This is a genomic window from Inquilinus sp. 2KB_23, assembly GCF_052115705.1.
Classification (GTDB): Bacteria; Pseudomonadota; Alphaproteobacteria; order DSM-16000; family Inquilinaceae; genus Inquilinus; species Inquilinus ginsengisoli_A.
Genome location: NZ_JBFRHF010000008.1, coordinates 170,736 through 260,866, shown reverse-complemented (window position 1 = coordinate 260,866; position 90,131 = coordinate 170,736). Strand labels below are relative to the sequence as shown.

Below are 90,131 nucleotides of genomic sequence, written 5' to 3'. Positions count from 1 at the left end.
GGTGGGCTGCGGCAGCGCCACCGGCTGCGCCTCGCCGGCGGCCAGCAGGCGGCGGACGATCTCGGCCCGCGCCGCCTCGGCCTCGGCATCGCCGATCTGGCCGGCGGCGCGCTCGCGCTCCAGCTCCTTCAACTGGTCGCGGTAGACGGTGCTGTCATGGCCCGAGGCCGGGATGGCGCCGGCCCGGAACAGGCTGCGCAGCAGGATCAGCACGGCACCCGCCGTCATCACCGCGGCGACGATCCAGAACAGCCAGCCGCTCACGAACCCTTCTCCTCGTCGAGCAGCCGGGCCAGGCGGCGGCTTTCCTCCGGCGACAGCGGCGCCGGTTCGGCCAAGGCTCGGCGGCGCCGACGCAGCATCAGCGCGAGGATGGCGGCCACCAGCACCACCACCGGGCCGAACCACAGGATCAGCGTGCCGGTGCGGAAGGGCGGGCGCAGCAGGACATAGTCGCCGTAGCGGGCGGTGACGAATTGCAGCACCTGGTCGTCGCTGTCGCCGGCGGTCAGCCGCTCGCGCACGATGGTGCGCAGGTCGCGCGCCAGGTCGGCGTTGGAATCGTCGATCGACTGGTTCTGGCACACCAGGCAGCGCAGTTCCTGCCCGAGCTCGCGGGCGCGGTGCTCCAGCGCCGGGTCGGCCAGCTGCTCCTGCGGCTCGATCGCGCGGGCCGGTGCGGCCAAAGCGAGGGCCAGAAAGAGAGCGCTGAGGGCAAACCGGAAAGCCTGCCCCCACCGAGTCCCCCCTCCCCTCGCGGGAGGGGGATAGGGGGAGGGGGTTCGTGCCGTGGTAACCGACGGTGGGCGGCAATAATTGACCGATCGATCGATCAGGGATTGTCGGATTTGGGTGCACGTCATCGACAACCCCCTCCCCCTACCCCCCTCCCGCAGGGGGAGGGGGGACTTAAAAGGAAGGCGCCGGTGGTCGGCGGCACGGTCACTTCGCCAGCTCCGCCAGCAGCGGCCGGATCTCGCGGTCGACGATGTCGGGGGTCAGCGGGCCGGGGTGGCGGTAGCGGATGCGGCCGGCGGTGTCGATCACGAAGGTCTCGGGCACGCCGTAGACGCCGAGGTCGATCGCCGCCCGGCCGTCGGCATCGGCGCCGATCCGGACATAGGGGTCGCCGTTGCGCTTCAGCCACGCCAGGGCGTCGTCCGGCTTGTCCTTGTAGTTGATGGCGAGGACGGAGATGCCGTCCTCCTTCCCCAGCTTGGTGATGACGGGGTGTTCGGCCAGGCAGGGCACGCACCAGCTGGCGAAGACGTTCAGCAGCATCGGCTTGCCGCCGAAATCGGTGCTGGCCACGCCGTCGGAGCGTCCGGGCAGCGCCGCCAGGGTGAAGGGCGGCAGCGGCTTGTCGATCAGGGCCGAGGGCAGCGCCTGCGGGTCGCGGCCGGACAGCAGCAGCCCGCCGATCCAGACGGCCAGGGCCGCGACCAGCAGCAGGGGCAGGAGAAACAGCAGGCGACGCATCGGGAATTCCTCAGGCCGGCGATCCGACGGCGCGCGCCGCCGCCCGCCGCGGCGCGCCGACCCGCAGCCGGCGGTCGCTGAGCGACAGGGCGCCGCCGAAGGCCATGATCAGGGCACCGCCCCAGATCCACGGCACCAGCGGGTGGTGGTAGAGGCGCAGGCTCCAGCGCCCGTCCGGCTGCGCCTCGCCCAGCGCGACATAGACGTCGCCGACCAGGGTGGTGTGGATCGCGACCTCGCTGGTCGGCATCCGGGCCACCGGGTAGAAGCGCTTCTCCGGCGCCAAATCGGACAGGAATTGGCCGTTGTGGAACAGCTTGAGGTCGCCCTCGCGCAGCTCGTAATTCGGCCCCTGCCCCACCCGCACCCCGTCGAATTCGACGGCATAGCCGGCGGCGATGTCGATGCGGTCGCCGGGCTTCGCCAGCTCCAGCCGCTCGGTCGACCAGAAGCTGGTGGCGATCATGCCCAGCAGGGCGATGCCGAGCCCGCCATGGGCCAAGGCGGCGCCCCAGGCGCTGCGCGGCAGGCCCAGCGCGCGGGACAGGCTGTCGCCCAGCGGGATGCGGAACAGCCGGATGCGCTCGGCGATGTCGGTCATGGCGCCGAACACGCACCAGGCCCCGAAGGCGATGCCGACCAGCGCCAGCACCGGCCCGCCGCCCTGCAGCCACAGCACGGCCAGCACCACCAGGGCGGTGCCGGCGGCAGCGAATTTGAGGCGGCCGAGCACGCCGGGCAGGTCGCTGCGCTTCCAGGACATCAGCGGCGCCACCACCATCGCCACCACCACCGGCGCCATCAGCGGCACGAAGGTGAGCTTGTAGTAGGGCGCGCCGACCGAGACGGTCTTGTCGAGCAGCGGGTACAGCGTGCCGATGAACACCGTCGCGGTGGCGGTGCAGATCAGCAGGTTGTTCAGCACCAGCGCCCCTTCCCGGCTGACCGGGGCGAACACACCGCCCAGCTTCAGCTTCGGCGCCCGGATGGCGTAGAGGGCGAAGGCGCCGCCGATGGTCAGGGCGAGCAGCAGCAGGATGAAGACGCCGCGCTCCGGATCCACCGCGAAGGCGTGGACCGAGGTGATGATGCCGGACCGCACCAGGAAGGTGCCGACCAGGCTGAGGCCGAAGGTGACGATGGCGAGCAGGATGGTCCAGCTCTTCAGCGCGTCGCGCTTCTCGACCACCAGGGCGGAGTGCAGCAGCGCGGTGCCCGCCATCCAGGGCATCAGCGACGCGTTCTCGACCGGGTCCCAGAACCACCAGCCGCCCCAGCCGAGCTCGTAATAGGCCCAGTAGGAGCCGAGCGCGATGCCGATGGTCAGGAACGACCAGGCCGCCAGCGTCCAGGGCCGCACCCAGCGCGCCCAGGCCGGGTCGACCCGGCCCTCGATCAGGGCGGCGACGGCGAAGGAGAACGCCATGGAGAAGCCGACATAGCCGAGATAGAGGAACGGCGGATGGATGGCGAGGCCGGGATCCTGCAGCAGCGGGTTCATGTCCTGGCCGTCGAGCGGCGCCGGGTTCAGCCGCAGGAACGGGTTCGAGGTCAGGATGATGAAGGCCAGGAAGCCGATGCCGATCATGCCCTGCACCGCCAGCACCCGGGCCTTCAGCGTCGGCGGCAGGTTTTCACCGAACACCGCCACCGAGGCGCCGAACAGGGCCAGGATGAGGACCCAGAGCAGCATCGAGCCCTCATGGTTCCCCCACACGCCGGTGACCTTGTACAGCATCGGCTTCAGCGAATGGCTGTTGCCGGCGACCGTGGCGACCGAAAAGTCGGAGACGACATAGGCCCAGGTCAGGGCGGCGAAGGCGATCAGGATGGCGGCCAGCTGCAGCGTCGCCGCCGGCTCCGCGATCGCCATCAGCCCGGGATGGCGCCGCGCCGCGCCGTAGAGCGGCAGCGTCGCCTGGATCACGGCGAGCAGCAGCGCCAGCACCAGCGCGTAGTGGCCGATCTCGGGAATCATTGCGCGACCATGGCGTTGGCGGGGGGGGCGTTGGCAGGCGTGGCGTCGGCCGAGACGGCCGGCTTGCCGGAGGCGCCGGGCGCGCTGGGATGGCCGGCATCCTGCAGCGCCTTGGCGACCTCGGGCGGCATGTATTTCTCGTCGTGCTTGGCCAGCAGCTCGTCGGCCATGAAGGTGCCGTCTGGGGCGACCCGGCCATGGGCGACCACGCCCTGCCCTTCGCGGAACAGGTCGGGCACGATGCCGCCGTAGCGCACCGCCACGTCATAGGCGGTGTCGGTCACGGTGAAGGTGATGGTGTGGCCGTCCGGCAGATGCTGCAGCGACCCCTTGACCACCAGCCCGCCGAGACGGAAGCGCTGGCCCTCGGCGACCTTGCCGGCATGAAGTTCGCTGGGGCTGTAGAAGAACAGCAGATTGTCCTGGAAGGCGGACAGGGCCAGGGCCGAGGCGGTGCACAGGCCAAGGGCGGCGAGGCCCAGCAGCATCAGGCGGCGGCGCTTGCGGGTCATGCCCGGCCCCTGCGGCCGCGCAGCTGCTCCAGCGCCTCCAGGCTGCGCTGGCTGCTGCGCCGCCGCGCCAGGGTGGCGACCACCAGGCCGGTCAGCACCACCAGCGCGAGCCCGTAGGCGCCCCAGACATAGGCCGCGTAGCCGCCCATCGCGAAGAAGTCAGCCATGCCGCGTCATCCGACCGGGTGGCCCAGCGCCGGCGCATCCCCGCCGCGCGCGGCCATGGCGGTGGCCAGGCGCAGGGCACGGATGCGGCGCTCGGCGATCTCGGTCTCGGTGCGCAGCAGCACCAGCCAGACGAACAGCGCGGTGAAGGCGACCGCCATGACCAAGAGCGGCCACAGGATCGACGGGTCGAGCGAGGATCCGCCCAGCTTCATCACCGAGGCCGGCTGGTGCAGCGTGTTCCACCAGTCGACCGAGAACTTGATGATCGGCAGGTTCACCGCCCCGACCAGGGTCAGCACCGCGCCGGCCTTGAGGCCGCGCTGCTGGTCGTCGAAGGCCGAGACCAGGACGATGTAGCCGAGATAGATGAAGAACAGGATCAAGACGCTGGTCAGCCGGGCGTCCCACACCCACCAGGTGCCCCACATCGGCTGGCCCCACAGCGAGCCGGAGGCCAGGCACAGCGCGGTGAAGCCGGCGCCCAGCGGCGCCGCCGCCTTGGTGTAGAGCTCGGCCACCGGATGCTTCCACACCAGCCCGACGGCGGAGGCCACGGCCATGGTGGCGTAGACCATGGTCGCCATCCAGGCGGCGGGGACATGGATGTACATGATCCGCACCGTCTCGCCCTGCTGGTAGTCGGGCGGCGAATCAAACAGCGCCAGCCACAGCCCGCCCAGCAGCGTCAGCAGGGCGACGCCGAGGGCCCAGGGCCGCAGGGCGGCGCTCAGACGCAGGAAGCGGGCGGGATTGGCGAAGCGGTGCATGGCATGGCGTGGCGTTCGTGGAAGCGTACCATAGTCAAAGCCCGAAGGCCTGTCGGTCGGCTCAATTGCCGCGCCCCGCGGCCTGGGCCGAGGCCTGGATGACGTCGCGCAGCCCGGGATGGAAGGCGCCGTAGTCGCAGGTCAGCTCCTCCCCCGCGGCGATGTCGCGCCGGGCGACGCAGACCTCGCCCACCGTCTCCAGCGTCGGGTCGTCGCTGTGGTTCATGAAGCGAGCGTCGTCGAGGTTCAGCGACAGCCCGCCCGGCAGCTCCGGCGCGGGATAGGCGTAGCGCTCGAGGAAGGCGCGGGCCGTGGCCGGCAGGGCCGCGACCTCGGCATCGGGCAGGAAGGCGTCGAACACGGGGTGCCAGCGCCAGACCTCGGTGCCGGCGGCGATCGGTTCGGCGGCGAGCAGGCCCAGGCCTTCGATCCGGCTGGGTCCGACGGTGGTGGGGACGAGAAGCATCGGCCGGGTTCCTTTTCCCAAGCATTACGCGAGGCCGGGCCCGGCGTCACCCCGGACGAAGGGTCGAGACGATGAGAGGGTGGGCGCGGCGCTTCCGATCGATCAGCGCCTGGACCTCAACCATCACCTGCCGATGTGGAATCGCCGGATGCGTGTCGGCCAGCGCCTCCCGCACCTTGGCCCGGAACCAGGCGTCATAGGTTTCGGGATCGGCAGCGAAATCAGTGCTCAATGTCTCCTCCGACGATACGGGTGAGCGGGATGCAAACATTGCCGCCGCCTCCCCGCCCGCCCATAGTTCGGGCGTCAAGGCACCCAGGAACCGCGGCGATGACGATTATCTATGATCTCTGGTTCGTACGCGAATACGAACACCGCGAGGATACGGAACTGCGTATCGGAGCCTATGCGACCGTCGCCGAGGCGGAGGCCGTGATCGCCCGGCTGCACGGAAAACCCGGATTTGTCGACTATCCCGAAGGCTTCCAGATCCAGGAGCTCACGCTGGGCCGCACGGGCTGGACGGAGGGATTCGTGACCGAATATATCCCGCGCAAAGATCCTGATCGCGACGCGTCCGATTTGCCGGCGCCGGGATCCGCCGCCGGCGGCCCTTCAGACGACGCCAGCTGACGATCCTAAGACTGCGCCTGGCGCAGCGCTGCCGCCGCGGCGATCGGGGCCAGGGGCAGGGCGGCGGCGAGGCAACCGCCGAGCAGCAAGAGATGCGGCCGCGCGGTCAGGCCGGTCGACGCCGCCTCCACCGCCGCGGCGCCGAAGATCAGCACCGGGATGAACAGCGGCAGGATCAGCAGCGCCAGCAGCGCCCCGCCGCGCCGGGCGCCCAGCGTCAGGGCGGCGCCGACCGCGCCGATCAGGCTGAGGCAGGGCGTGCCGAGCAGCAGCGACAGCACCAGCACCGGCCACACCCCCGCCTGCAGCCCCAGCATGGCCGCCATCAGCGGCGACAGCAGGATCAGCGGCAGCCCGGTCAGCAGCCAATGCGCCAGCGCCTTGGCCAGCACCGCCGCCTCGAGCGGCAGCGGCGACAGCACCAGCAGGTCGAGCGAGCCGTCCTCGTAGTCCTGGGCGAACAGCCGGTCGAGCGCCAGCAAGGTCGCCAGCAGCGCCGCGACCCAGACCACCCCGGCGGCGATGCGGGCCAGCAGCGCCGCCTCCGGCCCGATGCCCAGCGGGAACAGCACCACGGTGATGACGAAGAAGGCGAGCACCGCGGCGACGTCGCCGCCCGAGCGCAGGGCCAGGCGCAGGTCGCGCGACAGCAGGGTGAGGAAGGCCCTCACAGCGGCGCCTCGTCCACCGCGAAATCCTGCAGCGCCAGACCCCGGGCGCCGTCGAGGGCCAGCGGCACATGGGTCGCCAGCATCACCAGCCCGCCCGCGGCGCGGTGCCGGGCGATCCGCGCCTCCAGCCGCGCCACCGAGGCGGCGTCGAGGCCGAGGGTCGGTTCGTCGAGCAGCCACAGCACGGCAGGACCGAGTTCGAGCCGGGCCAATGCCAGGCGCCGGCGCTGGCCGGCGGAGAGGTAGCGGCAGGGCAGGTCGTCCAGCCCGGCGAGGTCGACCGCCGCCAGCGCGGCCGTGATGCCGGACGCGGTGGGCACGGCGCCGGCGGTGGCGGCCCAGAAGCGCAGGCTTTCGCGCGGGGTCAGCGCCGGCTTCACCGCATCCTGGTGGCCGAGATAGGCGATCGAGCCGGGGGCGCCGGTCCAGTCGAGTGTGCCGGCGAAGGCCGGCACCAGCCCGGCGACCAGCCGCAGCAGGCTGGACTTGCCGCTGCCGTTCGGCCCGGTCAGCACCAGCGCCTCGCCGGCCGCGAGCCGGAAGGACAGCCCGGCGAAGACCAGCCGCCCGCCACGCAGGCAGGCGAGGTCGTCGGCCTTGAGGCTGGGGGCTGTCACGCTTGGGGCGGGCATGGGCGGCGGATCGCGGTCATGTCCCGGCATAGCAGCCGGACCCGTCGAAGCGGAAGGGGGGCAAAGCGGAAGGGGCAGGGCCGCGAACGGCCCTGCCCCCTCGGACTGCGCCGCCCCCCGGCCGGCGCAGCCATCCCTCCACCCGCCTCAGAAATGAGGGTTGTTGGCGTTCGGGCTGGTGACGATGTCGAAGCGCTGGCTGGCGGCGCCGCTGCAGTTGCGGATCTGCAGCCGGGTGCCGACGGTGTTGTCGACCACGTCGGCGCAGCGGCCGTTCATGCCGATCAGCCGTCCGTCGGTCTGCAGCTGCCACTTCTCGCTGGAGCCGCCGTCGCAGTTCCAGATATGGAGCTTGTCGCCGTTGTTGCCGTTGCCGCCCTCGATGTCGAAGCAGTAGGCGGAATTGCCGACCGAGCGCAGCTGGGTCTCGTCGCTGTAGACCCATTGCTGCGGCACCGCGCCGGTGCAGCTGCGCTGGTTGAGGTCCGAGCCGTTGGCGTAGAGGCCGCTCTGGATCTCGACGCAGAAGCCGCTGGAGGCGCTGCGCAGCGAGAAGCCGCCTGCGACCGAGCGGCGGACGCCGTTCAGCGGCAGCTTGCCGCCCCAGGTCTCCAGGCTCTCATGGCTGATCATCGAGGCGCCCCAGGCCACCGCCAGATACATCTGCTGGAAGGCGTCGAACTGGGTCTCGTTGCTGGACCACAGATTGACCAGCTGGCCGTTCTGCTGCGCGGTCAGCGTGTCCTTGTACCAGTACTGCACCGCCTCGTGGTTGCCGCAGACCACCCATTTGTTGGTGTTCGCGTCGTCGAAATCATTGGCGTTGCCGTTCCAGTAGAAGTCGTTCGGCTCATGCGCCTCGGGGCAGACGAAGATCTGCGCCGCGGCGCCGAACTGGTTCACATACTCTTCCTGGGTGTCGTTCTTGTCGCCGATCGGGCCGCCCATCATCTGCACGATGATGCGGCCGCGCAGCGAATCGACGCTGGGCCAGCCGGCGCGGAACACGCCCTCGCGCAGCGAGGCGTAGCCGGTGAAGCCGCGCAGATCCTCCGGCTTGTAGGCCTTGGCCCCGAACTCGCTGATCACCAGGTTGTTCAGCCCGGACATGTAGCTGGCGCCCCAGCCGAACAGGCCGGTGGTGGGCTTGAGGTCGAACTGCACCGTGATCGGCAGGTGGCCGGGATGGGCGTCGCTCCACGCCTTGATGTCGCGCAGGCAATCCTGCAGCAGGCCGCCGGCGCCGCCCTTGCAGTTGTTGGCGGTGTCCGCCTCGCCCGGGTTGTGCTTCACCGGGAAGCCCGAGGCGTCGTAGATGTCGATCTCGACCACCTGATTGCCGCGGTCGAGCGCATCGGTCAGCTTGGCGAAATGCGCCTTTTCATAGGTGTTGTGCGGCCGCGACCAATAGGCGGCGTTGTACGGCGTGGATCCCGCCAGCGGCTGGGCCGCCGGCACGTCGGCCAAAGCCGGCGCCACCGCCGACAGCAGCAGCAGGCCGGCCGCAACGACCGCCCCCGATAGTGAACCCCGTCCCATCAGCTCCCCCCCTTTGGCAGATGCGCCGCTGCCGGCCGACCCGGCACCGCGCGACGGCGATGCTAGGAGCGTTCGGCGACGGCCGGATGACAGTCACGAGACAATTTGAACACGTGTTCATGAACCATCAATCACGTGTTTCCGATCGATGCACACGTATTCACGCAGGAGGGCCGCGATGTGCGACCCTCCCATCCCCTCAGCAATGCGGCCCCTCAGTAATGCGGGTCGTTGGCGCTGGGGTAGCTGTGGAGCCGGAAACGCTGGCCGGCGCCGCCGTTGCAATCGCGGATCTGCAGCCGGGTGCCGAGATTGGTGTTGACCACGTCCGCGCAGCGGCCGGTCATGCCGACCAACTGGCCGTCGGGCTGCAGCTGCCATTTCTCGCTGGAGCCGCCGTCGCAATCCCAGATGTGCAGCTGGTCGCCATTGTTGCCGTCACCGCCATTGATGTCGAAGCAGTACTCGTCGTTGCCGACGGCCCGCAGCTGGGTCTCGTCGCTGTAGTGCCACTGCTGGGCCGTCCCGGTCGTGCAGTTGAACTGGTTGAGGTCGGAGCCGTTGGCGTAGACGCCGCTCTGGATCTCGACGCAGAGGCCGGTCAGTTCGCTGCTGAGGGTGAAGCCGGTCGGGACCGAGCGGCGGATGCCGTTCAGCGGCAGCTTGCCGCCCCAGGTCTGCAGGGTCTCGCGGCTGATCATCGATGCGCCCCAGCCGGCCGCCAGATACATGTGGTTGAAGATGTCGAACCGCTGCGTGTTGCTGGACCACAGGTTGACCAGCTGGCCGTTCTGCTGGGCGGTCAGCGTGTCCTTATACCAGTACTTGTCGTCCGCCTGGTTGCCGCAGATCACCCATTTGTTGGTGTTCGGGTCGTCGAAATCCTTGGCTGCGCTGTTCCAGTAGAAATGCTTCGGCTCATGCGCCTCGGGGCAGACGAAGATGTGGGCGTTGGCGCCGAACTGGTTGATGTATTCTTCCTGGGTGTCGTTCTTGTCGCCGATCGGCCCGCCCATCATCAGGACGATGACGCGGCCGCGCAGCGCATCGATGCTGGGCCAGCCGGCCCGGTAGACGCCCTCGCGCAGCGAGGCGTAGCCGGTGAAGGCCCGCAGCGCCTCCGGCTGGTAGACCTTGGCGCCGAGCTCCTGGGCGATCGTGGAATCGAGTGCGGTCTTGGCCGACGAGTCCCAGCCCCCGAACACCAGGTCGCCGGGCTTGAGATCGAGCTGGAGCGTGATCGGCAGGTGGCCGGGATGCGCGTCGCTCCAGGCCCGGATGTCGGCCAGGCAGTCTCGCAGAAAGCCGCCGGCGCCGCCCCGGCAATTGTTCAGGGCGATCGAGTCGCCGGGGTTGTGCTTCACCGGCAGGAGATAATCGTCATAGACGTCGAGCTCGATCGCCTGGTTGCCGCGGTCCAGCGCGTCGGTCAGCCGGGCGAAGCTCGTCTTCTCATAGGTGTTGTGCGGCCGCGACCAATAGGCGGCGTTGTAGGGCGTCGTCCCCAACAGCGCCTGGGCGTTGGGCACCGCGGGCGGCGGCGGTGGCGGATCGAAGACGATCGGCCGCGGCGGCTTGATGCCGATCGTCCCCTGGGCCTGGGCTCCCACCGCCGACAACAGCAGGGCGGCCATGGCGACCACCCCGAACGCAAGACCTCGTCTCATCGGATCCCCCTTCGTCAGGCGCCGCGATCCGGCCCGCCCGGTCCGGCGCAACCGCCATGCTAGGTGGCTTGAAAGACGGAGGGATGACGGTTTGAACACGTGTTCATGACGATGGGACACGTGTTCGCAGAGGCGGGCGAGAGAAGAACGATGGGAGGGCCGTCGCGCACCATGCGGCGGCCCTCCCCGCCCGGTCAGGCGGCCCTCGGTCAGGCAGTAGGCCCTGCGGGGTCGACCGGCGACGGCACCGCGGCGTACCAGTCGATCTTGCGGGTGGTGTACATCACCGCGCTGAGCGCCAGGAACAGGCCGATCGAGCCCAGCAGCAGGGCCAGGTCCTCGAGCTGCATCAGGGCGTAGAGGGTGCCGTAGAGGATCGCCAGCAGGGCGCCCAGCACCGCGCTGCGCTTCCAGGTGCCGAGCACCGGCCGGCAGTACAGCACGATCTGCACCACCACCGCCGCGGTGCCCACGCCATAGGCCCCGGCGAAGCCGACCTGTTCGGCGAAGGACAGCAGCAGCAGGTAGAACAGGCACAGCGACAGCCCGACCAGCCCGTACTGGAAGACGTGGATGCGCAGCCGCGCCACCGTCTCGAACAGGAAGAACAGGGTGAAGGTGAAGACGATGAACAGCATGCCGTACTTCGCCGAGCGCTGGGTCTGCTGGTAGGCGTTGACCGGCTGGAAGAAGCGCGCGCCGAAGGCCGAGCTGGCGATGGCGGAGAGGTAGCTGCCGTCGCCGCCGACCCAGGCCTGGGGATAGCCGCGGCCGAAATAGGACAGCTCCCACTCCGCGGTGAAGCCCTGCGACCCGATGGTGGTGCGCACCGGCAGGAAGGCGCCGTCGAAGCTGGGGTCGGGCCAGTTCGAGCTGGCGGTGACCTGGTTCGAGCGGCCGAGCGGCAGGAAGTCGATGCGCTCGCTGCCGTTCAGCCGCAGCGTGGTCGCGAACGGGATCGGCGTCTGGGCCGACTCCGCCGTCAGGCCGGGCACCCGCAGCGTCATGCCGGCGCCGAGAGACTGGCCCAGCTCGCCCGGCGCGCCGGGCTGGAACGGCAGTTCGTGCCCGCCCCAGCGCAGCGAGGCGCCCTCGCGGATGCTGCGCGGGTCGGCGACCCCGACATAGAGATAGGCCGAGGCCCAGTCGATCGTCGCCTCCGGCCCCGCCAGGGCGGCGGCGTCGCCGATCAGGAACTGGCCGGACAGGTCGAGGTCGGCGCTGTAGACCACCGCCTCGAACAGCCCGCGCCGCCGCGTCTCCGGCGCCGCCGAGGCGCTGATCTTGTACTGGTCGGGCAGGATGTAGAGCGGCCGCTCCAGCGGCGGCGGCAGGGTGCCGTCGGCGCGGCGTTCGGCCGGCACCCGGAACGGCACCACCAGGATCGGGCCGGTCACCTGCTGCGGCCGGCCCCAGCTGTTGCCGATCTCCGACACCACCGACCGGTAGCGATCCTCGCGCTCGCCGATCACGTCGCTGACCAGGAAGACCGGCAGCACGAAGGCGACGATCAGCATGACGATGGCCAGCACCTTCAGCGACGGCGATCCGGCGCGGAAGCGCCGGATTGGCGGCACGGTGGGGCCGGGCGGGGGGCCGGGCGGGAGAACAGCGTCGACGGACATGGCGGGGCCTGGGCGGATTTCGGGGTTCCCACCCTCCCCGCCCGCCATGGCCGCTTCGTGGCGATGCGGCGGTAAGGCTGGGGCGCGCTTCCCGGCTCAGGCGCTCATCCCACTTACCCCTCGATCATCTTCCACCCGTTCCCCGAGGGATCGCGGAAGCCGGCGTCGACGGTGCCGTAGCGGTCGATCGGCTCCTGGGTGAATTCCACGCCGCGGGAGGACATCCGGTCATGGGCGGCGCGGCAGTCGTCGACCACCAGCACCAGCGGCGGCATCGCCCCCTTCGCCACGATCTCGCGCAGGGCCTGCGCGGTCGCCGCATCGACCATCGGCGACTGCGCCGTGAACAGGCCGAGCTGGAAGGACGGCTGGTCCGGGTGCTGCACCGTGAGCCAGCGGAAGTCGCCGTTCCGCGCATCGGTGTGGACGCGAAAACCGAGTTTCTCGACATAGAATTGAAGGGCTTCGTCCTGATCGCGGACGTACAGACCGACCACCCCGACACCCTGGCTCATGGGACCTCCGTTTCCTCGTTTGCTTCGGACCCGCAGACCCTATCGCCCCCGTCCCGCCGCCGCTTCTCCGAAACTGCGATTGTGAGGCCGGGCCGGTGGGCGGCGCCGAGGACGCAGGCCGGCACCCGGTCGGGCTGGTGCGGGGCGGCCTTCTCGCGGGCCCGCAGCTGGCCCGGGCTCTCGCCGGTGACGTCGCGGAACACGCGGCCGAAGGTGCCCAGGCTGTTCCAGCCGGTCTCGAACGCGATCTGGGTGATCGGCAGGTCGGTGTCGCGCAGCAGCGCCTTGGCCCGCTCCAGCCGGCGGGTGAGGAGGTAGCGGTGCGGCGGGACGCCGAAGGCCTGCCTGAACGACCGCGCGAAATGGGCCTCGGAGACGCCGCTGACGCTGGCCAGCCGCGGGATGGGCCAATCCTCCTGCGAGGCGGCGTCCATCCGATCTTTGGCGCGCAGCAGGCGGCGCAGCAGCGCGGGATCCTGACCCGTGGTGCCGGGGGCCCTGGTCGACCCGATGGAGTCCTTGTCGGCCATGGCGCATCCCTCCCCTCCTGCGATCCTTTCAGAATTACCAGCAGGAGCAACCGTGATCGATATGAGGCTCGGGCCGGACCTTATCGGGTCCCCTATCCCGAATGACAGAACCTATCCCCTGGTATGGCCCGCCCTCTCCCTCGACCCAATCGACCGCAAACCAGCCGCGCCGTAGCGTCGCCCATGCCGTTTGCAAGGCGATCAGCAGGAGACAGACATGAGCCCGGACAGTATCTCATCCCCCGGCAGGCCGGAGCCCGAAGAACTGGTTCCGTCGCGCTATGCGCTGCGGATCGGCGACATCGACGTGCTGGTGGTCAGCGATGGCGTGCTGCCGCTGCCGACCGCGATGCTGGCCCACAACATCGACCCGGCGGTCCGGGCGGCCTGGCTGAAGGACATGTTCCTGCCGCCCGACGCGTTCGATTGGGCGCTGAACGTGGTCGTGGTGCGCAGCGGCGGCCAGACCATCCTCATCGATGCCGGGCTGGGGTCCGACCCGGACCTGCATCTGCCGCGGGCCGGGCAGCTGATCAAGCGGCTGGAGGCCGCCGGCATCGACCTCGCCGAGGTGACCGACGTCGTGCTGACCCACATGCACATGGACCACGTCGGCGGGCTGCTGGTCGACGGGGTGAAGGAGCGGCTGCGTCCGGACCTGCGGATCCACGTTTCCGCCGCCGAGGTCAAGTTCTGGGAGGCGCCCGATTTCTCCCACGTCTCGATGCCGCCGGGGTTCCCGGACGCCCTGCGGTCGGCCGCCAAGCATTTCGTGGCCGAGTACCGCGGCCAGCTGCGGACCTTCGAGGAGGAGCACGAGGTGGCGCCGGGCGTGGTCGTCCGTCGCACCGGCGGCCACACCCCCGGACACAGCGTGGTCCGCGTGGCGTCCGGCGGCGACGGGCTGACCTTCGCCGGGGATCTCGTGTTCGCGGTCGGGTTCGAGCACCCCGACTGGTACAACGGCTTCGAACACGATCCCGAGGAATCGGCCCGCGTCCGGGGCCGTCTGTTGCGGGAGTTGGCGGAGACCGGCGACCTTCTGGTGGCCACCCACCTGCCGTTCCCGTCGGTCGGCCGGGTGGCGGCAGCCGGCGACGCCTTCCGCTGGGTCCCGGTCTTCTGGGATTACTGACCGCCTGTCGGTCATGGCGCATCCCTCCCGTCCCGTGGGAGGGATGCGCCATTGGGCCTGGGGTCAAGCGGCCAGGATCAAAACCCGATGGGGCGTGGCTGAAATCGTCGCCTTTGGGCGGGAACGCGACTTACCGGTACTCGAGTCTGTGATCCGCCGTCCGCACGAGATCGGCAATGGTTTCGCGTTCGGTTGAGAGCAGCGGATCCCGCTGAGAAATGGCTGCAATCTTCAATGCGTCTCGAAGCTCACCCCAATCGTCCGCCAGGCCATTGAAGCCGACATACGACGGCAGCACGGCCGCGAGGAGGTGCAGACAACGTCGATCGCACCATCCGTCGATCAGCGCCCGAAGATCACTGAAGAACTCTTCATTCGTCGCGTCGTTCTGGCTCATGCTGCAGCACATGCGGGTGTGTTTCAGGTCTTAGCAACCGCCTGACCAGTGTACAGGCTGGTGCCGCCGAAGCGCCAATGCGCCTCGCCGGTCAGCGCGACCCCTTCCCGCTCCAGCCGCGCCCGCCACGCCGAAAGGTCGGCTACCCCGATGGCGAAGGCCATGTGCAGCCGCCCCTGCCCCTCGATTGCGGTTTCTCGACCGGCGGATGAGCCCGGCTCATGCGCGACGGGCGGAGCCTATCCGCCGGCCGCCATGTCGGCCGGCAGCACCTCGAACACCAGCGCCTTGGTCACCTGCAGCGGGTTGAAGTTGTCGTCGGACAGCACGACCAAGCTGCGATGGCCGTTGGCCAGCGGCGGGCCCCAGCCCATCGCCTCGAAATTGTCGAGGGTGACGCCGAGCGTGGCGAAGTCGAGCACCAGCGTCTTCGACATCGCCAGCCAGCTGCCGTCGAGCAGCGAGTCGAGCCCGGCGACATCGGTGGCGAGCGCGGGGTCGGCGCGGTACAGCCGGATCGAGTTGCCGCGGCCCTGGGCGTAAGCCCTCTCCAGCACCAGCAGCGTGCCGTCGCCGGCCGACAGGATCTCGGACACGCCGTTATCGGCCTGGCCGCCGGGCAGCGGCGCCACCGGGATCGGGTCGGTGACGTAGACATGCTCCGGCCCCGCCCGGCCGGTCGCGGTGTCGTAGCTGGCGATGCGCACCGGGCTGCCTTTGCCGAGCGTGGCGATCGGCCCGTCCTGGACCAGCGCGCTTTCCATCGCCACGAACAGCGTGCGCCCGTCCTGCCCCAGCGCCAGCCCCTCGAAGGCCAGGTTGTCGCGCGGGCCGCTGGCGCCGTCCACGGCGGCCCGGTAGCGCGGCGGCAGGTCGAGGCTGCGGCGCAGCCCGCCATCCGGCGCGGCGACGTTGACCGACGGGCTGATCCCGGCCTTCACCCCGCCCTCGCTGCTCCAGTACAGCGCGCCGCCCGGGTCGCGGCGGATCGATTCGGGGTCGACGCTTTTCGGCGCGAAGGGCTGGCCGGCGGCGTCGCGCAGCGTGGCCACGCCGGTCACGGCGATGCCGCGCACCACCTCGGCATCATAGTCGATCGCCAGGGTGTAGAACCGGGCCGGCGCCTTGTCGGAGCGGTCGTCGCTGAGCGCGATCCACTGCCCGGCCGCCGGGTCCCAGTCCAGCCCCGACAGGCCGCCGACGGTGGTGCCGCGGTAATCCATGCCCTGCGGCAGCGCCGCCTCGCCGATCAGCCGCAGCCGGCCGATGCCGTCGGCCCGGGCCGGCAGCGCGGCACAGGCCAGCAGGGCGACGATCGCCGCGAACCTTGTCTTCGCCATATCCGATCCCCCAACGTCCTGCGCCCTGTCGACCCGTGTGCCCTGTTGACCATGGGCGCGCGACGACGGCATGACGGGCGCGTGTTGCTTTGATGACGGAGAAGGCCGCCATGGACACCCGGGCAAACGGCCAGGCGCCCCTGCAGCGCAGCGACGGCTTCATCGGCATCGACGGGCACAGCCTGTATTGGCAGCGCCTCGATCCGCCCGGCGGGGCCGGGCGCCTCCCCCTGCTGCTTTTACACGAAGGCCTCGGCTCCGTCGCGCAGTGGACGCGCCGCGACGTCGATGTCGCGGCCCGGCTGGCCGCCGCCACCGGCCATCCGGTGCTGGCGCAGGACCGGCTGGGCTTCGGCCGGTCCGACCCGCTGCCGGGGCCGCGCGGCGAGCGCTATCTGTACGAGGAGGCCCGCGAGACCCTGCCGCGGGTGCTGGACGCCCTGGGCGTCGACCGCGCCGGGCTGGTCGGGCACAGCGACGGCGGCAGCATTGCCCTGCTGTTCGCCGCGGCGCATCCCGGCCGCGCCGCCTGGGTGGTGTCGGAGGCGGCGCATGTCATCGTCGAGGACGTCACCCTGGCCGGCATCGCCGTCGCCCATGCCGCCTTCCACGCCCCGGACTCCAGGCTGCGCGCCGTGCTGGCCCGCTATCACGGCGACAAGACCGATTTCACCTTCGCCAACTGGGCCGAGCTGTGGCCGACCCCCGGTTTCCGCAGCTTCGACATGCGCGACGCGCTGCCCTCGATCCGCTGCCCGGTGCTGGCGATCCAGGGGGCGGAGGACGAATACGGCACCGAGGCCCAGCTCGACGCCATCAAAGCCAGGGTTTCCGGCCCTTGCGAGACCTGGCTGGTGCCCGATTGCCGCCACGCCCCGCATTTCGAGGCGACCGACCGGGTGCTGCCCCGGATCGTGAATTTTGCAGTTGCGAACGGTTCTTAAGCCGTTGCATTTGAACGGCTTGCACGGACGCGCTACATGAAGGCCCGCATCATCAATCGCGATCAGCCTTCGACCGAAGGAGCCCTTCCGTGACCTTCACCGGACATGACACGCTCAAGACCCGCCGCAGCCTCACGGTCGACGGCAAGAGCTACGACTATTTCAGCCTCGAGGCGGCCAAGGCCGCGCTGGGCGACATCGCCCGCCTGCCCTTCTCGCTGAAGGTCCTGCTCGAGAACCTGCTGCGCTTCGAGGATGACCGGTCGGTCACGGTCGACGACGTCAAGGCGATGGCGCAGTGGCTGAAGGATCGCCGCTCCGACCGCGAGATCGCCTACCGCCCGGCCCGCGTGCTGATGCAGGACTTCACCGGCGTCCCCGCCGTGGTCGACCTCGCCGCGATGCGCCAGGCGATGGTGGCGCTGGGCGGCGACCCGCAGCGGATCAACCCGCTCTCGGCGGTCGACCTGGTGATCGACCACTCGGTGATGGTCGACGCCTTCGGCACCCCGAACGCCTTCCAGCACAATGTCGATTTGGAGTTCGAGCGCAACCACGAGCGCTACGCCTTCCTGCGCTGGGGCCAGACCGCCTTCGACAATTTCCGCGTCGTCCCGCCCGGCACCGGCATCTGCCACCAGGTCAACCTGGAGTACCTGGCGCAGACGGTATGGGTGGAGAAGGACCGCAACACCGGCAACCAGGTCGCCTATCCCGACACGCTGGTCGGCACCGACAGCCACACCACCATGGTGAACGGCCTGGCCGTGCTGGGCTGGGGCGTCGGCGGCATCGAGGCCGAGGCGGCGATGCTGGGCCAGCCGGTGTCGATGCTGATCCCCGAGGTCATCGGCTTCAAGATCACCGGCAAGCTGAAGGAGGGCATGACCGCCACCGACCTGGTGCTGACGGTCACCCAGATGCTGCGCAAGAAGGGCGTGGTCGGCAAGTTCGTCGAGTTCTACGGCGAGGGCCTGGACCACATGACCCTGGCCGACCGCGCCACCATCGGCAACATGGCGCCGGAATACGGCGCCACCTGCGGCTTCTTCCCGGTCGACGCCGAGACCCTGCGCTATCTCGAATTCTCCGGCCGCGACCCGCACCGCGTCCGCCTGGTCGAGGCCTATGCCAAGGCCCAGGGCATGTGGCGCGACGCCAATTCGCCGGAGCCGGTCTACACCGACAGCCTGTCGCTGGACCTCGGCGACGTCGAGCCGTCGCTGGCCGGGCCGAAGCGCCCGCAGGACCGGGTCGCTCTGTCCCAGGCGGCCGTGGCCTTCAACAAGCTGCTGGCCGATGCCGGCACCGCCGCGAACCCGACCAAGGTGCTGGGCATGGACCATGACCTGGACCAGGGCGACGTGGTGATCGCGGCGATCACCAGCTGCACCAACACCTCGAACCCGTCGGTGATGGTCGCGGCCGGCCTGGTCGCCCGCAAGGCGCGGGAGCGCGGCCTGACCCGCAAGCCCTGGGTCAAGACCTCGCTCGCCCCCGGCAGCCAGGTGGTGACGGAGTACCTGACCGCGGCCGGCCTGAATGTCGACCTCGACGCCATCGGCTTCAACACCGTCGGCTATGGCTGCACCACCTGCATCGGCAATTCCGGCCCGCTGCCGGACGAGATCGCCGCGGCGGTCGAGCAGGGCAACCTGAACGTCTCGGCCGTGCTGTCGGGCAACCGCAACTTCGAGGGCCGCATCAGCCCGCATGTGCGGTCGAACTACCTGGCCTCGCCGCCGCTGGTGGTGGCCTACGCCCTGCTCGGCTCGATCGCCAAGGACATCACCACCGAATCCCTGGGCACCGGCAGCGACGGCCAGCCGGTCTATCTCAAGGACATCTGGCCGACCAGCCGCGAGATCGCCGACACCATCGCGCAGTGCCTGACGCCGGAGATGTTCCGCAGCCGCTACGCCAACGTGTTCGAGGGCCCGCAGGAGTGGCGGAGCATCGAGACGGTGGAGAGCGAGACCTACGACTGGGATCCGGGCTCGACCTACGTGCAGTACCCGCCCTTCTTCACCGACATGAAGAAGGAGCCGGAGCCGCTGAACGACATGCGCGGCGCCCGCCTGCTGGCGGTGCTGGCCGACAGCGTCACCACCGACCACATCTCGCCGGCCGGGTCGATCAAGAAGGACAGCCCGGCGGGCGACTACCTGCTGGAGCACCAGGTCCGGCCGCTCGACTTCAACAGCTACGGCGCCCGCCGCGGCAACCATGAAGTCATGATGCGCGGCACCTTCGCCAACATCCGCATCAAGAACGAGCTGGTGCCGGGTGTCGAAGGCGGCTTCACCAAGCACCAGCCCTCGGGCGACATGCTGCCGATCTACGACGCCTCGATGCGCTACCAGGCCGAGGGCGTGCCGCTGATCGTCATCGCCGGCAAGGAATACGGCACCGGCTCCAGCCGCGACTGGGCGGCGAAGGGCACCCGCCTGCTCGGCATCAAGGCGGTGGTGGCCGAGAGCTTCGAGCGCATCCATCGCTCGAACCTGGTCGGCATGGGCGTGCTGCCGCTGCAGTTCACCGGCGGCACCACCCGGGCCGACCTCAAGCTCGACGGCACCGAGCATTTCGACATCCTCGGCATCGCCCAGGGGCTGAAGCCGCGCCAGGAGATGGTGCTGACCATCACCCGCACCGATGGCAGCCGCCAGGACGTGCCCCTGCTCAGCCGCATCGATACGCTGGATGAACTGGAATACTTCAAGAACGGCGGCATCCTGCAGTACGTGCTGCGCAGCATGGTGAAGGACGCGGCGTAAGCCCTCCGCCTCACCGCGTTACGGAGAAGCCCGGCCTGCGCCGGGCTTTTCTGTTCCTGGGCCATGCCGGCGACGGCAAGCGGCCCCGCAATAGCAAACGGGCGGCATCCACAGGGATGCCGCCCGTTTCGATACCAGCGTTCTGAGCTGTCCGTCAGGACACTTGCAGATTCGCCGCCGACTCTCGGCCATCACGGCCGCGCGCCAGTTCGAACGTGACCTGCTGGCCTTCGTTCAGCGAACGAAGCCCGGCAGCTTCCACCGCCGAGATGTGCACGAACACGTCCTTACCGCCGTTGTCCGGCTGGATGAACCCGAAGCCCTTGGTGGTGTTGAACCACTTCACGGTACCAGTCGCCATACGTCACTCCACTGGGCGGCCGCAGCCGCCGTCGTTCACGGCCGAATGAAGTCTCGGTCGCGCCGGCCAAGTGGGCCGAAGCCAGTCACATAGGAACCGCCCCGGCCGTCGCCTAGACGCCGAATGCGGATTCGACCGAAACTTGCGCGGCCCGGCGCCGCGGCGGCCATTGCCACGACCGTCCGCAATACTGGGATATGGCGGACGACACCTTCGCGTGACTTCGGCTGTGTCGCCATCGGGCCCGCGCACCGGCCTGAAGACCGGAAACTGTGCTTCGAGCCTGGATCGGCTCCGACAGGGAGCCTCCTCGCCCGTCCGGCGGCCGGCATCTCGCCGCGGTGCGGCCGAATGGCGCGCCATCGCCCCTCTCGCCTCAAAAACGGCCGGAAACCGGGGCTTCCGACACCCTCCCCTTCCCGCCGACCCCGGTGGATCCGAACCGCCCCTGCTGCCCACCCGGTTCAGCATCGATTTTCGGTTCGCACCGCCGGATCTCAGTGCCCGAGCGGTATCCGGCATTTTAGATATTCTTTCAGCAAACTGGCATGCGAGGCATCTCAACTTAAAGAAGACATAGTATTGATCGAACAACTTCTTCTAATGACTCATGTAATCATCGAGAATTCGAGTAGCATCCGCTCGCTTCGATTCCCATCATAGAGGAATATGCAAAGTGACAGATGTAATACTCGGCAGCCTTGGCAATGATGTGCTCATCGGCGACGCCGGCGCCGACATCATCCTCGATGCCCTGGGTGAGAACCGGATCAATGGCGAGGGCGGCAACGACGTCATCCTGGTCGCCTCCGGCACGGATGTGATCAAGGGCGGCGACGGCGCCGACACCATCACCATCCTGACCGGTAGCGACCTGGTCCGCGGCGGCGAAGGCAACGACATCGTCACCGCCGGGACCGGCAACGACCTGGTCCATGGCGACAATGGCGACGACAATCTCGATGGCGGCCTGGGCAAGGACCATGTCTGGGGCGATGTCGGCAACGACACCATCAACGGCAACCAGGGCGACGACGTCGTCTCCGGCGGCAAGGGCGACGACACCGTCTTCGGCGGCCAGGACAACGACCTGGTCAAGGGCGGCGACGGCAACGACCACCTCTTTGGCGATTCCGGCAACGACCTGCTCCAGGGCGGCCTCGGCAACGACACGCTCGCGGGCGACGACGGCCGCAACACGCCGCACACCGGCATCGGCGCCGGCAACGACACGCTCGAAGGCGGGTCGGGCAACGATCTGCTCATCGGCAGCGACGGCTTCACCACCATGACCGGCGGGCCGGGCGACGACACCTTCCTGTTCCGCTTCTTCGACCCGCAGTCCGGCCACGATCAGAGCTTCACCACCGTGACCGACTTCAGCGCGGCGCACGACACCTTCGCCTTCGACGCCATCGGCGTGGGCCAGGACAGCGCCGGCGCCAACTTCATCGACAACGGCGACGGCAAGTCCGGCGGCGCGGTGCAGAGCTTCTTCAGCGGCGCCGCGGCCGACGCGCATGGCGAAAGCGTCGTGGTGATCACCGACCAGGGCTTCGCCTCGGCCAATGCCGCGGCCGCCGCGGTCGGCGGAGAGAAGGCCGGCGACATCCTGGCCTATTTCGACAACCGCACCGGCAGCGCCAACCTGGCCTTCGTCACCTCCGCCGACCATGCGGAGAGCTTCGTCCACCTCACCAATGTCCACAGCGTGGACGACCTGCAGGCCCTGCACCTGTCGGCGTCCGATTTCACCTTCGTCTGATCCTCGGAGGCCGCGTCCGCACAGCGGGCGTGGCCGACCGGGCGATCGAAGGTTTCGATCCGCCGATCGCATCCAAACCCTTCCGGCGCGATCTCCGATTCTGATTTCATAACCGAATCGCAGAACCTTCCGGGGATCAGCTTCCAGATTCCGGTGTGACAAATTTGAGTCTTCGTCTCAGGAATTTTCGGAGTCCATATTTTGGGCAGATCCCGATTGCTGCAACGCAACACCAGGCCCGCTGCGGCATTCAGGATTTGAAACGATCATTCAAAAAAAGCACAGAGCATTGCGCCTGGTTTCCGCGATGAACTCTCAGCGTAGACACCAAGGAAATCTTGTGGTGATTCATGCAACGGTCACGATTCTGAGTATTATGCCTATGGGCATAAGGTTTCACGCATAAAGGAGTAGTCAGTCATGCCAAATCTCATCCTGGGCGGACTGGGCGACGACATCCTTGTCGGCGGCACCGGTGACGATCTGATCATCGATCCCTGGGGCAATGACCGGATCAACGGCGATCTCGGCAACGACACCATCTTCGCGGGCGAGGGCAACGACGTCGCCAAGGGCGGCAGCGGCAACGACACCATCGACAGCGGCTCGGGCAACGACCTGGTCCGGGGCGACGACGGCAACGACACCCTCACGGGCAATCTCGGTGACGACATCGTCCATGGCGGCACCGGGGCCGACCACATCAACGGCGACCAGGGCAACGACACTGTCTATGGCGACGACGGCGACGACTTCGTCTTCGGCGGCCAGAACATCGACCATGTCTATGGCGGTGCCGGCAACGACCACGTCTTCGGCAGCGAGGGCAACGACGCCGTCTACGGCGGCCTGGGCGACGATGTCCTCGCCGGCGACAACGGCCGCGACACGGCGCGCACCGATGTCGGTGAAGGCAACGACAAGCTCTATGGCGACGCCGGCAACGACACCCTCATCACCGGCGACGGCAAGGACTACCTCACCGGCGGTGCCGGCGACGATACCTTCCTGTTCCGCTTCCACGACCCGAAGGCCGGTTCGATCCAAGGCTTCAGCAACATCACGGATTTCGACCCGACCCATGACACCTTCGCCTTCGACGCCGCCGGCCTCGGCCGGGACGGCGCCGGCGCGAACTTCGTCAATCACGCCACCGGCGGGTCCGGCAGCGCGGTGGACACCTTCTTCAGCGGCGCGGCGGCCGGTGCGAACGGCGAGCATGCGGTGGTGATCACCGACCAGGGCTTCACCTCGGCCAGCAATGCCGCGCGCGGCATCTCGGGCGAGCATGCCGGCGACATCATCGCCTACTACGACAGCAACACCGGGACGGCCAACCTGGCCTATGTCACCGGGACCAATCAGGCGGACACCTTTGCCCACCTGACGAACGTCCACAGCGTGGCCGACCTGGCGGCCCTGCACCTGACGGCGTCGGACTTCACCTTCATCTGATCCGGCAGGCCGGTACGGGACCGCGCCCCGCTGCTCGCAGCGGGGCGCTTCCTGTTTCGGTGACCCGCGTTACTTGCCGCGGGCCATCGCGCCGAGACGCAGGCGCAGCGCGTTGAGCTTGATGAAGCCCTGGGCGTCGCGCTGGTCGTACACCGAATCCTCCTCGAAGGTGACGTAGTCGAGGCGGTACAGGCTGTTCGGGCTCTTGCGGCCGGCGGTGATGACGTTGCCCTTCCACAGCTTCAGCCGGACGGTGCCGTTGACCTGCTCCTGGGTCTTGTCGACCAGCGCCTGGATGGCCTCGCGCTCCGGCGAATACCAGAAGCCGTTGTAGATCAGCTCGGCATAGCGCGGCATCACCTCGTCCTTGAGATGGGCGGCGCCGCGGTCGAGCGTGATCGATTCGATCGCCCGGTGCGCGGCCAGCAGCACGGTGCCGCCCGGGGTCTCGTAGATGCCGCGGCTCTTCATGCCGACGAAGCGGTTCTCGACCAGGTCCAGCCGGCCGACGCCGTTCTGGCCGCCGAGCTCGTTCAGCCGGGTCAGCACCTCAGCCGGCGACAGGCGCACGCCGTCGATGCCGACCGCGTCGCCGCGCTCGAACTCGATCTCGACATAGGTCGGCGCGTCCGGCGCCTCGGCCGGGCTGACCGAGCGGGTGTACATCGCCTCGTCCGGCTCGACCCAGGGGTCCTCCAGCGCCTTGCCCTCGTAGGAGATGTGCAGCAGGTTGGCGTCGGTCGAATACGGCGCCTCGCCGTACTTGTCCTTGGCGATCGGGATCTGCCGCTCCTCGGCATAGGCCAAGAGGCGGGTGCGGCTGGTCAGGTCCCACAGCCGCCAGGGCGCGATCACCTTGATGTGCGGGTTCAGCGCATAGGCCGACAGCTCGAACCGGACCTGGTCGTTGCCCTTGCCGGTGGCGCCGTGGGCGACGGCGTCGGCGCCGACCTCGGCCGCGATCTCGACGAGGTGCTTGGAGATCAGCGGCCGGGCGATCGAGGTGCCTAGCAGGTAGACGCCCTCATAGAGCGCGTTGGCGCGGAACATCGGGAACACGAAGTCGCGCACGAACTCCTCGCGCACGTCGCGGATGAAGATGTTCTGCGGCTTGATGCCCAGCAGCTCCGCCTTCTTCCGCGCCGGCTCCAGCTCCTCGCCCTGGCCGAGATCGGCGGTGAAGGTCACGACCTCGCAGCCATAGGTCTCCTGCAGCCATTTCAGGATGACCGAGGTGTCGAGCCCGCCCGAATAGGCCAGGACCACCTTCTTGACCTGCTGCTGTCCCGCTTGCTCGCCAACCGCCGCCATGCCCGCCTCCAAAGGAAAAACCGCCGGACATTAGGAGGAACGGCGCGGCCGGGCAACACGCGAGCCATGCGGCCTATTCAGGGCGCGGGAGCGTCCGGGCGGACGCCAGCGGCGCCCGCCCTGCCCTGGCCTAGCCGGCGGCCGTCAGCTTGTCCTGGGTCTTCGTGTCAAAGTCGCTGGCGTCGTGGCGCTCGTGCAGCTGCTCGGAGGGCTCGCCGAACAGGCGGTTGACGATGCGGCCGCGCTTCACCGCCGGCCGGGCGTCGATCGCCTTGGCCCAGCGCTGCACGTGCTTGTAGGTCTGCACGTCGAGGAACTCGGCCGCGTTGTAGGCCCGGCCCAGGGCCAGGCCGCCGAACCAGGGCCAGTTCGCCATGTCCGCGATGGTGTACTGGTCGCCCGCCACGTACTCGGTCTCGGCCAGGCGCCGGTCGAGCACGTCGAGCAGGCGCTTGGCCTCCATGGCGTAGCGGTTGATCGCGTATTCGATCTTGGTCGGGGCGTAGGCGTAGAAATGGCCGAAGCCGCCGCCGAGGAAGGGCGCGCTGCCCATCTGCCAGAACAGCCAGGACATGCACTCGGCGCGCGCCGCGGCATCGGTCGGCAGAAAGGCGCCGAACTTCTCGGCGAGATGGACCAGGATCGCGCCGGATTCGAAGATCCGGATCGGGGTCGGGCCGCTGCGGTCCCACAGCGCGGGGATCTTGGAGTTCGGGTTCACCGCGACGAAGCCGCTGCCGAACTGGTCGCCCTCGCCGATCCGGATCGGCCAGGCGTCGTATTCGGCGCCGCTGTGGCCGGCCGCCAGCAGCTCCTCGAACATGATCGAGACCTTCTGGCCGTTCGGCGTCGCCAGCGAGTAGAGCTGGAAGGGATGGCGGCCGACCGGCAGCTCCTTCTCCTGCGTCGCCCCGGCGATCGGGCGGTTGATGTTCGCGAACTGGCCACCGCTCGCCTTGTCCCAGGTCCAGACCTTGGGCGGCGTGTATTCGGACGGATTGCTCATTCTCGATGCTCCCGATGGGGCGGACGGTGAATTGCGGCGCGCACGACCCTAGAACGGCATCGCCTCGGAATGAAGTGTTTCCGTTGCCATCGCGTTCACGTTCTGGGTTTGCCCTGTTCGCAGGGCGACGGCGGCGCCCGGTCGGCCGCGGTGTAGCGCAGCAGCAGGCGCTGCAGCCGGCCGCTGCCATCGGCGGTGAAGTCGACCGCGGTCAGGGCCACCTGGGTGGACGGGAAATGCCACAGCCGCGTCACCAGCCCAGTTTCGAGCGTGCAGTTCTCCGCCGCCGGGCCCAGCCGGGCGGCGAGGTCGTTGACGAAGGCCTGCAGCTCCGCCGGGCCGGGAATCGGCGGCCGGCGCTCGAACAGGATCTGGACCAGGCGGCCATCCCGGCGCGCCAGCTCGGGCACCACATCGAAGGGGATGCCGCCGATCACCACGTCCCGCTGCATCCGCTCGGCGTAGAGCGGGCCGAAATCCCAGGCGGGGGACAGCGTGATCGCCTGCGGCAGGGCGGCGTCGACCTCGGCCGCGGTCATGCCCCAGGTCAGGCCGTCCCAGCCGCGGATGTCGTCCGCCGCCATGGCGCCCTGGGCGAGGAGCAGGCCGGCCGCCAGGGCCGGCAGCAAGGCCCGGCCGAGGCGGCGGCGGATCATCCGCGATGGACGATGTGCGGCCGGGGGCCGTCGATCCGCGGCCAGCGGATGAAGGCGACCACCCACAGCACGATGACGTCGAGATAGGGCACCAGCAGCAGGATCGACCACAGCGGCGTCACCCGCGCCTTGACCAGCGAATAGGCCGCGAAGCTCATCAGCAGCACGATGTAGATGCCGATGATCAGGTTGGTGCCCCAATGCGGCAGCGTCGCCATCCAGCCGGGGCCGTAGATCTGCGACAGGGTCTCGAGCAAATCGCTCATCGCTTGGCCTCCCCCAGCGCCGCGATCGCGGGCCAGCGCCGGAACAGCAGCAGGGCGAAGACCAGCAGGACGCCGACATGCGGCACCAGCGCCAGCACCGCCCAGCCGCGGGCGAAGCCGGCGCGGCCGAGCATGCGGGCCAGGGCCGGCATGGCGAGCAGCGCGAACAGCAGGGCCCAGGCCGCCGGGGTCTGGAAGAATTCGGCGAAGGTCATTCGGGGCGGGTCTTCAGCGGATCAGTGGGCCGGCGCCGCCGCGGCGCGGGCCGAGGCCCGCTGGCGCACGCTGTCGGACTTCAGCTGGCCGCAGGCGGCGAGGATGTCGCTGCCGCGCGGCGTCCGGATCGGGCTGGCGTAGCCGGCCTCCATCAGGATGTCGGCGAAGCGGTCGATCGCCTCCTTGGTCGAGCATTCGAACGGCGCGCCCGGCCACGGGTTGAACGGGATCAGGTTCATCTTGGCCGGGATGCCCTTGAGGATGCGCACCAGCTGGCGGGCATCGGCCGGGGTGTCGTTGACGTCCTTCAGCATCACGTATTCGAAGGTGATGCGGCGGGCGTTGTTGAGGCCGGGATAGGCGCGGCAGGCGTCCAGCAGCTCCTTGACCGGGTACTTCTTGTTGATCGGCACGATCTGGTCGCGCAGCTCATCGGTCACCGCATGCAGCGACACCGCCAGGTTCACCCCCAGCTCCTCGCCGCAGCGCTTCATCAGCGGCACCACGCCGGCGGTCGACAGGGTGATGCGGCGGCGCGACAGCGAGATCCCTTCCGGGTCCATCACCAGCTTCAGCGCGCGCTTCACATTCTCGAAGTTGTACAGCGGCTCGCCCATGCCCATCATGACGATGTTGGTGAGCTGGCGGTCCTCGCCCTCGCGGCCCCAATCCTCCAGCACGTCGCGGGCCAGCATGACCTGGCCGACGATTTCCGACGCCTCGAGGTTGCGCACCAGGCGCTGGGTGCCGGTGTGGCAGAACTTGCAGGTCAGGGTGCAGCCGACCTGGGACGAGACGCACAGCGTGCCGCGGTCCTCCTCCGGGATGTGGACCGACTCGATCTCCTGCCCGTCATCCATACGGGCGAGCCATTTCCGGGTGCCGTCGAAGGAGTTCTGCTGGCGCACCACCGCCGGCCGGTCGAGCACGAAGCCGTCCGACAGCTTGGCCCGCAGCCCCTTGGCCAGCTCGCTCATCGCCTGGAAGTCGGTGGCGCCGTGCTTGTAGATCCAGCTGAACAGCTGGCGCGCGCGGAACGCGGGTTCGCCCAGCCCGGCCAGCGTCTCGGTCAGTTCGGCGCGGTCGAGCCCGACCAGATTCACCCGGCCATCCGCACGGGGCGGCGGCGGGGCGAACAGCGAGGCGTGTGTTTCGATACCCATCGGAAGCTCCGAAGGACCCTCAAATTGGCGAAGGGCCCTAAATGGCGACGGCCCCTGCCATCCGGAAGGGGCCGCGGACCATTATAGTCAAGATGCGGCCGGGGCCGCAGGTGAAACTGAAGCGGTCAGACGCCGCAGGCTTTGTTGATCTCGCCCAGCGCCGCCGAGATGCCGGCCAGCGAGAAGGTGTAGTTGGTGCCGGTGCCGCGGCTGGAGGCCGCCTTGACCGTCATGCTGGAGCCGCCCTTCATCGCGTTGACCAGCGCCTCGTCCGCCGCGGCGTCGCGCGACCAGGCGGTGTTGCCGTCGGTGAACAGCTGGAAGTTCTTGCCGCCGATCGTCGCGGTGACATCGCTGTTCGGCTTCAGGGTGTAGCCGACCTGGAGGCTGACCACGTTCTTCTGCTTCTCGGCCGGCCGGTTGGTCACCAGCACGAACACGTCGCCATGGCGGACATTGGCGGGTTCGGCCTTGGTCGGCTTGGTGGCGATGTAGCACGCCTTGCTGCCGTTCTCGGTGAACTGGAAGGCATGCCAGTCGCGGCTGCTCGAAATGTACTGGACGTCCTGCGCCGAGGCGGAACCCGGCACAGCGACCCCGCCGGCCGCGGCGGCAAGGGCGATCACGGCCCCGAGGAAAAGGTTGCGACGAGTTCTGACCATAGCGCCACTCTACTTCGGGGTTGCAAGGCTGGACGACGCGCCCGAGGCTGATCCCACGACATACATGGATTTGCACGTCGCGGGAACCACCCGACTCATCCGGGGATAGCATCTCGTCGTATACCGGCCTAGACGGAACAATCAGGAACCCAGCCGGTGCGGCCAGCCATCCAACCAGACTTCGGCCCGGCCCTGCTGCTGTCGGCCCTTGTGGTCGCCCGCCATGTCGCCTTGAATGGCGCCATGCGGATCGATCCGACCACCCCTGCCCCCCTGTCGCCCGAAGCGCTGATCCTCGCGGTCGGCCGGCACCGCGACCGCGTCGCGTTCCGGTCGCTGTTCGAGCTGTTCGCGCCGCGGGTCAAGGCCTACATCGCCCGGCTCGGCTGCGACGCGGCCACGGCGGAGGAGCTGATGCAGGAGGCGATGGTCACGGTGTGGCGCCGCGCCGAGACCTACGACCCGGCCCAGGCCGGCGCGGCCACCTGGGTCTTCACCATCGCCCGCAACAAGCGCATCGACCTGGCGCGGCGCGAGAAGCGGCCGCAGCTGGATCCCGACGACCCGATGCTGGTGCCGTCGGCGGAGCCGCCCGCCGACCAGCGCATCGCGGCGTCCCAGACCGAGGCCCGGCTGCGCACCGCGATCGCGGCGCTGCCCGAGAACCAGCGCGACCTGCTGGCCCTCGCCTTCTATGAGGACAAGCCGCACAGCGAGATCGCCGCCGTCCGCAACCTGCCGCTGGGCACCGTCAAATCGCGCATCCGGCTGGCCTTGGAACGGCTGCGCCTCAGCCTGACGGAGGCCGGCAATGACTGAGACGATCGCGATGCCCGCCCCGGCCCCGCCGCGCCACCATCCTGCGGAGGACCTGCTGCTGGACTATGCCAGCGGCGCGATGGGCGAGGCCGACGCGCTGGCCGTCGCGACCCATCTCGCCTATTGCCCGGCCTGCAGGGCCGCGGCCGCGCGGCTGGATGCCATGGGCGGCGCCCTGCTGGACACCCTGCCCGGCGCCGCCGTCGGCGACGATTCCTTCGCCGCGGTGTTGGCCCGGCTCGACGCGCCGACGGCGGCACCGCCCGCGGCCTCGGCCGGGGCGCCGCCGGACATCCCGCAGCCTCTGCGCGACTACATCGGCCCGCGCTTCGACGGCGTTACCTGGCGGCGGCTGCTGCCGGGCGTGTCCGAAGCGGTGTTCACGGTGGGCCGCCAGGACCGCCGGGTCAGCCTGCTGCGGGTCCGTGCCGGGGTCGGCGTGCCGCAGCACACCCATGAGGGCACCGAGCTCACCCTGGTGCTGCAGGGCGCCTTCGACGACGGCCAGGGCCTGTACCGGGTCGGCGACCTGCAGGTCACAGACGGGACGATCGACCATCGGCCGACCGCCCTGCCCGGCCCGGACTGCATCTGCCTTGCCGTGGTCGACCAGCGGCTGCGGCTGACCGGGCCGATCGGCCGCTGGCTGAACCGCTTCGTGACCTTCTGAACCCGGGCTGAGCCGGGCCTGCCTCAGCCCAGGGCGCGGGCGGTGAAGCCGGCGCGGGCGATGGCCGCCGCCACCGCCGCCGCATCCGGCGCCGGCGACACCGCGACCCGGCCACCGGCCAGGTCGACCTCGACCGCGGCCTCGGGCGCGACCTTGCGCACCGCCCGCCTCACCGCATCGGCGCAGCCGCCGCAGGTCATGCCTTCGACTTTGAATTCCATTCCATCCTCCTGAGCTCGTCCCGCCAGAGATGGGGCTTCCCGTACCTGGAAGGTCAAGGCTTCGGCTCACATCTGGCGGGCTGCGGCGAATTCGCGCGCGACCGGCGTCGGAGGGCGCCGCGAGGGCCGCGTTAGATCGCCGCGGCGGAGCGCCAGCCGGAGGCCACGCCCTCGTCCTCCAGCAGGTGCAGGCGCTGCGCCGCCACCCGGCCGAACTCCAGCACCAGCGCCTTGCGCCGCGGCGGCGCCAGGCGGTGCTCCGGCGGTGGGCGCAGCAGCACGGCGTCGAAGCCGTCGGCCACGATCAGGCCACATTCCGGCGCGATCAGCTCCTGCGGGAAATCCTCCGGCACGGCGAAGCAGAAACGGTCGCAATAGGCGGCGTAGCCCGGCCATTTCCGGTCGCCGCGGAAATCCGCGATCGAGACCTTGACCTCGACCAGCGTGATCCAGCCGGCGGTGTCCACCGCCAGGACATCGGCGCGGCGCCCGTCCGGCAGCCCGAACTCGGGCAGGCTGACCTGCCCGGCCGCAGCGAACCAGCGTCGGACGCCGCGTGTGACCTGGGCGGTCTGCAGCCTGGCAAGGCTGTCCATGTTGCTTCTTTGTTCCATGACAGGCCATCCTAGCGCCGGTCGCGCCGGGCCGCCAGAGCAAAGGATCGGTCGCGAAATGGTCAGAATTTTGCCATTCGCTTTACAGAATCTGTCGAGACACTGGGTATTCCCTGTGGCACTGTTTCAAGACCACGATTGATTTATTCAAATACGAGTTCACAGGGCGTTTCAGCTCGCTTTCCGGTAGCGGGACGATCTGCTTCTCGACAAGAATATAGCGGTCGGCTTCGGGCGGTGTGGCCAGAGGGTGCCGATCAGGGGAATAGAAGATTATGGCGAAGACCGAGTCGACACCGCCGAGCGCCGCCCGACGGGCCCTGAATGCGGTCAGGCCCTGGTTCCTGGTCGCGGGCGGATTCAGCCTGGTGACGAACCTGCTGGTCATGGTGTCGCCGCTGTACTCCTACCAGCTGTTCGACCGCGTGCTGGGCTCCGCCCATATCGAGACGCTGGTCTTCCTCACCCTCATCGCCGCCTTCGCCTTCCTGATCCTGGGCTGGCTCGACGGGCTGCGCTCCAGCCTGCTGGCCCGCATCGGCACCCGGTTCGAGCGCCAGCTGGCCGGCACCCTGGTCGAGACCGGGGTCAACGGCGCGGTGCTGGGCGCACCGGTGGGCGGCCAGGCGCTGCGCGACCTCTCGCAGATCCGCAGCTTCATCGGCGGCCCGGCGATCGGGCCGCTGTTCGACGCACCCTGGGCGCCGATCTTCATCATCGTCATGTTCATGCTGCACTGGGCCCTGGGCGTCACCGCGCTGCTGAGCGCGATCATCCTGTTCGGCCTGGCGCTGACCAACGAGAAGATGCTGCGCAAGCCGACGACCGAGGCCAACAAGCTGCAGGTCACCGCGCAGCGCCAGGCCGAAGGCGCCATCCGCAGCGCCGAGACGGTGCGCGCCATGGGCATGCTGCCGCAGCTGCTGGTGCGCTGGCGCCGGGACCAGGAGGCGGCGCTGCAGGGGCAGGAGCGCGGCTCCGACCTGTCCGCCATCATCAGCGGCTCCTCGAAATTCGTCCGCATGTTCGTGCAGACCCTGGTGATGGCCGTCGGCGCCTATCTGCTGCTGCATGGCGAGCTGACCTCGGGCGGCATGATCGCCGGCTCGATGCTGCTGTCGCGGGCCCTGGCCCCGGTGGAGCAGGCGATCAGCTCCTGGCGCCAGTTCATCAGCGCCCGCCAGTCCTACCAGTCGATCGAGAAGATCCTGGTCGCCCTGCCGAAGCGCCAGGACGGCCTGGCCCTGCCGCCCCCGAGCGGCACGGTGCAGATCGACAAGCTGGTGTTCCTGACACCGCAGGGCAAGACGCCGATCATCAAGCGCGTCAGCTTCGAGATCGCGGCCGGCGAGGTGCTGGGCATGGTCGGGCCGTCCGCCTCGGGCAAGAGCACGCTGTGCCGTCTGCTGGTCGGCATCTACCCGCCGAGCGACGGCGCGGTCCGGTTCGACGGCGCCGACCTGGCGCAGTGGACGCCGGAGGCGCTGGGCCCGTATATCGGCTACCTCCCGCAGGTGGTCGACCTGTTCCCCGGCACCGTGGCCGAGAACATCGCCCGCATGACCAGCAACCCCGATTCGGAACAGGTGGTCGCCGCGGCCCAGCTGGCCGGCGTGCATGACATGATCGTGCGGCTGCCCCAGGGCTACGACACGCCGATCGGCGACGGCGGCGTGCCGCTGTCGGGCGGCCAGCGCCAGCGCGTCGGCCTGGCCCGCGCCGTGTTCGGCGGCCCCCGGCTGGTGGTGCTGGACGAACCCAACTCCAATCTCGATGCGGATGGCGAAGCCGCCCTGATGACCACGATCGCGGCGCTGAAGGCGCTGGGCACGACCGTGGTCATCGTCGCCCACCGTCCGCAGATCCTCGCCGACGCCGATCGCCTGCTGGTGATGCGCGAAGGCGAAATCGCATTGCTCGGCCCGCGGGCCGAAGTTCTGGCCCGTATCGCCGGGCCGCGTGCCGCCGACACCTCGCCGGCGCCAAAAGGAAGCTCGGAAAATGTCGCTTATTCCTCAGGAGCCTGGACAGCCACAACCACCGGCCGTCCGCAGCAGCCCCCGCCTGCCCGCTCTGCCGGATGAAACCGCGACGGCGCTGAAGCGGAACGCGCGCGGCCTGAACCGGCTGAGCCTGATCGGCGGTGCTGTGGTCGGTGTGTTCGTGTTCGGATTCGGCGCCTGGGCGGCGGTGTCGCCCCTGGCCAGTGCCGCGGTCGCCAATGGGCAGGTCAGCCCCGAGGGCAACAAGCGCACGGTGCAGCATCTCGAAGGCGGCATCATCCGCGAGCTGAACGTGCATGACGGCGACGTGGTCAAGGCCGGCGACACCCTGCTGGTGCTGGATTCGACGCGCGACCTCGCGACCTTCGATTCGGTGCGGATGCAGCGTCTCGCCGACGTGGCGACGCTGGCCCGGCTCGATGCCGAGCAGAACGGCGCGGCCACCATCGCCATGCCGCAGGAGATCCAGGACCAGGCCGCGAACAATCCGGTGGCCGCGGCCCTGATCAAGGCGCAGGAGGAGCAGTTCACCTCCCGCCGCGAATCGATCACGGGCCAGAAGTCGATCCTGGAGCAGCGCGTCAACCAGAGCCGCGAGGACATCAACGGCCTGAAGGCCCAGATCACCGCCGGCGACACCCAGCTGGAACTGATCCAGGAGGAGGTCGACAGCGTCGCGCCGCTGGTCGCGAAGGGGCTGGAGACCAAGCCGCATCTGCTGCAGCTGCAGCGCACCCAGGCCCAGATCGAGGGCCAGAAGGCCTCGGACATCTCGGCCATCGCCAAGGCCGAGCAGACCATCGGCGAAAGCCAGATGCGGATCCTGGCGCTGGACAGCGACTTCCGCGACAAGATCGCCGATGAGCGCGCGACCACCCAGAAGGAGCTGGCCGGGCTGGAAGAGAAGATGCGCGCCGCCGGCGACGTGGTCGGCCGCACCCGCATCCTGGCGCCGCTCGACGGCACCGTCGTGGGCATGAAGTTCCACACCCTCGGCGGCGTGATCGCGCCCGGCGCGCCGATCCTAGAGATCGTGCCGAACAACGAGAAGCTGGTGATCGACGTCCAGGTCCAGCCCAACGACATCGATGTGGTGCGGGTGGGACAGTCGGCCCTGGTCCATTTCACCGCCTATCACCAGCGCAACATGCCGCGGATCGACGGCAAGGTGATCTATGTCGCCGCCGACAGCACCCAGGACGAGGCGACCAAGCGCTCGTACTTCCTGGCCAAGATCGTGGTCGATCCGGACCTGCTGAAGCAGGTGGCGCCGCAGGTCAACCTGTCGGCGGGCATGCCGGCCGACGTCTCGATCATGACCGGCACGCGCACCGCCCTGCAGTATGCGGTCGACCCCCTGATGAACGCCTTCCACCGCAGCTTCATCGAGGATTGAGGAAAGCGACACGGCGGGGGTGCATCGCCCCCGCCGGCTTGCTATAAGGGCGCCGCGGTCCCCGTAGCTCAGCTGGATAGAGCGGCTGCGTCCTAAGCAGCGGGTCGGGAGTTCGAATCTCTCCGGGGACGCCACTTCGGTATAAAACTGCGAACGCCAAAGCTAGCCATTTCTACGCCTGAAGCGGGAGTAAGTGGCCGTAGGGGCTCGGTTTTCGAACCTTTGATGCGGATTTCGTGGCGGTCGACCACTTCGATTCGCTGGGCGAGAGCCCTCAGATAGCCCCGCCGAAATGTTCCATCTTCGTTCCTCAGCTTACACCGAGCCGCCAGGGCAAATGTGCGCAAACTATCCGGGGTGATCGCCGGCCCCAGCCAGTCAATCGCTGCGGTCGCACGCTCCTCGTCAGCCCGAGCCTGATCCCGAACGGCAGTCAGTTCGGCGATTCGATCCCTAAGCGAAGGATCAGCTGTGTTGACGACGCCATTCTCGATCGCCTCGTAGAGTCGCCTCAATCGAGCTTCGGCTTCGCCGGCGCGCTTGCGCAACTCGGTAATGTGCCCGCGCCGACGCTCCGTCCGTTCCTCTCCGATCTAGAAGCAGGCTCATCATGGCAGTCAGTGCTGAGGGTCGAGCAGACGCCATTCCAAATGGTCAGCGACAGCCTTATCCAACTTGTCCATCGGCACCGTCAGCCCACGGCCGCCTGTCGCGCCGAATCGCGCCTTGGTCGAGCACGTATAGTAGCGATAGTGCTCCGCCTTTCCCGAGGTACGAAGCGTCATCGCTCCACCGCAGCTCGCGCAGAAGCAAATCCCGGTCAAGAGCGTCGGCCCGCTGACGGCACGCGGCGCCCACGCTCAAATTCCCCGGAGTGCGATCAAGCAGCCACTATGCAGCCAGCCATTGGCATAGGCAGGGGGGGATCGCCTACCCGTCTACAACGCCCGCTCGGTCTGGGCGTCGAACACGGACGCCCGGTTCAGGTTGATCTCGAGCCCGATGGTTTCGCCGGCGGAGCCGACATCATGGGCTTGCAGCTCCGCCACGGCCTGTGCGTCGCCCAGGCGGAACGTGGCGAAAGTCCGAGAGCCGGTCGGCTGGAGCAGTTCGAGGGGCGCCTCGATCCGGACCGTGCCCAACCCGGCCCCCTCCTCCCGCGCTCGCACCACATGCTCCGGGCGCAGCCCGAGCAGCACGCGAGTACCGACCTCCGTCGCGTCCGGAATGCGGCCCGCAGGCAAGGGCAGCGGGGTCTCCCGGCCGTCGACGAGGATGCCGGCCTTTCCGTCCACGCGCGTCACACTGCCGGGCAGGAAGCTCATCCTCGGCGAACCGAGGAACCCCGCGACGAAGAGCGATACCGGCCGTTCGAACAGCTCGGCCGGCGACCCCATCTGCTCGATCCGGCCGTCGCGCATGAGGACGATCCTGTCGGCCAGCGTCATCGCCTCGATCTGGTCGTGGGTGACATAGATCATCGTCGTGGCGATGTCCTGGTGCAGGCGCTTGATCTCGCCGCGCATCTCGTCGCGCAGCTGCGCGTCGAGATTGGACAGCGGCTCGTCGAACAGGAAGATCTGCGGCTCACGCACGATGGCGCGGCCGATGGCGACGCGCTGCCGCTGGCCGCCCGACAATTGCCGCGGATAGCGGCCGAGCAGCGGCGTGATGCCGAGCATCCCGGCAACCCGGCCGACACGCCGGCCGATCTCGTCCGCCGGCATCTTCCGCGCCCGCAGCCCGAACCCGATGTTCCGCTCGACCGTCAGGTGCGGGTAGAGGGCGTAGTCCTGGAACACCATGGCCACGTCGCGGTCGCGCGGCCGCATGTCGTTGACCACCTCGCCGCCGATCTCGATGGTGCCCTCGCTGATGCCCTCCAGCCCGGCGATGGTCCGCAGCAGGGTGCTCTTGCCGCAGCCGGACGGGCCGACCAGCACCGTGAACTCGCCGTCGGCGATCTCGAGATCGATCCCCTGCACGGCATGGAACGGGCCGAAGCGCTTGTGCAGCCCGCTGATCTTGACGTCGGCCATCGGCGAGCCCCTTTCATCCACGCACGGCGCCGAGCGTCAGCCCGCGCACCAGATGCCGCTGTGCCAGCACGCCGAGCGCGATCGACGGCGCGAGAGAGACGATGGCGAGGGCGCTCGCCTCGCCGTACTGGGCGCCCTGGAACCCGAGAAAGGCCCGGAACACGGTCGGCAGCGTGAAGGCCGAACGGCTGGTCAGGACCAGGGCGAAGAAGAACTCGGTCCAGCAGGCGATGAAGGCGAAGACCGCGGCGGCAACGATGCCGGGCGCCGCCAGGGGCACCGCGACCTGCCAGAAGGCCTGCCACTGCGTGCAGCCGTCGACCAGCGCCGCATCCTCCATCGAACGCGGCATGCTGCGGAAATAGGCCAGCATCATCCAGACCGACACCGGCAGCGTGAAGACGGTGTAGGCGATGATCAGCCCGAGCCGCGTGTCGTGCAGGCCCACGCTGCGGTAGATCAGGAAGATCGGCAGCACCACGGCGATCGGCGGCAGGAAGCGCTGCGACAGGATCCAGAAGGACAGGTGCTTCCCACCGGTGTTGAAGCGGGCGAGGCTGTAGGCCATCGATGTGCCGACCAGCACCGACAGGATCGTCGCGGCCAGCGACACGACCAAGCTGTTGACGATGCCCTGCAGCCCGCGATAGGCGAACAGCGCGGCCGTGTAGTGCACCGTGGTCGGCTCCGCCGGGAACCACACCGGCGGAATGGCCAGGTAGTCGTCGCTCGGCTTGATCGAGGTGACGAACATCCAATAGATCGGCGCCAGCACGAAGAGCATGAACAGGCCGAGGAACACGAAGCGGCCGATCGCCGGCCGGCGTCTTCGCCTGCGGGGAATGGCACGTCGCGTCGTCAGGGTCTGCGTCATCAGGCCGGCTCCGATTTCGTCAGGCGCTTCACCAGAAGCCCGACCAGCAGGGCGGTCAGGATCAGGAGGATCCAGCTTCCCGCCGTCGCCTGCGACAGGTGGAACTGGGTGAAGCCGACGGTGTAGAGGTAGAAGGAGCTGGTGTAGGTCTTCGTGCCCGGCCCGCCCGCGGTCATGATGAAGATGGTGTCGAACAGGCGCACCGCGTCGAGCAGGCGGAAGGTGATCGCCAGCATGATGATCGGGGCGATCTGCGGCAGCGTGATCAGCCGGAACGCCTGCCAGCCGTCGACGCCGTCGAGTTCGGCCGCCTCGTAGAGGTTGGGCGGGATCGCCGTGAGCCCCGCGAGCAGGATCACGAACATGAACGGCGTCCACTGCCACACGTCGGCGAGGATCAGGGCGAAGTAGAGCCACGGGCTCTCGGTCAGCCAGCCGATCGTCACCTCGCGACCGAGGAGTTCGCCGAGCAGGTAGTTCATCGGCCCGAAGGGGCGCTGCAGCAGCAAGGCCCACGCCTGGCCGACGATCACCGGGCTGATGAACAGCGGGATGATCAGGACGGACATGACCAGGCCGCGGCCCGGGAAGCTGCGGACCATCGCCAGTGCCAGCGCCAGGCCGAGCCCCAGCTCGATGGCGACATTCGCCGCCGACAGCAGGATGGTCAGGACCAGCGACCACCGCGCCACCGGATCGAGCACCACCATCGAGAAGTTCTTCAGGCCGACAAAGGCGTGCCCGGGGATCTGGAAGTCATAGTTGACGAAGGACACCCAGAGCGAGAACACGAGCGGGTACACCGACAGCGACAGGATCAGCAGCACCGCTGGGACCACGAGCAGCCATTTGAAGTGGCGGTCGCTCCATTCGGACAAGCCGGCCCGCCGGCGCGGTACGCGCCGGGGCGGAGCGATCGAAGTGGCGTCGGTCGTCATGCGGCTGTCCGTGGATGATGCAGGATGGCGGCGGCGAAGCCGAGGCCCGCCGCCGCCCGCGCCGTCACAGCTTCACGGCCATCCCAAGCGCCTCGACCGTATGGTCGGCCGAGGAGCCGGGCAGCTTCTTGTATTCCGCGTAGAACGCCTTCTGGCTGTCGGTGCCCAGGCGCTCGGTCGTCTGGTCCCATTCCGCCGCCGCGGTCTCGAGCGCGGCCCTGGGATCGGTGCCGGCCCAGACCGAGGAGCACATCCGATCCAGGCTGAGCGCGTAGTCCTGCCAGCCGGGCATGATCATGTCGAGCAGCCCGACATTGGCCGAGTTGCAGAGGTTGGCCAGGTAGTCCTTCGCATCCGGCCAGAGGGCGCCGTACAGCTCCGACTTGTAGTGCGACAGGCGGTAGGGATCCCGCAGCGCATAGGGCAGCATGGTGCGGGCCAGCGACACCGGCGGCGAGGTCGCCCATTGCATGAACAGGTAGGCGGCCTCCGGATTCTCGGAATCGGCGGCGAGCGCCTTGCTGTAGCCGGTCGCATGCTCCGGGTTGCCCGGCACGACGGCGTAGCCGACCTTGCCGGCGATGGTGGAGCGCGGGATGAAGTTGATGGCTGCATCGCTTTGCGAATAGTTTGCCGCCATCCGGCCGCTGGGTGGCCAGGAATAGATCATCGCCACCTTGCCCTGCAGGAAGGCGGCCCAGAGCGACACGGCATCCAGCTCGTTGTTGCCGGGGATCGACGCCTTGTTGGCCGCGATCATGTTCTCGAGAGTCTTGATGCCGGCTGCCGAGGCCAGTCCGGCCTTCATGTCGCCGTCGAACAGCTCGCCCCGGTTCGCCCGGAACTGCTGCAGGAAGTCGTACTGGTTGCCCGGACTGCCGGCCTTGCGGAAGTGCCCCGCTCCGTAGAGGTTGGGCGCCATCTGGTCGGTGATGAACTGGGCGACCTGGGCATAATCCTCCCACGTCTTCGGGACGGCCAGCGGCTTACCGAACTTCTGGCTGTAGGCGTCCTTGAGCTTCGGATCGTCGAAGACATCCTTGCGGTAATAGAGGGCGAACATGTCGCCGTCGTCGAACACACCCCAGATCTTGCCCTTGTAGGTGGGCAGCGCCTTGAACAGGGGGTGATAATCGTCGAAATCCGCCTTGTTCATGTGCTTGGCGATGTAGTCGTCGAGCGGCGCGATGACGCCGCCATCGGCGAGTGACGGGGTCCAGGCCGGCTCGATATCCAGGATGTCGTAGGCCCCCGACCCGGCGATGTGCTCCGCCACGGGCTTCGAGTATTGGTCGGGATGCGACAGCTCGACCACATTCGACTTCATCCCGGTCAGCTGTTCCCACAGCGGTCCGGAGAAATGCCGCGGGTCGAGCGCCTGAAGCCCGGACTCGTAGGTCATGGTCAGGGTCACGTCCGGGAACTGCTTGGCGGCCTGCACGGCGCGATAGGCCGAACCATCCGCCGGCCCCTCCGTGGAGGCCTTGAGGGCGGCCGCCTGAGCCTGGCCGAGCGGCGTCGATGGATCCGCCAGCTGGGCGGCCGCCTGGGCCAGGGCCGAGCGGCTGATCGAGGCCAGCAGCGGCCCGGACACGGCGAGCATCCCGGTCATCTGCCCGAATCTCTTGATGAAGCTGCGCCGGGTGGGCTCCCCCCGCAGCCAGGCGTCGACATCGGCCGCCAGGCCGGCTTCGAATTCGCGTCTCGTCCGATCGTTCATGCTCGCCTGTCCTCCCTGGATCCGCCGGTCGTGAGCGCCGGCTGCTTTGCATCGGTCTCTCCCCTTTTGGAGGAGAGCGTCGCCCTTACGGTCCCGCGCCGAAGCGCCGGCCGAATTCCGCCAGCCGTTCGCGCCAGCGGAACGCGTCAAGCACGGCGCGGTTGACCACGCCCCGCGGCACGCGCCCCTGCTGCACCTCCAGCACGGCGCGGACATCCGCGGCACCGTTGCCGGCGAAGCACTGGTCGGTCCAGCACAGGGCGTGCGGCGTTAGGATGGCGTTGTCGAGCTTGAGGATCGGGTCGTCCGGGTCCGGCGGCTCCTGCTCCAGCACGTCGAGCCCGGCCCCGGCGATCCGCCGCGCCTGCAGGGCCTGCGTCAGCGCCGCCTGGTCCACGATCGGCCCGCGCGCAGTGTTGATCAGGTAGGCCGTCGGCTTCATCAGCGCGATCCGGTCGGCATTAACCAGATGATGGGTCTGCGGGGTCAAGGGACAGCTGACCGAGAGGATGTCGGCGCGGCGGAACACGTCATCGAGCCCGACGAGCTCGATGCCCAGCTCCGCCGCCACGGCCGGGTCGGCCGCCGGGTCATGGGCGATGCATGTCATGTCGAACGGCCTGGCCATCCGGAACATCTCGGCGCCGATGTTGCCGATCCCGAGCGAGCCGAGTGTGCGCCCGACGAGACCCATGCCCATGTGTTCGGACCGCTTGGCGAAGCCGGCCGCGGCCTCGCGCGTCAGCCGGTCCTTGACCAGCAGCTTGCCGGTGAGTGCCAACATGAGCGTGATGATCGACACCGCGACCGGCCTGCGCACCCCATCCGGCGTGATCACGAGCGCGATGCCGGCCCGGGTGCAGGCGTCCACATCGACCGTGTCGTAGCCGACGCCGAAGCGGGCGACGACGGCCAGGCGGCCGCTCCTGGGCACGCTCTCCGCGGTGAAGCGGTGGGTGAGCAGGATCAGCGCGTCGATTTCCTCCAGCTGCTCGGCGCGCAACGGGTCGGCCACGTCCAGGAACAGCGCCTCGACCCCGGGCGCAGAGAGCAGCGGCGTGAGATCGAAGTCCGGATAGGTCGGCATTCCGTCGGGCTTCCGGAAATCGCCCGACAGCGCGACGCGAAACGGTCCGGCCATCGCCCTAGCTCCGCCCCGCCTTCGCGCCTTCGCGCAGACGCGTGATCGCATCCGCCAGCGCATCGTGCAGCACCCAGACATCGCCCGAGTAGCAGATGAAATCGAAGCCGGCGGCCTTGAGCTCGATGCCCTGGGCGACCGTCGGCACCAGGCGGCCCAGCGCCTTCTTGTGCTTCTCGCAGGCCGCGATGGTCCGGTCGATGGCGCTCCTGAAATCGGGATGGTCGAACTGGCCGGGGATGCCGAGCGAGACGGACAGGTCGAAATGCCCCACCCAGAGCGCGTCGACGCCCTCGGTGGCCGCGATCTCGTCCGCATTCTTCACGCCGTCCGCCGTCTCGATCTGGCAGAACAGGGTGGAGCGCCGGTTCGCGGCGGCGAATTTCTCGGTCACGGCGCCGGGCCGGTACCGGTCATGCGCGACCTGGAGGGCGACGCCCCGCCCGCCGGCCGGATGGTACTTCATCGACCGCACGATCTCGCGTGCCTCGGCGGCCGACCCGACCATCGGCAGCATCAGTCCTTCGGCGCCCATGTCCATCGCACGGGCGATGTGGTGGTACTCACGCGACGGCACCCGCACGATCGCGGGCAGCTGCGCGGCCTCGAAGTAGCGCATCGCGCTCTTCACTGTCTCGAAGTGGAAGCCGGAGTGCTCGAGGTCGAACAGCACGAAGTCGCAGCCCGCCGACTTCAGGATGTGCCCGATGCCGGGCGTGGCGAATTCGACGATGAAATGCCCGAACTTCGGCGCCTTGGTGCCGGCCATGGTCCTGAGATCCTGGTATGCCACTCCGGTTCCTCCCGTTGCTTCGCCCGGCCTGCCGGTCTGGGCGGCGATTTTCGAAACCTCTACAGCGCCCCCTCGCAGACGAGCTCGCCGACCGTCACCGATTTTCCGACCACATAGCCGGCGCTTGCGGCGTCGAACCTGGCGTAATGCCGGGACGCGACATGCGCGTCGAAGGCGGCGCGGTCGTCATAGATCTCGTAGAGCAGGACGGCATCGGAATCGCCCGTGGGCTCGATCACGTCGAAGCGGCGACAGCCGGCTTCCACCCGGGTCGAGGTCCGGGCGTTGTCGTCCACCAGCAGCCGGAAATCGCCGCGCGACCCGCTTTTCAAACGAAACTCGACAACCACGACATAGCCCCCCATCACTCCCCCCCGACGATTTCGTTGTAGCGGCGGGCGACATAGTTGAGATGCTCGTGCATCGCCCGTTCGGCCCGATCGGGATCACGGGCCGCCACGGCCTCGAAGATCGCCCGGTGCGCCTCGTAGGCGATCTCGTAGCCGCCGGCCCTCAGCGTGGTCTGGCGCTGCTCCAGCAGCCACTCGACCAGTCCTTCATGGATGGCGATGAAGATCGGATTGCGCGGGATCACCGCCAGCACGTAGTGGAAGCCGACATCGGTCTCCTGGAAGCGCTTGAGGTCGCCGATCGCCTCCCGGTTGGCGGCGAGCGCGGCTTCGAGGTCCGACAGGTCCTCCTTGGTGGCGTGCGACGCGGCATAACGGGCGAGGCCGGTTTCGAAGAAGCTGCGCGCGCTCTGGAAATTCTGCACCCCGCCCGGTGCGGCGAGCATGTGCCGCGTGGTGCCGGACAAGGCGCTGATCACGAATTGCGGCGTCGGCTGCGTCACCCGCGCCCGCTCCCCCGACCGAAGCTCCACCAGCCCCATCTTCCGCAGATGGAACAACGCCTCGCGGATGGCGGGGCGACCCACCCCGAACTGTCGCATCAGATCGCGTTCGGACGGCAGGAGATCCGAGGGCGCGTAGGAGCCGTCCTGGATCATGCGCTCCAGGTGCTCCGCCACGTCCTCGTACAGCTTGCGCCGACGGATCGCGACCGTGACCATTTGGTATACCTTTGATACCAGTATCGCGCTACGCTAGTCACTCCGACGCGCTCTCGTCAAAGCAATTCCATGCTGCATCGCGGCGGCGGGCGAGGCCTCGCCCGTTCCGCCATTCGCTTCAACCGGACTGTCACGAGGCTGAGCATGACTGCGGACGCATCCTCTTCCGGGCGCCTCTCCCCAGGCGGGCTCGATCTCCGGCTCGACCGCAGCGGCGCCTTCGCCCGCGGGATCACTCTCGACGGGGAGGAGCTGTTCCGCGGCATCGGCTTCGTTGTGCGTGACGTGAACTGGGGGACGGCGGATCTGCCGTCAGAAGCCCACCTGCAGCGGCAGGACGGGCGGGTGACGGCGACCGCGGGCGGTGCCCTCGACCCGGCCGCCGGAGACCTGACCTGGTCGATCACCTGGACCGTCACCGACCGCGTGGTCGAGGCCAGGGCCCGGGCCTGGTCGGCATCCGGCTTCGACACCAACCGGACCGGCTTCGTCGTGCTCCACAGCCTGGGGGCCGCCCGCGGCCGCCCGGTGGCCGTGACCCATCCGGACGGCCGGGTCGAGGAGGCGCGGTTCCCCGACCTGGTCTCGCCGCACCAGCCGTTCTTCGACATCGCCGCGATGGAATACGAGACCGCGGCCGGCCATCGCCTGCGGCTGGTGTTCGAGGGCGAGGTGTTCGAGACCGAGGACCAGCGCAACTGGACCGATGCCTCGTACAAGACCTATTGCCGGCCCCTGGCCCGGCCGTACCCCTACCGGATTGGGCCCTCGTCGACCGTCGAGCAGGTCGTCAGGCTCGAGATCCTGTCCCGGGCGACTGCGGCCGTCCCCGCGCAGGACAGCGGGCCGGCCGTCCGGAAGACGGCACCCCTCCCCGTTCTCGGCACCAGCCTGCCGCCCGGTCCGATCGCAGTTGCGCAGGCCGACGCCATCCGCACGCTCGGCCTTGGCTTCACCGCGATCGAGATCGACCCGTCCGAACCCGCCTGGCTGGAGGAGGCGCGCGCGAAAGTGTCGGCGGTCTCGGGACCGTTGCGCATCGATATCAGGGGCGGCGCCGCGGTCGGCACCCGTGCAATCCTGGAAGCCCTTGGCCCGTTGCTGGTCGGCCGGCCCACCATCGGCGTCTCGCTGTGGGATGCCGACGATGCGGCCGTCGCGGCCGCCCGGGAGATGCTGCCCGGCACCGTCATCGGAGCGGGTACCGGAGCCTTCTTCACCGAGCTCAACCGCATGACCCGTTGGCCGCCGGCGGACTATCTGGCCTGGACGTCCAATCCCACGGTGCACGGGTCGGACGACGACACCATCGGCGAGACCACCGAGCCGCTGGAGGACATCCTGGCCTCCGCCAAGGCCAAGCTGCCGGCTCGGCGGTTTCAGATCGGTCCGATGACGCTGGGCCTGCGCACCAACCCGAATGCCACCTCTCCCGAAGGCCGCCGTCGCTCCGCCGCACCGGATCCACGGCAAGGACAGGTCATCGCGGCCGCCTGGCTGGCCGGTACGGTCGCGGGGTTTCTGGACTCCGATGTCGAGACGCTGACATTCTTCGAGCCGTCAGGGCCGAAGGGACTGATTGCCGATGACGGTACTTGGACACCGGCCGCACATCTCCTGAGCCGCCTGTCGCATTGCGCAGGCCAGCCGGCATCGGCCCTGCGCTGGGCGGGCCACCCGCGCTTGCGCGGCCTTCTGATCGACATGTCCGATCACGATGTGCTCTGCATCGCCCATCTCCGGAACGAGCGTATCGCCCTGGCGCTGCCCGAGGGGGGCTGGCGGAGCGCCGAGGTGCTGATGCCGAATGGCTTCGTCGACTATCCGGTCGAGGGACTCGATATCGGTCCCTTCGCGGTCTGCTGGCTGCTCCGCCCCAAGTGACCGATCGGGTCGCAACGTCTCCGAAGGACCGGCTTCCGGAGGTGGTGGCAATAAGGCCGCTTTCGTGATCTGATCATCAGACAATTAAGAGACAACCTGCCGCGCGTCGCCCTCCAGCACACCGGCGGTTTTCAGAAGCGGATCGACAGGGGACGGGAAACGCCACTCATGGCGATGAGGATAAAGGGCGCCGACCATGGATGAGCGCGCCGAGCCCCCGGTCGTCGAGCTGGCGGGCATCTCCAAATCCTTCGCCGGCCTGACCGTGCTCAGGGACATCAGCTTCGACGTGCGTCCCGGCGAGGTGCATGCCCTGCTCGGCGAGAACGGCGCCGGCAAGTCGACGCTGATCAAGATCCTTGCCGGCGTGCACCGGGCCGATGCCGGGGAATTGCGGGTCGACGGCAAGCCGGCGAGCTTCTCCTCACCGCGCGAGGCGCAGCAGGCCGGCATCGCCACGGTCTATCAGGAGCTGCTGCTGTTCCCTGATCTCACGGTCGCTGAGAACATCTTCCTCGGCCATGCGCCGCGCCGGTCCTGGGGCGGGCTGGATTGGGAGACGATGCGGATCAGGGCGCGCGAGCTGCTCGATTCCCTCGACAGCCACGACCTCGACGTCGACCTCCGGGTGGGCAGCCTTTCAGTCGCCAACCGCCAGCGGGTCGAAATCGCCAAGGCGCTGTCCTGGAACGCCCGCCTGGTCATCATGGACGAGCCGACGGCGGCGCTGGCGGACGCCGACGTCAAGCGGCTGATGGATGTGGTGCGCCGGCTGCGCGGCCAGGGCGTCGGCATCGTCTATGTCAGCCATCGCATGGCGGAGATCTTCGCCCTCGCCGACCGCGTTACCGTGCTGCGGGACGGCGCCCTGATCGGCACCCGGCCGATCGGCGAGGTCGACGAGAAGACGCTGGTGTCGATGATGGTCGGCCGCTCGATCGAGCAGTTGTTTCCCAAGGGCGAGGCGGCGATCGGGCGGACCATGCTCGAGCTGCGCAACGTCTCCTACAGCACGACCGTGCAGGACATTTCGCTGTCGCTGCATGCCGGCGAGATCCTGGGCATCGCCGGGCTGGTCGGCTCGGGCCGCACCGAACTGGCGCTCACCATCTTCGGCATCACCCCGGCCACATCGGGGGAGATCCTGCTGGACGGCAAGCCGGTCGCGATCGGCGGGCCGGGTCAGGCCCGGGACCTGGGCATCGCCTATGTGCCGGAAGACCGGGGCCTGCAGGGCCTGATCCGGCCGCAGACGGTGCGCGAGAACGTATCGCTGGCCGTCCTCAGCCGGATCGCCAAGGCTTCCATCGTCGACCTCCGGCGCGAAGGCGCCCTCGCCCGCGATGCCATCAAGCGCTTCGGCATCCGCACCCGCGGGCCCGAGCAGGCGGTGCGCCAGCTGTCCGGCGGCAATCAGCAGAAGGTGGTGCTGGCGAAATGGCTCGCCACCGAGCCGCGCATCCTGATCCTCGACGAGCCGACACGCGGCATCGATGTCGGCGCCAAGGCCGAGGTGCACGCCCTGATCAGCGGGCTCGCCGCCCAGGGCCTCGCCATCCTGCTGATCTCGAGCGAGCTTCCCGAGGTGCTCGGCATGAGCGACCGTATCCTCGTCATGAGCGGCGGGCGCATCGCCGCCGCCTTCGACCGGGCGGAGGCGACGCCCGATGCGGTCGGCGCCGCCATGACGCGGTCCGGCGACTCGGCGGAGGCCGCCTGATGACGATGATCACGGCCGCGGCCCGCTCCTCGGCCCGGAGCGGACGGGTCGGCCGCTTCCTCGGAGCCTATGGCCAGGAGCTGGTCATCCTCGGCGCCCTGGTCGCGCTTTTCGTCGTGGTCGGCGCGGTCAACCCGCGCTTCCTGAGCAACACCAACCTGACCAGCATCTTCTCGAGCAACGCCTATATCGCGGTGGCCGCACTCGGCATGTCCCTGGTGATCATCTCGGGCCATATCGACGTGTCGATCGGCTCGCTGATCGGCGTGCTGGCTACCCTCTCGGGCACGCTCGCGGTCGGGGGCTATCCGGTCTGGGTCGCGTGGACCGCGCCGATCCTGGCCGGCGTGGTGGTCAACGCCTTCGTCGGCGGCCTCGTCGCCTATGCCCGCATCCCGTCGATCGTGGTGACGCTCGGCATGCTGTCGATCCTGAAGGGCGGCCTGATCAGCGTCACCGACGGCGCCTGGATCACCAACCTGCCGGCCGATTACCTGATCGCCCAGAAGCGCCTCTTCGGCCTGCCGCTGCCGATCTGGTTCATGGTCGTGCTGACGCTCCTGACCGCCTTCTGGATGCGCTACTCGGCCTTCGGCCGGTCGATCTATGCCGTCGGCGGCAATGCCGAGGCGGCGCGGGCGACCGGCATCCGGATCGAGACGACGACCGTCGCCGTCTTCGCCATCCACGGCGTCTTCGCCGGCATCACCGCCGTGCTGTTCGCGACCCAGCTGCAGGTCATCCAGTCGACCGTGCCGCCCAATCTCGAGCTCACGGTCATCACCGCGGCGGTCATCGGCGGGGTGTCGATCCTGGGCGGCATGGGCACGGTGATCGGCTCGACCCTCGCCGCCCTCCTGTTCGCCACCATCGGCTCGGCGCTGATCTTCCTCAACGTGTCGGCCTACTGGCTGCGCGCCGTGCTCGGCCTCCTCATCCTCGTCACGGTGCTCGCCGACATGGTGCGGCGCCGGCGCGTCGCGATCTGAGGAGACGCCGGTGTCGCTGCGCTTCCTCCTCCGGCACGAGACGATCCTGGCCATCCTGGTCGCGATCGCCCTCGCCCTTCTGGCCACCCAGTCGGACCGCTTCTTCACCATCGACAACCTGCTGAACCAGGGCCGGCTGATGGCCGAGGTCGGGCTGGTGGCCCTGGCCATGACCTTCGTCATCGTCACCGGCGGCATCGACCTGTCGGTCGGATCGATCCTCGGACTCTGCGCCATTCTGCTCGGCGTGTTCTGGAAGACCCTCGGCCTGCCGCTGCCCGCCGCGATGGCCCTGGCGCTGGTGGTCGGCGCTGTGGCGGGGCTGGTCAACGGCCTGATCATCACCCGCTTCCGGGTGCCGCCGCTGATCGCCACCCTGGCCACCCTCGCCCTCTATCGCGGCCTGGCCGAGGGCATCAGCCAGGCGCGATCGGTGCGCGGCTATCCGGACTGGTTCTTCGGCCTCGGCCAGGGCGAGGCGCTCGGCGTGCCTTCCCAGCTCTGGATCCTGCTGGCCGTGACGGCGGCCGCCGCCGTGATCCTCGGCCTCACCACCTTCGGCCGGTCGACCTATTCGGTCGGCGCCAACGAGACGGCCGCCCGCTTCTCGGGCATCGGCGTCGACCGCACCAAGCTGCTGATCTACACCGGCTCGGGGCTGATGGCCGGGCTCGCCGCCGTGGTCTTCGTGTCGCGCGTGTCGACCACGCGCTCGGACATGGGCACCGGGCTGGAGCTCGACGTCATCACCGCGGTCGTCCTCGGCGGCACCAGCATTTTCGGCGGGCGCGGCACGATCATCGGCACGGTGCTCGGGCTGATCCTGATGCAGGCCATCAAGAACGGCCTGTCCCTGGCCGGGGTGAAGGGCGACGGCACCATCGTCGTGATCGGCGTGGTGCTGATCCTCGCCATTCTGATCGGCAACCTGTTCCGCCGCGACGGCGACGGCTGACCAACAAGCGCGGGCCTCGCCGGATTCCGGCCCGCAAACAGTGGAGGAGATGACATGAGGCGGACGACTTGGGCCCTGGCATTCGGCGTGCTGCTTGCCGCCGGCGCGGCGCGGGCGGATTCGGGCTGGACGGGCGGCGACGATTTGCCGACCAGCCCGCTGGCCTGCGACGGGACGGCCGCCGCGGCGGCGGCGAAGCCCTATGACGGCGGCACCCCGACCAGCGCGCCGGACCGCGCCGGCAAGCCGCTCACCGTGGTCGACATCCCGAAGCTGATCGGCATCGGCTATTTCAACGCGACCTCGAAGGGCATCGCCGACGCGGCCAAGGAGCTCGGCAACGTCACCGCCAAGACGGACGGCCCGACCAAGGCCAATATCGACGAGCAGATCACCTTCATCGACAACACCATCACCAGCGGCGTCGACGGCATCCTGTTCGCCGCCAACGACCCGGTCGCCATCGCGCCGGTGCTGAAGAAGGCCCTGTCCAAGGGCATCAACGTCGTCGGCTACGACGCCAATTCGACGCCGGACGCCCGCCAATGGTTTGTCAACCAGGCGGAGTTCAATGGCATCGCCAAGTCGCTGATCGACAACCTGGCGAAGGAGATCGGCGAGGAGGGTTCCTTCGCCATCGTCACCTCGACCTTCACCACGCCGAACCAGGCGCGCTGGATCGCCGAGATGGCGGCCTATGCCGAGAAGTGCCATCCGAAGCTGAAATGGCTGGAGACGGTCGAGGCGCAGGAGGACAATATCCTGTCCTTCAACCAGGCGACGACGCTGATCAACAAGCATGGCGACGAGCTCAAGGGCATCGTCGGCATGACCAGCGTGGCGACCCCGGCCTCCGCCGAGGCGGTCACCCAGGCCGGCAAATGCGGCCAGATTGCCGTGATCGGCCTGGCCACGCCCAACGCCATGAAGCCCTATGTGGCGAAGGACTGCGTCAAGTCGGTGGTGCTGTGGAACCCGGTCGATCTCGGCTATGCCGCGATGTATGTGCTGCGGGCCGTGGCCGACGGCACGCTGAAGCCGGGCGCGACCTCGGTGAAGGCCGGCAAGCTCGGCGACCTCCAGGTCGTCAACGGCAGCGAGATCCTGCTCGGGGCGCCCTTCGTCTTCACCAAGGAGAACATCGATAAGTTCGACTTCTGATCGGCGAAACTGTCATCGCCTTCCTAGAGCGTTAGCCCGTTGAAACTGGAGTTGAGCACCAGGACCATCGCAAGATGATCCGTCTGTGTCGGAGCGGGGGCTTGGTCTCCGCTCCGGTCGGGCATCCGATTTCGCATCGGTCCGTGAAGCGCAGAGCCCCGCCTTCTCGGGCGGGGCTCAGGATCATGTTGATATCGAAGCAGTTATAACAAATATCGGGGGAGTAATAACCGAGGTGGTTGCGGGGACCCGCAACCAACGATTCTTGCGATTGGCCGAGAGCACAGTTCCGCGCCTTGCTGCATAACGCAACCTCGCTCAGGAGCGAACGCATGATGCGTTAGTGCCATTTCCGGCCATCGCTGCGGCTTCTCCAGAACGGACGCAGGCCAAGCTGGCTGGGAACGTCCTTTCCTCGCCGGCCTGGCGCCTCAGGAGGCTCCCGAAGCCGGACACTGTATTGGACTACCCGAAGCGGACGCGACCGCCTTTGGCGCGTTGGAGATGGATGGTATGAGCTGGCCCGAAGGTTGAGGCTCGCGAATGATTACGGATCATCCGGGGCAATGAGGCATGTTGAGCCCGAGCGACGCCAAGCCGTCTCGTAGAGAAGCGAATACTATCGAGCACCCAGGGCTGTCCGCGGCAGGCGACCGGTTGGGCATCTTTCCACAGTCCCGTTGCCGTCGAAGCCATTTCATCCCTGCACGCGCCGGCGATATTCTCCCGGCGTAACACCGAGACATCGGCGGAAGACTGTCGTCAAATGGGACTGGCTTGAGAAGCCGCAAGCCAGCGCCACGTCGACGAGCCGCTCGTCGTTCCGGCGCAGCAGCGCACGAGCGCGTCCGATGCGCCGCACCAGCACATAGGAGTAAGGTGATATGCCGACCGTTTCCTGAAAGCGGCGGGCAAAATGATAAACGCTCATTCCGGCGACAGCAGCGAGCGATGACAGGCGTAGGTCCTGGTCGACGCCGTCCTCGATGTAAGCTACGACGCGTGCGATCCCCCTTGCGGGAAGCTTGCCGAACGGCCCGTGGCCGTTTCGCTCGCCGTGGCTCGATAGCCGCCGGAGGAACGTTTCGGCGAGGATCAATGCCCAACTATCGAGAAGGAGGTTTGTAGGCTCTATCAGGGAGGCCGTATGCCCAATGCGGTCCAGCCGACGGCAAAGCTGGGAATCCGGCACGTCCGCGGGCATCCGAAGATGATCGTGGGTGAGTTCCCTTCCGAACAACGATGCGCAAACCATGCCCATCAGTTCGAAAGGAAGATGGAATTGCATGAAGCTTACCGGCTGCTCGAAGCGCCATTGTGCGCCCTCGAACGGCAACATGGACACTCGGCCCGACGGCGCAGCATCGCGCCAAGCCGTTGCTACGCTCGTTCGCAGTGAAGCACTGACGAACGTCGGGTCGCCCTCCTGCGGAGAATCCTCGATGGTCGAGAACCAGTAGCTCATCTTGAGCGACGTCGCCGTTGCAGCACCGATCGTGCGTACCGGTGCGATCAGATGGTCTCTCCAGTAACGCGGAACGTGAGAGGAATAAGTCGCCCCACAGGACGCAAAGCCGGTGCCCGCGCCATCACCCATCTGGCCGTTTTCGATCCCCTTCCAGGCGTCTTCGAATTTCAACCGCCCGTGCTCCAGGGTGCTTCGACGTATTCTGGCCGGCTCGAATTTACACCATCTGCAACATGGCAGGTAGGCCGAGCCGGGACGGCACGACCCGCGCTACGGCCCACGAGGCGTCGCCCAGTAGGATCGGCGAGATCTGGGAAATCCAATCACCATCGAAGCTCTTGGCGCGGCAAAAGAGCAAGATTCTGTAATACACGCCAGCCGCGGCGCGCACATCTAGGCGTCAGAGGCGGCGTTCGCACCGTTCGGCGCGGGGATGGTGGCAAAACAGCCTGCATACGAGGCGAGTTGCAGCGCGATGCAGCGGCAAGAGCGCTTGGCCACTGTCAGAAGGGCCGCCGACGCCAAGGGCAATTTCAGGGAGAGGGACGATGGAAAATCATGGACAGATTTCAGGAGGCCTCGATCGCCGGGATGCGCTGAAAACCGCGGGTACGGTGCTAGCGGCATCAGTCACCGGAATGGCAGCGCCGGCCGCGGCGCAGGGGCGGCGGGCGACGTCGGCCAAGTCCGACGAGCTACCGATCGGCCAGCGGCTGCAAGGCGTTCAACATTTCGGCCTCACAGTCCAGAACATGGAGCGAGCTTTCACCTTCTACACCGAGGTGCTAGGCGGAACCGAGGTAATGCGCGATGGCGATTTCCAAGGCGAACGGATCCACAATACGCTGCTGACTGGCCAGGAAATCGAAGCTCGCGCACGCGGCGTCAACCCACGCACAATGGGTATTCCCGACCTTCGCGGCGGTGCGCAGCGGCTCGACGTGCGCTTCGTCCAGTTCGACAATGTCGTCGTCGAGCTCCTGCAATATCGCGATGCCGATCAGCCGATGGGCGGACCACAGGCATTCGCCGAGCCGCTCGATCACATGAGCCCGGCATTTCCGCGGATGATGCACATCTGCTTTCACATCCGCGACGACGCCGATTTCAATCAATTCATCGCCGACCTCGAAGCGGAGTCCGGCCGGCGCGGCATGACGAACGTCCGCGCGAACCGCGTCGTGACCGTGGCGAACGAAGCCGAGCGCCGCGCAGCCCCGCTCGACGCCAATTCCAACGGGATCACCGAAGGCAAGTCGGACGGGTGGCGCTTGATCTACTGCACCGGCTCGGAAGGCGAGCAGCTCGAGTTCGTGCAGGCACTGGGTTCGGTCAAGCAGACCTTCGACGACGCGCTCGAAGCGCGGCGCAAGATGGTGTCCTCATCGCGCTGAACGGAGAACAAGCCGTGCAGGGTTTCACAGCTACTGAGGCATTACGCGCCCCCTCCCAACAGGGGTGCGCAACTGGCTCCCTCGCGAGGCGCGAGCACGACACACGAGCCGCAAAACCCAGGACGGAAGGAGATATGCAATGTCGGGCAAGTTCCTGTCCCGCGTCATGGTGGCAACGATGGTAGCGGCCGCGCTCCCCACGCCAGGAGCGATCGCCCGAGACGCTGATGGAGTGCGCTATACCGCCATTCCTGCCGACGCTTATGCCGTCGTGGCACAGATTCGCGCCAAGCCGGGCAAGGAAGACGCCCTACGTGCAATCACGCTACCGCTCGTGGCGCAGGTACGCGCCGAGCCGAACAACCTGCTCTACTTCCTCCATGAGAGCCGCGAGACGCCGGGGCATTTCATCTTCACCGAGATTTTCGCCAGCCAGACCGATTTCGAGGCGCATAATCGAACCCCGCATGTCCAGTCCTGGTTCGCGCGCCTGCCAGAACTCGCCGATGGCGAGATCAGCGTGATCCGCATGGGCATCCTCGGCAACACGGCCTCAGGACGCTGACAAAAGAGCGGCTTGAGGACCTGCCAGCGTAGTTGACCTCTGGAACGGCTCAAGGCGGTAGCCAGCTGCGGTAACGGCCCGGGAGGCATAGAGATCAAGCCAGTATGCTGTCCCGAACAACAGGTCCGGTGCCCGTGGCCATCGAAGCCGACACGACCGCATGCGACCCAGCCGCGACTTACGCTGCAAGGCGCATCTAGGCAAGCCGGACCACCAGAACGTCTCGTGGCGGGAGTACCATTTCGTCATCTTTGATCCGGGCGTTCTCGGCCGCCCAATGAGTCTCGCCAAAGCGGAGCGTTCCGTAGCGGCCGGCGAGCGTGACGGCCGAGCGCTGGGTCTCACGCGTCGGGTTCACCACCCACAGCACCTTGCCGCTTTCGCCGTCATGCAACCTGGCCTGCAGCGCGCCGTTCGAGAGCCGCACATGCTGCTCCCGGCCGGTCCACGCGAAGACCCCGGCGAAATAGCTCCGATTCGCCTCGCCCGAGGTCCTGAAATAGCCCACGCCCGGATGGGTGCCGACCAGCAGGGTCCGCCCGCGTCCATGGGTGTGCTCGACCATCGCGAGCCGCCCGTCGGCGAACCGGCCGCGCTCGGTGCCGCCCGCCAGCGTATAGCTCTGCAGGAAGCCGCCGCCCGTCACGCTGTGGCCGTCATAGTCGAAGCGGATGCGATCGCCGATGTCGGGCATGAATTCGACCTCGTGCTCGCGCACCCCGAAGACGCGGTCCAGCCCGTGGTTCGGCTGTACGATGCCGACCTTGCCGCGGTCGCCGAAATAGCCGATGCAGGCCTCGCTGATCAGCGTGCCGCCGGCCTCCACCCAGCGGGCCAGCCTCTCCGCATGCGCCGCCGTGAGCATGATCGGGTACGGCGCATAGATCGTGTCATGGGCGTCGATGTCGTCGATATGCAGCCAGTCCGCCTGGATGCCGTTGTCGAAGAAGCCGCGATAGGCGCCCCACATCGCCTCGGCATAGGTCTCCGGGCAGTGGCGGTGGTTGAGCAGCAGGTCCCAGGCCTGGGCTTCCGGAACGACCAGCAGGCCGATATCGCCCCTCACCGGCCGTGCCGCGAAGACGTCCTTCCGCTCCGGCGCGTTCGCCCATTTCGCGATGGCGCTGGCCATGTCGGAGCGCGGCGTGCGCGACCCGTCCATGGCGTAGGAGCCGAAGGCGCCGAACAGCGGGCCGTCGAGCAGCGGCCGCCAGCGCAGGTTGAGGACGCCGGTCACGCCGGCGGCGAAGGAGGTCATCGTCCAGACGCGGATGTCCTCCGGCTCGGCGACGCGGCCATCCTCCTTGTCGCGGCCCAGCACCTGCGGCTGCAGCCACAGCGGGCCGCCTTGCCGCTCCGCGTGCCAGAACGGCTTGCCGCGGGCGGCGGCGCGGGTCATGTCGGCGCCGTAGAAGTTGCGCCAGGGCTGGTTGCCCTTGCGCGCCGGCACCCAGGTCATGCCGTAGATCTCGACCTTGGACGCCGCCAGCCAGTCGTCGCAGCCATTCGCCGCCATGTTGGGGATCGCGCCGGCGATGCCATGCGCGGCGATCAGGCACTGCGGGTCCACCGCGCGGATCGTGTCGATCCGCCACTGCATCTGGCCGTAGAAATTGTCCCGCCGGAACTCGATCCAGTCGAGGCCTTCCGGATAGGGGGCGATCTCGGCCGGCGGCTCGATGTCCTCCCACTCGGCATAGGAATAGCGGTGCCAGGCCTGCGCCAGCGTCTCGAGGTCGCCGTATTTCCGCTGCAGCCATTCGCGGTAGGCGGCCTTGGCGGGGTCCGAATAATCGACATCGGCCGCGTAGTTGACCTCGTTCCAGACGTCGTAGCCGAGCAGCGCCGGATGCCCCTTGTAGCGGGTCGCGAGCGCCGTCAGGAACGCACCGGCCGCCGCCTTCACCTCGGGGCAGTTCATGCTGAGGGCCCCTGCCCCGCCGCCATTGTTGGCGAAGCCGCCCACGGCGGCGCTGACCCCCATGTTCGAGGTCAGCGGCCGCCCGTCCATCCGGCGCTGCCGCGCGTGGGCGAATTTGCGATAGGCCCAGTCGGGAACCGTGTGGGTCAGCTCGGCGATGATGGTCTTGAGGCCGTTCTCGGCCGCCAGGTCCATCTGCCGGTCATAGTCGTCCCAGTCGTAGACGCCGGGCCGACGCTCGATGACGCTCCACATGAACCAGTGACGGAAGATGTTGAGTCCATCCTCGGCCGCCGTCCGGTAGTCCCGCTGCCAATCCTCGGGGGGCGGGTTGGACTTGCGGAAATAGACCGCTCCGAACGGAATCTGCGGGACCTTGTCCGTGGGCATGGGACGCTCCTCTGGCGCAACACTCTTCCTTCGGCGGACGCGGTCCTGCGCCGCCGCCTCAATCGCTGTCCTATGGATCCCCGGGGCTAGCTGGTCTTGCCGGCCAGTGCCTCCTGGGGGACGAAACGGGTGCGGTGCATCATCCGCTTGCGGCGCGGATCCGGGCTCGGCACGGCCGAGATCAGGCTGCGCGTGTAGGGTTCGCGCGGCGCGGTGCAGATCTCCTCGGCCGGGCCCATCTCAACCAGCCGGCCGCGATGCATGACCGCGACCCGGTCGCAGAAATAGCGGACCACCGAGATGTCGTGCGAGATGAAGACGAAGCTCAGGCGCAGCCGCCGCTGCAGGTCCAGCAGCAGGTCGAGGATCTGCGCGCGGATCGAGACGTCGAGCGCGGCGGTCGCCTCGTCGGCGATGACGATGCGCGGGTCGAGCGCGAGGGCGCGGGCAATGCCGATGCGCTGCCGCTGCCCGCCCGAGAAGGCGTGCGGATAGCGCTCCATGGCGAGGGGGTCGAGCCCGACCAGTTCCATCAGTTCGCCCACCCTCTTGGTCAGCTCTGCGCCGCGTGCCGTCCGGCTCACATAAAGCGGATCGCCGATGATCTGCTTGACCGTCATGCGCGGATTCAGCGAGGCGAACGGGTCCTGGAACACCAGCCGGACATCGCGGTGGAACGCCCTGAGCCCCGGCTTGCCGAGCGCCGTCACCTCCACCGGCCGCCCGGCGCCATCGACATAGGTGATGCGGCCGGCGCTGGGCTCGATCGTCCGCAGGATCAGCCGGCCGAGCGTCGTCTTGCCCGAGCCGCTCTCACCGACGATGCCGAGATTCTCCCCGGGGAAGAGGTCGAGGCTGACATCGTCGACCGCCCGGACCGCGTGGTCGCCGCGGCCATAGACCTTCGACACGTTGCGCAGCGACAGCACCGGCGACGCCTCGCTTGGTTCGGCGGCCGCCGGCTTCGCGAGCGCGCGCCGGTTCTGCTCCAGCTTCACCGTCGCGTTCAAAAGCGCGCGGGTATAGGGATGCTTCGGATCGTGGAAGATGTCGTCGGCGCTGCCGCGCTCGACGATGCGGCCGTAATGCATCACCGCGACCTCATCGGCGATCTCGGCGACCAGCCCCATGTCGTGGGTGATCAGCAGCATCGCCATGCCGCGGCTGTCCTGCAGCCGCTTGATAAGGTCGAGGATCTCCGCCTGGGTGGTCACGTCGAGCGCGGTCGTCGGCTCGTCGGCGATCAGGATGTCGGGGTTGCAGGCCAGCGCCATGGCGATCATCGCCCGCTGCCGCATGCCGCCCGAGAACTCGAAGGTGTAGCGGTCGATCATCCGGCCGGGATCGGGGATCTCGACCTGCCGCAGCAGGTCGATGGCCGCCTCGCGCGCCGCCCGCTTGCCGAGCCGGCGATGCAGCCGCAGCGCCTCGACGATCTGTGAGCCGATCGTGTGCACGGGCGAGAGCGAGCTCATCGGCTCCTGGAAGACGAGGCCGATCCGCCCGCCCCGGATCTTCAGCAGCTCCGGGCTGCGTTCCGTGAGCGCGGCGATGTCGATCTCGCCGCCATCGCCCCGCAGCAGGATGCGGCCGCCGGCGATCCGACCTTTGCGGTCGACGATGCGCAGCAGCGCCCGCGCCGTCACGCTCTTGCCCGAGCCGCTTTCGCCGACGAGGCAAAGCGTCCGGCCGCGCTTCAGGTCGAAGCTCACCTCCCGCGCCGCGTGGAGGATATGGGTGCGCAGGTTGAAATCGAGGCTGAGCCCTTCGACCCGCAGCACCACCTCGGCCGTGTCGGCCTCTGTGGCGGGCCGGTCCGCCGTCATCAGTCCCATCGCGGCCCCCATCATGAATCGTAGGGGTCGGCCGCGTCGCGCAGGCCGTCGCCGAGGAAGTTGAAGGCCAGCACGGCGAGCACCACGGCGCCGGCCGGCCAGGCCAGGAGCCACGGCGCGCCGGCGATGGTGCGCACGTTCTGCGCCTCCTGCAGCAGCACGCCCCAGGAGACCACCGGCGGCTTCAGCCCGACGCCGAGGAAGGACAGCGCCGTCTCGGCCACGATCATGGTGGGGACGGCGAGCGTCACCACCGCCAGGATGTGGCTGGTGAGCGAGGGCAGGATGTGGCGGAAGATGAGCCGCCGCTCGCCCGACCCGTCCAGCCTGGCGGCGGTGACGAAGTCCTCTCCCCGCAGGGCGTAGAACCGGCCGCGCACCTCGCGCGCCAGCCCGGTCCAGCCGAACAGGGAGACGATGAGCGTGATGACGAAGTAGATGTGCAGCGGCGACCAGGTGAGCGGGATCGCCGCCGCCAGCCCGAGCCAGAGCGGGATGGTGGGCATCGAGCTGATCACCTCGATGATGCGCTGGATCACCATGTCCACCGCGCCGCCATAGAAGCCGGAGAGGCTGCCGAGCGTGACGCCCAGCAGCAGGCTGACGCAGACGCCGACCAGTCCGATCGACATCGAGATCCGGGTGCCGTAGATCAGCCGGCTCAGCAGGTCCCGCCCGAGCTTGTCGGTGCCGAGCAGATACATGGTGTCGGCCGGCCGCACCGGGCCGATCAGGTGCCGGTCCAGCGGGATGAGGCCCCACAGCCGGTAGGCCGGGCCCTTCACGAAGAAGCCGATGGGCACGACTTTGGCCTCGTCCACCACATAGGTGCGGCGCAGCGAGGCCTGGTCCACCTGCATGGAATAGCCGGTGACATGGAGCAGGAACCGTGAGCCGCCGTCGGGGTCGGCCGCGAAGAAGCGGATCTTCTGCGGCGGCGCGTTGGTGAATTGCGGCCGCGCGGCATCGGGCAGCGCCGGCGCCAGGAATTCCGCGAAGGCGCCGACGAGATAGAACAGCAGGATGACGACGCCGGACGCGACCGCCACCTTGTTGCGGGCGAAGCGCCGCCAGATCAGCGCCCACTGCCCGGCGGCGGCGATCTCGCCCGAGCTGGTCCGGGGCTTCAGGAGGGTGACGGCGGGTCCCGTCTCCGCCGGCCCGTCGATGAAGATGTGCTCGCTCATCAGGTGAACCGGATCCGGGGGTCGAGCAGCGCGAGAAGGATGTCGGAGATCAGCATCCCGATCAGCGTCAGCACGCCCATCAGCAGGATGAAGCTGCCGGCCAGGTACATGTCCTGCGAGATCAGGGCCCGGAGCAGCAGCGGCCCCGCCGTCGGCAGGTTGAGCACGATGGCCACGATGGTGGCGCCGGAGATCAGCTCCGGCAGCACCCAGCCGATGGCCGAGACGAAGGGGTTGAGCGCGATGCGCACGGGGTACCGCAGCACCGCCCGGTATTCGGGCAGGCCCTTGGCCTTGGCGGTGATCACATAGGGCTTGTTCAGCTCATCGCTGAGATTGGCCCGCAGGATCCGGATCAGCGCGGCGGTGCCGTGCGTGCCGATGATGATGACCGGGATCCACAGATGCGCGAGGAGGTCGCCGATCTTGGCCCAAGTCCACGGAGCGTCGATGTATTCGGGCGAGTAGAGCCCGCCCACGCTCTGGCCGAAATACTTGTAGGAGAGGTACATCAGCGTCAGCGCCAGGATGAAGTTCGGCACTGCGAGACCGAGGAAGCCGAGGAAGGTGAAGCCGTAATCGCCGACCGAATGGCGGCGCATGGCCGAATAGATGCCGATCGGCAGCGAGACGGCCCAGACGAAGAGCAGCGAGGCGGCCGAGATCGCCAGCGTCGCGCCCATCCGTTCCCAGATCAGATCGGCGACCGGCCGGTTCCATTCGAAGGAATAGCCGAAGTCGCCGCGGAACAGGATGCCGCTCATCCACTTCCAGTATTGCAGCCAGACCGGGTCGTCGAAACCGTAGATCTCCCGCAGCCGCGCCACCTGCGCCGGATCCACGTTCTGGCCGGAATCCGTCATCATGGCGATCATCGAGGTGAGATAGTCGCCCGGCGGCAGCTGGATGATCAGGAACGCGATGATCGACATGCCGAGCAGCGTCGGCACCATGTAGATCAGGCGTTTGATGATGTAGCGCAGCATGTCCGCCCGCGCCTCCCCTGTCTTCTTCAGGCCCAGGTGATGTGCACGGCCTCGACCAGGTCGATCGTCGGCACGGTCACGACCACCCGGCCCGCTTCCACCGTCGCCCCGGCCGTCTCCCCGGCGACGAGCAGCCGCGCCCCGGCGAAGGAGCGGCCGGCGGGAACGGCCACCGAGACCTCCTGCCGCCCGACGGGATAGATCTCCCGCGTCGGCCCCTTCATCAGCATCGGGTTGGTCAGGTTCTGCAGCGCGACCACCAGCCCGCCCTCGCCCTCGCGCACGGCAACATCCAGCACCGACCGCCCGGTCACCTCGACATCCGGCCGCTTGCCCAGCGCCCAGCGCACGGCATTGCCGATCAGCCGCTGATGGTCGGCGGCGAGCACCTCCCAGAAGGTCGCGCCGACGTTCCACGGGATGTAGACGGTGCGCCCGCCGCCCGGATGCTGCCGGGCCACCAGGGCGGCGCCCCGCGGCGCCTCGCGCGGATAGACCTCCTCCATCGGCAGGTCCGGGAAATCCGGCACATACAGGAACGGCACCTCGGCATCGGCCGCGGCCTCGACGCCGATCAGATGGGTGCCGCCGATGATGCGCGCCGCCCCGTCATAGCCCTGCGTGATCGGATGCCGGCCGTTGAGCGCCACATAGCTGTTCTGGACGCCCCCCCGGGGCGGCCTGGTCACCGTCACGCCCAGCAGGCGGCCCAGCGCCAGGGTCCCGCGCGGGCGGTTGTTCTCGTCGCGCATCGAGGTCTCATGGGTGGCGACCACGCTGCCGCCGCGGGCGACATAGGCCTCCAGCGCGGCGCATTGCGCGTCGGAAAGGCAGGTCGCGTTGGCGAGGATCAGGACCTTGAACCGGTCCAGCCGCTCGGGCGTCATCGCCTGGTCGGACAGCATCTCGAAGGGCAGCTTCTCCTCGACCAGCGCCTGGTAGACGCCGAGATCGTCGGCCTCCGCCTCCCGGCGCGTCTCCTGCCCGTGATGGCGCAGGGTGGTGGCCGGATCGAGGATGGCGATCTCCGCCGCCGGCCGCGTCGCCGCCAGCACCGGCTCCAGCGCGGCGTGAAGGCCGAAGCAGTCGACGATCGGCGCCACCCAGCGCGTGTCGGGCACCGTGCCGTTGAACTTGGTGAACCACGGCAGCATGCCCTGGACCACGCCGTCGAGCATCCACGACCGGATCTCCGGGCCTGTGGTCACCGCATCCTTCCAGCGGTATTTCTCCTCCGGCCCGATCGAGGTGATCAGGACCACCGGCCGGTCGCGGAAGGTCGCCCGCATGCGCTTGCCGTTGCGGCCCGACATCCAGACCGGCTCGGTGCCGCGCCGGCCCTGGTCGTCGACGACGAGGAACGGGCAGTGCCGTTCGATCAGCTTCAGGTCGAACTCCATCAACGAGACGCTGCCCATGTTGGGAATGAAGCTGGTGTTCGGCTTGATCGCCTTCATCGCCTCGTCCCATTCGACCACGAGGCGGCTCAGCACCGTGCGCCGCCAGGCCGTCCAGGCCAGCCAGGCCGGATCCTCGGGATCAGCGTCGAGCGGCAGGTCGTGGCCGGACGCGTCGCGGAAGTTCCGTTTGCAGGTCTCGCAATAGCAGACGCCGTGCCCCTGCCAGCGATTGGCGAAGATCGCGTCGATGTCGTAGTTGCGCGTGATCTCGCGCAGCACCTGCGGCATGAACTCGAAGTTATAGTCGCTGTAGGCGCAGGTGACCCAGACGCTCGGATAGGCCCAGTGGCGGCGCTTGCGGCCCTCCTTGTCGACGGCGATCCATTCCGGATGGGCGTCGGCCGCGTCCTGGTGGATGGCATGCGGATCGACCCGCGCCATGACATGCATGCCCAGGCGCCGGGCGCCGTCGACCAGCGTGCCGAACGGGTCGGTGTCGCCCAGATGCCGGCTGACATAGTGGAACGGCACCTTGGACGGATAGTAGGCGATGTAGCCGCCGGCGCTGAGGCAGGTCGCGTTCGACTTGCTGCGCCGGAAGAGATCGATCCAGAACTCGGGATCGAAGCGGATGGGGTCGTCCTCGGCGAGCGTGAGCTGCGTCCAGCGCGTTGCCGACCGGTACCAGTCGGCCGTCCTGAGGTCTCCGGCCGATGGCGCGATGGTCTCCAGCATGTCTCGCTCTCTGTTGGTCGGTCGGAAGGGGCCGGCGCCGGCCGCGAAGCCGGCATCCGGACGCAAAGGCGGGTTCGGCCGGTCAGGCCTTGAAGAACTGCTCGGGCCGGGCCGGGCCGGGCGTCGGCCAGCCGAAGGAGTTCGGCATGGTCTTCGGGACATTGACCATGGTGGTCTTGACGATGCCGTAGCTGTCAGGTGGCAGGCAGACGCCAAAGGTCATGAACAGATCCGCGGCCTGCTCGAGGATCTGCCGCATCACCGTCTTCTGCTGCTCGGGGTCCCCGGTGGCCAGCAGCTTGGTGTAGAGATCCTGCTGCGCCTTGATCTCCGCCGGCGGCTCGATCGCATCCGGGTTCTTCGGGTCGAGATAGTAGAGCGACCAGCCCGGGGCGAAGAGCGAGTTGGTCGAGAACGGCACGAAGTAGCGGGCGTCGAGCATGGCGGCGATGCCGCTGTTCGCCCCGAACTGATGCGCTGTCGCGTCGAAGTCGCGCCCGCGGCGGACCCGCGTCTCCCACAGCGAGCGGTCCATGCTGCGCACCTGCGCATCGATGCCCACGGCCTGGAACATCGGCACCGCGAGCTGGAACATGTCGAGGAAGGTGGTGCGGGTCTGGTCGAGCTCGAAGATGATCGTCACCCGCCGGCCGCTCTCGTCGGTCCGGTAGTTGTCGCCGTCCCGGTTCGGGATCAGCTTGTCCAGCATCGCGTTGGCAGCGTCCGGATCGTATTGCGTGAAGTCCTTGGCCAGCCGTTCGACATAGAGCGGGTCGCCGGGCTGGATCGAGGCCTGCGCCGGTTGCCCCTGCCCAACGAACACCGCGTCGATCAGCGCCTGCCGGTCGATCGCGGTGGACAGCGCCTGGCGGAATTCCCTGGTGTTGAACAGCTTGTTCTTCACTGGGTCGGTGTGGTTCAGGTTCAGCTGGAAGACCATGACATTGGCCGCGGTCTCCTTCAGCGTGTAGAAGCCGTAGCCGCCCTTCTGCTGGCCGTCGAACAGGACCGGCTTGTTCGCGGGCGTGGCGATGTACTGGTCCATCATGTCGATCTCGCCCTGCAGCACCTTCAGCAGCAGGACTTCGGGATCGGCCACCATCTGGTAGACGATGCGGTCGAAATAGGGCAGCTGGGTGCCCTCCGGATCGATCTTGAAGTAGTAGGGATTGCGGACGGCCAGCGCCTGTTCGGTGCTTTGCCCCGGCGCGACCGTGAACATCCAGGCGTTGAGGGTCGGCCGGCCCGGGTTCTGGAAGAAGGTGTTGTCGTCGGACAGGCCGATCTCGCGCTGGAACAGCGCGATCCAGCTTTCGAGCCCCTTCTCCTTGGCCAGCTTGTCGGCATCCGGATTGTAGCGGGCGTGGAATTGCTGCAGGTAGTGCTTCGGCGTGCGCGTCAGCTGGTCCTGCTGGGCCCAGGCGAGGTTCTGGACGAAGAAGCCGTTGGGCGACGCGAAGACGACCTTGAACGTCGTCTCGTCGATCACCTCGACGCGGGCAGGCTTGCCGCCGGCATACCACCAGCCGTTGCCGCCGGTGTTGGTGTCCTTGTCGGTGAAGAACGCGTCGTACCAGAACTGGACGTCCTCGGTCGTGAACGGATGCCCGTCCGACCATCTGTGGCCCTTCCGCAGATGGAAGGTGTATTCGGTGGCGTCGGCATTGACGCTCCAGGACTCGGCGGTGTTCTCGACCAGGCCCGACCAGTCGGGATTGAAGCGGACCAGCGGCTCGTAGCCCTGGTAGCGGACCAGCATCGACAGCGACCCGCCGCCGACCAGCGCGTGCTTCCAGTCGCCGCCCTGCTGGCCGGCGCGTTCGAACGGGGTGATGACCAGCGGATTGGCCGGCAGCCGCTGCGTCACCGGCGGCAGCGTGCCACCCGCCACCTGGTCCTTCAGAAAAGCCGATTCCTTGATGTCGGCGGCACGGCCGATCCCGGGCAGCGCGAACGATGCGGCGGTGGCGGACGTGGCGGCGATGAATGCCCTGCGGCTCAGCTTCACCATCGTTGGGTTCCTCCTCCCATGCCCAGCCTGTTATGATCGGCCGTGGTATTTGGTGAGCTTGCATAAGCGCTTTCGTTAGGTAAAGCGTTATGGGGCGAAAATTTAATTGCGGAAATTATCGATATAGATCCCGAAATGCGACAATCAGATTCAATAGCTGGCATCGGCAAGGTGTCGGAACAAAACTTTTTGAGCCGTTATGGGCCGATGTTAGAAGGGGATCAGGCCCGAAAAAAGGATCAGCAATGGCCAAGGTCACATTGACGACCATCGCGCAGCGGACGGGCTTGTCGAAATTCGCGGTGTCACGCTCCCTGTCCGGCAAGGACGGGGTGTCCGAGGAGACGCGCCGTCGCGTCCAGGAGGTAGCCGTGGAGCTGGGCTACCTGCGCCAGAACGCCGAGCCGGAGCTGCCCGCCCTGGGCGTGATCTTCCACGACACCGATCTCATCAACAGCGAGCTTTACCTGCTGATCCAGAACGGCGCCCAGCTGGAGGCCGAAAGGCTGGGCTACCGCCTGACCATGCGCTGGACCCACCAGCCCGACGAGATCCAGGGCATCGTCCGGTCCTGCCGCGGCGCCGTCCTGATCGGCCCCCATGATCGCGAGACCTTCGCCCGGGTCCGGGACCTCGGCAAGCCGATCGTCCGGCAGGGCTGGCTGGAGCCGCTGGAGCAGGCCGACCATGTCGGCGGCACCGACCACGAGGCCGGCTCCGCCGTCGCGAACTACCTCCTGGCCCTCGGCCATCGCCGCATCGTCTATGTGCACGGGACGCCGGGCTATCGCGGGCGCATCGAGCGCTTCTACGGCGTGCGCGAGGTCCTGGAGAAGCAGGGCGACGTGGAGTTCCGTCAGATGACGTTCCATGCCGAAACGCGCTTCACCGAGCATCTGCGCGCCGCCCATGCCGACGGGTTTCGCCCCACCGCCTTCTTCTGCGCCCATGACGGCCTGGCGCTGACAGTGGTCTCCGAGCTGCTTCGGCTCGGCTACCGGATTCCGGAAGACGCTTCGGTCGTCGGCTTCGGGGACTATTCCACGGCGACCCAGATCTCGCCGCAGCTGACGACCGTCAAGGTCTTCGGCCAGCATATGGGAGCCGCGTGCGTGCGCCTGCTCGACGACCGGATCCAGGGAAGCATCCCGCCCGACGTTCCCGTGCGCGTACAGATCACGAGCCGCATCATCGAGCGCGCCTCCTGCGGTCCGAGAACCCAGTTGGAGGCTCCAGCCCCGCTTCTGCCGCTCGTGGGCTGACCGGCTTCGGGTGAAGTGTCACGTCGCCACCTCAGACCGGATCGGCTTGGTCTTGGCAAACTGGCAGGCCGCGAAGCGACCGTTACAGCCGTCTCGCGCCGATCCTGCCGAAACGGACGTCCTCCATCTGAATCCAGCCGACTTTCGGGAACACCGACTGTGCTGCCGTCGCTATGGCCTTGGCCAAGTCGGGAGGCTTGACTTGGCGAGGCGAAAAGCCGGGGGAGCGATGCTCAGCAGGGCTTCTCCTGTCCGCCCGGCACCAAAGTTCTTGCTGGCCTACCGGCCGGTGGGCGCCACAAGTAGACGTAGCGGCGTCGTCTCCAAAGCGGACAGCCATCGAAACCCTTGGCCGATGATGGGGGCGACGCCTCAGGGCTTGGATGGCAGCGATGAGCCTGCGGGCAGCTTCCGCGACATGGCTCGGATCAACTGCCGGATCGTATGCGCGCCAGCGCGTCGAGCTCGGCGAGGAGCGCATCGGTCGACCGGATGCGGCAATAGCCCTTGAAAGCCGACAGCGCGTGGTCATGCCGGACCTGACTGTAGGTCGCCGACGCATCGTCGACCATGGTGACGAGATAGCCGAGGTCGCCCCCCACCCGCACCGTGTTCTCCACGCACTGGTCGGTCAGCACGCCGAACACGATCAGATGGTCGATGCCCAGCGCCTTCAGCACATAGTCGAGATTGGTGGTGCCGAAGGGGCCGGAGGCGGTCTTGCGGATGATGATGTCGTCCCCGGCCGGCGCCACCTCGTCGATCACCTGCGCCTCCCATGACCCGCGCGGGTTGTGGATCAGCGAGATCCGGTGGTCGAGGCCGCGGTCGCGGCCGTCCAGCGTCAGGCTCTCGATGATGACGTAGATGTTCTCGATGCCCAGCGCGCGCGTGGCGGCGTGCAGCCGCTGCTGGTTCGGGATCACCACCCGGTCCAGCCGGTCGTAGAAATAGCGATAGCCGTCGCCGGCCGCGCCCTCCGGCACCGGCCCGTGCCGCTTCTTCGCGGCGCAGTCGGCATTCTGCATGTCGACGCTGATCACCGCGGTGCGGCGCAGGTCGACCGCCCGCTCGCGGAAACGGGCGCCCAGCACCTCGGGCGGCTCGGTCGGGATGAAGACGGTCATGGTGTCGGGGTCTCCGATGGCGTGGGGATGCGGGCCAGGCCCGGCAGCAAAGGGGACACGGCGGCGGCCAGGCATTCGGCCCAGCGGTCGGCATCGGCCTCGCGGCCCAGCCCGTCCTGCCGGATCTCGACCAGGACATTGGGCAGGCCTCGGCGTTCGGCCTGCACCGGGATGGTGTAGTCGCTGTCGTCGCCGATGAAATAGGGCTGGTTGTCGCCGACCGGCCGCGCCGCCGGATCCTGCCGCAGCCGGTCGACCAGCGGCCGTGCCAGCCCGCCGTCATGGCGGTAGGCCAGGGCGATCGGCCAGGGCCGCTGCTGGCCCGGGAAGTCAGGAGTGAAGCTGTGGATCGCCAGCAGCACGGTCGACACCCGCGCCGCGGCGCGCGCGTCCAGCAGATGTCCGATCGCGGTCTGGTAGGGCACCACCAGCGTGTCGAAGCGCTGCGCCCGCTCGGCCTTGGTCAGGTCCTGGTTGCCGGGCACGGGTACGCCGGCGCTGGTCTTCGGGATCGACCCCGGCACGCCGCGCGGGCGGTTGCAGTCGACCACCAGCCGGGAATAGCCCGATAGCACCAGCGGCGCATCCAGCAGCACGGACAGCCGCCGCGCCACCCAGGCGGCGCCCGGGTCCCAGGCGATGTGGCTGGCGACGTCGGCGGCGCCGAGGCCCAGGCTGCCGAGCCGCGCCGGCATGCGGTTCGAGGCGTGGTCACAGGTCAGCACCACGGCGCCGCGACCGCCGGCGTTCACCACCTCGAACACCGGCGGCTCGTCCTCCGCGAGCAGCGGCGCCGGCATATCCGGGTCGGCGGGGGACAACAGGGTCATGGACGAACGGCTCCGGCAACGCGCACCAGCCCCTGGGGCCGGCACAGCAACAGAAGGATGACGAGCAGCAGCGCCACGGCGTCGCGGAACGGCAGCACCGGGTCGGGCAGCAGCGCCTGCAGCCCGATCTCGATGAAGCCCAGGCAGAAGCCGCCGATCACCGCGCCCGGCAGGCTGCCGATGCCGCCGAGGATCGCGGCGATGAAGGCCTTCAACACCGGCAGGAAGCCCATCAGCGGGTCGACCGAGCCGCGCTGCGCCACCCACAGCAGGCCCGACACGCCGGCCAGCAGGCCGGAGATGGCGAAGGCGGTGGCGATGACCGCGTTGGCCCGGATGCCCATCATCCGGGTCATCGGGAAGTCGATCGACGCGGCGCGGATGGCCAGGCCGATCAGGGTGCGGCGCAGGAACAGGCCCAGCAGGCCGACCATGACGATCGTGGTCACGATCGACAGCAGCTGGATGACGCCGAGATGATAGGGCCCGATGGTGATCGCCCCCGCCAGGACTTCGGGCACCGGCACCGGCCGCGGCCGGGCCGAGATGGTGGCCTGGAACACCACCTGCAGGATGCCGGACACGGCGAAGGAGGTCAGCAGCAGGGTGGTGCCGTTGGCGCCGCGCAGCGGCCGGAAGGCGATGCGCTCCATCAGCACCGCGGCCAGCGCGGCCGCGGCCAGGGCCGCCGGCACCGCCAGCCACAGCGGCACGCCGGCGGTGATGGCGAAGAACAGGGTGTAGCCGGCGATCGTCATCAGCTCGCCATGGGCGAAGTTGATCAGCCCGAGCACCGAGAACACCACGGCCAGCCCCAGCGCCAGCAGGGCATAGGTGCCGCCGAGCGACAGCGCGTTCAGGATCTGCTGGATCAGGATGTCCATCATCGTCTCCCGCGCTCACGCATGGCCGAGATAAGCCCGCTCGATCTCGTCAGAGGCCAAGAGGTCGCGTGCGGTGCCGGACATCGCCACCTCGCCATGGGCGATGACATAGGCGCGGTCGGCGATCTCCAGCGCCATGTGCACGTTCTGCTCGACCACCAGCAGGGTCAGCCCGCGGCGGCGCAGCTCGACCAGCAGGTCGAAGATCGCCTCCACCACCTGCGGCGCCAGGCCCAGCGACGGCTCGTCCAGCAGCAGCAGCTTCGGCTGCGACATCAGCGCCCGGGCGATCGCCAGCATCTGCTGCTCGCCGCCCGACAGCGTGCCGGCGGCCTGGTGCCGCCGCGCCGCCAGGATCGGGAACAGCGCCAGCATCTCGTCCCGGGTCCGCGCCGCGTCGGCCCGGCCGCGCCGGATGGCGCCGCCGATCCGCAGGTTCTCCTCCACCGTCATCGCGGCGAAGACCCGCCGGCCCTCCGGCACCAGCGTCATGCCCAGCCGGACGATCTGCTCCGCCGGCCGGCCGGACACCGGCTGGCCGTCGAAGGCGACCCGGCCGCGCCGGGCGGGCAGCAGGCCGGTGATGGCCTGCAGCGTCGTCGACTTGCCGGCGCCGTTGGCGCCCAGCACGGCGACGATCTCGCCCGCCGCCACCGACAGGCCGACGCCGCGAACCGCGGCGATCGGGCCATAGGCGACCGTCAGATCCTCGACCTCGAGCAGGCTCATGCCGCCCTCACATCCGCGGCTTGGGGACCAGGGCCGGGTCGGGCGTGGCCTGCAGCACCAGCGCCCGCTTGCCGCCCTGGATCCGGACGATCGCGACCTGGCGGATCGGCACCCCGTCGGTGCCCTTGTAGGTGATGGCGCCGGTGGCGCCCTGGACATCCTGCAGCCCGCGCACCGCCTGCCACACCGCGGCGGGCTCGGCCGACCCGGCCGCCTTGGACGCGGCCGCCACCACCTTCACCAGGTCATAGCCGATGGCGTTGTAGATGGTGTCGCTGTCCTGGCCGTATTTGGCCTTGTAGGCGGCGTTGAACGCCGCCAGCGGGCTGCCCTCGGCGGCGAAGCCGGCGGTGGTGAACACCACGCCCTCCACCGCCTCGCCGACGGCGAAGGTGGTCGGCGAGTCGATGCCGTCGGAGCCGATCACCGGGATCTTCACCCCCGACGCCCGCAGCTGCTTGATGAAGGCCGGGAAGTCGGGCTCATAGGCCGCGGTCATGATCACGTCGGGCGCCGGCGACAGCGCCTTGATCTTGGTCACCTGGGCCGAGAAATCCTGCTGCCCCATGGTGAAGCTGTCCTCGGCCACCACCTTGCCGCCCAGCTTCTCGAACACCTCCTTGAAGTAGAGCGGCAGCTGGGTATAGGCGGTGTCCGGCGACACCAGGATGGCCGCGGTCTTGTAGCCCTGGTCGGTCGCATATTTGGCGGACACCGCGCTCTGCACATTGTCGCCGGGGAAGTTCAGGAACATGTGGTCGCCGACCGCCATCGGCAGGGTCGGCGACGAGGCGCAGGTCGAGAAGGCGGCGACGCCCGCGGCCTGGGCGATCTGGCCGGCGCCGATCGACGGGTCGGCATCGCAGGGCGTGACCAGCACCGAGATGCCCTCGTCGATCAGCTCCTGCGCCGCCACCGCGGCCTGGGCCGGGTCGGACCGGCTGTCCTTCTGCCGGATCTCGATCATCCGGCCGCCGACGCCGCCAGCCGCGTTGATCTCCTCCACCGCCAGCTGCATGCCGGCCATCGCCGGCACGTCGGCATAGGCGAGGTTGCCGGTCAGTGCGACCGCCGCGCCGATCACCAGCTTGTCCTGCGCCATCGCGGGCGCGGCCAGCGTCGCCATGGCGGCAACCGTGCCCAGCAGCGTGAGAACTTTTCCGTTCATTCGTGCCTCCGTCCCTGTTCGTTGTCGTTCGTCGTCAGACCGCGGCCGCCAGCGCCGCCGGCTTGCGCGCGGCGCGGCGGCCGATATAGGCCTCGACCACCGCCGGGTCGGCCTGGACCTGGTCCGGCACGCCGGCGGCGATGACCTGCCCTTTGTTCAGCACCACCACCCGGTCGCACAGCCGCATCACCAGCTTCAGGTCGTGCTCGACCAGCAGCAACCCCAGGCCCGTGCGCCGCCGCAGGTCGTCCAGCAGGCGCATCAGCGCCTCGGATTCCGCCGGGTTCATGCCCGCCGCCGGCTCGTCCAGCAGCAGGTAGCGCGGCCGCATCGCCAGGGCGCGGGCGATCTCGACCCGCCGCTGCTCGCCATAGGCCAGCTGCCCGGCCCGGCGCCCGGCCAGCCCGTCGACGCCCAGCTCGGCCAGCGCCGCCATCGCGCGTTCGGCCACGGCGCCCCCCGCCCGCCCCCGGCCGCTGCCCGTGACCGCGACGATGACGTTCTCCAGCACCGTCAGATCCTTGAACAGGCGGATGTTCTGGAAGCTGCGGCCGATGCCCAGCCGGGCGACGCGGTGCGACGGCAGCCCGGCGATGTCGCGGCCGTCGATCCGCACCGTGCCGGATGTCGCCGGCACCACACCGGACAGGGCGTTGATCAGCGTGGTCTTGCCCGACCCGTTGGGGCCGATCAGCCCGACGATCTCGCCGGGCCGCACCGACAGGTCGACCGCGTCCAGCGCCACCAGCCCGGCGAAGCGCTTGGTCACCCGGTCCGCCGTCAGGGCGGCGTCCGCCGGCGCGGCCTCGGCCGGCAGCGGCGCCGTCGCGACCGGGATGGGCTGGCGGAACAGCCAGTCGTCGATCTCGGCCAGGCCGAACAGCCCGCCGGGGCGGCGGTACATGATCAGCAGGATGCCCAAGCCCAGCACGATCTGGGTCAGGCCGAAGGCCTGCGGCAGGCCCAGCTGCGGCAGGACCGGCCCTTCCTCGAACCGGCGGGCGAATTCGGTGATCAGGGTGATGGCGAAGGTGCCGATCACGGCGCCGGAGACCGAGGCCGGGCCGCCGATGATCAGCATCGCCAGGATGGCGAAGGTGTCGACGAAGAAGAATTTCTTCGGGCTGAAGGCACCCAGCACATGGGCCAGGAGGCCGCCGGCCACCGCCATCAGCATCGCCGACAGCACCCAGGCGGCCAGCCGCCGCCGGGCGACGTCGACGCCCATGGCCCGGGCCGCCAGCTCGTCCTCGCGGCTGGCCCGCAACTCCAGCCCCGCGGTCGAATCGCGGAACAGCCGGGCCACCAGGATCGCGATCGCGACGCAGGCCAGCAGCACCGGCACGGTGGTCAGCCGTTCGACCCCGAAGAAGGTCTGGCTGCCGCGGGTGATGTCCTTGGCGCCGTTCAGCACCGAATGGATGATGATCAAGAGGCCCAGCGAGGTGATCGAGGCGGCGGAGCCGGACAGCCGGGCGACCGGGATGCCGATCACCAGCGCGAACAGCCCGACCGCCAGCGCCGCGACCACCAGGGATTCGGCGAAGCCGAACTGGGCGGCGGCCAGCCAGCCCGGCAGGTTCGGCAGCATCGTCGCCTTGACCGCGGGCGGCAGGGTCAGCAGCGCCGAGGCATAGGCGCCCAACCCCATGAAGCCGACATGGCCGAAGCTGGTCACCCCGGAATTGCCGACATAGAGGCCGGTCGCGACCACGGCGATCAGGTTGATCATGAACAGGATGAGGATCCGCTGCTCGGCCGCGCCGAGGAACAGCACCACGCCGGCGGCCAGCAGCGTGACCGGCACGATCAGCGGCACCGCGCCAGCCAGGGCGCGCCGCACCACGGGGCCGGCGCTGTCGATCGATGTCACCGTTTTCGCCTCCCGGGCGACGTTGCGCCCTGATCCGCCCCGCCCCGACCGGGACCAAGGCACCGCGAGCCTGTCGCCGCGCTTGCCATTTACTAGGATATATTCCAACCTTCGTGTCAATCAGGCAATTCTGTAACGTATCATCCAAACTGCGAGGCCCATGTCGATCCGTCGCGCCCCTGCGCCGCTGCCGACCATCGAGCACCGCATCCGTGCCGGCCTGCCCGAGCTGACGCCGTCCGAGCGGCGGGCGGCGCGTGCCGTTCTGTCGGCCTATCCGATCGCGGCGTTGGAGACGATCGCCGAGCTGGCGGACCGGGCCCAGGCCAGCGCCCCCACCATCCTGCGCTGGGTGTCCAAGCTGGGCTATTCCGGCTTCCCGCAGTTCCAGCGCGCGGTGCGCGAGGAGGTGCAGGACCGGATGAAGTCGCCGCTGTCGCTGTTCGACACCGCGCCGCGCATCGGGGCGGAAGACGGCGGGCTGCTGCACGGCTTCTTCGCCGCCGCCGCCGCGACGCTGATGGAGACCGAGCGCATGATCGACCCGGCGACACTGGACGCAGTGATCGACGTGCTGGCCGACCCGCGCCGGCGGATCCTGGCGCTGGGCGGCCGGACCAGCCATATCCAGGCGAAGTATCTGGTGTTCCACCTGCATCATCTGCGCGCCGGGGTGCAGGAGCTGCAGGCCGCCGCCGTACCGCTGTACTACCAGGCCGCCGACCTGGGCCGGCGTGACGTGATCGTCGCCTTCGACTATCGCCGCTACGAACGCCAGACCATCGCCCTGTGCCGCACCGCGGCCAAGCAGGGCGCGACCGTCATCCTGGTCACCGATCCCTGGCTGTCGCCGATCGCCGAGGTGGCGGCGCATGTGCTGACCGCCGCCATCGCCGTGCCATCGCCCTTCGACACCGGCGTCACCGGCATCGCGCTGGTCGAGGCGCTGCTGGCCGGGGTGCTGCAGCGCCAGGGTCGCGATGCGCGGGAGCGGATGCAGATGCTGGAGGACAAGGCCGGCGAGGCCCGCGACGATTTCGTCGCCGACCGGAAGACAACGGTGCTGCGGCCGGAAGACTGATCCGCCCGCGAACACTTCGACAGATGAGAACAGGGAGCCATCGAAGACCATGAGCGCGCGCGATCTCGCGATCTTCCTGACCAACGACCTGGCGGCGATGACCCGCGGCCGCGCTTTCCCCGCGGCGGATCTGGACAACCGCCGCCGCTCCGGCGTCGGCTGGGTGCCGGCCAATCTCGCCCTGACGCCGTTCGGGGTGATCGCGGGCGATTCGCCCTTCGGCCCGACCGGCGACCTGCGGCTGATCCCGGATGCGGAGACCGAGCCGGTGACCCTGCAGGGCTTCGACGGCCGGCCCGATGCCACCGCCCTGCTGTGCGACGTGCGCGAGACCGACGGACGCGACTGGGGCGGGTGCGTCCGCACCCTGCTGAAGCATGCGGTGGCCGAGCTGAAGCGGGAGACCGGGCTGGACCTGGTCGCCGCCTTCGAGCACGAGTTCCGGCTGACGGGCGGCCCGGCGATCGCGCCCCAGGCCTTCTCGCTGCAGGATTTTCGCGCCGCCCAGCCATTCTGCGGCGCGCTGATGGAAGCGATGGCCACCGCCGGGCTGGGGCCGGAGATGATCCTGCCGGAATACGGTCCCGGCCAGTTCGAGGTGACCTGCGAGCCCGCGGGCGCCCTGGCCGCGGCCGACCGCGCCGTGCTGATCCGCGACGTCGCCCGCGACGTGGCGCGGCAGTTCGGACTGGCCGCCAGCTTCGCCCCGATCCTGGACCCCGCCGCGGTCGGCAACGGCGTGCACGTTCATCTGAGCCTGGTCGCCGCCGATGGCGCCAACGCCACCGCCGACCTGTCGCGCCCGGCCGAGATCAGCGAGGTCGCCGGCCGCTTCGTCGCCGGCGTGCTGCGCCACCTGCCGGCGCTGTGCGCCATCACCGCGCCCAGCGTGATCTCCTATCTCAGGCTGACGCCGCATCGCTGGAGCGCGGGCTTCACCGCCTTCGGCCACCGCAACCGCGAGGCGGCGCTGCGGGTGTGCCCGACCATCGACCTGCCGGGCCGCGACCGGGCGAAGCAGATCCATCTGGAGTTCCGCGCCGCCGACGCCTGCGCCAACCCGCATCTGGTGCTGGCGCTGCTGGTCCGCGCCGGACTGGAGGGCATCCGCCGGGCCCTGCCACAGCCCGAGGCGGTGGCCGGCGACCCGGCCGACCTGGCCCCGGCGGAGGCCGAGCGCCTGGGAGTGCGCCGCCTGCCCGACTCCCTGCCCGCGGCGCTGGCGGCGCTGCAGGCCGACCCGGTGGCGCTGGGCTGGCTGCCCGAGCCGATGCGCGGTGCCTATTTCGCCATGAAGCGGGCCGAACAGGCGATGGTCGACGGGCTGGCCCCGGCGGCGCAATGCGCCCGCTACGGCGCGGTCTACTGACATGCCCCTGGTAACCCGCGATGCCGCCGCCATCGCCGCGATCGAGAAGCTGCGCTTCGGCCCCTTCGCCGCGCGATCGGGCAACGGCCGCCACCTCGTGGCCGATGACGGGCGGCGGGTGATCGACTTCTCCGCCTCCTGGGGCGCCGCCAGCCTGGGCCATGGCCATCCGGCACTGGTCGAGGCGGTGGGCCGGGCGGTGGCGACGATGCCGGGCGCCAGCCTGCTGTCGCTGATCAACGAGCCGGCGGTGGCGCTGGCCGAAAAGCTGTTGTCGATCACGCCGGGCGGCGGCGACCGCCGGGTCTGGTTCGGCCATTCCGGGTCCGACGCCAACGAGACCGTGGTCCGGGCGGTCGAGGCCGCGACCGGAAAGCGGCGCGTGATCGCCTTCGTCGGCGCCTATCACGGCGGCACGGCCCTCTCCATGTCGGTGTCCGGCCACACCGCCCAGACCCATTCGCCGCCACGCGCCGGGCTGTTCCTGCTGCCCTACCCCGACCCCTACCGGCCGCATTTCCCCGGCGCGGTGGGCGAGGCTGCCCTGGCCCAGCTGGACTATCTGCTGGCCACCGTCTGCCCGCCGTCGGACACGGCGGCGGTGATCGTCGAGGCGATCCAGGCCGATGGCGGCCTGCTGGTGCCGCCGCCCGGCTTCCTGCCGGCCCTGGCGGAACGGTGCCGCCTTCACGGCATCCTGCTGGTCTGCGACGAGGTCAAAGTCGGGCTGGGCCGCACCGGCCTGCTGCACGCCTTCCAAGCCGAGAGCCTGACGCCCGACCTGGTCAGCTTCGGCAAGGGGCTGGGCGGTGGCCTGCCCCTGTCCGCCGTGGTCGGCCCGGCCGCGATTCTCGATCACCGCACCGCCTTCGCCATGCAGACGCTGTGCGGAAACCCGGTGTCCTGCTCCGCCGGCCTGGCCGTGCTGGACACCATCGCGGCCGAAGGGCTGGTGGAGAATGCCGCGGCGCGGGGCCTCGAGCTCGCCAACGGTCTGCGGCGCCTGGCCGACCGGCACGAGGCGATCGGCGACATCCGCGGTCGCGGCCTCGCCGTGGGTGTCGAACTGGTCGAGAACCGGGAAAGCCGGGCGCCGGCCGGCAGCCTGTGCCAGGCGGTGGTCTATCGGTCGTGGGAGCTGGGCCTGCTTCTGTTCTATGTCGGCGCCCGTTCGAACGTGCTGGAGATCACGCCGGCGCTGACGATCACCACGGCGGAGATCGAGGAAGGCCTGGCGGTGCTGGACCTTGCCCTGCAGGACGCTGCGTCGGGCCGGGTCGATGCGGCGGCAGTCGCTGCCTATGCCGGCTGGTAGACGAACGAGCGGCGCCGCTTCATCGAAGAGTTCATCGCCGGAGCGACAGGGCCGGCGTGAGACGCGACCCAAGTTTGATTGAGCCTTGATTCCAAAGATGTGATGTCAACGGATGATCGTTGCCTGCGAATTGTGTTGAAGAAGTAGGCTGCGGATGGTGCGCTGTCCTGGGCGTTGCGAAGCCTCTACCGGGCGAAGGTCGCTTCAGGCTCGCGAAAGCGGACGCCTCTAGCCGATAGCGCCAGGCCGTTCTCGAGTCTTTCGGATCGACACAGCGTTCCAGGACGTTTCGTCTCCGCGATGCCCAGGCGTCGATCCCGGATCAGAGAATGCTTGTGAAAGCTGTCCCAACCCGGACAAGATACCGAAGACGGAGGGAACGGAAACCGAGGCATATCGACGACATCGCCCCGAGCAGAGAACGGCGCGCGGAGCGACCTGACCACGCTGGCCCGGGTCATGCCCTTTCTGTGGCAGGGCGAAGGCTGGGGCGCCCGGCTGCGCATCATGGCCTGCATCGGGCTGACATTCCTGTCCTCCTTCGCCGTGGCAATTGTGCCCCTCCTGTTTTTGCTGGCGATCGATACCTATGCCGGGCACGGCAACTCCTGGGCGATCGGAGCGCTGGGCATCATCTCCGCCTATGCCGCCGTCTCCTGGACCGCACGCCTCCTGGGCACGTTGCAGATGCGGCTATACGTGCCAATCGAACATCGGCTGGAGAGGAAGCTGAGCCGCATCTTCTTCACCCATCTGCACGGGCTGTCGCTGCGGTTTCACCTCACCCGCCATACCGGCGCAATCAGCGACGACCTGGCACGCGGCCTGACCGGCACCCGCGGGTTGATCTACAGCGCCGCCTTCAGCATCCTGCCCCTGGCGTTCGAGATTGTCGTCACCTGCATCATCCTGCTGGCGCATCTGCCGCCCTTCTATGCCCTGGTCACCGCCGGCACCCTGGCCGCCTTCGTGTGGGCGATGAGAATAGGCGCCGAAAACCTGCGCACCACCCTGAAAGCAATGCAGCAGGAGCGCCGCGGCGCCCATGCGGTCGCCATCGACAGTCTGCTCAACTACGAGACGGTGAAGTATTTCGGCGCCGAAAAAGCGATCGGCCGCCGCCACGATGAGCGGCTGGAGGCGGCGGAGCTGCTGGCGGCGCGCAGCTTGGCGCTGCATAACCTGAACGCCGTCGTTCAGGGGATGGTGTTAAGCGTCGGTCTCGCCATCCTCGTCATCCTCGGCGGCCGGGAGGTCGAAGCTGGCACCATGACGGTCGGAGACCTGGTGCTGCTAAACACTTATTTTCTCCGCTTGGCCCGACCGCTGGAGCAGTTGAGCCGGCTGTACCGGACGATCCGAAACTCCCTCACTTCGGTCGAGCAAATGCTCGCCATGCTCGACGAAAGACCCGAGGTCACGGACGCGCCGGGTGCGGTGCCGCTGCCGCCCGGCCGCGGCGACTTGGTCTTCGAGCACGTCTCCTTCGCCTACGACCCGCGCCGGCCGATCCTGCGCGACGTGTCCTTCACCGTGCCGGCCGGTCGGACCGTGGCGGTGCGATCCCCGACCGATGCGCCGTCTACGAATCAACGTCCAGCGCAAACGGTGTTGACACGCCGTATTAGCGCAGCTGGGCAGGCTGGCAGGGTTCTTGTCCCACATGATGGGAGCTTTCTTCGACTTCACGAGACCGCGAGTCGAGTTGTCTCCCGGAGGCTTGCTCGCGAGCCCGGCGAAGCAACGGCTGTTCTCTGATCGGAAGGGATCCCGCCAACCGGATATCCCGGACGAATGGACACGCGATTCGGAACCTTGGCGCCGCCGTGCCGCGGTAGCCTGCGGATAGATGGCGCGACCGAAAGTGACGACCGGCCAACGACCTGCCGCAGTGACAGGACCAATAGACAGAGGTGAGACCATGAGGATTGCGAGGGGCGCAACCGCCCTGCTTCTACTCGGCTTGGCCTGCGGTGCCGTCGCCGTCGTGGCCGCCGAGGCCGAAGGGCCACAAGCTGGGGCGGTCGTTGATGCGGCGGGCAATCTTCATGTTCCCGCCGACTACCGTGCCTCCTATGAGTTTATGGGGACCTGGGCAGTGGCGGCCGACGAGGAGGGCCAGGGGGCGAAGGAACTCCACGGTGTGTATGCTTCCCCTGGCTCCACGGCAGCCTATCGTCGCGACGGGCATTTCCCGGATGGCGCGGTGCTGGTCAAAGAGGTCTACAGCGCCGCGAGCGGTGAGATGACGACCGGAACGGTTAGCCGCGCGAACAAGCTATTAGGCTGGTTCGTCATGATAAAGGACAGCAAAGGAAGTTTTCCGGGCAATAAGCTGTGGGGCGACGGCTGGGGCTGGTCCTGGTTCGATGTCGCCAGTCCGTTGAAGACGACCTCTACCGACTACACGGCGGATTGTCAGTCTTGTCACATTCCGGCCCAGCCGACGGACTGGATCTACGTCGATGGATATCCGCTGCTGAGAAAATGATACCGACGGCAGAATTCGTGCCGCAACAGTTGCCGCATCATCGCCTTGGAGCTCAGTCCATATCGGCCAGCCCGGCGGAGGCACCTTGTGTGAGCTCTGCTAAATCTCCTGGCGCATCTTCATTCGGAAAGGGCAAGGCTGGAGGGTTGCTATGCACTCCGCCAGGCCGGAGGACGCCATTTCCGGCCATAGCCGCGGCGGCCCCACACCGGACGCCCTCGAACCCGCAGAATCCAGCCCGTCTCGCTCAGCCCGGGTCTCAGATCGCACCCGAAGCCAGCCGATCGATCAACGCATGAGCTGCTGCAAGAGGAAGCCAAGCACACCCGCGACTGCGATGACGATACCGCACCGAAGTAGCGCCACCCAACGGTTCCGATCTTGCGGGATAGCCCATGAGGCAGTCCGCGCTCGGAACAGCCCCGTCGCGAGCGCCATTCTGCTGAGAGGAAGGGGCCCAGAGGGCAAGGAGACGATGATGAGCGAGAATCTGTGCCAGAAGCTTGTCTCAGACGAGTTCGGGCGCGCCGTGGAACGCGTCTACCGGGAATGGGACCGCGCCTGGTCCGAGGACGATCTCGACGCGATGATCGCGCTGTATGTCCCGGATGCCGTGCTGGAGAGCCCATTGGTCGCGTACCTGCTCGGCAACAAAACCGGAGGCGAGCCCAGATCAAGGCGCTGCTCGAGAGGGCAGCCCCGCGGAAGCCTGGCCGGCGGACCTTCCACCGCAAGGGCTATTTCACTGATGGCAGGCTGCTGGTGTGGGAGTATCCCCGGGCCACACCCCAGAGCGAGCAAATGGACTTCTTCGAGGTGATGGAAATCGAGGACGGCCTGATCCGCGAGCATCGCGTCTATTGGGGCTGGCGCGGTGTGGAAATCCTGAAGGCTGACGCCGACAACAAGGAAACCTGAACGCAGCCAGCCCCGCTGATCGGCGGCGGCGGTCGTGGTTGCGATCGAAGACGAACACTTCGACCGACCGCCGTGCCGCCGTTCAATGCACCGGAGTTTCCCCGCTCCATGCTGGCCTGCCCCGCCATCGCACTCGGCTTCCGAAAGCAGACGCAACCGCAGGCGCCGTAGAGTGCCCGTTTGCTGGCTGTTCGCCCCATGTGCGGTGATGATCCACGGGCGCAAATCGAACAGCACGCGGTCAGCGGTCAGGTGGGTTTCGAGCAGATCACTCAGCCCCTGACCGGGCCCGGTGAGAACAGAGCGGCGGGCACGCGACCGAGACCGGCTCAGGCTGCAGGGTCCCGGTCGCTTCAAGCAACCGCGCGGCTCGCCGGCTGGATGTCATAGACGCTGAGCGGTGCGCTCTTGCCCTTGAGGGCGATCGGGTCGAGCGCGTGGAATGCGAGCGGCGGGTCCAGGTCCGTCGCGGCCTCGACCACGGCGACGGTCGCGAGCGTCTGCCCCGGCTTGGCGGCGGAGCACAGGCGGGCGGCAATGTTGACGTGATCCCCCAACACGGTGAAGTCCATGCGATCCCGGGCGCCGATCGCGCCCATCACCACCTCGCCCATATCGATGCCGATGCCGATCGCAAGATCCCGGTCGGGGCTGGCAGCCGAGGCATCGGCCATGTGCGTCTGCATGGCCGCGGCGCAGTGCAGGGCGTCGGCGGCCATGGTCGGGCCCTGAAACACGGCCATGACCTGGTCTCCGACGAATTTGTCGATGTCGCCATTGTGGGCCGCCACCAGGTCGGCCTGCGCCGCGAGATAGAAGTTCAGCGTTTCGACCACCGTCTCCGGGTCGCGCCTTTCGGCGAAGGCCGTATAGCCGCGAATGTCGGCGAAGAGGATCGCGACCTCACAGCGGCTTCCGCCCAGGCGAACGCCGCGTTCGTCCGATTGCTGGATGGCATCCATCGTGCCGTGGGACACGAACTTCGCCAGCTCGAAGCGTTCGTTGATCTGCACGATCATGTTGTTCATGCGCTTCGCCAGCTCACCGATCTCGTCCCTGGAGCGCACATTCCGGACCTGGACCCGGTAGTTTCCCTTGGCCACCTCGTTCGCCGTCTCCCCGATCGAGAGGATCGGGCGGCTGATGCGATGGGCAAACACCGCCGCCCCCAGCACGGCGACGGCGAGCCCGCCGATCACCCAATAAACAAGGCTCTCGAACATGACGTCGGCCGCGTAATACGCATCGCCCTCCTTCTGCTCGACGATCACGGTCCAATCGAAGCTGCGGGCAAAGGCGAAGGTGCCGAGCATCGCGGTGCCGTCCGGTCGCGAATAGGTGTCGACGCTGATGGCGCGGGCCTGATCGCCCGCACGCGCGGCGAGGGCCTTGCTCACGATCTCGCGCCGGCTCAACTGTTTGACGCCGCCGGTCTCGTCCAGCTCCGGGTCGAACAGCTTCCGCCCCTGCGCGTCGATCGTGGTGATCGTGCCGACCTGGCGGAACGGCTGGCTGGCGATGAAGTCCCGGATGCGGCGGAGATCGATCCGCGCCGAGAGCACCGCGCGCGCGCCGCTGAACCTGCTGTCGAGCGGGAGGACCACGGTCGCGAGCCAGGAATCGGTCTTCGGCTCGTAATCGACGGCGGTGACCCGCGCCGCCGTCTCCGCATCCGGCACCTCGGCCAGGATCACCTCCGGCGGCACGCGCAGCACGTTCAAAGGCTGGATGCTCGCTTCCGTGAGCGTCGTGCTGAACCGGTTCTGCGAGATCACCAGCGGCAGACGACCGCCATCGAGGGTGATCTGCAAGGCGACGATATCCGGCAGCTGGGCAATGCCATGGGTGAGGATGGCGACCTTCTCGCCGACGCTCGCCTGCTGGCTGTCGACGGCGCTGCGGATCAGCAGGAGGGGGGCCAGCCAGGCGCGTTCATAGATGTCGTCGATCTGGCCGGCCACCTCGCGGACGGTCGTGACCAGCCGCTCATTGGCCGAGCTCTTCATCTCGTCGCGGGCGATCCGGATCAGCGACTGCCCGGCGAACAGCAGCGGCAGCGCCGCGATCAGCGCCGAGAACAGCAGCAGCTTGCGGCGAAGGCTCAGCGACCGAAGCCAGGACAGCGAGCTCACTCCTTGAATCCGGGCGCGGGCGTCTCGGTCCCCTGCAGCGGCGACCGCCGGCGGACCGTCGCGACGGTGTCGTCGGTCGCCACGCCGCAGGGAAGACCCGAGCTGTCGGTGACCGTGAGCGCCACCGGGATCTCGCCGGTCCGCCGGAACAGGTGGCGGACGCGCTCACCGGTCTCGACCGTGCCGTCGCCGAGCCGCCACACCTGCGTCAAGGCACCGCCATCGGGGTCGCTGGACCCCGTGCCGTCCAGCAGCACGGCATCCGCCGCGCCGCCGACGAAGGCCTCGAAGGGCGGGCCGGCATCGGCGACCGGCGGCGCATTGACCACCACCCGCGTCGACCGGCTGGCGGCAGCGCAGCTCGACTCCGTATCGTCGGTGACGGTCAGCACGACATCGTAGGTCCCGGGCCGCGCAAAGACATGGGTGGCCTTCGCGTCCTGGGCGCTCTCGCCATCGCCGAAATCCCACCGATAGCGGATGATCTGGCCGTCATCGTCGTAGGACGACGTGCCGTCGAAGACGACCTCGGTCATCGGGCAGACCAGGCGCTGCGGGCCCGGCACCGGCACCGGCGGCCGGTTCACGTGCAGGATTCGGGTCTGCGGCCGACGGCTGACGGCCAGGGCATGGCCATCATCGGGAATGACCGTCACGTCGTAGCGGCCCGGGTGCTCGAACCGCCTGACGAAGCTGTGGGGCCCGTTCGTCTCACCCGCGTCACGCCAGCCGCCGCCCGCCGGCTTCGCCGCGGCGTCGACGACGAGACGAACATCCTCACCGGTGCAGGCCGCCGCCGGCAGGTCGATCTCCGGCGTGGGCGGCGGGCGCACGATCAGCATCTGCTCGATCGTCGCGGAGGAGTTCTCCACACCGGCCTCGTCGGCGACCGTCAGGCGCAGCTTGCGGGCGCCGGCAGCGCCGAAGCGATGGTTGACCCGGACCCCGGTCGCCGTCTCGCCGTCCCCGAAGTCCCAGCTGTAGGCGGCGATCGCCCCGTCCGGATCATGCGATCGGCCGGCGTCGAGCAGCAACTCCTCACCCTGGGAAATGCTCTCGGGCGCCGTGATCACGGCGACGGGCGGCGCGTTGATGTCCACGACATGCGTGCCGGCCACCCGCTGGCAGGTGGGCGAGGATGAATCGCTGGTCACGGCCAGGGTGACCTTCTTCCGGCCGGGTTCGGTGAAGCGGTGCGTGACGACCGCACCTTCGGCGGTCTTGCCATCGCCGAAATCCCAGCTCCAGCCGGTAATCCTGCCGCCCGGCATGGCGGAGCCGGATCCGTCGAAGGTGACGTCGCCGAGCGCCGCCGCCGCCCGGGCGACGATCTTGACGACCGGCCCCTGCAGGATCCGGACCGACATCTCGTCGGTGGAGTGCGGATCGCATTTGCCGAAGCGCTGGCCTTCGATCTTCAGGAACACCCGGTAGTCGCCGGGCCGTTCGTAGAGATGGTTCGGCTTCTCGCCGATCGCCGACTTGCCGTCGCCGAAATCCCAGTCGTAGCGCTTGATCGTCCCGTTCGGATCGAAGGAGCGCGAGGCGTCGAAGTCGATCGGCGACATCGCGCAGGCTTCGATGTCCGGGCCGGCATCGGCATAGGGGCCCTGATCGACCTTGACCGACACCCGGTCGACACCGTCGCTGTTCGACAGGTTGGCGCTGTCCTTCACCGACAGGGTGACCGGGTAGACCCCCTCGCTGCGATAGGTCTTGGTCGGGTTGACGATGCCGGAGCTGGTCCCGTCGCCGAAGTCCCAGGTGTAGCGTAGCGCGCCGCCCTGCGGATCGACGGATTTCGATCCGTCGAAGGTGATCACGTCGCCGGTGCAGACCTCGCGGTTGCCGCCGGCATTCGCGATCGGCGGCTTGTGGATGACCAGGGATCTGGCGGCTTGGTCGACCGAGTTCCGCAAGCCCTTGCCGTCATCGATGACGAGAATGATCGGATAGGTGCCCCCGCCCGCATAGGTGTGCTGCACCGTCGCGCCGGTGGCGGAGGCCCCGTCGCCGAAATCCCAGCGATAGGTCAAGGCATCCCCGTCCGGATCGACCGAGGCGGTGCCGTCGAAGGACACGACCAGGCTTTCGGTCACCCCATCGTCGCCGGGGTCGGCAACCGGCGCGTGGTTGATCGCGATCTCGACCTCGCGGGACTCGAAGCCGTTCGACGCGCCGCTGTCGTCGGCCACGGTGAGGCGGGCGGTGTAGAGCCCGGGCTCGGTGAAGGTCCGCTCGACCTGCGCGGTGGACACGGGTTTGCCGCTGTCGCTGAAATCCCAGCGATAGCTGACGATCTTGCCGTCCGGATCGTAGGAGTTCGCGGCGCTCAGCCGGATCACGTCGCCCGGCGCGGCGATGCGGTCGGCGCCCGGGTCGGCGACCGGCGCGGCGTTGACGGTGATCCGGGCCTCCTTGTAGTCGACGGCGTCGGCATCGCCGCTGTCGTCGGCCACCGCCAGCCTGACGTCATAGATCCCCGGCCGGGCGAAGCTGTGCGACACGACCCGGCCCTTCGCCACGCTGCCATCGCGGAAATCCCAGCGGTAGTCGGTGATGTCGCCGTCCTGGTCGAGCGAGCGGCTGCCGTCGAACACCACCTTTTCGCCGGGGGCGACGATCCGGTCGGGCCCGGGGTCGGCGACCGGCCGGGCATTGACCACCACGGTCAGGCTGTCGGCCGCCGCGTTCAGCTTGGTTCCCGACCGGTCGGTCACCGTCAGGCGGACCTGATATCGGCCATGGGTCTCATAGACATGGGTCGGCCGGGGCCCGCTGCCGGTGCTGCCGTCGCCGAAATCCCAGGCGTAGTCCGCGATCGCATCGTCTGCATCGGTGGAGGCCGTGCCGTCGAAGGTCACGGCGCTGGCGGTGACCAGCTGATCGGCGCCGGCCAGCGCGACCGGCGGTGCGTTCACCCGCACGCTGAGCGTGCTTTCATTGGTCGCCGAATCGGTGCCGGAATCGTCCCGCACGGTCAGCTTGACCCGATAGAGGCCGGGCTGGCTGAAGGCGTAGGTCGTCTGCGCCCCGGTGCCCTTGCGCCCGTCCCCGAAATCCCAGTCCCAGGCGACAAGGCGGCCATCCGGGTCGCTGGAGGCCGAGCCGTCGAACACCAGCGGCTCGCCGATGGCGGCGGCCCGGTCGAGGCCGGCAACGGCCAGCGGCGGAGCGTTGACCAGGATCGTGGCCGTGGCCGATGCCGTCGAGTTGGGCAGGCCGGCATCGTCGGTGACGGCCAACGCGACGGTGTAGGTGCCGGGCTTGTCATAGGCATGGGGCGGCTCGGCGGCCGTGCTGCCCGTGCCGTCGCCGAAATCCCAGGCATAGGCGGTGATCCGGCCGTCGGGATCGAAGGACCGGCGGCCGTCGAAGGCGATGCTTTCGCCCACCGCGGCGCGGCGGCCGGGGCCGGCGACGGCGACCGGCGTCGTGTTGACGACGATCGAGGCCTCCGCGGTGTCGGCGCCGCAAGGCTCGCGGGAGCCGTCATCGACCGTCAGGCTGGCGAGATACCGGCCCGGCTTGTCGAAGCGCCGGGTGACCTTGGCGCCGGCGAGCGTGGCTCCGTCGTTGAAGTGCCAGGTCAGGCGCCGGATCGGCAGCCTGCCAGCCACCGACCCGCTGCCGTCGAACGCGACCTCGGCGCCCGTCGCTGCGGATGCGAGGGACGCGATGCGGGCTTCCGGCGGCACCTGCACGTCGACCGGCACATCGGTTGCGGCCCCGTCGCCGATCCTGGCGGAGGAGCCGAGCACCTCGAGACGGGCCTGGTACCGGCCCGGCGCCGCATAGTCGTGGCGGACCAGCGGACCGTCGGCGGTGGCGCCGTCGCCGAAGTCCCAGCGGTAGGCCAGCGGGCCCCCCTTCGGATCGACCGACCTGCCGGCATCGAACGAGACCGACCCGCAGGCCGCGAGATCGACCCGGTCGACCGCCGGCTTCGGGCGGACGAGGGCCGGCCACAGCTTCACCGGAAGCTCGAACCGCACCGCCGCGCCCGCGGCATCGGCGATCATGAAGGTGGCGTCGTTCGGCATCTCCACGCCGCGGCCGAAATCGAGAGCGGCCACCGCCCCCGGCGTGCCCGGGACGGGAGAGACCTCGGTCGTCGTCCACTCGTCCTGGCCGGACGCCTTGAGCGGAAACGACGAGAAAGGGGTCGTCAGCTGCAGGGTCCCGTGGGCCAGATCGAAACCGTGGACCACCAGCCGGTCGGTCCCTGCCGGCGGGCGGAACCGCAGCTGCGCGAAGGTCTTCTGATCGGGGACGCGGACGACCGGCCGGTACGCGAAGATCTCCAGCCCCTCGGGCGCCACCTGCCGGGTTTCACGGGCGCTGACCGCGACGTCGTAGACATTGCCGGCGGCCCCTTCGAGCCCCTGCACCAGCAGGCGGAAGATCCGCCGCCCGTCCACGGCTTCGCCCTGGCGCGGATCGACGACAGCCACATTCCGCCACTGGCCGATCGCCTCCGGCTCCGCTCCAAAGGTCTTCTCAGCGATCAGTGTGCCCGCAGCCGACTGTTCGGGTGACGGAACGGCGGGAACCAACGGGGGAACCCAGAACGCACCGGTGCCGCCGAACACCGCATAGCGGGTCCGGTTCGCCCCGGCCGGTCCCATCGTCTGGTCGAATTCCGGACCGATCCCGGGATCGAACACATTGATCCACAGCCGCTCGGTCGAGCTCTCCGGCACGCTGACATAGATCGTCTGCTCGCGGTAGAAATCGCCTTCCCGGGTGGGCGCATCCCGGCCGAAGGTGATCAGGGACGGTCTCTCATCGGCCTGCGCCGGCGACGCCCATGCCCCGGCCAACACAAACAGGGCGATGCCGAACGCTGTTGTCCTCGGGTGTCCCGCCGCCTTGCTCATCGTCCCCGCCCAAGCCTTCCCTCGCTACTCTCCGCTCAATCCACGCGATATGACTGCCGGTTGCCGGCGGCGTCCGTGAGCTCGACTTGCCTGACCGCCGCCGATTTCAGCCCTCCGCGCGGAACCGGAATCGAGCCCTGATAGGTCTGTGTGGCGCGGTTGAACCGGAGCACGCCGTCGGCCGCCTCCGCCCCGTACCCCACCGTCGCAAGCGCGGTCGCCGCGAGCCCCGAGGCATCGGAGGCGCGGACCTCGATCGCCGCGAAGGACCCGGCATCGCCGGTTTCGGGCGTGAGCTTGGCCGCGACCAGCCGGGGCGGCTCCTCGTCGAGCGTGACCGTGAACCGGGCAACGTCGGTGTTGCCGAGCCCGTCGGTGGCCACGAGCTCGATCGGGTTGTCGCCGGCGTGCAGGCTGACGATCTCGTCGAAGGCGCCGTCCTTCAGCATGATCTCGCCGCCGTTGAGAAGGAGCGTCGCGCCGGCCTTGGCAACCTGCCCTTTGACGAACACGGTTTCAGAGGCGGTGAGCCGGGGCAATTCCTCCGAAAGTGTGATGGTCGGCCGCTCGCGGTCGACCGTGATGTCGAGCTTCTGCGCGGTGCTGAAGCCCGACGGGGCGGTGACGACGATCGAGAGCGAGTCCTCGTCGGCGCTGAGCGCGATGTTGAGGGCGAAGCGGCCGGCCGGATCGCTGGCCGCCGATCCGCGCAGGGCGCCGTCGGCGCCGACGATATCGATCCGTGAGTCCGGTTTCGTGCGGCCGGCGAGGGACACGGTGTCGCCGCCGGCCAGTATCCGGCCCGCTGGATCGCGAGGTATCGAGGCGTCCAGCACGACCGCCTCCGACCGGTCCGGCATGTGGCTGAAGCTGCGCATTAACCGGGTGACATTGCCGGCCGGGTCGGCCGCGATGATTTCGAGGCGGTTTTCTCCCTCGCTGGCTGCCAGCGGCGCCGCAATTCGCCCGAGTGCGCTCACCTCGACCGGACGGCCGTTCACCGAGACGACGGTCCCCGGCTCCGTCTCGCCCCGGATCTCGATGGCGGCGTCGCGCTCGATCGCTCCCTCGCCCGGCGCGTCGATCCGCAGGAAGGGCGCAACCTTGTCGACCACCACGGTGAAGCGCCAGGGGGCGCTGCGCTCGCCGGGCAGGCCGAAGGCGTCGAGGGCGGAGACCCGCCAGTAATACTCGCCGGGCGGCAACCGTTCGGCGCTGAAGGAGGGTTTCTGCAGGCCGAACTCGGACACCAGCATGGTGTCGAACGACTGGTTGGAGGCGATCTCGAGCCAGTAGCCTCCGGCATCCTTGGGGCCCGCCCAGGCGAGATCGGCCGCGCTGTTATAGGCGACGCCATCATTCGCCGGCGCGGACAGCCGGGGCGCATCCAGCACGGCGCGCTTCTCGCCGGCTTTGCCCTTGTCGGAGAGGACGAGCCCCTCGTTCCGCCCGAGCACCACCGTCTCGCCGCGGGCCGCGACGGCGACGGGACGGTCGTCATAATTGGTGAATCTGGCGCCGGACGCGTTGCTGCTGACCCAGAAGTCGCCGGATTCGATGCGGGCCTTCGCCTCCGGGATGTCGACGGCGAAGCTCGTGCGCTCGCTGTCGCTGCCGAGCAGGGCGTAGAAGTCGCCTTCGACCAGGCTGACCTTCGCCTCCTCGTGCCGGGTCAGCGGGTCGTAGCGCATTTCCTGGATGATGGCGTTCGAATTGGCGCTGAGCCTGAGCCGGCTGGCATCGCGGAAGGTCAGCTGCGCCGTCGAGTCGGAGAGGGTGCGGACCTTTTCTTCCTCCACCAGCACGGCGCGGAGCTGAGCGTCGTTCCATGCCAGATCTTTCGGCTTCTGGGCCTCGACCTGTCCGTTGCGGTCGCTCAGCAGCGCCTCGGCGGCCTCGTCGCGCCGCTCTTCCGAGAGGGTGAGAGCCTTCGTGGCCTCCGAGTGGGATTCGAGGGCGAGGTCCTTGGCGTCGCCCCAGGCGCGCTCGACCCGACGGCCGAGCGCGCGGTCATAGAGATCAACGGCTTTGCCGATCTCGTCCGGCGCGAACAGCTGGGCGCCCGCGAGGTTCGCCACCCTGATCTGGTCGGCACAGCGCTCGAGGGCGCGCATGGCGGCGGCGACGAGATCCACCGGCACTCGAAGCGGCTGGCCAGGCGAGAGCTGGGCAACTGACGCCAGGTCGCTGGCCTTGAGGATTTCCGGCCAGAGATCGGGATCGCCCAGATATCGTTCAGAGATCTGCCGGATGGTCTGGTTCGGCTCGAGCCGGATTTCGACGGTTTCAGCCCGGGCGACCGGGATCGAAGCCGTCAGAACAAGCGCCGCCACGACCAGCCCATCAAGAGCTGTCCGTCCAACCGATCCGGCGAGAGCGGCATAGTCCACAGATACCCCCGTAATTGGCGAAGGGTCTCAGCGTCTCCCTCTGAAGGGCTTATCGGCGGCCCTGGAACAAGCAACCAGAGTGCGACAATTTATTTCGATCAATCTATCAAGAATTACCAATAATTATCCCACAAAGCTGTAGATCGTCAATCTAATAGGGATTTGTGTGGGGAGGCAGCACACGAGCCGCTCTGGCATGGAGTGCGGACGTGGCGACGGCAAGCCCGCAGGGCGACCACTCGTTATCCTGCCAGATTCCGGCCGGAGGCCGCCTTATCCCGGGCGCTCCAAAACCGGACACTGCCTGAAACCGCAAGATCCCGCCCATCGCGGCAGAACCAAGCCCGACGAAGATGTCCGAAACCGGCCATCCCGAGGGCCCCGAAGCGGACCTCATGGCAGGCGGCTCGATCTCGGGATCACTCCTGATTTCGCGCCAGGAGGGAATGGATCTGCGCGATGACGGCGGCGCCCTCACCGACGGCGGCGGCGACCCGCTTGGTCGAGCCGGCACGGACGTCGCCAACGGCGAAGATGCCGGGGCAACTCGTTTCCAGCGGCAGCCGCTCGCTGTCGCCGGCGCGTTCCCCCGTGAGGACGAAGCCCTTCCCGTCGATCGCGACGCAGCCGTTGAGCCAGCCTGTATTGGGATCGGCGCCGATGAACAGGAAGAGGTGGCGCGACGCGCACTGCTCGGTCTCGCCGGTTCGCGCGTCACGGAACGTGGCGCCGGTCAGGCCTGTCTCCCGATCGCCATGCAAGCCGACGATCTCGCTGCCGACATGCAGTTCGACATTGGGCAACGCCGCGATCCGGTCGATCAGATATTGGGACATGGTCTGCTCGAGCGGTCGCCGGACCACGAGATGCAGGTGCCGGACCTGCGGCGCGAGATAGGCGACGGCCTGGCCGGCCGAGTTGCCGCCGCCGACCAGGGTCACTTCCTCTCCGGCACAGAGGCGCGCCTCGATCGGCGACGCCCAGTAGGAGACGCCGGCCCCTTCCAGCTCTTCGACATTGGGCACATCCGGCCGACGGTAGCGCGCTCCCGACGCAATGACGATGGAACGCGCCCGCGCGGTACATCCATTGCTGAGCTCGAGGGAGAATGGAGCGTCCGCATCGGCTCCATGACAGCACAGCTTTCCGACCGTAAGCGGAATCGCGAGCTCGGCACCGAACTTCGTCGCCTGGTTGAAGGCACGGCCCGCGAGAGCCTGTCCGGAGATTCCGGTCGGGAATCCGAGATAGTTCTCGATCCGGGCGGATGCGCCCGCCTGGCCGCCGAAGGCCCGCGAATCGCAAACGAGGACGGACAACCCCTCGGACGCGCCATAGACGGCAGTGGCCAGCCCGGCCGGCCCCGCTCCGACGACCGCCACGTCATAGACGATCTTCGGGTCGAGATCCGGCATGATGCCGAGGCAGGACGCCGCGTCTGCATCGCTCGGATTTCTCAGCAATGTGCCGTTCGGGCAGATCATCAACGGCAGGTCTTCGAAGGCGATGCCGAGCCGTTCGACCAGCTCGCGCCCCTCGGTCTCGCAGGCGGCGATAATGGCGTGGGGATAGCCGTTGCGGGTCAGGAATCCGGACAGCCTGACGATGTCGGCGGCATCCCGGCGGCCAACCAGAACCGACCCCGCGCCGCCGATCCGCCCTTCCTCGATCAGCGATACGCGCCGGAGGATGAAGGCGCGCATGATCGCTTCACCGAGATCTGCCGACCCGATGACAAGGGCGCGAAGATGCGCGGCATCAAAGGGGATCGCCAGCACGCCCTTCTCGCCCGCAACCACCGACGCCAGGGTCGCGTGCCCCGACAACTGATTGGTCTCGCCGGTGAACTGGCCGGGCATGTAGGTGGCGATCACCGACGACCTGCCGGCTGCGCCGCGCTGCAGCGCGTCGGCCGAGCCTTCGAGGATCAGCCAGGCAGGGACGTTGCGGGTGCCGATCTCATAGAGGACATCGCCTGGGCCGAAGCGGCGCGGCTCACCGCTTGCGAAGCGCCGGGCCGTGCCAATCTGGAGAGCCGAAAGCGTCGGATATGTCTGCTCTCGCCGATCGTCGCTGATCGCCATGGTGTGGACTCCGTATCGGCCCGTGCTCAGGCTGGTGCGTGGCATCGTCCGGCATCGATGC

The 90,131-nt window shown here is 68.5% G+C and carries 78 protein-coding genes and 1 tRNA gene; 24 read left to right on the top strand and 55 right to left on the bottom strand.

The window, feature by feature from the left end; all coding sequences use genetic code 11:
* From ccmI to relB, 9 genes are all read right to left on the bottom strand, one after another.
* A partial coding sequence (gene ccmI, locus AB4112_RS12995; RefSeq protein WP_441720152.1) for a c-type cytochrome biogenesis protein CcmI occupies positions 1-264 on the bottom strand: 264 nt, incomplete at its 3' end.
* Positions 261-686 carry a cytochrome c-type biogenesis protein gene (locus AB4112_RS12990; protein ID WP_374710608.1) on the bottom strand — a complete coding sequence of 142 codons (426 nt, stop codon included), beginning with the start codon at positions 684-686 and terminating at the stop codon, positions 261-263. The genes AB4112_RS12990 and ccmI, both read right to left, overlap by 4 nt.
* Positions 687-942: 256 nt before the next feature.
* Entirely contained in the window at positions 943-1,479 is a 537-nt protein-coding gene (locus AB4112_RS12985; RefSeq protein ID WP_309793916.1) for a DsbE family thiol:disulfide interchange protein, read from the bottom strand.
* 10 nt (positions 1,480-1,489) lie between these two features.
* Entirely contained in the window at positions 1,490-3,457 is a 1,968-nt protein-coding gene (locus tag AB4112_RS12980; protein ID WP_309793915.1) for a heme lyase CcmF/NrfE family subunit, read from the bottom strand.
* The gene (gene ccmE, locus AB4112_RS12975) at positions 3,454-3,969 is read right to left on the bottom strand and encodes a cytochrome c maturation protein CcmE (RefSeq protein WP_309793914.1); all 516 of its coding nucleotides are present in this window, start codon (positions 3,967-3,969) and stop codon (positions 3,454-3,456) included. The genes AB4112_RS12980 and ccmE overlap by 4 nt, the downstream gene beginning before the upstream one ends.
* The gene (gene ccmD, locus AB4112_RS12970) at positions 3,966-4,136 is read right to left on the bottom strand and encodes a heme exporter protein CcmD (protein ID WP_309793913.1); all 171 of its coding nucleotides are present in this window, start codon (positions 4,134-4,136) and stop codon (positions 3,966-3,968) included. Before ccmD ends, ccmE begins: the two co-directional genes overlap by 4 nt.
* A 6-nt stretch (positions 4,137-4,142) precedes the next feature.
* Complete coding sequence (locus tag AB4112_RS12965) at positions 4,143-4,904, bottom strand: heme ABC transporter permease (protein ID WP_309793912.1); 762 nt, start codon at positions 4,902-4,904, stop codon at positions 4,143-4,145.
* A gap of 61 nt (positions 4,905-4,965) precedes the next feature.
* The gene (locus tag AB4112_RS12960) at positions 4,966-5,370 is read right to left on the bottom strand and encodes an SET domain-containing protein (RefSeq protein ID WP_309793911.1); all 405 of its coding nucleotides are present in this window, start codon (positions 5,368-5,370) and stop codon (positions 4,966-4,968) included.
* Positions 5,371-5,416: 46 nt separating this feature from the next.
* Positions 5,417-5,641 (bottom strand): type II toxin-antitoxin system RelB family antitoxin, encoded by a 225-nt coding sequence (relB, locus tag AB4112_RS12955; RefSeq protein ID WP_441720145.1) that lies wholly within the window; start codon positions 5,639-5,641, stop codon positions 5,417-5,419.
* A gap of 59 nt (positions 5,642-5,700) precedes the next feature.
* Here relB and AB4112_RS12950 point away from each other — a divergent pair, with 59 nt between their 5' ends.
* Complete coding sequence (locus AB4112_RS12950; protein ID WP_309793909.1) at positions 5,701-6,003, top strand: hypothetical protein; 303 nt, start codon at positions 5,701-5,703, stop codon at positions 6,001-6,003.
* A 5-nt stretch (positions 6,004-6,008) separates the two neighbouring features.
* On the opposite strand, the gene ccmB is transcribed toward AB4112_RS12950, so the two are convergent.
* From ccmB to AB4112_RS12915, 7 genes are all read right to left on the bottom strand, one after another.
* Entirely contained in the window at positions 6,009-6,674 is a 666-nt protein-coding gene (gene ccmB / locus AB4112_RS12945) for a heme exporter protein CcmB (RefSeq protein WP_309793908.1), read from the bottom strand.
* Positions 6,671-7,306, bottom strand: coding sequence for a heme ABC exporter ATP-binding protein CcmA (ccmA, locus tag AB4112_RS12940; protein ID WP_309793907.1), 636 nt, complete (start codon positions 7,304-7,306; stop codon positions 6,671-6,673). Before ccmA ends, ccmB begins: the two co-directional genes overlap by 4 nt.
* 147 nt (positions 7,307-7,453) lie before the next feature.
* Positions 7,454-8,845: a Ca2+-dependent phosphoinositide-specific phospholipase C gene (locus AB4112_RS12935; RefSeq protein ID WP_441720140.1), complete on the bottom strand. Its 1,392-nt coding sequence runs from the start codon at positions 8,843-8,845 to the stop codon at positions 7,454-7,456.
* Between the two features lie 215 nt (positions 8,846-9,060).
* Entirely contained in the window at positions 9,061-10,512 is a 1,452-nt protein-coding gene (locus AB4112_RS12930; protein ID WP_309793905.1) for a Ca2+-dependent phosphoinositide-specific phospholipase C, read from the bottom strand.
* Positions 10,513-10,721: 209 nt separating this feature from the next.
* Complete coding sequence (creD, locus tag AB4112_RS12925) at positions 10,722-12,137, bottom strand: cell envelope integrity protein CreD (protein ID WP_309793904.1); 1,416 nt, start codon at positions 12,135-12,137, stop codon at positions 10,722-10,724.
* A 113-nt stretch (positions 12,138-12,250) separates the two neighbouring features.
* On the bottom strand, positions 12,251-12,652 hold the full coding sequence (locus tag AB4112_RS12920; RefSeq protein WP_309793903.1) for a VOC family protein: 402 nt from the start codon (positions 12,650-12,652) through the stop codon (positions 12,251-12,253).
* Positions 12,649-13,182 carry a helix-turn-helix transcriptional regulator gene (locus AB4112_RS12915; RefSeq protein ID WP_309793902.1) on the bottom strand — a complete coding sequence of 178 codons (534 nt, stop codon included), beginning with the start codon at positions 13,180-13,182 and terminating at the stop codon, positions 12,649-12,651. The genes AB4112_RS12920 and AB4112_RS12915 overlap by 4 nt, the downstream gene beginning before the upstream one ends.
* Before the next feature lie 217 nt (positions 13,183-13,399).
* On the opposite strand from AB4112_RS12915, the gene AB4112_RS12910 reads away from it, so the two are divergent.
* Positions 13,400-14,317, top strand: coding sequence for an MBL fold metallo-hydrolase (locus tag AB4112_RS12910; protein ID WP_309793901.1), 918 nt, complete (start codon positions 13,400-13,402; stop codon positions 14,315-14,317).
* A gap of 130 nt (positions 14,318-14,447) precedes the next feature.
* Here AB4112_RS12910 and AB4112_RS12905 read toward each other — a convergent pair whose 3' ends face one another.
* The 3 genes from AB4112_RS12905 to AB4112_RS12895 form a co-directional block, all read right to left on the bottom strand.
* The gene (locus tag AB4112_RS12905) at positions 14,448-14,714 is read right to left on the bottom strand and encodes a hypothetical protein (protein ID WP_309793900.1); all 267 of its coding nucleotides are present in this window, start codon (positions 14,712-14,714) and stop codon (positions 14,448-14,450) included.
* A 23-nt stretch (positions 14,715-14,737) separates the two neighbouring features.
* A complete protein-coding gene (locus AB4112_RS12900) occupies positions 14,738-14,878 on the bottom strand; it encodes a hypothetical protein (RefSeq protein ID WP_309793899.1) in 141 nt (46 codons plus the stop codon).
* 75 nt (positions 14,879-14,953) lie between these two features.
* Positions 14,954-16,054: an esterase-like activity of phytase family protein gene (locus AB4112_RS12895; RefSeq protein WP_441720133.1), complete on the bottom strand. Its 1,101-nt coding sequence runs from the start codon at positions 16,052-16,054 to the stop codon at positions 14,954-14,956.
* Between the two features lie 110 nt (positions 16,055-16,164).
* On the opposite strand from AB4112_RS12895, the gene AB4112_RS12890 reads away from it, so the two are divergent.
* Both AB4112_RS12890 and acnA read left to right on the top strand, forming a co-directional pair.
* Positions 16,165-16,998, top strand: a complete 834-nt coding sequence (locus AB4112_RS12890) for an alpha/beta fold hydrolase (protein ID WP_441720130.1) — start codon at positions 16,165-16,167, stop codon at positions 16,996-16,998.
* Between the two features lie 89 nt (positions 16,999-17,087).
* The gene (gene acnA / locus AB4112_RS12885) at positions 17,088-19,775 is read left to right on the top strand and encodes an aconitate hydratase AcnA (RefSeq protein ID WP_309793896.1); all 2,688 of its coding nucleotides are present in this window, start codon (positions 17,088-17,090) and stop codon (positions 19,773-19,775) included.
* A gap of 154 nt (positions 19,776-19,929) precedes the next feature.
* On the opposite strand, the gene AB4112_RS12880 is transcribed toward acnA, so the two are convergent.
* Positions 19,930-20,136 (bottom strand): cold-shock protein, encoded by a 207-nt coding sequence (locus AB4112_RS12880; protein WP_138887178.1) that lies wholly within the window; start codon positions 20,134-20,136, stop codon positions 19,930-19,932.
* A 676-nt stretch (positions 20,137-20,812) separates the two neighbouring features.
* On the opposite strand from AB4112_RS12880, the gene AB4112_RS12875 reads away from it, so the two are divergent.
* Together AB4112_RS12875 and AB4112_RS12870 are read left to right on the top strand one after the other, a co-directional pair.
* The gene (locus AB4112_RS12875; protein WP_441720127.1) at positions 20,813-21,901 is read left to right on the top strand and encodes a calcium-binding protein; all 1,089 of its coding nucleotides are present in this window, start codon (positions 20,813-20,815) and stop codon (positions 21,899-21,901) included.
* A gap of 420 nt (positions 21,902-22,321) precedes the next feature.
* On the top strand, positions 22,322-23,356 hold the full coding sequence (locus AB4112_RS12870; protein WP_309793894.1) for a calcium-binding protein: 1,035 nt from the start codon (positions 22,322-22,324) through the stop codon (positions 23,354-23,356).
* Positions 23,357-23,425: 69 nt separating this feature from the next.
* Here AB4112_RS12870 and AB4112_RS12865 read toward each other — a convergent pair whose 3' ends face one another.
* The 7 genes from AB4112_RS12865 to AB4112_RS12835 all read right to left on the bottom strand — a co-directional run bounded on the left by AB4112_RS12865 (position 23,426) and on the right by AB4112_RS12835 (position 28,636).
* Positions 23,426-24,667, bottom strand: coding sequence for an argininosuccinate synthase (locus tag AB4112_RS12865; protein ID WP_441720124.1), 1,242 nt, complete (start codon positions 24,665-24,667; stop codon positions 23,426-23,428).
* A gap of 130 nt (positions 24,668-24,797) precedes the next feature.
* Positions 24,798-25,673 (bottom strand): glutathione-dependent disulfide-bond oxidoreductase, encoded by an 876-nt coding sequence (gene yghU / locus AB4112_RS12860; protein ID WP_309793892.1) that lies wholly within the window; start codon positions 25,671-25,673, stop codon positions 24,798-24,800.
* A 95-nt stretch (positions 25,674-25,768) separates the two neighbouring features.
* On the bottom strand, positions 25,769-26,329 hold the full coding sequence (locus AB4112_RS12855; RefSeq protein WP_309793891.1) for a hypothetical protein: 561 nt from the start codon (positions 26,327-26,329) through the stop codon (positions 25,769-25,771).
* Positions 26,326-26,595, bottom strand: coding sequence for a hypothetical protein (locus AB4112_RS12850; RefSeq protein WP_309793890.1), 270 nt, complete (start codon positions 26,593-26,595; stop codon positions 26,326-26,328). The genes AB4112_RS12855 and AB4112_RS12850 overlap by 4 nt, the downstream gene beginning before the upstream one ends.
* Positions 26,592-26,810, bottom strand: a complete 219-nt coding sequence (locus AB4112_RS12845; RefSeq protein ID WP_309793889.1) for a hypothetical protein — start codon at positions 26,808-26,810, stop codon at positions 26,592-26,594. The genes AB4112_RS12850 and AB4112_RS12845 overlap by 4 nt, the downstream gene beginning before the upstream one ends.
* A gap of 21 nt (positions 26,811-26,831) precedes the next feature.
* The gene (rlmN, locus tag AB4112_RS12840; protein WP_309793888.1) at positions 26,832-27,974 is read right to left on the bottom strand and encodes a 23S rRNA (adenine(2503)-C(2))-methyltransferase RlmN; all 1,143 of its coding nucleotides are present in this window, start codon (positions 27,972-27,974) and stop codon (positions 26,832-26,834) included.
* A 125-nt stretch (positions 27,975-28,099) separates the two neighbouring features.
* On the bottom strand, positions 28,100-28,636 hold the full coding sequence (locus AB4112_RS12835; RefSeq protein WP_309793887.1) for an invasion associated locus B family protein: 537 nt from the start codon (positions 28,634-28,636) through the stop codon (positions 28,100-28,102).
* A 156-nt stretch (positions 28,637-28,792) separates the two neighbouring features.
* Here AB4112_RS12835 and AB4112_RS12830 point away from each other — a divergent pair, with 156 nt between their 5' ends.
* Both AB4112_RS12830 and AB4112_RS12825 read left to right on the top strand, forming a co-directional pair.
* On the top strand, positions 28,793-29,455 hold the full coding sequence (locus AB4112_RS12830; protein ID WP_441720118.1) for a sigma-70 family RNA polymerase sigma factor: 663 nt from the start codon (positions 28,793-28,795) through the stop codon (positions 29,453-29,455).
* Complete coding sequence (locus tag AB4112_RS12825) at positions 29,448-30,125, top strand: ChrR family anti-sigma-E factor (RefSeq protein ID WP_441720115.1); 678 nt, start codon at positions 29,448-29,450, stop codon at positions 30,123-30,125. The genes AB4112_RS12830 and AB4112_RS12825 overlap by 8 nt, the downstream gene beginning before the upstream one ends.
* A gap of 23 nt (positions 30,126-30,148) precedes the next feature.
* On the opposite strand, the gene AB4112_RS12820 is transcribed toward AB4112_RS12825, so the two are convergent.
* Positions 30,149-30,346, bottom strand: a complete 198-nt coding sequence (locus AB4112_RS12820) for a heavy-metal-associated domain-containing protein (RefSeq protein WP_441720112.1) — start codon at positions 30,344-30,346, stop codon at positions 30,149-30,151.
* 131 nt (positions 30,347-30,477) lie between these two features.
* Positions 30,478-30,960 (bottom strand): MmcB family DNA repair protein, encoded by a 483-nt coding sequence (locus tag AB4112_RS12815; protein ID WP_441720110.1) that lies wholly within the window; start codon positions 30,958-30,960, stop codon positions 30,478-30,480.
* A 275-nt stretch (positions 30,961-31,235) separates the two neighbouring features.
* On the opposite strand from AB4112_RS12815, the gene AB4112_RS12810 reads away from it, so the two are divergent.
* The 3 genes from AB4112_RS12810 (at position 31,236) to AB4112_RS12800 (ending at position 34,493) form a co-directional block, all read left to right on the top strand.
* Entirely contained in the window at positions 31,236-33,044 is a 1,809-nt protein-coding gene (locus AB4112_RS12810; RefSeq protein ID WP_441720107.1) for a type I secretion system permease/ATPase, read from the top strand.
* Positions 32,962-34,359, top strand: coding sequence for an HlyD family type I secretion periplasmic adaptor subunit (locus AB4112_RS12805; RefSeq protein ID WP_441720104.1), 1,398 nt, complete (start codon positions 32,962-32,964; stop codon positions 34,357-34,359). Before AB4112_RS12810 ends, AB4112_RS12805 begins: the two co-directional genes overlap by 83 nt.
* A gap of 57 nt (positions 34,360-34,416) precedes the next feature.
* Positions 34,417-34,493: transfer RNA gene (locus AB4112_RS12800), tRNA-Arg, on the top strand.
* Positions 34,494-34,976: 483 nt separating this feature from the next.
* Here AB4112_RS12800 and AB4112_RS12795 read toward each other — a convergent pair.
* The 9 genes from AB4112_RS12795 to nanR all read right to left on the bottom strand — a co-directional run bounded on the left by AB4112_RS12795 (position 34,977) and on the right by nanR (position 42,936).
* Positions 34,977-35,183: a zinc ribbon domain-containing protein gene (locus AB4112_RS12795; protein ID WP_441720102.1), complete on the bottom strand. Its 207-nt coding sequence runs from the start codon at positions 35,181-35,183 to the stop codon at positions 34,977-34,979.
* A 114-nt stretch (positions 35,184-35,297) separates the two neighbouring features.
* A complete protein-coding gene (locus AB4112_RS12790; protein ID WP_309793880.1) occupies positions 35,298-36,398 on the bottom strand; it encodes an ABC transporter ATP-binding protein in 1,101 nt (366 codons plus the stop codon).
* A gap of 13 nt (positions 36,399-36,411) precedes the next feature.
* Complete coding sequence (locus tag AB4112_RS12785; protein ID WP_441720099.1) at positions 36,412-37,272, bottom strand: carbohydrate ABC transporter permease; 861 nt, start codon at positions 37,270-37,272, stop codon at positions 36,412-36,414.
* On the bottom strand, positions 37,272-38,210 hold the full coding sequence (locus tag AB4112_RS12780; RefSeq protein ID WP_309793878.1) for a carbohydrate ABC transporter permease: 939 nt from the start codon (positions 38,208-38,210) through the stop codon (positions 37,272-37,274). Before AB4112_RS12780 ends, AB4112_RS12785 begins: the two co-directional genes overlap by 1 nt.
* A 64-nt stretch (positions 38,211-38,274) precedes the next feature.
* Complete coding sequence (locus AB4112_RS12775; RefSeq protein WP_441720096.1) at positions 38,275-39,930, bottom strand: extracellular solute-binding protein; 1,656 nt, start codon at positions 39,928-39,930, stop codon at positions 38,275-38,277.
* A gap of 85 nt (positions 39,931-40,015) precedes the next feature.
* The gene (locus AB4112_RS12770; protein WP_441720094.1) at positions 40,016-41,071 is read right to left on the bottom strand and encodes an NAD(P)-dependent oxidoreductase; all 1,056 of its coding nucleotides are present in this window, start codon (positions 41,069-41,071) and stop codon (positions 40,016-40,018) included.
* Between the two features lie 4 nt (positions 41,072-41,075).
* Positions 41,076-41,864 carry an HpcH/HpaI aldolase family protein gene (locus AB4112_RS12765; RefSeq protein ID WP_441720091.1) on the bottom strand — a complete coding sequence of 263 codons (789 nt, stop codon included), beginning with the start codon at positions 41,862-41,864 and terminating at the stop codon, positions 41,076-41,078.
* A 59-nt stretch (positions 41,865-41,923) separates the two neighbouring features.
* Entirely contained in the window at positions 41,924-42,229 is a 306-nt protein-coding gene (locus AB4112_RS12760; RefSeq protein WP_309793874.1) for a putative quinol monooxygenase, read from the bottom strand.
* Positions 42,229-42,936 carry a transcriptional regulator NanR gene (gene nanR, locus AB4112_RS12755; protein WP_309793873.1) on the bottom strand — a complete coding sequence of 236 codons (708 nt, stop codon included), beginning with the start codon at positions 42,934-42,936 and terminating at the stop codon, positions 42,229-42,231. Before nanR ends, AB4112_RS12760 begins: the two co-directional genes overlap by 1 nt.
* Before the next feature lie 69 nt (positions 42,937-43,005).
* Here nanR and AB4112_RS12750 point away from each other — a divergent pair, with 69 nt between their 5' ends.
* The 5 genes from AB4112_RS12750 (at position 43,006) to AB4112_RS12730 (ending at position 49,645) form a co-directional block, all read left to right on the top strand.
* Positions 43,006-44,820, top strand: coding sequence for a hypothetical protein (locus tag AB4112_RS12750; RefSeq protein ID WP_441720087.1), 1,815 nt, complete (start codon positions 43,006-43,008; stop codon positions 44,818-44,820).
* Between the two features lie 196 nt (positions 44,821-45,016).
* Positions 45,017-46,540: a sugar ABC transporter ATP-binding protein gene (locus AB4112_RS12745; protein ID WP_441720084.1), complete on the top strand. Its 1,524-nt coding sequence runs from the start codon at positions 45,017-45,019 to the stop codon at positions 46,538-46,540.
* A complete protein-coding gene (locus AB4112_RS12740) occupies positions 46,540-47,529 on the top strand; it encodes an ABC transporter permease (protein ID WP_309793870.1) in 990 nt (329 codons plus the stop codon). Before AB4112_RS12745 ends, AB4112_RS12740 begins: the two co-directional genes overlap by 1 nt.
* Positions 47,530-47,539: 10 nt before the next feature.
* Positions 47,540-48,484, top strand: a complete 945-nt coding sequence (locus AB4112_RS12735) for an ABC transporter permease (RefSeq protein ID WP_309793869.1) — start codon at positions 47,540-47,542, stop codon at positions 48,482-48,484.
* A gap of 54 nt (positions 48,485-48,538) precedes the next feature.
* Positions 48,539-49,645 carry an autoinducer 2 ABC transporter substrate-binding protein gene (locus tag AB4112_RS12730; RefSeq protein WP_309793868.1) on the top strand — a complete coding sequence of 369 codons (1,107 nt, stop codon included), beginning with the start codon at positions 48,539-48,541 and terminating at the stop codon, positions 49,643-49,645.
* A 697-nt stretch (positions 49,646-50,342) separates the two neighbouring features.
* Here the strand turns inward: AB4112_RS12730 and AB4112_RS12725 are convergent.
* Entirely contained in the window at positions 50,343-51,284 is a 942-nt protein-coding gene (locus AB4112_RS12725; protein WP_309793867.1) for an AraC family transcriptional regulator, read from the bottom strand.
* 377 nt (positions 51,285-51,661) lie between these two features.
* Here AB4112_RS12725 and AB4112_RS12720 point away from each other — a divergent pair, with 377 nt between their 5' ends.
* Both AB4112_RS12720 and AB4112_RS12715 read left to right on the top strand, forming a co-directional pair.
* Positions 51,662-52,507, top strand: a complete 846-nt coding sequence (locus AB4112_RS12720; RefSeq protein ID WP_309793866.1) for a VOC family protein — start codon at positions 51,662-51,664, stop codon at positions 52,505-52,507.
* A gap of 139 nt (positions 52,508-52,646) precedes the next feature.
* Positions 52,647-53,072 (top strand): putative quinol monooxygenase, encoded by a 426-nt coding sequence (locus tag AB4112_RS12715; RefSeq protein WP_309793865.1) that lies wholly within the window; start codon positions 52,647-52,649, stop codon positions 53,070-53,072.
* A 196-nt stretch (positions 53,073-53,268) separates the two neighbouring features.
* Here the strand turns inward: AB4112_RS12715 and AB4112_RS12710 are convergent, their stop codons facing one another.
* From AB4112_RS12710 to AB4112_RS12685, 6 genes are all read right to left on the bottom strand, one after another.
* The gene (locus tag AB4112_RS12710; RefSeq protein ID WP_309793864.1) at positions 53,269-55,383 is read right to left on the bottom strand and encodes a beta-galactosidase; all 2,115 of its coding nucleotides are present in this window, start codon (positions 55,381-55,383) and stop codon (positions 53,269-53,271) included.
* An 86-nt stretch (positions 55,384-55,469) separates the two neighbouring features.
* Positions 55,470-57,218 (bottom strand): ABC transporter ATP-binding protein, encoded by a 1,749-nt coding sequence (locus AB4112_RS12705; protein WP_309793863.1) that lies wholly within the window; start codon positions 57,216-57,218, stop codon positions 55,470-55,472.
* A gap of 11 nt (positions 57,219-57,229) precedes the next feature.
* A complete protein-coding gene (locus AB4112_RS12700; protein ID WP_309793862.1) occupies positions 57,230-58,405 on the bottom strand; it encodes an ABC transporter permease in 1,176 nt (391 codons plus the stop codon).
* On the bottom strand, positions 58,405-59,391 hold the full coding sequence (locus AB4112_RS12695) for an ABC transporter permease (RefSeq protein WP_309793861.1): 987 nt from the start codon (positions 59,389-59,391) through the stop codon (positions 58,405-58,407). The genes AB4112_RS12700 and AB4112_RS12695 overlap by 1 nt, the downstream gene beginning before the upstream one ends.
* A gap of 26 nt (positions 59,392-59,417) precedes the next feature.
* Entirely contained in the window at positions 59,418-61,526 is a 2,109-nt protein-coding gene (locus AB4112_RS12690) for a family 10 glycosylhydrolase (protein ID WP_309793860.1), read from the bottom strand.
* Between the two features lie 82 nt (positions 61,527-61,608).
* Positions 61,609-63,537 (bottom strand): ABC transporter substrate-binding protein, encoded by a 1,929-nt coding sequence (locus AB4112_RS12685; protein ID WP_309793859.1) that lies wholly within the window; start codon positions 63,535-63,537, stop codon positions 61,609-61,611.
* A 245-nt stretch (positions 63,538-63,782) separates the two neighbouring features.
* On the opposite strand from AB4112_RS12685, the gene AB4112_RS12680 reads away from it, so the two are divergent.
* On the top strand, positions 63,783-64,799 hold the full coding sequence (locus AB4112_RS12680) for a LacI family DNA-binding transcriptional regulator (RefSeq protein WP_441720074.1): 1,017 nt from the start codon (positions 63,783-63,785) through the stop codon (positions 64,797-64,799).
* 428 nt (positions 64,800-65,227) lie between these two features.
* Here the strand turns inward: AB4112_RS12680 and AB4112_RS12675 are convergent, their stop codons facing one another.
* From AB4112_RS12675 to AB4112_RS12650, 6 genes are read right to left on the bottom strand one after another with little or no spacing between them, the layout of a single operon-like run.
* Positions 65,228-65,926: a cysteine hydrolase family protein gene (locus tag AB4112_RS12675; protein ID WP_441720072.1), complete on the bottom strand. Its 699-nt coding sequence runs from the start codon at positions 65,924-65,926 to the stop codon at positions 65,228-65,230.
* The gene (locus tag AB4112_RS12670) at positions 65,923-66,756 is read right to left on the bottom strand and encodes an N-formylglutamate amidohydrolase (RefSeq protein WP_441720069.1); all 834 of its coding nucleotides are present in this window, start codon (positions 66,754-66,756) and stop codon (positions 65,923-65,925) included. Before AB4112_RS12670 ends, AB4112_RS12675 begins: the two co-directional genes overlap by 4 nt.
* Positions 66,753-67,640 (bottom strand): branched-chain amino acid ABC transporter permease, encoded by an 888-nt coding sequence (locus AB4112_RS12665; RefSeq protein WP_441720066.1) that lies wholly within the window; start codon positions 67,638-67,640, stop codon positions 66,753-66,755. Before AB4112_RS12665 ends, AB4112_RS12670 begins: the two co-directional genes overlap by 4 nt.
* 15 nt (positions 67,641-67,655) lie before the next feature.
* Entirely contained in the window at positions 67,656-68,369 is a 714-nt protein-coding gene (locus AB4112_RS12660; RefSeq protein WP_309793854.1) for an ABC transporter ATP-binding protein, read from the bottom strand.
* Between the two features lie 7 nt (positions 68,370-68,376).
* Positions 68,377-69,537 (bottom strand): ABC transporter substrate-binding protein, encoded by a 1,161-nt coding sequence (locus AB4112_RS12655; protein WP_441720062.1) that lies wholly within the window; start codon positions 69,535-69,537, stop codon positions 68,377-68,379.
* Between the two features lie 34 nt (positions 69,538-69,571).
* The gene (locus AB4112_RS12650; RefSeq protein ID WP_441720059.1) at positions 69,572-71,410 is read right to left on the bottom strand and encodes a branched-chain amino acid ABC transporter ATP-binding protein/permease; all 1,839 of its coding nucleotides are present in this window, start codon (positions 71,408-71,410) and stop codon (positions 69,572-69,574) included.
* 160 nt (positions 71,411-71,570) lie between these two features.
* Between AB4112_RS12650 and AB4112_RS12645 the strand changes: the two genes are divergently transcribed.
* The 5 genes from AB4112_RS12645 to AB4112_RS12625 all read left to right on the top strand — a co-directional run bounded on the left by AB4112_RS12645 (position 71,571) and on the right by AB4112_RS12625 (position 77,666).
* A complete protein-coding gene (locus AB4112_RS12645; RefSeq protein WP_309793851.1) occupies positions 71,571-72,491 on the top strand; it encodes a MurR/RpiR family transcriptional regulator in 921 nt (306 codons plus the stop codon).
* A 49-nt stretch (positions 72,492-72,540) separates the two neighbouring features.
* Positions 72,541-73,860 carry a glutamine synthetase family protein gene (locus AB4112_RS12640; protein ID WP_309793850.1) on the top strand — a complete coding sequence of 440 codons (1,320 nt, stop codon included), beginning with the start codon at positions 72,541-72,543 and terminating at the stop codon, positions 73,858-73,860.
* Position 73,861: 1 nt separating this feature from the next.
* Positions 73,862-75,175, top strand: a complete 1,314-nt coding sequence (locus tag AB4112_RS12635; protein ID WP_441720055.1) for an aspartate aminotransferase family protein — start codon at positions 73,862-73,864, stop codon at positions 75,173-75,175.
* Positions 75,176-75,634: 459 nt separating this feature from the next.
* Positions 75,635-76,933 carry an ABC transporter transmembrane domain-containing protein gene (locus tag AB4112_RS12630; protein ID WP_441720052.1) on the top strand — a complete coding sequence of 433 codons (1,299 nt, stop codon included), beginning with the start codon at positions 75,635-75,637 and terminating at the stop codon, positions 76,931-76,933.
* 163 nt (positions 76,934-77,096) lie between these two features.
* Positions 77,097-77,666, top strand: a complete 570-nt coding sequence (locus AB4112_RS12625; RefSeq protein ID WP_309793848.1) for a cytochrome P460 family protein — start codon at positions 77,097-77,099, stop codon at positions 77,664-77,666.
* 1,271 nt (positions 77,667-78,937) lie between these two features.
* Here AB4112_RS12625 and AB4112_RS12620 read toward each other — a convergent pair.
* From AB4112_RS12620 to AB4112_RS12605, 4 genes are all read right to left on the bottom strand, one after another.
* Positions 78,938-80,716 (bottom strand): adenylate/guanylate cyclase domain-containing protein, encoded by a 1,779-nt coding sequence (locus tag AB4112_RS12620; RefSeq protein WP_309793847.1) that lies wholly within the window; start codon positions 80,714-80,716, stop codon positions 78,938-78,940.
* Positions 80,713-85,596: a PKD domain-containing protein gene (locus AB4112_RS12615; RefSeq protein WP_309793846.1), complete on the bottom strand. Its 4,884-nt coding sequence runs from the start codon at positions 85,594-85,596 to the stop codon at positions 80,713-80,715. Before AB4112_RS12615 ends, AB4112_RS12620 begins: the two co-directional genes overlap by 4 nt.
* 35 nt (positions 85,597-85,631) lie before the next feature.
* Positions 85,632-87,929, bottom strand: a complete 2,298-nt coding sequence (locus AB4112_RS12610) for a FecR domain-containing protein (RefSeq protein WP_441720047.1) — start codon at positions 87,927-87,929, stop codon at positions 85,632-85,634.
* A gap of 476 nt (positions 87,930-88,405) precedes the next feature.
* Entirely contained in the window at positions 88,406-90,070 is a 1,665-nt protein-coding gene (locus AB4112_RS12605; protein ID WP_309793844.1) for an FAD-dependent oxidoreductase, read from the bottom strand.
* Between the last annotated feature and the right edge of the window lie 61 nt (positions 90,071-90,131).

Bases quoted from the DNA above. Each gene is read 5' to 3' on its own strand.
- AB4112_RS12985 (WP_309793916.1), bottom strand. From the start codon at position 1,479: ATGCGTCGCCTGCTGTTTCTCCTGCCCCTGCTGCTGGTCGCGGCCCTG.
- AB4112_RS12980 (WP_309793915.1), bottom strand. From the start codon at position 3,457: ATGATTCCCGAGATCGGCCACTACGCGCTGGTGCTGGCGCTGCTGCTC.
- ccmE (WP_309793914.1), bottom strand. From the start codon at position 3,969: ATGACCCGCAAGCGCCGCCGCCTGATGCTGCTGGGCCTCGCCGCCCTT.
- ccmD (WP_309793913.1), bottom strand. From the start codon at position 4,136: ATGGCTGACTTCTTCGCGATGGGCGGCTACGCGGCCTATGTCTGGGGC.
- AB4112_RS12965 (WP_309793912.1), bottom strand. From the start codon at position 4,904: ATGCACCGCTTCGCCAATCCCGCCCGCTTCCTGCGTCTGAGCGCCGCC.
- AB4112_RS12960 (WP_309793911.1), bottom strand. From the start codon at position 5,370: ATGCTTCTCGTCCCCACCACCGTCGGACCCAGCCGGATCGAAGGCCTG.
- relB (WP_441720145.1), bottom strand. From the start codon at position 5,641: ATGTTTGCATCCCGCTCACCCGTATCGTCGGAGGAGACATTGAGCACT.
- AB4112_RS12950 (WP_309793909.1), top strand. From the start codon at position 5,701: ATGACGATTATCTATGATCTCTGGTTCGTACGCGAATACGAACACCGC.
- ccmA (WP_309793907.1), bottom strand. From the start codon at position 7,306: ATGCCCGCCCCAAGCGTGACAGCCCCCAGCCTCAAGGCCGACGACCTC.
- AB4112_RS12935 (WP_441720140.1), bottom strand. From the start codon at position 8,845: ATGGGACGGGGTTCACTATCGGGGGCGGTCGTTGCGGCCGGCCTGCTG.
- AB4112_RS12930 (WP_309793905.1), bottom strand. From the start codon at position 10,512: ATGAGACGAGGTCTTGCGTTCGGGGTGGTCGCCATGGCCGCCCTGCTG.
- creD (WP_309793904.1), bottom strand. From the start codon at position 12,137: ATGTCCGTCGACGCTGTTCTCCCGCCCGGCCCCCCGCCCGGCCCCACC.
- AB4112_RS12920 (WP_309793903.1), bottom strand. From the start codon at position 12,652: ATGAGCCAGGGTGTCGGGGTGGTCGGTCTGTACGTCCGCGATCAGGAC.
- AB4112_RS12915 (WP_309793902.1), bottom strand. From the start codon at position 13,182: ATGGCCGACAAGGACTCCATCGGGTCGACCAGGGCCCCCGGCACCACG.
- AB4112_RS12910 (WP_309793901.1), top strand. From the start codon at position 13,400: ATGAGCCCGGACAGTATCTCATCCCCCGGCAGGCCGGAGCCCGAAGAA.
- AB4112_RS12905 (WP_309793900.1), bottom strand. From the start codon at position 14,714: ATGAGCCAGAACGACGCGACGAATGAAGAGTTCTTCAGTGATCTTCGG.
- AB4112_RS12900 (WP_309793899.1), bottom strand. From the start codon at position 14,878: ATGGCCTTCGCCATCGGGGTAGCCGACCTTTCGGCGTGGCGGGCGCGG.
- AB4112_RS12895 (WP_441720133.1), bottom strand. From the start codon at position 16,054: ATGGCGAAGACAAGGTTCGCGGCGATCGTCGCCCTGCTGGCCTGTGCC.
- AB4112_RS12890 (WP_441720130.1), top strand. From the start codon at position 16,165: ATGGACACCCGGGCAAACGGCCAGGCGCCCCTGCAGCGCAGCGACGGC.
- AB4112_RS12880 (WP_138887178.1), bottom strand. From the start codon at position 20,136: ATGGCGACTGGTACCGTGAAGTGGTTCAACACCACCAAGGGCTTCGGG.
- AB4112_RS12870 (WP_309793894.1), top strand. From the start codon at position 22,322: ATGCCAAATCTCATCCTGGGCGGACTGGGCGACGACATCCTTGTCGGC.
- AB4112_RS12865 (WP_441720124.1), bottom strand. From the start codon at position 24,667: ATGGCGGCGGTTGGCGAGCAAGCGGGACAGCAGCAGGTCAAGAAGGTG.
- yghU (WP_309793892.1), bottom strand. From the start codon at position 25,673: ATGAGCAATCCGTCCGAATACACGCCGCCCAAGGTCTGGACCTGGGAC.
- AB4112_RS12855 (WP_309793891.1), bottom strand. From the start codon at position 26,329: ATGATCCGCCGCCGCCTCGGCCGGGCCTTGCTGCCGGCCCTGGCGGCC.
- AB4112_RS12850 (WP_309793890.1), bottom strand. From the start codon at position 26,595: ATGAGCGATTTGCTCGAGACCCTGTCGCAGATCTACGGCCCCGGCTGG.
- AB4112_RS12845 (WP_309793889.1), bottom strand. From the start codon at position 26,810: ATGACCTTCGCCGAATTCTTCCAGACCCCGGCGGCCTGGGCCCTGCTG.
- rlmN (WP_309793888.1), bottom strand. From the start codon at position 27,974: ATGGGTATCGAAACACACGCCTCGCTGTTCGCCCCGCCGCCGCCCCGT.
- AB4112_RS12835 (WP_309793887.1), bottom strand. From the start codon at position 28,636: ATGGTCAGAACTCGTCGCAACCTTTTCCTCGGGGCCGTGATCGCCCTT.
- AB4112_RS12825 (WP_441720115.1), top strand. From the start codon at position 29,448: ATGACTGAGACGATCGCGATGCCCGCCCCGGCCCCGCCGCGCCACCAT.
- AB4112_RS12820 (WP_441720112.1), bottom strand. From the start codon at position 30,346: ATGGAATTCAAAGTCGAAGGCATGACCTGCGGCGGCTGCGCCGATGCG.
- AB4112_RS12815 (WP_441720110.1), bottom strand. From the start codon at position 30,960: ATGGAACAAAGAAGCAACATGGACAGCCTTGCCAGGCTGCAGACCGCC.
- AB4112_RS12810 (WP_441720107.1), top strand. From the start codon at position 31,236: ATGGCGAAGACCGAGTCGACACCGCCGAGCGCCGCCCGACGGGCCCTG.
- AB4112_RS12805 (WP_441720104.1), top strand. From the start codon at position 32,962: ATGTCGCTTATTCCTCAGGAGCCTGGACAGCCACAACCACCGGCCGTC.
- AB4112_RS12790 (WP_309793880.1), bottom strand. From the start codon at position 36,398: ATGGCCGACGTCAAGATCAGCGGGCTGCACAAGCGCTTCGGCCCGTTC.
- AB4112_RS12785 (WP_441720099.1), bottom strand. From the start codon at position 37,272: ATGACGCAGACCCTGACGACGCGACGTGCCATTCCCCGCAGGCGAAGA.
- AB4112_RS12780 (WP_309793878.1), bottom strand. From the start codon at position 38,210: ATGACGACCGACGCCACTTCGATCGCTCCGCCCCGGCGCGTACCGCGC.
- AB4112_RS12775 (WP_441720096.1), bottom strand. From the start codon at position 39,930: ATGAACGATCGGACGAGACGCGAATTCGAAGCCGGCCTGGCGGCCGAT.
- AB4112_RS12770 (WP_441720094.1), bottom strand. From the start codon at position 41,071: ATGGCCGGACCGTTTCGCGTCGCGCTGTCGGGCGATTTCCGGAAGCCC.
- AB4112_RS12760 (WP_309793874.1), bottom strand. From the start codon at position 42,229: ATGGGGGGCTATGTCGTGGTTGTCGAGTTTCGTTTGAAAAGCGGGTCG.
- nanR (WP_309793873.1), bottom strand. From the start codon at position 42,936: ATGGTCACGGTCGCGATCCGTCGGCGCAAGCTGTACGAGGACGTGGCG.
- AB4112_RS12750 (WP_441720087.1), top strand. From the start codon at position 43,006: ATGCTGCATCGCGGCGGCGGGCGAGGCCTCGCCCGTTCCGCCATTCGC.
- AB4112_RS12745 (WP_441720084.1), top strand. From the start codon at position 45,017: ATGGATGAGCGCGCCGAGCCCCCGGTCGTCGAGCTGGCGGGCATCTCC.
- AB4112_RS12740 (WP_309793870.1), top strand. From the start codon at position 46,540: ATGACGATGATCACGGCCGCGGCCCGCTCCTCGGCCCGGAGCGGACGG.
- AB4112_RS12730 (WP_309793868.1), top strand. From the start codon at position 48,539: ATGAGGCGGACGACTTGGGCCCTGGCATTCGGCGTGCTGCTTGCCGCC.
- AB4112_RS12720 (WP_309793866.1), top strand. From the start codon at position 51,662: ATGGAAAATCATGGACAGATTTCAGGAGGCCTCGATCGCCGGGATGCG.
- AB4112_RS12715 (WP_309793865.1), top strand. From the start codon at position 52,647: ATGTCGGGCAAGTTCCTGTCCCGCGTCATGGTGGCAACGATGGTAGCG.
- AB4112_RS12710 (WP_309793864.1), bottom strand. From the start codon at position 55,383: ATGCCCACGGACAAGGTCCCGCAGATTCCGTTCGGAGCGGTCTATTTC.
- AB4112_RS12705 (WP_309793863.1), bottom strand. From the start codon at position 57,218: ATGGGACTGATGACGGCGGACCGGCCCGCCACAGAGGCCGACACGGCC.
- AB4112_RS12700 (WP_309793862.1), bottom strand. From the start codon at position 58,405: ATGAGCGAGCACATCTTCATCGACGGGCCGGCGGAGACGGGACCCGCC.
- AB4112_RS12695 (WP_309793861.1), bottom strand. From the start codon at position 59,391: ATGCTGCGCTACATCATCAAACGCCTGATCTACATGGTGCCGACGCTG.
- AB4112_RS12690 (WP_309793860.1), bottom strand. From the start codon at position 61,526: ATGCTGGAGACCATCGCGCCATCGGCCGGAGACCTCAGGACGGCCGAC.
- AB4112_RS12685 (WP_309793859.1), bottom strand. From the start codon at position 63,537: ATGGTGAAGCTGAGCCGCAGGGCATTCATCGCCGCCACGTCCGCCACC.
- AB4112_RS12680 (WP_441720074.1), top strand. From the start codon at position 63,783: ATGGCCAAGGTCACATTGACGACCATCGCGCAGCGGACGGGCTTGTCG.
- AB4112_RS12675 (WP_441720072.1), bottom strand. From the start codon at position 65,926: ATGACCGTCTTCATCCCGACCGAGCCGCCCGAGGTGCTGGGCGCCCGT.
- AB4112_RS12670 (WP_441720069.1), bottom strand. From the start codon at position 66,756: ATGACCCTGTTGTCCCCCGCCGACCCGGATATGCCGGCGCCGCTGCTC.
- AB4112_RS12665 (WP_441720066.1), bottom strand. From the start codon at position 67,640: ATGGACATCCTGATCCAGCAGATCCTGAACGCGCTGTCGCTCGGCGGC.
- AB4112_RS12660 (WP_309793854.1), bottom strand. From the start codon at position 68,369: ATGAGCCTGCTCGAGGTCGAGGATCTGACGGTCGCCTATGGCCCGATC.
- AB4112_RS12655 (WP_441720062.1), bottom strand. From the start codon at position 69,537: ATGAACGGAAAAGTTCTCACGCTGCTGGGCACGGTTGCCGCCATGGCG.
- AB4112_RS12645 (WP_309793851.1), top strand. From the start codon at position 71,571: ATGTCGATCCGTCGCGCCCCTGCGCCGCTGCCGACCATCGAGCACCGC.
- AB4112_RS12640 (WP_309793850.1), top strand. From the start codon at position 72,541: ATGAGCGCGCGCGATCTCGCGATCTTCCTGACCAACGACCTGGCGGCG.
- AB4112_RS12635 (WP_441720055.1), top strand. From the start codon at position 73,862: ATGCCCCTGGTAACCCGCGATGCCGCCGCCATCGCCGCGATCGAGAAG.
- AB4112_RS12630 (WP_441720052.1), top strand. From the start codon at position 75,635: ATGCCCTTTCTGTGGCAGGGCGAAGGCTGGGGCGCCCGGCTGCGCATC.
- AB4112_RS12625 (WP_309793848.1), top strand. From the start codon at position 77,097: ATGAGGATTGCGAGGGGCGCAACCGCCCTGCTTCTACTCGGCTTGGCC.
- AB4112_RS12615 (WP_309793846.1), bottom strand. From the start codon at position 85,596: ATGAGCAAGGCGGCGGGACACCCGAGGACAACAGCGTTCGGCATCGCC.
- AB4112_RS12605 (WP_309793844.1), bottom strand. From the start codon at position 90,070: ATGGCGATCAGCGACGATCGGCGAGAGCAGACATATCCGACGCTTTCG.